Annotated in this window: 84 protein-coding genes; 41 read left to right on the top strand and 43 right to left on the bottom strand. The window is 67.2% G+C overall.

Annotated elements, in window-relative coordinates; translation table 11 throughout:
* A partial coding sequence (locus OK17_RS05500; RefSeq protein ID WP_461416889.1) for a MinD/ParA family ATP-binding protein occupies positions 1 to 1,124 on the top strand: 1,124 nt, incomplete at its 5' end.
* A 5-nt stretch (positions 1,125 to 1,129) separates the two neighbouring features.
* Here OK17_RS05500 and OK17_RS05495 read toward each other — a convergent pair.
* A complete protein-coding gene (locus OK17_RS05495) occupies positions 1,130 to 1,801 on the bottom strand; it encodes a DedA family protein (RefSeq protein ID WP_461416888.1) in 672 nt (223 codons plus the stop codon).
* Between the two features lie 190 nt (positions 1,802 to 1,991).
* Here OK17_RS05495 and OK17_RS05490 point away from each other — a divergent pair, with 190 nt between their 5' ends.
* The 3 genes from OK17_RS05490 to OK17_RS05480 all read left to right on the top strand — a co-directional run bounded on the left by OK17_RS05490 (position 1,992) and on the right by OK17_RS05480 (position 4,302).
* On the top strand, positions 1,992 to 3,062 hold the full coding sequence (locus OK17_RS05490; protein ID WP_232718811.1) for an alpha/beta fold hydrolase: 1,071 nt from the start codon (positions 1,992 to 1,994) through the stop codon (positions 3,060 to 3,062).
* Positions 3,063 to 3,110: 48 nt separating this feature from the next.
* The gene (locus OK17_RS05485) at positions 3,111 to 3,611 is read left to right on the top strand and encodes a hypothetical protein (protein WP_232718812.1); all 501 of its coding nucleotides are present in this window, start codon (positions 3,111 to 3,113) and stop codon (positions 3,609 to 3,611) included.
* 67 nt (positions 3,612 to 3,678) lie between these two features.
* Complete coding sequence (locus OK17_RS05480) at positions 3,679 to 4,302, top strand: TM2 domain-containing protein (RefSeq protein ID WP_232718813.1); 624 nt, start codon at positions 3,679 to 3,681, stop codon at positions 4,300 to 4,302.
* Here OK17_RS05480 and truA read toward each other — a convergent pair.
* From truA to OK17_RS05415, 13 genes are all read right to left on the bottom strand, one after another.
* The gene (gene truA / locus OK17_RS05475; protein ID WP_232718943.1) at positions 4,299 to 5,174 is read right to left on the bottom strand and encodes a tRNA pseudouridine(38-40) synthase TruA; all 876 of its coding nucleotides are present in this window, start codon (positions 5,172 to 5,174) and stop codon (positions 4,299 to 4,301) included. The two genes, OK17_RS05480 and truA, sit on opposite strands and share 4 nt — an antisense overlap.
* Positions 5,175 to 5,193: 19 nt before the next feature.
* Entirely contained in the window at positions 5,194 to 5,760 is a 567-nt protein-coding gene (gene rplQ / locus OK17_RS05470) for a 50S ribosomal protein L17 (RefSeq protein WP_232718814.1), read from the bottom strand.
* 83 nt (positions 5,761 to 5,843) lie between these two features.
* Positions 5,844 to 6,896: a DNA-directed RNA polymerase subunit alpha gene (locus OK17_RS05465; protein ID WP_005197582.1), complete on the bottom strand. Its 1,053-nt coding sequence runs from the start codon at positions 6,894 to 6,896 to the stop codon at positions 5,844 to 5,846.
* 89 nt (positions 6,897 to 6,985) lie between these two features.
* The gene (rpsD, locus tag OK17_RS05460; protein WP_232718815.1) at positions 6,986 to 7,591 is read right to left on the bottom strand and encodes a 30S ribosomal protein S4; all 606 of its coding nucleotides are present in this window, start codon (positions 7,589 to 7,591) and stop codon (positions 6,986 to 6,988) included.
* Between the two features lie 24 nt (positions 7,592 to 7,615).
* Entirely contained in the window at positions 7,616 to 8,023 is a 408-nt protein-coding gene (gene rpsK, locus OK17_RS05455; protein WP_004023536.1) for a 30S ribosomal protein S11, read from the bottom strand.
* Complete coding sequence (gene rpsM / locus OK17_RS05450; protein WP_161928744.1) at positions 8,023 to 8,391, bottom strand: 30S ribosomal protein S13; 369 nt, start codon at positions 8,389 to 8,391, stop codon at positions 8,023 to 8,025. Before rpsM ends, rpsK begins: the two co-directional genes overlap by 1 nt.
* A gap of 212 nt (positions 8,392 to 8,603) precedes the next feature.
* Positions 8,604 to 8,717, bottom strand: a complete 114-nt coding sequence (gene rpmJ / locus OK17_RS05445) for a 50S ribosomal protein L36 (protein WP_005207978.1) — start codon at positions 8,715 to 8,717, stop codon at positions 8,604 to 8,606.
* A 119-nt stretch (positions 8,718 to 8,836) separates the two neighbouring features.
* Positions 8,837 to 9,058, bottom strand: coding sequence for a translation initiation factor IF-1 (gene infA / locus OK17_RS05440; protein ID WP_004023539.1), 222 nt, complete (start codon positions 9,056 to 9,058; stop codon positions 8,837 to 8,839).
* Positions 9,059 to 10,629: 1,571 nt separating this feature from the next.
* Positions 10,630 to 11,235, bottom strand: coding sequence for a TetR/AcrR family transcriptional regulator (locus OK17_RS05435; RefSeq protein ID WP_232718816.1), 606 nt, complete (start codon positions 11,233 to 11,235; stop codon positions 10,630 to 10,632).
* Positions 11,236 to 11,304: 69 nt separating this feature from the next.
* Positions 11,305 to 13,383: an acetate--CoA ligase family protein gene (locus OK17_RS05430; protein WP_232718817.1), complete on the bottom strand. Its 2,079-nt coding sequence runs from the start codon at positions 13,381 to 13,383 to the stop codon at positions 11,305 to 11,307.
* On the bottom strand, positions 13,370 to 14,119 hold the full coding sequence (locus OK17_RS05425; protein WP_232718818.1) for an enoyl-CoA hydratase/isomerase family protein: 750 nt from the start codon (positions 14,117 to 14,119) through the stop codon (positions 13,370 to 13,372). Before OK17_RS05425 ends, OK17_RS05430 begins: the two co-directional genes overlap by 14 nt.
* A 40-nt stretch (positions 14,120 to 14,159) precedes the next feature.
* The gene (locus OK17_RS05420) at positions 14,160 to 15,074 is read right to left on the bottom strand and encodes an acyl-CoA dehydrogenase family protein (RefSeq protein WP_461416887.1); all 915 of its coding nucleotides are present in this window, start codon (positions 15,072 to 15,074) and stop codon (positions 14,160 to 14,162) included.
* A gap of 8 nt (positions 15,075 to 15,082) precedes the next feature.
* Positions 15,083 to 16,237 (bottom strand): acyl-CoA dehydrogenase family protein, encoded by a 1,155-nt coding sequence (locus OK17_RS05415; protein WP_232718820.1) that lies wholly within the window; start codon positions 16,235 to 16,237, stop codon positions 15,083 to 15,085.
* 190 nt (positions 16,238 to 16,427) lie between these two features.
* Here OK17_RS05415 and OK17_RS05410 point away from each other — a divergent pair, with 190 nt between their 5' ends.
* The 13 genes from OK17_RS05410 (at position 16,428) to fdhD (ending at position 29,102) form a co-directional block, all read left to right on the top strand.
* Positions 16,428 to 17,393: an NAD(P)H-dependent flavin oxidoreductase gene (locus OK17_RS05410; protein WP_232718821.1), complete on the top strand. Its 966-nt coding sequence runs from the start codon at positions 16,428 to 16,430 to the stop codon at positions 17,391 to 17,393.
* A complete protein-coding gene (locus OK17_RS05405; protein ID WP_461416890.1) occupies positions 17,390 to 19,036 on the top strand; it encodes a flavin-containing monooxygenase in 1,647 nt (548 codons plus the stop codon). Before OK17_RS05410 ends, OK17_RS05405 begins: the two co-directional genes overlap by 4 nt.
* A gap of 29 nt (positions 19,037 to 19,065) precedes the next feature.
* Positions 19,066 to 20,175, top strand: coding sequence for an alpha/beta hydrolase fold domain-containing protein (locus OK17_RS05400; RefSeq protein ID WP_232718822.1), 1,110 nt, complete (start codon positions 19,066 to 19,068; stop codon positions 20,173 to 20,175).
* A 217-nt stretch (positions 20,176 to 20,392) separates the two neighbouring features.
* A complete protein-coding gene (locus OK17_RS05395; protein WP_461416886.1) occupies positions 20,393 to 20,785 on the top strand; it encodes a phage holin family protein in 393 nt (130 codons plus the stop codon).
* A gap of 11 nt (positions 20,786 to 20,796) precedes the next feature.
* Entirely contained in the window at positions 20,797 to 21,513 is a 717-nt protein-coding gene (locus OK17_RS05390) for an SIMPL domain-containing protein (protein WP_232718947.1), read from the top strand.
* Between the two features lie 179 nt (positions 21,514 to 21,692).
* Positions 21,693 to 22,235, top strand: a complete 543-nt coding sequence (locus tag OK17_RS05385; protein WP_461416885.1) for a hypothetical protein — start codon at positions 21,693 to 21,695, stop codon at positions 22,233 to 22,235.
* 112 nt (positions 22,236 to 22,347) lie between these two features.
* On the top strand, positions 22,348 to 23,496 hold the full coding sequence (locus OK17_RS05380) for an ABC transporter substrate-binding protein (protein WP_232718825.1): 1,149 nt from the start codon (positions 22,348 to 22,350) through the stop codon (positions 23,494 to 23,496).
* On the top strand, positions 23,493 to 24,374 hold the full coding sequence (locus tag OK17_RS05375; RefSeq protein WP_232718826.1) for an ABC transporter permease: 882 nt from the start codon (positions 23,493 to 23,495) through the stop codon (positions 24,372 to 24,374). The genes OK17_RS05380 and OK17_RS05375 overlap by 4 nt, the downstream gene beginning before the upstream one ends.
* On the top strand, positions 24,350 to 25,126 hold the full coding sequence (locus OK17_RS05370; RefSeq protein WP_232718827.1) for an ABC transporter ATP-binding protein: 777 nt from the start codon (positions 24,350 to 24,352) through the stop codon (positions 25,124 to 25,126). The genes OK17_RS05375 and OK17_RS05370 overlap by 25 nt, the downstream gene beginning before the upstream one ends.
* 53 nt (positions 25,127 to 25,179) lie before the next feature.
* The gene (locus tag OK17_RS05365; RefSeq protein WP_461416884.1) at positions 25,180 to 26,538 is read left to right on the top strand and encodes an LLM class flavin-dependent oxidoreductase; all 1,359 of its coding nucleotides are present in this window, start codon (positions 25,180 to 25,182) and stop codon (positions 26,536 to 26,538) included.
* On the top strand, positions 26,535 to 27,800 hold the full coding sequence (locus OK17_RS05360; protein WP_232718829.1) for an MFS transporter: 1,266 nt from the start codon (positions 26,535 to 26,537) through the stop codon (positions 27,798 to 27,800). Before OK17_RS05365 ends, OK17_RS05360 begins: the two co-directional genes overlap by 4 nt.
* Positions 27,761 to 28,210: a D-aminoacyl-tRNA deacylase gene (gene dtd / locus OK17_RS05355; RefSeq protein ID WP_232718830.1), complete on the top strand. Its 450-nt coding sequence runs from the start codon at positions 27,761 to 27,763 to the stop codon at positions 28,208 to 28,210. The genes OK17_RS05360 and dtd overlap by 40 nt, the downstream gene beginning before the upstream one ends.
* Positions 28,211 to 28,241: 31 nt before the next feature.
* Positions 28,242 to 29,102 carry a formate dehydrogenase accessory sulfurtransferase FdhD gene (gene fdhD, locus OK17_RS05350; RefSeq protein ID WP_232718831.1) on the top strand — a complete coding sequence of 287 codons (861 nt, stop codon included), beginning with the start codon at positions 28,242 to 28,244 and terminating at the stop codon, positions 29,100 to 29,102.
* Here the strand turns inward: fdhD and OK17_RS05345 are convergent.
* Positions 29,092 to 29,673, bottom strand: a complete 582-nt coding sequence (locus OK17_RS05345) for a TetR/AcrR family transcriptional regulator (protein ID WP_232718832.1) — start codon at positions 29,671 to 29,673, stop codon at positions 29,092 to 29,094. The two genes, fdhD and OK17_RS05345, sit on opposite strands and share 11 nt — an antisense overlap.
* Positions 29,674 to 29,757: 84 nt before the next feature.
* Here OK17_RS05345 and kstD point away from each other — a divergent pair, with 84 nt between their 5' ends.
* Positions 29,758 to 31,455: a 3-oxosteroid 1-dehydrogenase gene (kstD, locus tag OK17_RS05340; protein WP_232718833.1), complete on the top strand. Its 1,698-nt coding sequence runs from the start codon at positions 29,758 to 29,760 to the stop codon at positions 31,453 to 31,455.
* Here the strand turns inward: kstD and OK17_RS05335 are convergent.
* The 11 genes from OK17_RS05335 to rpsH all read right to left on the bottom strand — a co-directional run bounded on the left by OK17_RS05335 (position 31,424) and on the right by rpsH (position 40,345).
* Positions 31,424 to 33,505, bottom strand: a complete 2,082-nt coding sequence (locus OK17_RS05335) for a bifunctional lysylphosphatidylglycerol flippase/synthetase MprF (protein ID WP_461416882.1) — start codon at positions 33,503 to 33,505, stop codon at positions 31,424 to 31,426. The two genes, kstD and OK17_RS05335, sit on opposite strands and share 32 nt — an antisense overlap.
* A 100-nt stretch (positions 33,506 to 33,605) precedes the next feature.
* Positions 33,606 to 34,595, bottom strand: coding sequence for an aldo/keto reductase (locus OK17_RS05330; RefSeq protein ID WP_461416881.1), 990 nt, complete (start codon positions 34,593 to 34,595; stop codon positions 33,606 to 33,608).
* A 180-nt stretch (positions 34,596 to 34,775) separates the two neighbouring features.
* Positions 34,776 to 35,570 carry a type I methionyl aminopeptidase gene (gene map / locus OK17_RS05325; RefSeq protein ID WP_461416880.1) on the bottom strand — a complete coding sequence of 265 codons (795 nt, stop codon included), beginning with the start codon at positions 35,568 to 35,570 and terminating at the stop codon, positions 34,776 to 34,778.
* Between the two features lie 19 nt (positions 35,571 to 35,589).
* Positions 35,590 to 36,144 (bottom strand): adenylate kinase, encoded by a 555-nt coding sequence (locus tag OK17_RS05320; RefSeq protein WP_232718847.1) that lies wholly within the window; start codon positions 36,142 to 36,144, stop codon positions 35,590 to 35,592.
* The gene (gene secY, locus OK17_RS05315; RefSeq protein WP_232718848.1) at positions 36,141 to 37,469 is read right to left on the bottom strand and encodes a preprotein translocase subunit SecY; all 1,329 of its coding nucleotides are present in this window, start codon (positions 37,467 to 37,469) and stop codon (positions 36,141 to 36,143) included. The genes OK17_RS05320 and secY overlap by 4 nt, the downstream gene beginning before the upstream one ends.
* A gap of 199 nt (positions 37,470 to 37,668) precedes the next feature.
* A complete protein-coding gene (gene rplO, locus OK17_RS05310; RefSeq protein WP_006867008.1) occupies positions 37,669 to 38,109 on the bottom strand; it encodes a 50S ribosomal protein L15 in 441 nt (146 codons plus the stop codon).
* Between the two features lie 3 nt (positions 38,110 to 38,112).
* Positions 38,113 to 38,292, bottom strand: coding sequence for a 50S ribosomal protein L30 (rpmD, locus tag OK17_RS05305; RefSeq protein WP_005197622.1), 180 nt, complete (start codon positions 38,290 to 38,292; stop codon positions 38,113 to 38,115).
* A 2-nt stretch (positions 38,293 to 38,294) separates the two neighbouring features.
* The gene (gene rpsE, locus OK17_RS05300; RefSeq protein WP_005197623.1) at positions 38,295 to 38,942 is read right to left on the bottom strand and encodes a 30S ribosomal protein S5; all 648 of its coding nucleotides are present in this window, start codon (positions 38,940 to 38,942) and stop codon (positions 38,295 to 38,297) included.
* Between the two features lie 46 nt (positions 38,943 to 38,988).
* A complete protein-coding gene (rplR, locus tag OK17_RS05295; RefSeq protein ID WP_005197625.1) occupies positions 38,989 to 39,393 on the bottom strand; it encodes a 50S ribosomal protein L18 in 405 nt (134 codons plus the stop codon).
* Positions 39,394 to 39,396: 3 nt separating this feature from the next.
* Positions 39,397 to 39,933 carry a 50S ribosomal protein L6 gene (gene rplF, locus OK17_RS05290; RefSeq protein WP_232718849.1) on the bottom strand — a complete coding sequence of 179 codons (537 nt, stop codon included), beginning with the start codon at positions 39,931 to 39,933 and terminating at the stop codon, positions 39,397 to 39,399.
* Between the two features lie 13 nt (positions 39,934 to 39,946).
* A complete protein-coding gene (gene rpsH, locus OK17_RS05285; RefSeq protein WP_006360199.1) occupies positions 39,947 to 40,345 on the bottom strand; it encodes a 30S ribosomal protein S8 in 399 nt (132 codons plus the stop codon).
* 266 nt (positions 40,346 to 40,611) lie between these two features.
* Here rpsH and OK17_RS05280 point away from each other — a divergent pair, with 266 nt between their 5' ends.
* The 9 genes from OK17_RS05280 to OK17_RS05240 all read left to right on the top strand — a co-directional run bounded on the left by OK17_RS05280 (position 40,612) and on the right by OK17_RS05240 (position 51,992).
* Positions 40,612 to 41,700, top strand: coding sequence for a PQQ-dependent sugar dehydrogenase (locus tag OK17_RS05280; RefSeq protein ID WP_232718851.1), 1,089 nt, complete (start codon positions 40,612 to 40,614; stop codon positions 41,698 to 41,700).
* A 144-nt stretch (positions 41,701 to 41,844) separates the two neighbouring features.
* Positions 41,845 to 42,471: a hypothetical protein gene (locus OK17_RS05275; protein WP_232718852.1), complete on the top strand. Its 627-nt coding sequence runs from the start codon at positions 41,845 to 41,847 to the stop codon at positions 42,469 to 42,471.
* A gap of 258 nt (positions 42,472 to 42,729) precedes the next feature.
* On the top strand, positions 42,730 to 43,059 hold the full coding sequence (locus OK17_RS05270) for a cupin domain-containing protein (protein WP_006360202.1): 330 nt from the start codon (positions 42,730 to 42,732) through the stop codon (positions 43,057 to 43,059).
* 181 nt (positions 43,060 to 43,240) lie between these two features.
* On the top strand, positions 43,241 to 46,972 hold the full coding sequence (locus OK17_RS05265) for a nitrate reductase subunit alpha (protein ID WP_127962571.1): 3,732 nt from the start codon (positions 43,241 to 43,243) through the stop codon (positions 46,970 to 46,972).
* Positions 46,972 to 48,651 (top strand): nitrate reductase subunit beta, encoded by a 1,680-nt coding sequence (gene narH / locus OK17_RS05260; protein ID WP_232718856.1) that lies wholly within the window; start codon positions 46,972 to 46,974, stop codon positions 48,649 to 48,651. The genes OK17_RS05265 and narH overlap by 1 nt, the downstream gene beginning before the upstream one ends.
* Positions 48,648 to 49,337 (top strand): nitrate reductase molybdenum cofactor assembly chaperone, encoded by a 690-nt coding sequence (gene narJ, locus OK17_RS05255; protein ID WP_232718859.1) that lies wholly within the window; start codon positions 48,648 to 48,650, stop codon positions 49,335 to 49,337. Before narH ends, narJ begins: the two co-directional genes overlap by 4 nt.
* Positions 49,338 to 49,345: 8 nt before the next feature.
* Positions 49,346 to 50,095, top strand: a complete 750-nt coding sequence (gene narI, locus OK17_RS05250) for a respiratory nitrate reductase subunit gamma (RefSeq protein WP_232718860.1) — start codon at positions 49,346 to 49,348, stop codon at positions 50,093 to 50,095.
* Positions 50,092 to 51,300, top strand: a complete 1,209-nt coding sequence (locus tag OK17_RS05245; protein WP_248657851.1) for an MFS transporter — start codon at positions 50,092 to 50,094, stop codon at positions 51,298 to 51,300. Before narI ends, OK17_RS05245 begins: the two co-directional genes overlap by 4 nt.
* Positions 51,301 to 51,392: 92 nt before the next feature.
* Positions 51,393 to 51,992: a DUF4262 domain-containing protein gene (locus tag OK17_RS05240; protein WP_461416876.1), complete on the top strand. Its 600-nt coding sequence runs from the start codon at positions 51,393 to 51,395 to the stop codon at positions 51,990 to 51,992.
* A gap of 49 nt (positions 51,993 to 52,041) precedes the next feature.
* Here OK17_RS05240 and OK17_RS05235 read toward each other — a convergent pair whose 3' ends face one another.
* Positions 52,042 to 52,182: a hypothetical protein gene (locus OK17_RS05235; RefSeq protein ID WP_232718871.1), complete on the bottom strand. Its 141-nt coding sequence runs from the start codon at positions 52,180 to 52,182 to the stop codon at positions 52,042 to 52,044.
* A 312-nt stretch (positions 52,183 to 52,494) separates the two neighbouring features.
* Between OK17_RS05235 and OK17_RS05230 the strand changes: the two genes are divergently transcribed.
* Positions 52,495 to 53,895: an AIM24 family protein gene (locus OK17_RS05230; protein WP_461416875.1), complete on the top strand. Its 1,401-nt coding sequence runs from the start codon at positions 52,495 to 52,497 to the stop codon at positions 53,893 to 53,895.
* Positions 53,896 to 53,915: 20 nt separating this feature from the next.
* On the opposite strand, the gene OK17_RS05225 is transcribed toward OK17_RS05230, so the two are convergent.
* Positions 53,916 to 54,404, bottom strand: coding sequence for a hypothetical protein (locus tag OK17_RS05225; protein ID WP_232718876.1), 489 nt, complete (start codon positions 54,402 to 54,404; stop codon positions 53,916 to 53,918).
* Positions 54,401 to 55,258 (bottom strand): ParA family protein, encoded by an 858-nt coding sequence (locus OK17_RS05220; RefSeq protein WP_232718877.1) that lies wholly within the window; start codon positions 55,256 to 55,258, stop codon positions 54,401 to 54,403. The genes OK17_RS05225 and OK17_RS05220 overlap by 4 nt, the downstream gene beginning before the upstream one ends.
* Positions 55,259 to 55,463: 205 nt before the next feature.
* Between OK17_RS05220 and OK17_RS05215 the strand changes: the two genes are divergently transcribed.
* Positions 55,464 to 55,919: an SRPBCC family protein gene (locus OK17_RS05215; protein ID WP_127962567.1), complete on the top strand. Its 456-nt coding sequence runs from the start codon at positions 55,464 to 55,466 to the stop codon at positions 55,917 to 55,919.
* A gap of 367 nt (positions 55,920 to 56,286) precedes the next feature.
* A complete protein-coding gene (locus tag OK17_RS05210; protein WP_461416874.1) occupies positions 56,287 to 59,715 on the top strand; it encodes a hypothetical protein in 3,429 nt (1,142 codons plus the stop codon).
* A 122-nt stretch (positions 59,716 to 59,837) separates the two neighbouring features.
* Here the strand turns inward: OK17_RS05210 and OK17_RS05205 are convergent, their stop codons facing one another.
* The 4 genes from OK17_RS05205 to rplN are packed head-to-tail and all read right to left on the bottom strand — an operon-like array spanning position 59,838 to position 61,296.
* Positions 59,838 to 60,023 carry a type Z 30S ribosomal protein S14 gene (locus OK17_RS05205; RefSeq protein ID WP_232718887.1) on the bottom strand — a complete coding sequence of 62 codons (186 nt, stop codon included), beginning with the start codon at positions 60,021 to 60,023 and terminating at the stop codon, positions 59,838 to 59,840.
* A gap of 1 nt (position 60,024) precedes the next feature.
* Positions 60,025 to 60,606, bottom strand: a complete 582-nt coding sequence (gene rplE / locus OK17_RS05200) for a 50S ribosomal protein L5 (protein ID WP_006867018.1) — start codon at positions 60,604 to 60,606, stop codon at positions 60,025 to 60,027.
* A gap of 1 nt (position 60,607) precedes the next feature.
* Positions 60,608 to 60,925 (bottom strand): 50S ribosomal protein L24, encoded by a 318-nt coding sequence (rplX, locus tag OK17_RS05195; RefSeq protein ID WP_005197643.1) that lies wholly within the window; start codon positions 60,923 to 60,925, stop codon positions 60,608 to 60,610.
* Between the two features lie 2 nt (positions 60,926 to 60,927).
* Positions 60,928 to 61,296 (bottom strand): 50S ribosomal protein L14, encoded by a 369-nt coding sequence (rplN, locus tag OK17_RS05190; protein WP_006434640.1) that lies wholly within the window; start codon positions 61,294 to 61,296, stop codon positions 60,928 to 60,930.
* A 567-nt stretch (positions 61,297 to 61,863) separates the two neighbouring features.
* Here rplN and OK17_RS05185 point away from each other — a divergent pair.
* The 7 genes from OK17_RS05185 to OK17_RS05155 all read left to right on the top strand — a co-directional run bounded on the left by OK17_RS05185 (position 61,864) and on the right by OK17_RS05155 (position 80,496).
* Complete coding sequence (locus OK17_RS05185; protein WP_461416872.1) at positions 61,864 to 75,672, top strand: non-ribosomal peptide synthetase; 13,809 nt, start codon at positions 61,864 to 61,866, stop codon at positions 75,670 to 75,672.
* Entirely contained in the window at positions 75,672 to 75,929 is a 258-nt protein-coding gene (locus tag OK17_RS05180) for an MbtH family protein (RefSeq protein ID WP_269785210.1), read from the top strand. The genes OK17_RS05185 and OK17_RS05180 overlap by 1 nt, the downstream gene beginning before the upstream one ends.
* Positions 75,907 to 77,127: an ATP-binding cassette domain-containing protein gene (locus tag OK17_RS05175; RefSeq protein ID WP_232718900.1), complete on the top strand. Its 1,221-nt coding sequence runs from the start codon at positions 75,907 to 75,909 to the stop codon at positions 77,125 to 77,127. The genes OK17_RS05180 and OK17_RS05175 overlap by 23 nt, the downstream gene beginning before the upstream one ends.
* Positions 77,117 to 77,899 carry an ABC transporter permease gene (locus tag OK17_RS05170; RefSeq protein ID WP_232718908.1) on the top strand — a complete coding sequence of 261 codons (783 nt, stop codon included), beginning with the start codon at positions 77,117 to 77,119 and terminating at the stop codon, positions 77,897 to 77,899. Before OK17_RS05175 ends, OK17_RS05170 begins: the two co-directional genes overlap by 11 nt.
* 47 nt (positions 77,900 to 77,946) lie before the next feature.
* On the top strand, positions 77,947 to 78,555 hold the full coding sequence (gene sigK, locus OK17_RS05165) for an ECF RNA polymerase sigma factor SigK (protein WP_232718909.1): 609 nt from the start codon (positions 77,947 to 77,949) through the stop codon (positions 78,553 to 78,555).
* Positions 78,548 to 79,369: an anti-sigma factor gene (locus OK17_RS05160; RefSeq protein ID WP_232718910.1), complete on the top strand. Its 822-nt coding sequence runs from the start codon at positions 78,548 to 78,550 to the stop codon at positions 79,367 to 79,369. The genes sigK and OK17_RS05160 overlap by 8 nt, the downstream gene beginning before the upstream one ends.
* A 158-nt stretch (positions 79,370 to 79,527) precedes the next feature.
* Complete coding sequence (locus OK17_RS05155) at positions 79,528 to 80,496, top strand: alpha/beta hydrolase (RefSeq protein ID WP_269785222.1); 969 nt, start codon at positions 79,528 to 79,530, stop codon at positions 80,494 to 80,496.
* 40 nt (positions 80,497 to 80,536) lie between these two features.
* Here OK17_RS05155 and OK17_RS05150 read toward each other — a convergent pair whose 3' ends face one another.
* On the bottom strand, positions 80,537 to 80,914 hold the full coding sequence (locus tag OK17_RS05150; RefSeq protein ID WP_232718914.1) for a LuxR C-terminal-related transcriptional regulator: 378 nt from the start codon (positions 80,912 to 80,914) through the stop codon (positions 80,537 to 80,539).
* A gap of 227 nt (positions 80,915 to 81,141) precedes the next feature.
* A complete protein-coding gene (locus OK17_RS05145) occupies positions 81,142 to 81,792 on the bottom strand; it encodes a helix-turn-helix transcriptional regulator (protein WP_232718949.1) in 651 nt (216 codons plus the stop codon).
* A 420-nt stretch (positions 81,793 to 82,212) separates the two neighbouring features.
* Here OK17_RS05145 and OK17_RS05140 point away from each other — a divergent pair, with 420 nt between their 5' ends.
* Both OK17_RS05140 and OK17_RS05135 read left to right on the top strand, forming a co-directional pair.
* The gene (locus OK17_RS05140; protein WP_461416870.1) at positions 82,213 to 82,968 is read left to right on the top strand and encodes an acetoacetate decarboxylase family protein; all 756 of its coding nucleotides are present in this window, start codon (positions 82,213 to 82,215) and stop codon (positions 82,966 to 82,968) included.
* Between the two features lie 48 nt (positions 82,969 to 83,016).
* Positions 83,017 to 84,024, top strand: coding sequence for a pirin family protein (locus OK17_RS05135; protein ID WP_232718918.1), 1,008 nt, complete (start codon positions 83,017 to 83,019; stop codon positions 84,022 to 84,024).
* 134 nt (positions 84,025 to 84,158) lie between these two features.
* On the opposite strand, the gene OK17_RS05130 is transcribed toward OK17_RS05135, so the two are convergent.
* Positions 84,159 to 84,854, bottom strand: a complete 696-nt coding sequence (locus tag OK17_RS05130; protein WP_461416868.1) for an FMN reductase — start codon at positions 84,852 to 84,854, stop codon at positions 84,159 to 84,161.
* Entirely contained in the window at positions 84,851 to 85,948 is a 1,098-nt protein-coding gene (locus OK17_RS05125; RefSeq protein ID WP_461416867.1) for an LLM class flavin-dependent oxidoreductase, read from the bottom strand. The genes OK17_RS05130 and OK17_RS05125 overlap by 4 nt, the downstream gene beginning before the upstream one ends.
* Before the next feature lie 154 nt (positions 85,949 to 86,102).
* Here OK17_RS05125 and OK17_RS05120 point away from each other — a divergent pair, with 154 nt between their 5' ends.
* Positions 86,103 to 86,621 (top strand): DUF4878 domain-containing protein, encoded by a 519-nt coding sequence (locus tag OK17_RS05120; protein WP_232718924.1) that lies wholly within the window; start codon positions 86,103 to 86,105, stop codon positions 86,619 to 86,621.
* Between the two features lie 79 nt (positions 86,622 to 86,700).
* Entirely contained in the window at positions 86,701 to 87,354 is a 654-nt protein-coding gene (locus OK17_RS05115; protein ID WP_461416866.1) for a DUF4190 domain-containing protein, read from the top strand.
* A gap of 104 nt (positions 87,355 to 87,458) precedes the next feature.
* On the opposite strand, the gene OK17_RS05110 is transcribed toward OK17_RS05115, so the two are convergent.
* The 6 genes from OK17_RS05110 to OK17_RS05085 all read right to left on the bottom strand — a co-directional run.
* Positions 87,459 to 87,773 carry a hypothetical protein gene (locus OK17_RS05110; RefSeq protein ID WP_006867033.1) on the bottom strand — a complete coding sequence of 105 codons (315 nt, stop codon included), beginning with the start codon at positions 87,771 to 87,773 and terminating at the stop codon, positions 87,459 to 87,461.
* Between the two features lie 321 nt (positions 87,774 to 88,094).
* Positions 88,095 to 88,958, bottom strand: coding sequence for a glycosyltransferase family 2 protein (locus tag OK17_RS05105; protein WP_232718929.1), 864 nt, complete (start codon positions 88,956 to 88,958; stop codon positions 88,095 to 88,097).
* Positions 88,959 to 89,048: 90 nt separating this feature from the next.
* A complete protein-coding gene (locus OK17_RS05100; RefSeq protein WP_232718930.1) occupies positions 89,049 to 89,282 on the bottom strand; it encodes an MbtH family protein in 234 nt (77 codons plus the stop codon).
* 177 nt (positions 89,283 to 89,459) lie between these two features.
* Entirely contained in the window at positions 89,460 to 89,597 is a 138-nt protein-coding gene (locus OK17_RS05095; RefSeq protein ID WP_232718931.1) for a hypothetical protein, read from the bottom strand.
* A 31-nt stretch (positions 89,598 to 89,628) separates the two neighbouring features.
* Complete coding sequence (locus OK17_RS05090) at positions 89,629 to 89,859, bottom strand: MbtH family protein (RefSeq protein ID WP_232718932.1); 231 nt, start codon at positions 89,857 to 89,859, stop codon at positions 89,629 to 89,631.
* A gap of 54 nt (positions 89,860 to 89,913) precedes the next feature.
* A partial coding sequence (locus OK17_RS05085; RefSeq protein ID WP_461416865.1) for a non-ribosomal peptide synthetase occupies positions 89,914 to 93,855 on the bottom strand: 3,942 nt, incomplete at its 5' end.

Here is a 93,855-nt window from a genome sequence, read left to right as displayed (position 1 = left end):
CCCCGCCGGCGGCTCACCAACCGCCACCGTTCCCGCAGCCCGGGGCTCCCGGTCCCGCACATCCCGCCGGCCCGCCGGTCGGGAGCGGACCGATGCCGCCGGCACAGTTCGGCCCGGGCACCGGCCCCGCACCCGCGTATACGCCTCAGCAGGCGCCCGGCGGCTACGGCCCGCCACTGGGCGGCCCGTCGCTGGACGAAGTCGCACTGATCCGGAAGGCCCGTCGCGCACCGAGCCGCGGCTGGCGACGCGCCGTCCACACCTTGTCGGCCGGTGCCATCAATCCCGGTGAGTCCCAGGGCGACATCGCCTATCAGCAGCTGCTCGAGCGCGTGAACCGACCGGTGCGCGGCGACTACCGCATCGCGGTCCTGTCGCTGAAGGGCGGTGTCGGCAAGACCACGACGACCGTCGGCCTCGGCTCGACCTTCGCATCCCTGCGCGGCGACCGGGTCATCGCCGTCGACGCCAACCCCGACCTCGGTACCCTCGCCCAGCGCATCCCGCAGCAGACGCGTTCGACGGTCCGCGACCTGCTCGCCGACCAGAACGTCTACCGCTACTCCGACGTCCGGGCCCACACGTCACAGGCCCCGAGCCGCCTCGAAGTCCTCGCGTCCGAACGTGATCCGGCGATGGCGGAGGCGTTCAACGAGGACGAGTACCGCGGGGTCGTCACCATCCTCCAGCGGTTCTACAACATCATCATCACCGACTGCGGCACCGGCCTGAGCCACTCGGCGATGAACGGTGTCCTCGACCTCGCGAACACGATCATCCTGGTCAGCTCGCCCGCTCTCGACGGCGCGCGCAGCGCCGGCGCCACCCTGGACTGGCTCGAGGCCCACGGCTTCGGTCACCTCGTGTCGCGGGCCGTCGTCGTGCTGAGTTCGTCGCGTCCGGGGTCGTCGACCATCGACACCGATCAGCTCGGTCAGCACTTCCTCACCAGGTGCCGTGCGGTCCACAAGATCCCGTTCGACGACCATCTCGCCGAGGGCGCCGACGTCGACCTCGAACTGATGTCGAAGGCCGCCAAGCGGTCGTTCGTCGAACTCGCGGCGACCATCGCCGACGACTTCTCGGGCACCACGCTGCCGCGCGAAGAGCCGTACCTCGGGTAGGCCGATCAGCGCGCCTCCGGTGGTGCCTGGTCCGCCGGCGCGGTCGCGTCCACCGCTGCGGCCTCACCCTGCCGGCGTCTCGTCGCCCGCCATCGTCGCGCGGCGTGGACGGTCATCGGCACCACCACCGTGAGCACCGAGGCGACGATCAGGATCTCGATGTTGTCGCGGACGATCGGCACGTTGCCGAGCAGGTAGCCGGCCACGATGATCCCGCCCGCCCACGCGAAGCTGCCCAGCACGCTGAAGAACGTGAACGCGCGATAGGGCATCCCACTGAAACCCGCGGTGAGGGGCACCAGTGTTCGGACGATGCCGATGAACCTGCCGAAGAAGACCGTCAGCGGCCCGAAACGGTCGAAGAAGGCGTTGGTCCTCGTCACGTACTGGGGCCCGATGCGCTGCATCATCCGCCCCTCGACGACGCTGCGTCCGAGCCGCCGGCCGATGAGGTAGCCGCACTGGTCCCCGGCGATCGCTGCGAGCGCCACCAATGGGACCACCAGCCAGACCGATGCGAACGGGTCCGGCTGTGCGGCGAACACACCCGCGGTGAACAGCAGCGAGTCCCCGGGGAAGATCACGCCGAACAGCAACCCGGTCTCGACGAACACGAGCACGCACAGACCGATCAGGCCACCGGTGGCCACGAAGGACTCCACGTCGAACGGATTCATCAGGCCCCACACTAACGGTTCGCGCAGGTGAGAGCGGTGATCCGGGCGAACGAACCCACCGGCCGCTGGGGCAGACCGACAACCGCCCGAAATGGTCATCCGTCCCAACCGACCGCCGACGCGCGAAGTCCCTTCAGGTGGGGTTTACTCGACCGTGAGCAGCACACCTCGAGCAGAAGGGGGAACCACAATGCCGTCGAAGACCCCCGGTCCGTCGAAGCCACCGCCGCCGGCCCTGCGGCCCGTCTCGGACACCGACGTCCGAATCGAATACCACACAATTCACGGTTACCGCCGCGCCTACCGGATCGCCGGCAGCGGTCCGGCGCTCCTGCTCATCCACGGGATCGGCGACAACTCGTCGACGTGGGACGAGGTCATCCCCATCCTGGCGCAGCACTACACGGTCATCGCGCCGGATCTCCTCGGTCACGGCCGCTCCGACAAGCCGCGCGCCGACTACTCGGTTCCCGCATTCGCCAACGGCATGCGCGACCTGCTGGTCGTCCTGGGACACACCAAGGTCACCGTCGTCGGCCACTCTCTCGGCGGTGGCGTGGCCATGCAGTTCTGCTACCAGTTCCCGCGTTTCGTCGAACGCCTCGTGCTCGTCGCGGCCGGCGGTGTGACACGGGAGGTCAATCCGGCCCTGCGCCTGATCTCGCTTCCCGTCGTGCACCAGGCCCTGTCCGCGCTGCGGATCCCGGGTGTCGTGCCCGGACTGCGCGTCGCGGCCAAGGCGGTCGCCGCCGCCCCGGTGCTCCCGTTCGCACCGGTGACCGCTACTCCGAAACGCCTTCTCGCCGACCATGAAGACCTCATGCGCGTCCTCGGCGACCTCGCCGACCCGACCGCCTATGCGGCGTTCCTGCGGACGCTGCGGGCCGTCGTCGACTGGCGCGGACAGTCGGTCACCATGCTCGATCGCTGCTATCTCACCGAACGACTCCCGGTCCTTCTGATCTGGGGCGACGAGGACATCGTCATCCCCTATCACCACGCCGAGCTCGCGCACTCCGCGATTCCGCACTCAGAGCTCGAAACCTTCTCCGGCGCGGGGCATTTCCCGTTCCGCGACGACCCGGAGCGATTCTGCCGGGTGATCATCGACTTCCTGTCGCGGCACGACCCCATCGTGTTCGACCCGCTGAACTGGCGGCATCTGCTGTCCGAGGGCCCGCACCCGCAGGACTTCATCGACGACGAGGACACCCTCGAGATCGTCATGGGGGCCTTCGAGGACGAGCGCAACGCGACCTGAGTGCGCGCACCGCCGTCCTGCGTCACAGGTCTGTGCCACGATGAGTCCATGACCCACCCAGGCGAGGGCGACGGCACGACGCCGTTCGGCCAACCTTCCGAATACGACTCGAGCCCGGGTTTTGCCGTTCCCGGGTACGGTGCGCCACAACCGAATCCGGCACCGTATCAGTACGGGGCCGTACCGGCCCCCGAGCAACCCCTCGTCGTCATCGGTGACATCACGTGCACCCAGAATCACGTCATCACACCCTCGGGGACCTGCCCCATCGCCGGCACCCAGTGGATCGTCACCGACATGTCCGTGTCGACCGAACGGATGTCACAGACGGGTCTGGTACTGGCCATCGTCGGGTTCTTCATGGTGTGCTTTCTCAGCCTGCTGTTCCTACTGATGAAGGAACGCAGAACCACCGGATACATCCAGGTGACCGTGCGCGGCGGGGGCGGCTTCCTACACGTCACCAACATCCCGGCGTTCTCGCCGGTCACCATGGGTGACGTCTCGGGGCGCGTCAACTATGCCCGCACCCTCGCCGCGATGGCCTGACCGCTACCCCGACACGACCGCACTGCCCCGACGACACCACGCAGGACCCACCGAGGAGGACCGACCGATGACAAGCCCGGACAACCCCGGCGACAAGCCGTACGACTTCGTCAAGAGACCCCCGCCCGGAGACACCTCGCAGGCGGACACCCCGGCCCACGGCACCGACCCGAACGCGGGCTACGCACCGCCGTCCTACGGGACAGCCGACGGCGCGTCGCAGGAATATGGCAACCAGCAGTACGGCACCCCGCCGCAGTACGGGGCCGGACAGCAGTACGGGGCCGGCCAGTACGGCTCACCCCAATACGGCGCGCCCCCGTACGGAGCACCTCAGTACGGAGCACCTCAGTACGGGGCACCGGCCGGCTACGGGTATCCGGGAGCGCCGGACCCGACTGCGCCGTACGGTCGCGACCCTGCGACCGGTGAACCGCTGTCGGACAAGTCGAAGATCGTGGCGGGTCTGTTGCAGATCTTCCTGGGTACGCTCGGCGTCGGCCGTTTCTACATCGGCGACAACACCATCGGCGGCATCCAGCTCGGCCTGACGATCATCGGCTACATCACCGCGATCTTCCTGATCGGCTTCGTGCTGATCTTCGGTGTCGCGATCTGGGCGCTCGTCGACGGCATCATGATGCTCACCGGAAGTGTCCGTGACAAGAACGGCCTCAAACTCGGGAACTAGCCGCCGCAGCAACCGGTGGACCCGCGCACGTCGCGGGTCACCGTGTTGCGCGCGGCCAGCTCGTCGTCGGCGGGATAGTCGACGCCGACCAGGCACAGTCCCCTGGCCTCGGCCACCGGAACCTGTGGACTGCGCGCCTTCTCCGCGAGCAGCGCACGGCACCAGTCGACGCTCCGCCGGCCGTCACCGACGCTGGCTACCGCACCCACCAGCGACCGCACCATCGACCAGCAGAACGCGTCCGCGCTGACCTCGCCGACGAGCACACCGTCCGCGTCACGGGTCCACGAGAAACGCTGCAGGTCGCGGATCGTCGTCGCGCCCTCTCGCCGGCGACAGAACGCGGCGAAGTCGTTCAATCCCAACAGTTCCGACGATGCGGCGTTCATCGCGTCGACGTCGAGCGGGCGACGCCACGTCGCGGTCGTGCGGGCCATCACCGGTTCCGGTCCCCACCGCGAGTCGTCGAGCCGGTAACGGTAGTGGCGGCGTAGCGCGGAGAATCGCGCATCGAATGCGTCCGGGACCACCCGGACCTCTTTCACCCGGATGTCGTCCGGGCACATCTTTGCCAGCCGACCGACCAGCGTCGACGGGTTCCCGGAGATCGATCGGGTCTCCAGCGCAGACCTCGGTACGACGGCGTGTGCGACCTGCCCCGTCGCGTGGACCCCGGCGTCGGTCCGGCCTGCCACCGTCAGCCGGACCGGCACCCGCAGGATCGTCGACAACCGGGTCTCGAGTTCCTCGCACACACTGCGCTGCCCGATCTGCCGTGCCCACCCGGCGAAATCGGTGCCGTCGTAACCGAGGTCGAAGCGCAGACGACAGAACCCGCCGGCACCGGAATCCGGGCCGACGGGTTCGGTCAGCAATTCTCGACTCAGTCGACTACTTCTTGTCGTCGTCTGCGTCGGTCGCTTCTTCCGCCTCGACGGCGGTGGCAGCGGTCGACTCGTCGTCGACGGACTCGGCGACAGCGTCGGCGTTGGCGACCTCGGCCTCGGTGGCGTCGGCCTCGACGGCCTCCACCACGTTCTCCTCAGCGGCCTTCTTCGATGCGGCGACACGGGTCGCGCGAGAAGCCTCGCTCGACGCGGTGGTCTCGCGCACCAGCTCGATCACGGCCATGGGGGCGTTGTCGCCCTTGCGCGGCAGCGTCTTGATGATGCGGGTGTAGCCACCGTTGCGATCGGCGAAGAACGGGCCGATCTCGTCGAACAGCGTGTGCACGACGTCCTTGTTGCGGATGTCCTTCAGCACCTCACGGCGGTTGGCCAGCTTGCCGGCCTTGGCGTGGGTGATGATCTTCTCCGCGTACGGGCGCAGGCGCTTGGCCTTCGCTTCGGTGGTGGTGATGCGGCCATGCTCGAAGAGCGAGGTGGCGAGGTTCGCCAGCATCGCTTTCTGGTGGCTGGCCGACCCGCCGAGGCGGGCACCCTTGGTGGGCTTGGGCATTGTCTTCTCCTAGGAGGACTCCCGATCACTCGAGCGGGAAGTCAGGGTTTGGGCGAGCGTGACAGCTTGCCGCGGCGACGCGACTAGAGCTGTTCGGTTTCGGCGAAATCCTCACCGGAATCGGCGTCGAACGACGCGTCTTCCGACCACGTACCGGTGGCGGGGTCGTATCCGGCGACCTGCGACGGATCGAAGCTGGCCGGGCTGTCCTTCAGGGACAGGCCGAGCGCATGCAGCTTGACCTTGACCTCGTCGATCGACTTCTGGCCGAAGTTGCGGATGTCGAGCAGATCCGACTCGGTCCGGGCAACCAGCTCGCCGACGGTGTGAACACCCTCGCGCTTGAGGCAGTTGTACGAACGGACGGTCAGCTCCAGATCCTCGATCGGCAGGCTGAACGACGCGATGTGGTCGGCCTCCGCCGGAGACGGTCCGATCTCGATGCCCTCGGCCTCGACGTTGAGCTCCCGGGCGAGCCCGAAGAGCTCCACCAGGGTCTTGCCCGCCGACGCCAGCGCGTCACGCGCGCTGATCGAGTTCTTGGTCTCCACGTCGAGCACGAGCCGATCGAAGTCGGTGCGCTGCTCGACACGGGTGGCCTCGACCTTGTAGGTCACCTTGAGCACCGGCGAGTAGATCGAGTCGACCGGGATACGGCCGATCTCGGCACCCGACGCCTTGTTCTGCACGGCCGGCACGTAGCCGCGGCCCCGCTCGACGACGAGCTCGATCTCGAGCTTGCCCTTGTCGTTCAGGGTGGCGATGTGCAGATCGGGGTTGTGCACGGTGACACCGGCCGGGGGCACGATGTCGGCGCCGGTGACGGTGCCCGGACCCTGCTTGCGCACGTACATGGTGACCGGCTCGTCCTCGTCCGAGGAGACCACGAGGCCCTTGAGGTTCAGGATGATGTCGGTGACGTCTTCCTTGACCCCGGGGACGGTGGTGAACTCGTGGAGGACACCGTCGATGCGGATGCTGGTGATGGCAGCACCCGGGATCGAGCTGAGCAGGGTACGACGCAGCGAGTTACCGAGGGTGTAACCGAAGCCCGGCTCGAGCGGTTCGATGACGAACTTCGACCGGTTCTCGGCGATGACTTCCTCGGTGAGGGTGGGTCGCTGTGAGATGAGCATTTCGTTTTCTCCTTTGGCCGCCCGCTATATGACGACCTAGAAAGTGAACCGAACAGCAGGTAGCTGTCGGGCTGGTCTTGCTCGAAGGACTACTTGGAGTAGAACTCGACGATGAGCTGTTCGGACAGCGGGACCTCGATCTGAGCGCGCTCGGGCACGGAGTGCACGAGGATGCGCAGGGTCGAGGGCACGACCTGGAGCCAACCCGGGACCGGACGATCGCCGACGAGCTCCTTGGCGATCTGGAACGGGACGGTCTGCAGCGACTTCGGACGGACGTCGATGATGTCGTACTGGCTGACGCGGTAGCTGGGGACGTCGACCTTCACACCGTTGACGGTGAAGTGGCCGTGGCTGACCAGCTGGCGAGCCTGACGACGGGTCCGCGCGATGCCGGAGCGGTACACGACGTTGTCGAGACGGGTCTCGAGGAGCTTCAGCAGTTCGTCACCGGTCTTGCCGGTGCGACGGTTGGCTTCCTCGAAGTAGCGACGGAACTGCTTCTCCATCACTCCGTAGGTGAAGCGCGCCTTCTGCTTCTCCTGCAGCTGGAGCAGGTATTCGCTCTCCTTGATCCGCGAGCGGCCGTGCTGGCCGGGCGGGTAGGGGCGACGCTCGAATGCAGCGTCACCACCGATCAGGTCGACGCGAAGGCGACGAGACTTCTTTGTTGCGGGGCCGGTATAACGAGCCATTTTCTCTGTTCCTCCCTTTCCCGACTAGACCCGACGCCGCTTGGGCGGACGGCAACCGTTGTGCGGCTGCGGGGTGACATCGGAAATGGTGCCGACCTCGAGGCCGGCTGCCTGCAGGGAGCGGATCGCGGTCTCGCGACCCGAACCCGGTCCCTTGACGAAAACGTCGACCTTCTTGACGCCGTGCTCCTGGGCCTTGCGCGCAGCGTTCTCGGCCGCGAGCTGAGCCGCGAACGGGGTGCTCTTGCGCGAGCCCTTGAAACCGACGTGGCCCGACGACGCCCAGCTGATGATGTTTCCGCTGGGGTCGCTGATCGACACGATGGTGTTGTTGAACGTCGACTTGATGTGTGCGTGGCCGTGCGGGACGTTCTTCTTATCGCGACGGCGGGTGCCCTTCTTGGGGCCTGCGCTACGTGACTTCGGAGGCATTACTTCTTCTTCCCGGCGATGGTCTTCTTCGGGCCCTTACGAGTGCGGGCATTGGTCTTGGTGCGCTGTCCACGGACGGGCAGTCCACGGCGGTGGCGCAGACCCTGGTAGCAGCCGATCTCGATCTTGCGACGGATATCGGCCTGCACCTCGCGTCGCAGGTCACCCTCGACCTTCACCGAGGCCTCGATGTACTCACGCAGCTTTGCGACGTCTGCGTCGGTGAGATCCTTGGCGCGGAGGTCTGCGGACAGACCGGTGGCAGCCAGGATCTCCTTGGAGGTGGTACGCCCAACTCCGTAGATGTAGGTCAGTGCGATCTCCAGCCGCTTTTCGCGGGGGAGATCCACACCAGCAACACGTGCCATGTGGCGGATTTCCTTTTCGGTTTCCAGAGGTCTTCTCCCAGTCCGTCCCGTGAGCTGTGTGTGAACCGTGTGTCCACACCTCGCGGGCTCCGGCCTCTGATCCGGAGGTAGGCGGTGACTCGTCTGTCGCCGCTGGTGCTGAGAGGTCTTCTGTTCTTCAGTTGTCGGTTTTCAGTTGTTCTGACTCAAGCGACCCGGAGGGGTGCGCGTGATCAGCCCTGACGCTGCTTGTGACGCAGGTTCTCGCAGATCACCATGACCCGGCCGTTGCGGCGGATCACTTTGCACTTCTCGCAGATCGGCTTGACGCTCGGCTGAACCTTCACGTCAATCTCTCCTGCTCGGCTCGCCCGCGCGCACGCCGAAACGCGGCCGTACACGTGGGTGTCGGTCTCCTCCCAGACGGATGTCCGGGAAGTCTTCTCCCGGGAGTGCCGGGAAAGTCTTATTTGTAGCGGTACACGATCCGCCCACGAGCAAGGTCGTAGGGCGAGAGTTCCACGACGACCCGATCCTCGGGCAGGATGCGGATGTAGTGCTGCCGCATCTTGCCGCTGATGTGGGCGAGAACCTTGTGTCCGTTCTCCAGCTCAATGCGAAACATCGCATTGGGCAGGGGTTCGATCACTCGACCCTCGACCTCGATGGCCCCGTCTTTCTTCGCCATGTCCTCCGCGATCCTGGCCTTCTCGCGACACCCGGATGGTGCGGCGTCGTCGGCCCGGTTGAATCAGTGTTTGTCCGTTAGGGTGTGGGCACCGGTCCGCGAGGACCTGCGCCCGGTGCGACGCGGCCGGACCTGCGTGGGGACACGCGGATGCCGGCACGCGAGACGTACCGACGTTCCATGTTACGCGAACTGCGAGAACAGTCCAAATGCGTCCCCAACGGCGAGAAGGAGCGCATGGCGTGGGCACTTTTAACGACAGTCTGGACTAACTCGATCAGGCCGACCGTGCGACGATCGAGCTTGTCTGCGACCTGGCTCGCGACACCGTTCCCGGCACCGGACGGGGCACGGTTACGGCATGCCGGCACTCAACGTATCGCGGCCGATCACGCCTGTCGTGCGAACGAAGAAGCACGTCGGTATCTGTACGTTCAGCCCGGTAGCCGTGGACTCGGCTCGACCGTAGCTTGGTCGACGTCGTCGACGGCTCGGTCGAGACCGCGGCAGCAGCCCGGGGCTATCGAACAAGGTGCTGACCGCAGGTGTCGTCGACGGCGCAATGTCTGGCGCACCGATCTGGACCGAGTGCTCGCGGCGTTGGCCACCGTCCTCGGGTCCGCGGTTGATCACCGTGCAGGCTTGCGGCTCCATCTCCACATGGCTCCACATTGGCGTAATGGCCCTAGGCCGTGGAGATGATGCACCAGTCAGGTGTGACCTTCAGATGGGCGCATTCCCACCGTGCTCGGCGGCGAAGCGTCCAGAACCGGTGTCGCCACCTGACAACTGACCTATTTGGCGTGGTGTTCGGCGGATTCGAGAAACCTCCACATGCAGGGTGGCAGAGAGCGCCTTCGATCAGATCGTGGACGGGGTATTGCCGGGCCGGTTGCCTGCCGGCGACCGGCTACCGGGTGAGCGCGCCCCTGCCGAACAACTGGCGCGTCTCGACCGATGGTTCGGGAAGCGTCACCGACAGCCGTCAAACGCGGCAAACTCGGGCGACCGGCCCGCGTCCATCGCGTTCGCTCGAACACTCGGCGATGTCGACACATCGCGGATCGTGCTGTGGGGCTGGACATTTGGCGGAGCGCTGCGTCACCACGGTGCACCAATCCTGTTGCGGTGAAGTGCGAACAGATTGACGTCGGGTCAACAACGCTGTCTCAAGGACGCTGATCTTCACCGGTGTCGTGTTGTCAGTCATCACCCGCCAGCCCAATAGTCGTCGCGAATGCACATCGACGGGAAACGCGGTGTATCCGAATCCCGGCAGGGTTCAGCAGTAGGTGAACACGGCCATCCACCACTGATCGACCGACATCGCCGGCTTCTCAACTCCATGGTCTCCCACGCCCGCTGATGCGATTCACCGCATGTGATCAGCGCTGCGGACGCCCGTCAGCGTGAAGCGTCATGCCGGCCATCGTCGCGTTCGGCCACCAGATCCACACTGCCGTCCTCGAACAAGTTGGCTCGCCAATCCGGCGGCATGGAGAGATGTCCGAAGTCCTTCGTACCGCATCGACAAACGCGGACCCCGAGGCAACGCGATTCCGCGCGGTCCCTCAGCCTTCGACCTCATGTCCGAGGCCGCGGCAGATGAACGCCCAGTAAACGTCCGCCAGTTCGTTGAGCGACAGCTCGCCATCGGCCCGATACCAGTCCCGCACGAGTCCGATGAAGCGAAGAATGCCGAAGATCACGACCTTGAGATGTTCTTGTCGCCGGAATGTTCCGGCCTCGACCCCATCCTCGACGATCCCGGTGAACAGCGCCTGATACTCGCGTCGGACCGCCTCCAACTCCGCGGCATGCTCGGGAGGTAGATGGTGGTTGTCGCGGCTCATGGCGAAAAGCGGTCCTGCCGTTGGATCGACGCGGCGCACGCTGTCTCGGATCGCTTCCCGGAGACGGATCTCCGCGGGTTCGCTGGTGTTGGCGATGTCCCGCAAACGGTTCGTGAACTCACGCATACCGGCCATCTGCACACGGAAGAACACGGCCTCCTTGGTGCCGATGTGGTAGAAGATACTTCCTTTCGGAACACCGAGTTCTTTCGCCACCGCATCGACGCTGGTGCCGCGGTAGCCGTTGACGAGAAAGCTGCGCGCGAAGGCTGCTTCGATATCCGTGACAGTTACTTTGGTACGCTGCGTCTTCGGTGGCGTCACGCTGTCACCACGCACATTTGAACGCTCCGTCTTGTCCCCATCTCGGCCGATTCCACATTGTAATAGACCTCAACGCACCGCAGAGTCGGCCACCCGGATCAGTCCGTCCACGGCGACGAGTCCGGCACTGCTGAGGATCAAGGGATTCACGTCGATCTCGACCACCTCGGGGCACTGCGCCATCAAGGAACTGATCGATGTCACCACCGCGGCGACGTCCAGGACGGCAGCCTCGTCCAGCCCACGTGTGCCGGCAGCCAAGCGGCCGGCGCAGAGCACACGTACCATCCGCTGCGCATCCGCCGCGTTCACCGGCACCAGGGACATCTCGATCTCGTCCACGACCTCGACGAGTACTCCGCCCAACCCGACCAGGACCGCCGGACCCAACGCACCGTCGCGGACGGCTCCCACGGTCAGTTCCAGACCGCGCCCGACCATCTGCTGGACCACCACCGGCACATCACCTGCACAGCCGGCCGCGTTCTGCATGGCTGCCACCGCCGATCGGACCTCGTCGGCGGTCCGCACATCCAACCGAATGCCACCGATCTCGGTCTTGTGTTCCGCGACTGCAGGATCGAGCTTCACCGCCACCGGGTAACCGACAGCCTCTGCGGCGCGCACCGCAGCTTCCTCACCTTCCGCCCCGACCTCGCGCACCACCGGAATCCCGAAGCGACTCAACAACTTTCGCGTCTCGTCAGCGCCCAGAGTGCGGTTCGCAGATCCCGGCGACGCACCCGCGCTCAGCAGAGGCGCCTCACTCTCCGGGCGCGACCGATGATCGGCATACAGCTTCAGGGCGACAAGCGCATTCGCGGCCTGGACCGAATCCGGGATGCACGGTACACCATGCCTGTTGACACGGACCGAGTTGGCGCCCGACACCGACACGATGACGGGTTTGGACACCGAATCGCGAGCCCGCTTGATGGCGGCGACATTGTCATCGAAGTTCCCCATCGCCAGTCCACTGATGATGACCATGTCGAAGTCGTCGTCGCTGACGACCGCATCGAGAATCTCGCCGAATCCCGCCGGATCGTTGACGGCATTGGCGGTGTAGTCGATCGGGTTGTGCGCAGATCCATATTCCGGGATCAGCTTCTCGATCTGTCGCGCCGTCGCGTCGCCGGTCGGCGGCAGCGTCAAACCACCTTGCTCGAGCGCATCGGCGATCATGATGCCCACTCCGCCGGACAGTGTCATCACCGCAACCCGGTCACCGGCAGGGAATCGCCCTCCCGCCAGCGCAGCCGTCACGTTCACGAGCTCGGTGGGCGAGTGCGCTCGGATGAGCCCCGCCCGATCCAGGAGGGCCTGCGCAAAGCGGTCCGGCGCAGCCAGTGACCCGCTGTGACTTGCTGCTGCCCGGGCTCCGGACGCAGACACGCCGACCTTGAGGACGACGATCGGCTTGCCCAGTGCCAGAGCGCGGCGACCTGCCGCGTAGAGAACCTCAGGATCACTGAGAGCCTCCAGATAGACCATGACGGCATGCACGTCCGGGCGTTCGATCAGGGTCGAAATAACCTCGGCAGCACTGACATCGGCCTCGTTGCCGGTGGTACACAGGTACGACACGGGCAATCCGATCGCATCAGCGGCGTGGAAGAACACCGAGCCGAGAGCTCCGCTCTGACTGACGATCCCCACCCCGGATCCCGCCGATGGCAACACCGTGGCCTGGAGATCGGCGAAGGTCGCCAGCACACCGGACGGGACACTGATGGCTCCGACACAGTTGGGTCCGATGATACGCATCCCCGAGCGTTCGGCGATCTCTCCGAGCCGATCCTGCAGCTGCTTGCCTTCCGCGCCCGACTCGGCGAATCCAGACGAGAAGACAATCGCGACACGACATCCCCGCTTGCCGAGTTCCTCGGCGGCATCGGGGACGAGATGCGCGGGCAGCGCGATCACCACGAGGTCGGGAACATCGGGCATGTCCGCTATCGACCGATGACACGGATGGCCCTGCACCACATCACGGTTCGCGTTCACCGCATGGACCGGGCCGGAGAAGTGTTCCAGAAAACGCGCGAGCACCCGACCACCGATACGCGCCGAATCGTCGGATGCGCCGATCACACCAACGCTCGCGGGCGCGAAGAGTGCGTCGAGACTTCCGTCAGTGATCGTCACCGTCATCTCCTTCGAAAGTGAACTGGCGCTTGTCCCTTGCTGCGGCGGCGGCCTTCCGGAAGTCGTCGCGGCCGAGGCTGATCACCGCGCGGCGTGAGCCGTCGTCATAGGCCTCGCGCCATGGACGCGTCGCATCGAGCAGTACCTGCTCACGGATGTTCCGGATCGAGAACGGCGCGTTGCGCGCTATCCGGTCGGCGATCCGCTGGGCGGTGGGCAGAACCTCATCAGCATCCACAAGGTGCTGGACGATGCCCATCCGGTATGCGTCCTCGCTACTGAACGGCTCGGCTGTCAACAGGAGTTCGAGAGCCGCACCGCGAGATACATGCCGTTGCAGCAGCCACGACAGGCCGGCTTCGGCGACAAGTCCGAGGGAGGCAAAGGGCACTGCCCATTTCGCGCCGCGGGCGGCGACGCGGATATCGGCCTGCAGAGCGAACGACAGGCCCACACCGGCAACGGCACCGTTCACCGCGGCGACGATCGGCGTCGTCATCGTCATCGGAAAGTCGTAGGAAGGCCCCGCTTTCAGCCGGGCGACGGCAGCGGAATCGACGCGTGCCAGTTCCGCATAGTCTTCGCCCGGCCAGAACCCCCGCCCGGTGCCGGCGACCACGACGGCACGTACTCCGGAATCCTCTTCGGCCTCCTGAAGGAGAGCGAAGAAGCGTCGGCGCATCGCCGGTGTGGTGGCGTTCATCCGTTCCGGACGATTGAGCGTCAGGGTGCGCACATGTCCGTCCTGATGGCACAGGACGAGATCCTCGGCCGCGTCAGGCAACATGGCCGGAAGCCGCAGAGGGCGTCCGGGCCGCCTGCCGGGCCGCGGTGACCCTCCGCGCGTGCGCGTTGGCCCCTCCGAGTTCGCGCTGCAGGCCGACCAGGCGGCGAGTATGCCGGACGAGTCCGTGTTCGGTGGTGATACCGATACCGCCGGTCACCTGATGTGTGTTCTCGTACACCTGAATCGCCGCCATGCAGGCGTAGGTCGCGGCGGCTGCGGCCAGGTAGTCGTCGCCGTCAGCCCAGGCCGCATGCCGGGTGAGCCAGCTCGTGCCCTGCGCGAAGACCTCCGCCCGGGCCAGCCGATGCTGCACCGCCTGGAACGATCCGAGCGCGCGGCCGAATGCCGTGCGCTGCGAGACATACGGGACGGTCAGCGCGATCGCACCGGCCATCGCACCTGCCGCCTCTGCCGCCATCGCGATTCGCCACCGGCGGGCCACCGCGGCTGACTGCTCGGCCGGCAGTGGCGTCGAATCGTTGATCCGCACGCGGGCCACCGGTGTTCCCACGCCCTCGGACAGTGGGGTGACCGTGGCCTGTTCGCGTTGTGCCACAAACGCATTGTCGCCGTCGACGCCGATGAACACATCCGCGTCGGCGCCGTACCGAACCAACGATGATCGTCCCTCGATCAATCCGACGACCAGGACGTCGTCGCCCAGCCCGCACGCATCGCCGACCAGGAGTCGGGCACCAACCGGGGCCAGCACGCCCTCCCGGGAGATGGCCTCGGCGACCAGCATCGCCTCGAGTGCACCAGCCGTCGAGGCCAGGTCGAGGAATCCACCATCACGAAGTGCGGTCAGGGCTGCACGGCCCTGATCGTCCTCGGGCAGATCAACGATCGCCCGCCGGACCGCGTTGACCGCGGCCTCGACGATGTCGGACTGTTCTTGACTCATGGAGAGTTTCACGCCGGGCGTCCTTCCTTGGGCAGTTGCAGAGTCTGTTTGGCGATCAGGTTGAACTGGATCTCGATGGCGCCCGCGGCGATCGGGCTGGCGGTCATGCTGACCATCGAGCGGCCGGCGATCGAGTCCACGTCGAGCGCCTCCATGCCGGATATCTCGTGAATGGCCCAACCGACGGCGGGTTCGAGCAGTCCGAGCGCAGCCTGACCGACCGGCGCGATGGTGCGGCGCTTGCCGGGTTCGGTGTTCTCTCGTTCATCGATGGCGAGGAAGTTGAGCATCTTGGTCGCCTCGGCCATCGCGTAGGCGCGGCCCGCGGTCGCCGCGGTGTCCGGATCGGCGGCATCGATGTCGGGCTGATCGAGCAGGGTGTCCAGGCGGCGGAAGGTGTTCTCGTGAGTGACCCAGCCCGCGCGCTCATTCGCCAGCACGGTCATGATGGTCGTCCAACCCTCGTTCTCCGGCCCCAGGCGGCAGCTCACCGGAACCCGCACATCGGTGAAGAACACCTCGTGCACCAGGTGGGCCGCATACGGCGAGGGGATCTCCCGGACCTCGATACCGGGAGTGTTCATGGGCACCAACAGGATCGAGATACCCGCGTGCCGCTCGGCCTTCGGATCGGTCCGGCACAGCAGGAAGATGTACTCGGCCTCGTGGGCGTACGACGTCCAGCACTTCTGGCCGTTCACCACGTACTCGTCGCCGTCGCGGACCGCTGCGGTACGCAACGAGGCGAGATCCGATCCGGCATCCGGCTCGGAGAAACCCTGACACCACAAGACGTTTCCCTGTCCGATGCGGGACAGGTGATAATCCTTCTGCTCCTGGGTGCCCGCGTAGATGATCGCGGGCCCGATCCAGTTGACGTTCATGTACTGCGGGCCGCGGGGCTCACCGCTGCCCCAGGCCTCCTCGCCCAGGATCGCCTGCTCCCAACCGGAGGCCGAACGTCCGCCGTACTCCTCCGGCCAATGCGGGGTCAGCAACTGCTCCTTCGCCAGGGCCTGGCAGAAGGCAATCGAGTCATCACGATCCTTGGCGGTCGGCATGTCCCGGTCGTGATGGGTCCATCCCGGACGGGCGTGTGTCGCAAAGGCATGCTGAATCCGAGCGCGGAACTCTTCTTCGGCATCAGTCCAACCGAACTCCATGGGTTCTCCTTCGATGCAGGATGCCGCGCGCGCCGATGAGCGAAAGATGTTCACGCGCAACGTGATAAATCCAGACTGTCTGTCGTAAAAACACTAGCCAAGAAGACTCTCGCCGTAGTAGTGTCCAAAAGTAGCCGACCGGTTGACTAGTCGTCAAGGAAAGGTCGGAACGTCGAAGCGAAGGACGCTCATGGCTCTTGACACTCCCGTCCGCGATCGGCTCACCCTTCCGGTGATCTGTTCGCCGATGTTTCTGGTCAGCGGACCCGACCTGGTGCGTGAAGCCTGCCTGAACGGGGTCGTCGGCGCCCTGCCCCGCCAGAACGCCCGAACCCTCGAGGAGTTCGACTCGTGGCTGCGCAGCATTCGGGAAGCGATCGACGAACGGTTGTCCGAGGACCCGACCGCGCGGGTCGGGCCCATCGCGGTGAACCTTGCCGCACGGATGGATGACGACGAACTGGCCACGAACCTCGACGTCTGCCAGAGGCACGGTGTCGAGATCATCATCAGCGCGATCGGGAATCCGGCCAGAATCGCCGAGCGCGTCCATGATCGGGGTGGCGTCGTCTACCATGACGTCACGTCGTTCTACTACGCGGAGAAGGCGATCAAGGCCGGGGTGGACGGCCTGATCGCGATCGGCGCGGGCGGCGGAGGACATTCCGGCACGCTCAGCCACCTGGTCCTCATCCCCCGGCTGCGTCAGATCTTCGACGGCACCATCGTCCTGGCAGGCGCGGTCGGACATGGTTCCGCTATCCGCGCCGCGGAGATCCTGGGCGCGGACTTGGCCTACGTCGGTACCCGTTTCATCGCCGCCCAGGAATCGCTCGCCGCCGACCGATACAAACAACTGCTCATATCCGATTCGTCGAGCGATCTCCGCTACACCAACGGTATTTCCGGTGTACCCGCGAACTGGATGGCCACCTCACTCATCGAAGCCGGACTCGACCCCGACGCTTTGCCGGAACCGCGAGGCACACTCAACAGCGATCATCTTCCGGAGGGCATCACCCCGTGGCGCAACATCTGGAGCGCCGGCCAGAGTATCGAATTCATCGACGGCACCCCATCAACGCACGACATCGTGCAGCAACTACGGGCGGAATACGCCGAGGCTTGTCAGCGGCCGCAGATATCCCAGAAATGAAGGACGTCAACATGACTCGATCAGAAGCAACGGACAGTCACACGGTCACGTCTCCGGAAACGCTCGTCGACGCCTTCATCATAGGCTGCGGCGTATCAGGCATCGAGGCGCTGCACCGCCTGCGTGCCGCCGGTTTCGATGCCATCGCGGTAGATGCCGCAACCGGCGTCGGCGGTACCTGGCACTGGAACAGGTACCCCGGCGCCCGGCTCGACTCGGAGAGTTACAGCTACGGGTACTTCTTCTCCCGCGAACTCCGCGAAGGATGGGACTGGTCCGAACACTTCTGTGGCCAGCCCGAGAACGAGCGCTACTTCAACTACGTCGTCGACACGCTCGGACTGCGGCCGTACATGCGGATGCAGACCACCGTGGAATCCGCGCACTTCGACTGTACAGACGACACCTGGCTCGTCACCACCACCGCCGGCGATCGGTACCGGACACGGTTCCTGATGACCGGCATCGGCATCCTCTCCGACCCCAAGTATCCGAATATCCCAGGACGCGAGCGATTTCGAGGCATCTCCGTGCATACCGCACGCTGGCCTGCGGACGGGCCCGAACTCGACGGCAAGCGGGTTGCCGTGGTCGGCACGGGATCGAGCGGTGTGCAAACGATCAGCGCCGTCGGGCCGACCGTCGGCTCGCTCACGGTGTTCCAGCGCAGCCCGAATTGGTGCCCACCCCTGAACAACGAACCGATCACCCCGCTGGAAATGGCAGAGATCAAGGGCGAGTACGACGCGATCTGGGCCAAGACGCGTTCTACGCGTGGCGGATTCGTCCACGGATCGATCATGGCCTCGGCGAACGACTACACCGCCGAAGAACGTCACGAGTGGTACGAGATGCTGTTTCGCCGTCGAGGTTTCGCACGGTTGTACACCAACTTCATCGAAGTGATCCGGACAAAGGAGCTGAACGCCGAGTTCTCGGGCTTCCTCGCGAACAAGATCCGCGAACGCGTCAAGGATCCGGCAGTGGCGGAGAAGCTGATCCCGGCCGATCACGGATTCGGCCAGCGCCGGCCGCCCTATGAAACCGGCTACTACGATGTCTACAACCAGGACAACGTGGAACTCGTCGACACGACTGCCACGCCGATGGTCGAGATCACCGAGCGTGGAATACGCACCACCGAGCAGGATTTCGAGTTCGACGTCATCATCTTCGCGACCGGTTTCAACTCGGTCACCGGCGCCTTCGACAAGATAGACATCCGGGGACGAGACGGGCTCAGGCTTACCGAGGCCTGGCACAACGGGCCGAACACCCTCGCCGGTTTGGGCACCCACGGCTTTCCCAACCTGTTGATGCTCGGCGGACCACAAGCCATGGGCGGCAACATACCCCGGTGTATTGAGCATCAGGCCCTCTTCCTCGACACTCTGCTGCGACATATGCGGGCGAACGGTTACACCACCATCGAGGCCACCCAAGACGCGTGCGACGCGTGGTCCGATCATGTGGCGCAGGTCGTCGGTATGACTCTGTACACGGAGACCAAGGCATCCTGGTTCTGGACCCCGACCGAGGGGAAGGGACATAGCTTCGGTATCTATCCCGCCGGGGTGGTCGAATACGGCAAACGTCTGCGCGATATCGAGGCGAACGGGTACCAAGGTTTCGTGCTGTCGTGAGGGTGCACCCGACTCCGGAAGGTGAAGAGATGACTGCCGCGCCGATGGCCCGTCCGACGGGCAGACTGGCTGACCCGGACACCGATCTGTCTTCCGATCCGCGGACAGATCCAGTGCTCCTGGCGACATTATCGGCCTACGGGTTCGCCGGGAACAGCGGACCGGCACCGGTGGACCGCAACAGCTCCCCCGCCGACCGCCTGGCTGCGGTGGCAGCCACCGAGGAAGGCTTCGAAGCGTTCTACGCCGCCCTCCACGAAGCGCCACCCGATGACGACTCGGGCATCGACCACACGATCCGCACGATCACCGGCGTCGACGGCAACGACATCTCCTTGCACATCTACCGCCCTGCCGATGTCACCGAGACGCTGCCCGGGGTCGCGTACCTCCACGGCGGCGGTATGACCATGCTGTCGGTCGACAACGTGGTACACCGACGCTGGTGCACCGCACTGGCCCGCGCCGGCGTGGTCGCGATCGCCGTGGACTTCCGCAATGCCGGTGGACGCGGCGGCCCGAATCCGTTTCCGGCCGGATTGAACGACTGTGTCAGTGCACTCTCCTGGCTGCATGACGAGCGTGGGCGACTCGACATCTCGGCGATCGTGTTACAGGGCGAGTCCGGGGGCGGCAACCTCGCCCTCGCCACCGCACTGAAAGCCAAGCGGGACGGCATCATCGACAGGGTCGACGGCGTCTACGCGATGGTTCCCTTCATCAGTGGCGGCTACTCCTGGGATGACGAGCGAAAACTCCGCGAACTCCCGTCGATGATCGAGAACGACGGATATTTTGCCTCGTGCACACGACTCGACGTCCTGGCCGCCACCTACGATCCCGGTTCTGATAACGCCGAGAATCCCTTGTGCTGGCCATATTTCGCCTCCACCGACGACCTTCGCGGATTGCCCCCGCATGTCATCTCGGTGAACGAACTGGATCCCCTGCGCGACGAGGGCACAGCGTACTACCGAAAGCTCCTGACGGCCGGGGTACCCGCCTACGGCCGGGTCAACCTCGGCATCACCCATGCGGCCGAGACCATCTTCCCGAAGTCGGCTCGCAACGCACACGAAGTTGCCATCGGCGACATCAAACGGTTCGCGGACAGCCTGGCGGTGGGCCGCGCCCGATAGATGGTCTGGCCCACTGCTACCTCTCCCTCCGACGTCGAGTGGTACGCGGGTACCGGTCGACTCGGGGTCGACCATACGATGTGCTCTGTGTCCACCTGTATCGGAACGGCTGTTGTATCGGTCGACGCAGGCGGCGGTCTCACGTTCGACTGACGATCCATGCCGGAGTACGTGCCGGAAACCGCCTTCGGCGACTGCGGCTGGCACACTGTTGCGCATGCTGGCATTTCTGGTCCGCACCGTGTTCACCGCGGTGGCGTTGTGGGTGGCGACGCTGATCGTCCCGGGAATCGAGTTCGTGGGAGGGTCGACGACCGCCGAGAAGGTCGGGGTCGCGCTGGTCGTGGCCGTCATCTTCGGCCTCCTGAACGCCTTCGTGAAGCCGATCGTGCAGATCATCTCGATCCCCTTCTACATCTTGACGCTGGGGCTCATCCACATCGTCATCAATGCGCTGATACTCGAGATCACCGCGTGGATCACCCGGAACACCACTCACTGGGGCCTCGAGGTCGACGACTTCTTCTGGTCGGCGATCTTCGGCGCCATCGTCGTGTCGGTAGTCGGCTGGCTGCTCGCGCTGCTGATGCGGGACCCGATCGAGAAATGAGGACGATGAGCATGGACATCCGTCGAGTCGGATTCGTGGGGGCCCTCGCGGCCGTGCTGGCACTGACCGCGTGCGGCAGCGACGGCGCCGTCGACCAGCAACGCTCGGTCACCGTCGTCGGGTCCGGTCAGGTCAGCGGCGCCCCGGACACCCTGCGAGCCGACATCGGCGTCGAGTCGACGGCCGGCGACGTGACCACCGCACTGAACGAGACGAGCGAGAAGATCCGCGCGGTCACCGACGCGGTGGTCGACGCCGGCGTGGACCGCAAGGACGTCGCCACCCAGCAGGTGTCGGTGAGTCCGCAGTACTCCAGTCCGGTCCCCGGCGGTTCCAGCCAGATCAGCGGCTACGTGGCGACCAACTCGATCCGCGTCACCATCCGCGACCTCTCCAAGGCCTCCGCGGTCCTGAGCGCCGCGGCGACCGCAGGCGGGGACAACACCCGGATCAGCAACGTCGCATTCGCGATCGACGACGATTCGGAACTCCTCGAGCAGGCGCGCGCGGCGGCGTTCGACGACGCCCGCGGCCGCGCCGAGCAGTACGCCTCCCTCGCCGACGACTCACTCGGCAAGGTGCTGACCATCAAGGAGACGACGAGCGGTCAGGAACAGCCCGCCTCCCCCGGCACCTTCGAGCGCGACGTCGCCGCCGCACCCGTCCCCATCGAGCCCGGACAACAGGAGCTGACCTTCACGGTCACGGTGACGTTCGCGCTCAACTGAGCGACACTCACCTCGCTCGCACCGGGGCCACCAGACGCCCGAATTGCCCGGTGCGCGGAGAATTTTCGGCACAGAACGGCAACGACTGGGTGACAACTCCCCATCGTCGCCGAAACACGCTCTTACGGTGAGGCGGGTTGGGGTGATCAGTACGGGGTCGAGAAGAAGGAGAGCTTGTCATGACCGCATTCCGAACACGCACTCTCGCCGCCTCGGGGCTGGCGGCCGCCGCAGTATTCGCGTCCATCGGCGTCGCCGCGCCGGCCGACGCAGCCGAAACCAAGTCGCTGAAGATCTCCGGCGAACTCGAGATCGCCCCGGACCTCGAGGTCCTCGAGATCACGGCCGACGGCGTCACCGACGACAAGGGCAAGACCACCGGCACCTATGTCGCAACACTCCTGGCCGGCGACGACGACAATCCCCTGCCCTTCAAGGTCAAGGGGCCGATCACGTGCATCCACACCGACGGGAACACGGCGTCGCTGGTCTACCCGATCGCGGCCACCGATCCCAACCTCATCCCCGCGGGACTCAGCGAGGCCCTCGCCGTGCAGATCACCGTCCGGAAGGGCTCAGGCGAGGACGACAACAAGGTCGGGGTGAACGGCCCGGCGCCGACCGATTCGTTCAAGGGATGCAAGCCCGCGGCCACCCCGTACGCCTTCGACGGGGAGATCGAGATCAAGCAGTTTCGCCTTTCTGATCGTGTAGAGCGATAGTCGTTCTGCGCCAACGGAACTAATCTCCACCGCGCGCATAACCATTGGGTTGACCGGTCGTCGATGACAGCGTGAGGACATCGCGCACATCATCGACGAATCGAGCCCACTCGTGTCCTCATCGCTGCCCTCTCACGACATCCCGCCTCCAGCCGGTACGCACGGAACGCGGCGCCGACGACGACGCTTTCTGTACACCAAGGTCTTCGCCACGGCCGCGACTCTCGCCGCCGTCGTCCTCGCGTCGGCGTGCAGTCCGTCGGACTCCGAGGTCGACCTGAGCAAGACGCTCCCCACCGACATCCCGGCGGGCACCACCCTGGTGGTGGCCGACCAGCAGAACCTGGTCCAGAACCTCCTCGCCGCGAGCGGCAACGGCGAAAACCTGCCGTACAAGGTCGAATTCGCCAACTTCACCGGCGGACCCGCGGTGCTGGAGGCCTTCCGCGCGGGCACCGCCGACGTCGCACCGGTCGGTGACGTCCCGCCGATCCACGCACATCTCACCGGGCAACAGGTTCCGATCATCCTGGCGCGAAAGGTCCAGCCGGACTCGTACCGTTTCGCGACCAGCCCCAAGGCTGCCCCGACCCTGCGCACCGGAGCCGACCTGCGGGGTAAGCGAATCGCCTATGCCGAGGGCACCGCTCAGCAGGTGGCTGTTCTCCGGGCTCTGCAGAACGCCGGGCTGACCACCGATGACGTGACCCTGGTGCGGCTGCAGCTCGTCGAGTTCTCCGAGGCACTCGGGGCCGACGAGGTCGACGTCGCACCGCTCAACGAGCCACGTCTCACCCGCTACCTCCGCGACTACTCGCGCGACGGGGCGTCGTTCCTCGACCCCGCGGCCGTCGGACGGACGTCGGAGGGACTCTCCTACTTCTATGCCCGGGGAGAGTCGCTCACCGACCCGGCCAAGGCCGCCGCGCTACGCCACTTCGTCGGTGTCCTCGTCAACTCCTTCCACTGGATCAACACGCACCCCGCGGAATGGGTGAAGGCCTACTACGTCGGCGACCAGAAGGTGACCGACGACGACGGCTGGCGAATCCTCGAATCCACCGGCACCACCGGCATCCCGGCACTCGACGACACGCTGATCTCGACGCAGCAGAACACCATCGACGTCATCGAGAAGGCCGGCGAGCTGCCGAAACCCGTGTCCGCCGCCGATCTCTTCGACCTTCGCTTCGCCCCGGTGATCGAAGAGGCCGCGGCCGCAGCAGGCGTCGACCGCGCCTCCGAGCAGGTGAAGCAATGACGACGATCGCACCGGAGACGGACGCCGGCACCGCGGTCGGACCGACCACGACGATCGACCCGGCCCCGCAGACCGCCCATCTCGAACACCGCACCGGAAAGACGCGTCGCCTCGGGCCCGGACGACCGATCCCGTTCGGCTGGCTCATCGGTCCCGCAATCCTCGTGGCGGTCTGGGTGATCGGGTCGGCGACCGGATTCATCGACCCGCGAACACTTCCCGCGCCGTCGACCATCTGGTCGACCACGGTCGAACTCTGGTCGGACGGCCGCCTGCCGACCAACATCCTCGCTTCCCTGCGGCTCGCCGCCATCTCGCTGGTCATCGGCGTCGGGGTGGGCGTCGTCCTGGCCCTGATCTCGGGGCTGAGCCGCATCGGCGAATCGATCGTCGACGGCCCGATCCAGATCAAACGAGCGATCCCGACACTCGCGATCATCCCGCTCGCCATCATGTGGTTCGGCATCGGCGACGCCATGAAGATCATCATCATCTCGACCAGCGTGATGATCCCCGTCTACATCAACACCCACGCCCAGCTGCGCGGCGTGGACATCCGCCACGTCGAACTCGCGCAGACCGTCGGCTTGTCCCGGACCGCGTTCATCCGACGCGTCGCCCTCCCGGGTGCGGTACCCGGGTTCTTCACCGGATTGCGACTGGCCGTGACGATCTCGTGGCTCGCGCTCGTCGTCGTCGAACAGGTCAACGCGACCGAGGGCATCGGCTACCTGATGAACCAGGCCCGTCTCTACGGACAGCTGGAGATCGTCGTGGTGGGGCTCGTGGTCTACGCCGTCTTCGGTCTCGTCGGCGACACCGTCGTCCGCACCGTCGAGAGGAGGGCACTGTCATGGCGAAAGTCACTGGGCAGCTGATCGATCGGGCGGAGACCTCCGCCGATGCACCTGAATCCGCACCCGAAGTCCTTGTCGTCCGGGGCGTCTCACGCAGCTTCGGCGAACGGACCGTACTCGACAACATCGACCTGACGATCCGGGCCGGCGAATTCGTCGCCCTCCTGGGCCGCAGCGGCAGCGGAAAGTCCACACTTCTGCGGGCCATCGCGGGTCTCGACAACGGCGTCACCGGCGCCGGCGACCTCTATGTCGCGCCCTCTACCTCGGTGGTCTTCCAGGACTCCCGGCTCCTCCCGTGGGCACGGGTACTCCCCAATGTCACCCTGGGGCTCGGCGGACGCGGGGCAACCGCCGCCGGTCGGCGGACACTCTCCGACGTCGGGCTCGCCGGCCGCGAGAACGCCTGGCCCACCGAGCTGTCCGGCGGCGAGCAACAACGCGTGGCGCTCGCCAGATCGCTGGTGCGCCAACCGCAGCTGCTCCTCGCGGACGAACCCTTCGGAGCTCTGGACGCGCTGACCCGCATCCGGATGCACGGCCTGCTGCGCGACCTGTGCGCGAAGTACCGGCCCGGCGTCCTGCTGGTCACACACGACGTGGACGAGGCCATCACGCTGGCCGATCGCGTCCTCGTCCTCGACGAGGGACGGTTCGTCGCCGATCGTGACCTGACCGCCCTCGGACCGCAGCGCTCGCTGCGCGACCCCGATTTCGTCAGCCACCGTGAGGCACTTCTGCGCGCACTCGGCGTCGACGCCGACGCGACCTGAGACCCTACGCACAACAACGCATCTCACGAACACCGACACGAAAAGGATCAGTTGTGACCACCGATCGTCAGCTCCACCTCAATGCCTTCATCTACCCCGTTGGGCATCACGAGGCCGCGTGGCGTCATCCCCGGACGCAGCCGGAGCGTCTGTTCGACGCGGATTACTACCAGCAGATCGCGCGGGAGGCGGAGGCCGCGAAGTTCGACGCGGTGTTCTTCGCCGACGGTCCCGCCCTGCGCACCGAGGCCGCGTACAGCGCTGCCGGGCGCCTCGAACCCATCACCCTGCTGACCGCGATCGCCGCGGCCACCGAACGCATCGGCCTCATCGCGACGGCGTCGACGACCTATTACGAGCCCTACAACCTCGCGCGATTGTTCTCGAGTCTGGACTTCCTGTCGAAGGGTCGCGCGGGGTGGAACATCGTCACCACCTCCTCCGAGGTCGCCGCCGAGAACTTCGGCCTCGCCGCCCATCCCGATCCGGCTGATCGTTACCGCCGCGCCGCGGAGTTCGTCGAGGCCGCCACCCGGCTGTGGGATTCGTGGGAGGACGACGCCGTCGTCGTGGATCGTGAGGCGGGCATCTACGCCGACACCGACAAGATCCATCGGGCTGAGTTCGTCGGGGAACACCTCAGTGTCCGAGGCGCTTTCAGCGCTCCACGGTCTCCTCAGGGACATCCCGTGCTGGTGCAGGCCGGCGCATCCGACGACGGCCGGGCCTTCGCCGCCCGTCACGCCGAGGCGATCTTCACCGCCCACCAGCTCGTCGAGCACGGGCGCGCGTTCTACTCCGACATCAAGGCGGGTGCGGCGAAGCTCGGCCGCAACCCCGACCACGTGGTGATCCTGCCGGGCCTCAGCCCGTTCATCGGCGGCACCGAGGCGCAGGCGCGCGCACTCGAGCAGGAGTTCAACGAACTCACCGTCCCCGCCTACGGGATCAAGCAGTTGCGCGGCATCATCGGCGTCGACCTGTCCGGTCATGACCTCGACGCCCCCGTCCCCCAAGAACTCTTCGGCGACGCCGGGGACGTCACCAGCAACAAGCGCAGCCGCAAGCAGGTGGTCGCGGGCATCGTCGAACGGGAGAAGCCGACGCTGCGCACTCTGCTCCACCGGCTCGCCGGCGCGCGCGGTCACCGGGTGTTCGCCGGCACCCCCGAGCAGGTCGCCGACACCATCGAGCACTGGTTCACCACCGGCGCCGCAGACGGATTCAACATCATGCCGCCCTACTACCCGGGCGGACTGACCGACTTCGTGGAGACCGTCGTACCGATCCTGCAGCGCCGCGGCCTGTTCCGCACCGAGTACTCGGGCACCACATTGCGTGACCACTTCGGTCTGCCGCGACCGGCCAGCCGGTTCACCGCCGAGGCCGACGCCGCACAATACGCGAGTTGAGCGCCACCACAAGCCAACTCGTCCTCCACGTCTACATCCCGACGTCGCTGCTGGGCCTGGCGACGGGGGCGACCGCACCGGTCGTCCCCCTCGCCGCGCTCGCGCACGGTGCGTCGCTCACGCTCGCCGCGCTCGTGGTCGCAGCCGGCGGGCTCGGTGTACTGATGGCAGACCTGCCTGCCGGCCGTCTCGTGTCGCAGGTGGGTGAACAGCGGTCGATGCTGATCGGCGCGGTCGTCGGACTCGTCGGCGCCGCACTGTGCGTCGTCGACGCATCCCTGCTGACCCTCACCGCCGGGGTGACGTCACTCGGTCTCGCACAGGCTGTCTGGGGTCTGGCGAGACAGTCGTATCTCACCGCGGCGGTCGATCCGGCACGACGGGCCCGGGCGATATCGGCAATGGCGGGCATGCATCGGCTGGGCTTCTTCGTCGGGCCGTTCGCGGGCGCCGCCATGCTCACCACTGCGTCCGGCATGGTCGGGGTGTTCGTCATCCAGTTGATCGCGGTCGGTGCCGCCGGGGTGCTGATGTCGACGATGGCCGACGCCGAGAGCCGCACCCCGGGAACGCCGTCGGCACCGATCTGGGCGACCGCCCGCCGTCATCGTGATCCGCTGATGCGGTTGGGGCCGGGCGCTTTCGCCCTCGGATCACTGCGGGCCACGCGGATGGTGTTGTTGCCGCTGTGGGCCGAACGGGTCGGGATGGATGCGTCGACGACCGCCCTGCTGTTCGGTGTGGCCGGGGCCGTCGACGTGGTGTTGTCGTACCCGTCGGGTGTCGCCCTCGACCGCTGGGGTCGACGTGGGATGGCGATACTCTCCACCGCATTGTTCGGGACGTCCCTGCTGGCGCTGCCGCTGGTCCACACACCCGCCGCCCTGTGGTTCGTCGCGCTCGGCATGGGTGTCGGCAACGGACTCACCAACGGACTGGTGATGACCGTGGGCGCCGACATCTCCCCCGCCGACGCCCGTCCACAGTTCCTGTCGTTGTGGCGCCTGCTGCACGACGCCGGGGTGGCCGGCGCGCCGGGCGCGGTGGGCGGGATCGCGGGCGTCGCCGGTCTCCCCGTGGCCGCGATCGCGATGGGTGTGGTGGGGCTCGTCGGCGCCGGATTCTTCGGTCGTAACCTCGCTCCCGGCAGATACTCTCCGCCCGGCCGAGAACCGTCCCACCTCACCGCGGATGGACCACGCCCGCCTGGCATCCTGGATCGGTGCGAGCCGTCATCCAGCGAGTCAGTCAAGCCCGCGTGAGCGTCGACGGCGAGGTCGTCGGCGAGCTCGACATCCCGGACGGCGGATCCGGTCTCGTCGCTCTCGTCGGCGCCACCCACGACGACACTCCCGATCACGCCGCGAAGCTCGCAGACAAGATCTGGCGCCTGCGGATCTTCAACGGCGAGGAAGGCCCCGAGAAGGCAGCCGCCGACATCGATGCGCCGATCCTGGTCATCAGCCAGTTCACCCTGTACGCCAACACCGCCAAGGGACGCCGGCCGTCGTGGAACGCCGCCGCCCCGGGCCCGGTGGCAGAGCCGCTCGTCGATGCGGTCGTCGACGCTCTGCGCGCTGCTGGTGCCACGGTCGCCACCGGACGGTTCGGAGCGAACATGCAGGTGAGCCTGGTCAACGACGGACCTGTGACGCTGATCCTCGATGTCTGATGACTAGCGTCGAAGGACTAGGGTCGAATCCGTGGGACGAATAACCGCACGACGCCGTGTCACCCGCATCCGACGCGATGCGGCCCCGACGCAACGCGCCGACACCCTGGCCGTCGAGGAGCCCCTCGAGATCCGCGTCGGCGGTCAGCAGCTGAGCGTCACCATGCGCACCCCGGGCAACGATTTCGAACTCGTCGCCGGATACCTCGTCTCCGAGGGCGTCATCACCGTAGGCAGCGACTACTCCACTGCACGCTACTGCGCGGGCACCGACTCCACCGGCGCCAACACCTACAACGTCGTCGACGTCTCGCTGGCCGGCCACGTTCCGCCGCCCTCGGCCGGCGTCGTCCGCCGCAACACCATGACGAGTGCGTGTGGTGTGTGCGGCAAGGACAGCATCGAGGCCGTCCACACCCGCTCGGCCCACGATCCGGCCGCCGACACCCTGACCGTCGACGTCGACACCCTGCTGGATCTCCCCGACCGTCTCCGCGCCGAACAGGACGTCTTCGACAAGACCGGCGGACTCCACGCGGCGGCCCTGTTCGACGCCGACGGCGAACTGCTCGTCGTCCGCGAGGACGTGGGCCGGCACAACGCCGTCGACAAGGTCATCGGCTGGGCGGTCCTCGCCGACCGACTTCCGTTGTGCGGCAACGTCCTTCAGGTCTCGGGTCGAGCCAGCTTCGAGCTGGTACAGAAAGCGGCGATGGCGGGCGTCCCGATGCTGAGCGCGGTGTCCGCACCCTCTTCCCTGGCCGCCGACCTCGCTGACGACCTCGGCATCACCCTGATCGGGTTCTCCCGCGGCGAGTCGATGGTCGTCTACACGCGGCCGGATCGGGTCGTCGGCGCGACGGCTGATCGCTCCCAGGCCGTCAGCGGCTGAACGCCGATGCCGCGATCGCGGCGTCGATGACACCGAGCAGCGAGGCGTCGGGATCCTCTGCCGACATCCAGCGACGGTAGGCGTACTCGACCACCGCGAGCACCGTGCACACTGTGACACCCGGCCGGAAGTCCGCTTCGGGGTCGAGATCCATACGCGCCGCGGCCATCTCGATGAGCCGCGCCTTGTCGGCGTCGTCGATGAGCGTCATCTTCGCCGCGACGCCGGGTACGGCGAGAACCACCGACTGCCACTGCCGCATCTCCTCATCGTCGACATCGGCGGTCTGCGTACGGACCGCCGCGATCAGTGCGTCGACGATCGTGAGCCCGTCGGGTTGGGCGGCGAAGCCCGCGACGATGGCCGCACTGCTGGCACGCAGGGGACGCAGCAGCAGGTCCTCCTTGGTCGGGACATAGCGGTAGTAGGTGCTCGGCGAGACGCCGGCGGCCGCCGCGATCTCGTCGGTCGTCACCCGGTCGTAGCCACGTTCGACGAAGAGCCGCAGCGCCGCGGCATCGATGTCACGGCGCACCTGCGTGCGCTGCTTCTCGCGAAGAGACGGTCCCATACCGAGCCATCGTGCCACCTTGTGGGACCAGCCCCAAAAGTGATAGTAACTGTCACATAGACAGTTACTATCAGAGGAGCGGCGATGAACGAAGTGGATGTGATCGTGGTCGGGTCCGGCGCGGGCGGGATGGCCTCTGCGATCACCGCGGCCGCCCGGGGGTTCGACGTGGTGCTGCTGGAGAAGTCCTCACACTGGGGCGGGTCCACGGCGAGATCCGGAGGCGGGGTGTGGATTCCAGGTAACGATGTCCTGCGCGCCCACCTGGCCGCCGACGACGCCGAGTCGGCACGCACCTACCTCCATGCCATCGTCGGTTCCGACGACCCGCGCATCGACGTCTACATCGACCGGGGAGATGAGGCACTGCGGTTCCTGACCGAACACTCCGCACTCGATCTGCAGTGGGTTCGCGGCTACAGCGACTACCTACCGGAACAGCCCGGGGGCCTGGCCCGAGGCCGGTCCTGCGAGCCGCGGCCGTTCGACCTCCGGCGCCTCGGTCACGATCACGCCACCATGCAGCCGTTCTACACCCGAACACCGATGAACGTCGTTGTGCAGCAGTCCGATTACCGTTGGCTGAGCACCGGACTCCGGCACTGGCAAGGACCGATGCGGGCGCTCAGGGTCGCCGGCCGCACCGCCCTGGCCAGGGCCCGGGGAGCTCAGATCGTCGGACTCGGCGGCGCGCTGGCCGCCTCGCTGATGGTCGGCGTACGGGAAGCGGGGATTTCCGTTCATCTCGACATGGAGGTCATCGAGGTGACCCGCGCCGGAGACCGCGTCACCGGCGTCCGGTGCGCCGACGGAACGTCGTTCATAGCGCGCCGTGGGGTCGTCGTGGCCAGTGGCGGTTTCGACCACAACGAATCGATGCGGAGCGAACACCACCGGGCGCCGGCAGGCGCGTCGCTCTCCCTGGGGGTTCCCTCCAACACCGGTGACGGCATCCGCGCAGCGGTGGCTGTAGGCGCGGCGACGGCCCTGATGGACGATGCGTGGTGGGCTCCGTCGATTCCGTTGCCGAAGGGACCCTGGTTCGCACTCGCCGAACGTTCTCTGCCGCGCAGCATCATCGTCAACGCACACGGACGCCGCTTCATGAACGAGTCCCTGCCGTACGTCGAGGCCACCCATCGCATGTTCGGCGGCCTCCACGGACGCGGCGACGGCCCGGCCGAGAACCTCCCCTGCTGGCTGATATTCGACCAGACCTACCGCAACCGGTACATGTTCGCGGGGAAGCCCGCCCGTGCCCCACTGCCGTCCTCGTGGTTCGACTCGGGTGCGTTGACCACTGCCCGGTCGGTCGGCGAGCTGGCGGACACGATCGGTGTGCCTGCCGCCGCACTGAGCGAGACCATCTCGACCTTCAACCACGCCGCCCGCACCGGTCACGACGCGGAGTTCCATCGTGGCGAGTCGGCCTACGACCGCTACTACGCCGACCCCACCAACCGCCCCAATCCGAGCCTGGGTGAGATAACCCGCCCGCCGTTCTACGCGGCGCGCATCGTCCCGGCCGACCTGGGCACCAAAGGTGGGATCGTGACCGACGAGCATTCCCGCGCACTCACCCCGGACGGTGCCCCCATCCCCGGCCTATACGCCGTCGGCAACGCCTCCGCCGCGCTGATGGGCCACACCTATGCGGGCCCGGGCGCCACCATCGGACCGGCGCTCGTCTTCGGTTACCTCGCGGCGCTGCACGCCACGGATCAGCAGGACCGCTCCCAAGCAGGCGACGTCACGCCTCCTTGCCCGACGCCGCGAGTTTGAGCAACTGACCCGCGGTGGCATCCGGGAGATATGCGCGCGAGACCGCCAAACCGATTCGGGGAAGATCGGATTCATCGCGGAAGGCGAGATACACCGGTTCGTAGCGCGGATTGAACTTCTTCTTGAACGTGTGCAGCGACCGGAACCCGTAGTACGGCTCGAGAGCCGCACCGAGAGCGTCTAGCAGTTTGTCGAGCGGCTCGGGATCGAAGTCCTCGGTGCGGGCCAGCGGCGCACCCGACAGCGAGATGAACTGCGCTCCTTCGTCTTTGAACGACACGGCCGACGACGCGATCAGGTACTCGACGACGGGACCGAAACCGTCGGTCCGGCGGCGCATGATGTCGAGTGTCCAACCGGCGACCTCACCGCCGGGCGCATACACCGGGAGCCAGGACAGGACGCCGTGGACGTTCCCGTCGGGATCGACGGCCAGCGCGACGCGCACCGCCGGGTCCATCGCCTCCTCCACACTGCCGAGCGTGAAGCCCATCTCGGGTAAGCCCTTGTCCCCCACCCACTCCTCGGAGATGGCCCGCACCTGGGTTCGCACGGCGAAGGATTCGTCGGCGAGGGTGACCATGCGCATCGAGATGTCCTGCTTGCCCGCCTTGTTGAGGGCGGAGCGCACATGCTGCCACGGCTTGCCCTTGAACTCGAGACCAGGCAGGTCGACGATCGTGTCCTCGGCGATCTGTACGCTCAGCCAACCGCGTTCGGTGACGATCTCCGACGTCGACGACCCGATCGAGAACCAGCACGGCGTCGCGCCCGAACGCTCCGCGAGCTCGATGAAGGCGTTCACCGCATCACGACGACGTTCGGGGGCGCACACCGGATCCGCCAGCGCCAGCAGGGTTCCGACGTGGTTCTGGTAGGTCACCACCGACTCGCCCTCGTCGGAGAACTGATACGAGTTGCCGGGCCAGGTCGTCATCCACGACATCGTGCCGCCACCGTGCTCACGGAGGAGGGCCCGCACCCGATCCACCGGATCGGCGTCGGGGTCATCACCCGGCGCACCCTCATGCCGCACCCGCCACGGGACGGCGAAGGCGAACCGGCCGGGGATGAGGATGGCGAGCAACAACGCCCACAGCAGCGTGGTACCCAATGTCACCGCACCCTCGGTCGAGACGTCGGTGAAGATGACGAGAACCACCGTCAGGAATGTCGCGACGACGTTCAGCGCTCCGATCACGACCGCGACCCACCAGGCCCACCGCTTGCCCCGACGTAGCTGGTCGGCGATCAGCACGTTGATGACCAGACCGATGAGCATGGTGAACACCGAGTCGTCGCCGGCGTCGGTCGGTCCGAGCGGGCCGTCCCCCGGGAACAGGAACACCATCAGGTTCGCCGCGGCGATCACCAACAGCGCGGCGCATCCCAGCATGCGGACCTCGCGCCGGGTGCGAGGCATGTAGCCACGCTCCTTGGTGGCGAAGAACTTCTCCCCCACCACGAGCATGATCACGGCCGCCAGAACGTATTCGACGGAGGCGAGAGTTCCCTGGAAGAGGAACGCGGTGGCGACGACCGCGCCCATCAGCACACGCACGCGCGGGCGCCACGGAGAACGAACCGTCGCCGAGGCCACCGCGACCGCGGACACGACGAGTGCGCCGACACCCGCGCCCCGCGACTCGGCCAGGTCCTCCGCCCACCGCCACGACGTGACCTCGGTCGACAGCAGCCACAGAACACCGACGGTCAGGAAGCAGGACGCCAGATGTCCGCCGACGCCCACCAGGACCGCCTTGACCGTGCCGAGTTGCCATTCGGCCCAACCCATTCCGACGACGACGACCACGAACGCGATCAGATACAACCACGGCCCGGGTTCAACGAAGGCAGAGCTGATCGGTGTCCACCACTTGCCCTCACGCAGCGCGGGCAGGCCGAAGGCGACGTCGCGATACCAGGACTTGTCGTTGGCCCGGCCCCAGAGCGAACCGGTTGCCACACCGACGACGGCCAGCGCAATGGTGAGGGCGGCGGTGAACGGCAACCGGCGGACAGCAGCGGACCACGACACGTCGAAGTGCATGGTCAACGGTACGACGAGATATCAGCCGCCACACGCCCAACGACAGGAACCGGCACGAATACGGCGGCCGATACACACCCCGCAGTGGCGCGGTCGCGGGTCACTCGCGTGCCGAGGACACCAACTGTGGTTGAGCGGACCGATGACCGCGAACCTTGGCCGCCAACGTATCCAGTCGCTCGACCTGCTGCGTGGTCAGTGCGACGTCGACGCCGGCCAGGTTCTCCGAGACGCGCTCGGCGAACCGTGAACCCGGGATCGAGACGACAGGGAGATCGAACTCGCGACCCTTGGTGTAGAACCAGGCCAGCGCCAGCTGTGCACCGGTGGCACCGACCTCGTCGGCGATCTGCAAGAACTCGTCGAGGACCGGCTTGTTGTACGCGAGGTTGGTGGGCGTGTAGCGCGAGATGTTCAGGCGCACATCGCCTTCGACCAGGTCGTTGTAGTCGAGGAGCCCGGCCAGCCACTTGCGGCCCAGGGTTGAGTAGGAGACGAAGCCGACTCCGTGCTCGCGGGCAGCGGGTACCACGAAGCGCTCGACGTCTCGGGAGACGACGCTCCACTCGGACTGGATGGCGGCGATCGGGTGCACGCTGACCGCGCGGCGGATCTCGTCACCGGTCGCCTCGGACAGACCGATGTGCAGGACCTTGCCCTCCTCGACCAGTTCCTTGACCGCGCCGATGGTCTCTTCGATCGGGACCACCGGGTCGACGCGGTGCTGGTAGTACAGGTCGATGCGATCGGTGCCGAGTCGTGCCAGGCTGAGTTCGACCTGCTCGCGAACGTACTCTCGGTCGCCGCGGACCCCGCGCTGTCCGACGCCGCCCTGACGGACGATGCCGAACTTGGTGGCGAGCTGGACGTCGTCGCGGCGAGTCCTGAGTAGCTTCCCGATCGTGGTCTCGCTGCGCCCGTCACCGTAGACGTTGGCGGTGTCGATGAACGTCACGCCGCTGTCGACCGCATGCGTGAGGGTACGCAGGGCGTCGTCATCCGACACCGCGCCGTAGACGTCGGTCAGCGACATGCCACCGAATCCGAGGGCTGAAACCTTCAGTCCGTCGCCGAGTTCCACAATCGTCATCTCGTCCCACTCTTCTCTGCTCGTCACTCGTCATCCACCGTGCCAGGTCACGACTACACGATCACGACCATTCAACGGGTGAGCGGATCGGCGATCAATCGTTGTTCGCTATGCGCACCATAAAGCGGAGCTTCACAACCCGGCAGACTCCGGGCTGTCGCAGAATCGAGTCGGCGACGACTAGCGGGGTCGCGGGGTGAGAATCCGGGGACCGTCGGCGGTGACCGCGACGGTGTGTTCCCAGTGCGCGGCTCGTGAGCCGTCGTCGGTGACGACCGTCCAGTCGTCCTCGAGGACGGTGGTGTCCACGGTGCCGAGGGTCAGCATCGGCTCGATGGCGAGGGTCGACCCGATCACCAGCAGCGGGCCCTTGCCCGGCTCGCCCTCGTTCGCGAGGAACGGGTCCATGTGCATCTCGCGGCCGATGCCGTGACCGCCGTAGCCGTCGACGATGCCGAAGGGCCGGTCGAACTTCTTCTCCGCGGCGCGGGTACCGAGTTCGATCGCGTGGGAGATGTCGGTGAGGCGTGCGCCGTCGACCATGGCCGCGATACCGGCCTCCATCGAGAGACGGGTGGCCTCGGACAGTTCGGCGTCGGCCTGCGACAGCTCCCCGACCCCGAAGGTCCAGGCCGAGTCGCCGTGCCAGCCGTCGAGGATCGCGCCGCAGTCGATCGACACGAGATCACCCTCGGCCAGAACGACATCCGCCGACGGGATTCCGTGGACGACGACGTCGTTGACCGAGCTGCAGATCGATCCGGGGAAACCGTTGTAACCCTTGAAGGAGGGAACGGCCCCGGCCTCGCGGATCACGGTCTCCGCGACCTCGTCGAGCTCGAGGGTGCTGACCCCCACCTTCGCGGCGTCACGGACGGCCACGAGGGCCGATCCGACGACTGCGCCCGCTGCTGCCATCGCATCCAGTTCACCGGCGGAGCGGAACGGAACGCGCTTGCGTTTACGAAAACCCATCAGCGGACGCAGTCGGGTGTCAGTTGACGCCGGCGCCGAGGGCGCTCAGCACGCGCTGGTGGACATCCTGGATGTCGCCCACCGCGTCGATGGTCTTGACCTCGTCGCCGTAGTAGGCGAGGAGCGGGGACGTCTCCTTGGTGTAGACGTCCATCCGGTTGCGGATGACCTCTTCGGTGTCGTCGGCACGACCACGGGCCATCATGCGTTCCACGACGACGTCGGTGTCGACGACGAAGGACAGCACGGCGTCAAGCGAGGCGTCGAGATTGGCCAGGATGTCCTTGAGGGCATCGGCCTGCTCGGTCGAACGCGGGAAGCCGTCGAGGATGAAGCCCTTGGCCGCATCCGGCTCGCCCACACGGGCACGAACCATGTCGACGGTGATCTCGGAGGGGACCAGGTTGCCGGCGTCGAGGTACTTCTTGGCCTCGATACCGACCGGGGTGCCCTGGGAGATGTTGGCGCGGAACAGGTCACCGGTCGAGATGTGCGGGATGCCGAGGGCTTCGCTCAGCAGTTCCGCCTGGGTGCCTTTGCCTGCTCCGGGCGGGCCGAGAATAACGAGTCTCACTTGAGGAATCCTTCGTACTTTCGTTGCATCAACTGACTGTTGATCTGTTTCATCGTGTCCAGGCCCACACCGACCATGATCAGTACGGCCGTGCCGCCGAACGGCAGGTTCTGGACGTTGCCGCTGTTACCGATCTCGAGGAACAGGTTCGGCAGGACCGCGATGATACCGAGGTAGATCGAACCGGGCAGAGTGATGCGGCTGAGAACGTAGCCCAGGTACTCCGCGGTCGGGGCGCCCGGCCGGATGCCCGGGATGAAGCCACCGTACTTCTTCATCTCATCGGCACGTTCTTCCGGATTGAACGTCACCGCCACGTAGAAGTACGTGAAGAAGATGATCATCAGGAAGTAGACCGCGATGTAGACCCCGTTGCTGGGATCGGTCAGGTACTTGGTGACGTACTCCTGCCACGTCGACTGCGTGCCGTCGGTGCTGCGCGTCAGTTCGACGATCAGCTGCGGCAGGTACAGCAGCGACGAGGCGAAGATGACCGGGATGACGCCGGCCTGGTTGACCTTCAGCGGCAGGTAGGTCGACGAGCCGCCGTACATCTTGCGGCCGACCATGCGCTTGGCGTACTGCACCGGGATGCGGCGCTGGCCCTGCTCGATGAAGACGACGCCCGCGACGATGATCAGCGCGGCGACACACACCAGGGCGAAGACGAGTCCGCCGCGGGTGTTGAGGATGGTGCGACCCTCGGCCGGAATGCGAGCTGCGATACCGGCGAAGATCAGCAGCGACATGCCGTTGCCGATGCCGCGCTCGGTGATGAGCTCGCCGAACCACATGACCACACAGGCGCCGGCGGTCATGACGAGCACGATGATCATCAGGCCGAAGATGCTGGAGTCGTTGAGCACCTCACCACTGCTCGCACAGGACTGTGGGAGGAGCTGACCGCGGTCGGCGAGGGCGACGATGCCGGTCGACTGGAGGAGCGCCAGGGCCACGGCGAGATAACGCGTGTACTGCGTCATCTTGGCCTGGCCTGCCTGGCCTTCCTTACGCAGCTGCTCGAACCGTGGGATGACCACCGTGAGCAGCTGGACGATGATCGACGCCGTGATGTACGGCATGATGCCGATCGCGAACACCGACAGCTGCAGCAGCGCGCCGCCGGAGAACAGGTTGATCAGGGAGTAGACCGAGCTCGACTCACCGGCCGAGACCTCGTCCAGACATGCCTGCACGGCCTGGTAGTCCACACCGGGCGACGGCACGGTCGCGCCGAGGCGATACAGGATGATGATGCCGAGAACGAAGAGGATCTTCTTCCTCAGGTCCGGCGTCCGTATGGCCGCGAAGAGGGGGGAAAGCACTAACTCCTCCTAGGAACGACCACGCGAGGGTGCAGTTCCGGGTCGGTCACGACCCGATCCCCGTGTGCTCGGCAATCGACAATGTTCGGGATGCGGCGATCTTGCGGATGCGGCAGACAACGTCTGAAACTCTAACAGTGACGCCGAAACCGCCGGTCGGACGGCAGCGTTGCTGCCGCCCGACCGGCGGTCGGTTCCGTCAGAGTTCGGTGACGCTGCCTCCGGCAGCGGCGATCTTCTCCTTGGCGGAGGCGGTGAACTTGTCGGCGGTGATGTCGACCTTGACGGAGAGCTCTCCGTCGCCGAGCACCTTCACCAGCTTGTTCTTGCGCACCGCGCCGGCTGCGACGAGCTCGTCGACGCCGATGGTGCCGCCCTGCGGGAAGAGACGCGCGATGTCGCCGACGTTGACGACCTGGTACTCGATCCGGTTGCGGTTGGTGAAGCCCTTGAGCTTCGGCAGCCGCATGTGGATCGGCATCTGGCCACCCTCGAAGCCGGCGGGCACGTTCTTACGTGCCTTGGTGCCCTTGGTGCCGCGGCCCGCGGTCTTACCCTTGGACCCCTCACCGCGACCCACGCGGGTCTTGTCGGTCTTCGACCCCGGTGCGGGGCGAAGGTGATGGAGTTTGATGGTCATTGCTTAAACCTCTTCGACTGTCACGAGGTGACGAACCGCGTTGATGAGGCCGCGGTTGATCGGCGTGTCCTCGCGGGTGACGGTCTGGCGGATGCCCTTCAGTCCGAGGGTCCGCAGGCTGTCACGCTGGTTCTTCTTGGTACCGATGGTGCCCTTGACCTGAGTGATCTTCAGCTCTGCCATGATCAGACTCCCTGTCCTGCGCGAGCGCGCAGCATACCGGCCGGAGCGACGTCCTCGATCGGCAGACCACGGCGGGCCGCGACCTCTTCGGGACGCTGCAGCATCTTGAGTGCCGCCACGGTGGCGTGGACGACGTTGATCGCGTTGTCCGAGCCGAGGCTCTTGGCCAGGACGTCGTGGACGCCTGCGCACTCGAGCACGGCACGCACCGCGCCACCGGCGATGACACCGGTACCGGGGCTGGCCGGGCGCAGCATGACGACACCGGCAGCGGCCTCACCCTGAACCGGGTGGGTCACGGTGCCGCCGATCAGCGGGACGCGGAAGAAGTTCTTGCGAGCCTCTTCGACACCCTTCTGGATCGCGGCCGGAACTTCCTTGGCCTTGCCGTAGCCGACGCCGACCATGCCCTGGCCGTCGCCGACGACCACGAGAGCGGTGAACGAGAAACGACGTCCACCCTTGACCACCTTCGAGACGCGGTTGATGGTCACCACGCGCTCGAGCTGGTTGCGGTCCTGGTCGCGGCCGCCGCGATCGCGACGGTCTCCGCGGCCACCGCCGCGACGGTCGTTGCCGCCACCTGCGTTGTTCTGGTTGTTGTCGTTACCGGCGGGTCCGTTTCCGCCGTCACGCTGACGTCCGGGCATCAGAGGTTCCCTCCGGTCATGTGGGTGTAGCTGGTGAAGATGGTCATCAGAAGCTCAGGCCTCCCTCACGGGCGGCATCGGCGAGCGCGGCGATACGGCCGTGGTAGTCCTTGCCACCACGGTCGAACACGACGGCGTCGACACCGGCAGCCTTGGCGCGGGCGGCGATGAGCTCGCCGACCTTGCGGGCCTGGGCCGACTTGTCGCCGCCTGCTGCACGCACGTCGGCCTCGATCGACGACGCGGCGGCCAGCGTCTTGCCGGCCAGGTCGTCGATGAGCTGCACGTGGATGTGGCGCGAGCTGCGCTTGACCGCGAGACGCGGGCGAGCCGGGGTTCCGCTGACCTTCTTGCGGAGACGGAAGTGCCGGTTGACGGTCGCCTTGCGACGACGCGTCGACACGTCCTTGCCGAGGGGCTTACGGCTGGTCTTGGTAGCTGTGTCACTCATGGCTTACTTACCCGTCTTTCCGACCTTGCGACGGATCTGCTCACCCTCGTAACGAATGCCCTTGCCCTTGTAGGGGTCCGGACGACGCAGGCGGCGGATGTTCGCCGAGATCTGGCCGACTTGCTGCTTGTCGATACCCGTGACCGAGAACTTGGTCGGGGACTCCACGGCGAAGGTGATGCCTTCGGGGGCCTCGATCGGCACGGGATGGCTGTAACCGAGGGCGAACTCGAGGTCCTTACCCTTCGCCTGTACGCGGTAGCCGACACCGAAGATCTCCATCTTCGTGGTGTAGCCCTGCGTGACGCCGATGACCAGGTTGTTGATCAGCGAACGGCTCAGGCCGTGAAGCGCGCGGCTGCGACGCTCGTCGTTGGGGCGGGTGACAACGATGGTGTTGTCTTCCTTGGCGACCTCGATGGGCTCCGAAACGGTGAGCGCGAGCTCGCCCTTGGGGCCCTTGACGGTCACACGCTGTCCGTCGACGGTGACGTCGACGCCCGCGGGGATCTCGATGGGGTTCTTTCCGATACGCGACATGTCGTTCCCTCCCCTACCAGACGTAGGCGAGGACTTCGCCGCCCACGCCCTGGTTGGCTGCCTGGCGGTCGGTGAGCAGACCCGACGACGTGGAGATGATGGCCACGCCGAGGCCGCCCAGCACCTTGGGCAGGTTGGTGGACTTTGCATAGATCCGGAGGCCCGGCTTCGACACGCGGCGCAGTCCAGCGATGGAGCGCTCACGGCTCGGGCCGTACTTCAGGGAGACGATGAGGCTCTTGCCGACCTCCGCATCCTCGATGCGGTAGTCGGTGATGTAGCCCTCACGCTTGAGGATCTCGGCGATGTTCACCTTGATCTTCGACGACGGGAGTTTCACCTCGTCGTGGTACGCCGAATTGGCGTTGCGCAGACGCGTCAAGAAGTCTGCGATCGGGTCAGTCATGGTCATGGTTGACCGTCAACCTTTCTCGTGGCGGTTCCCATACAGCGCCGATGAGAGGAAATCCCTCTGACCTGCGGTGGGCCTTCCACGAAGTGGATAGTTTCTTCAAGGTTCTCGTCGCCGGTGCCCTTGGCTTTTCGCCGGCACCGGAGACTATTCAGTTGTGTCCCGGGCACCTGAGGTGCACAGGCAACCGGTCTAGTGTAGGGAATCTGCTGGCCAGACCCAAATCGGGCCCGGGAGCGCCACCGAGATCGGGCACCATCGAGGGTATGGATCGCCGCCAGCTTCTCACCGCCGGGCTGCTCGGGTTCACCGGCGCCGTACTCACCTCCGGCTGCTCGGGCGCCGACGTCGTCCGCCCCTCACCGTCGCGCGACGGGCAGAGAGACACCGAGGACACGGGGAGGACAGCCGTCGAGGTGATCGCCTCGGGACTGAACGTGCCGTGGGCAATGGGATTCCTCCGCGGCGGCGATGCGTTGGTCACCCAACGCGACGACGCCACGATCGTGCGGGTGTCCGGGTCGGGCGAGGTCCGGACCGTCGGCGAGATCGGCGACGCCGCGCCTCGCGGCGAGGGTGGGCTGCAGGGCATCGCGATCGCCCCGGGCGCCGAGGACGCGGTGTTCGTCTACTACACCACCGACTCCGACAACCGGCTCGTCCGGCTGGACTTCGACGGCCGGCGACTCACCGGTCCGCGCACGCTCCTGCGCGGCCTCGACGCCGCCTACAACCACCACGGCGGTGCGCTCGTCTTCGATGCCGACGGCAGCCTCTTCGTCGCGGTCGGCGATGCAGCCGAACCCGCTGTCGCACAAGACATACGGTCCCTCAACGGCAAGATCCTACGTGTGGACACCGAGGGTCGCCCATGGCCCGGCAACCCGTTCGGCAACGAGGTCTACTCCTACGGCCATCGCAACGTGGAAGGGTTGGCATTCGACGGCGCGGGCCGCCTGTGGGCAACCGAGTTCGGCCAGAACCGGCGCGACGAACTCAACCTCATCCGGCGCGGCGGCAACTATGGCTGGCCCGAGTTCGAAGGCGAATCCGACGATCCTCGGTTCATCGCCCCGAAGGTCACCTGGACCCCGCAGGAGGCCTCGCCGGCCGGCCTCGCGATCGTCGGTGATCGCGCGTACGTCGCCGCGTTGCGCGGCCGGAGGCTGTGGGAGGTGCCCCTCGACGGGGAGTCGGCCGGTCAACCGGCGAGTCACCTCACCGACGACTACGGACGGATCCGCGCGGTGGCCGCGGCACCCGACGGTTCGCTCTGGGTGAGCACGAGCAACACCGACGGCCGCGGACAGCCCACCGATGACGACGATCGCATACTGCGCGTGATTGCCGGCTGACACGACGCCGTCGACAGCAGTCTCGCCGAAATGTCCATTCGCCCACCGCGCGTTGGTGCGATGTGTTTACGGTGGGTCTCGGATGAGGGGCCGTCGGACGGGATCTCGCCAACCGCGCGGGACGTCGGACCCAGAGAGGTCGCGATGAACCGAAGGATCACCACCACTCTCATAGCCGGTGCAGCAAGCCTGACAGTCGCCGTATCAACACTCGCCGGCGCGGGCAACGCCGCCGCACAAGGCAAGGGAGTCGAGATCACCGCCGTCGACAACAAGAACTGCACCGCCACCTTCACACTCACCAACTACACGAATTCAACTTTCTACCAACCAGATTGGTGGTTCAAGCAGGAAGCGAACCAGGACTGGATCAATGCCACCGGGAACGTCGGAGACCTGACGGCTCCGTGGCGGTACGTCAACGGGATCCCGTGGCCCATGGCCCGCTGGGTCCAACGAGAAGACGGCACCAAACTGTTTTCCCAACTCGCGCCCGGCGTGCCCCCGGCTGGTGGCGGTGTGCCGTACAACAGCAGTGCCCAACCGGACGGTTTCGTCAGCACGGCGACGGTCAATCTCAAGACCGTCACCAATCCCGCGCCACCGGCACCCTCGCCGGAGGGCACCCAAACCATCTACTACCGCATCAAGTCGGGCCCCCAGACCGCTGACCGGCGGCCGACCCCGCAGGAACTGGTTGTCACCGGCTGCCAGTCGGGATCCGGCTCTCTCGACTGGGGCTCTCTCGATTGGGGCTCTCTGCGTTTCTGACCCGCCACGCCGACGCGGCCCACGATCGTCGTCCGACCACTCCGTGGCCGGCGCGGGCATCCCCGGCGGTCACCGGTTTCCGCAGGCACCATGACGACATCGCGTATTCAGCGCGAGTTCCGCCCAGGGCAGCGCACTATTCACCAGGCCGCACATGTGTATGCCGGCGAAAGCTCCGGCAGTGTTCCGGTCGGCAACAGATCGGCGTCGATCGGCAGAACCACAACCATCGTGCGCGCCGTATGCCATCGTCGAGCCATGCACTCGACCCGGCTGCCCGAACTCGTCGACGAGCTCCTGACCACCGCACATGGGGCCAGGAGCCGTCGCGCTGCGCACACGCTGTACGGCGACTCCTCACGGCACCTGCGACAGACGGTTATCGCGCTGGTCGCCGGAGCCACGTTGTCCGATCACGAAAGCCCCACCGAGGCAACCCTTCACGTCCTCCGGGGCCACGTCTCCCTCAAGACGGGCGAGCACAACTGGGATGGCCGGCAGGGCGACCTCGTCACGATCCCTCCCGAGCGTCACGGACTCACCGCCCGCGAGGATTCCGCGGTGCTGCTGACAGTCGCCACGCACTGACCCACGACGCCGAAGCACGTCGGACCTACGCAATCGATGAGCGCAACCTGCCCTGGGGTCCGCAATTGTTCGAGTGCGGATTTGATTTCCCGACACACCATTCTTGAGATTGTTTGTCGCATTCGCGTCGAATCGAGGAAATAGCAGATATCGCCTGACACAGATGTGTATCGTGGCGCGCATGGCCCGGTCCGGCGACACTCAGGGCACTGCAGCCACTGCCCTTCTGAACATCGGCAAGTTCTTCACGCGTTGGGACGAGACCGACGACCGTCGCGCAGTATTCCGTGACGGTGGGCGCGCCGGCGACGTCTTCTATCGAGACCGGTGGAGCCACGACAAGATCGTCCGTTCCACGCACGGGGTGAACTGCACCGGTTCGTGCTCGTGGAAGGTCTACGTCAAGGACGGGATCATCACCTGGGAGACCCAGGAAACCGACTACCCGTCGGTGGGACCCGACCGACCCGAGTACGAGCCACGCGGATGTCCGCGCGGCGCCGCATTCTCCTGGTATACCTACTCCCCCACGCGTGTTCGGCACCCGTACGCGCGAGGTGTTCTCGTCGAGATGTACCGCGAGGCGAGAGCCCGGCTCGGTGACCCCGTCCTCGCCTGGGCCGATGTTGTGTCCGATCCGCTCCGGCGCCGCTCCTACCAGCAGGCCCGGGGCAAAGGCGGCCTGGTGCGGGTGAGCTGGGACGAAGCCACCGAGATGGCGGCCGCGGCACATGTCCACACCATCAAGACCTACGGGCCCGACCGGTGTGCGGGATTCTCGCCGATCCCCGCGATGTCGATCGTGAGCCACTGCGTCGGCACGCGCTTCATCCAGCTCATCGGCGGCGTCATGACGTCGTTCTACGACTGGTACGCCGACCTGCCCGTGGCGAGTCCGCAGGTGTTCGGCGACCAGACCGACGTCCCGGAATCCGGGGACTGGTGGGACGCGACCTACCTGATGATGTGGGGATCGAACGTGCCCGTCACCCGTACCCCGGACGCACACTGGATGGCCGAGGTTCGCTATCGCGGCACCAAGGTGGTCGCCGTCAGTCCCGATTACGCCGACAACACCAAGTTCGCCGACGAGTGGCTACCAGCGCAGGCCGGCACCGACGCCGCTCTCGCGATGGCCATGGGCCACGTCATCCTGACCGAGTTCTTCCGCGACCGCACGACCGACTTCTTCGACTCCTACGTCCGCACCTACACCGACCTCCCGTTCCTCATCCGCCTCGACGAGCACGACGACCAGGACACGCTGGTGGCGGGCAAGTTCGTCACCGCCGACGAAGTCGGCTCCAGCCCCACCGCCGACGAAGTCGGCTCCGGTTACACCGCCGAGGACGTCTGGAAGACCGTGTTCTGGGACGAGGACCGCGACGGTCCCGCGGTGCCGAACGGTTCGGTGGGGTTCCGGTACGCCGAGTCCGGCGTGGGACGGTGGAATCTCGACCTCGAGGGCGTGCGGCCCGCCCTGACTCTCCTGGGTCCCGACGCGGAGCTCGTCTCGGTGTCCTTCCCGGTCTTCGACGCACCGGACGGCAGCGGCTCGGTGGTCCGCCGCGGTGTCCCGGCCCGGCGGATCAACGGCCGCCTCGTCACGACCGTCTTCGACCTGATGCTCGCGCAGTACGGCGTCGCCCGGGACGGGCTTCCCGGCGAGTGGCCCACCGGCTACGACGACGCGACCACGCCCTACACCCCGGCGTGGCAGGCCGAGATCACCGGCGTCCCGGCCGAGGCCGCGATCCGCGTCGCCCGCGAATTCGCTGCCAATGCCGAAGAGTCGCAGGGCCGCTCGATGATCATCATGGGCGCCGGAATCTGCCAATGGTTCCACGGCGACGCGACCTACCGCGCGATCCTCTCGCTGCTCATCCTCACCGGCTGTATGGGCCGGAACGGGGGCGGCTGGGCACACTACGTCGGGCAGGAGAAGTGTCGTCCGATCACCGGTTGGGTGTCGCTGGCGAACGCGCTCGACTGGTCGCGTCCGCCTCGGACGATGACCGGGACGTCGTACTGGTACATGCACACCGGGCAGTGGCGCAACGACGGATATTCCACCGCGTCACTCGCCTCCCCGCTGGCGCGCGGCTCGATGGACCACGAGCACACCGCCGACGCGATCGCACAGTCCGCGCGGCTCGGGTGGATGCCCTTCTACCCGCAGTTCTCGGCGAATCCCCTCGACGTCGCCGACGAGGCCACCGCAGCGGTCGACCGTGGAGACGCCGACGACGTGGCCGGTTACGTCGCCGACCGTCTGCACACCGGCGACCTGACACCCGCCATCTCCGATGTCGACGCGCCGGAGAACTGGCCGCGAACTCTCGTCCTGTGGCGGTCGAACCTGCTCGGTTCGTCGGCCAAGGGCAACGAGTACTTCCTGCGGACTCTGCTCGGCACACATCACAACGTGCTGGGGACCGAAGATCCCGAGGCACCGCGTCCGAGCGAGATCCGGTGGCATGACCGGCCTCCCGAGGGGAAACTCGACCTGCTGCTGTCCGCCGACTTCCGCATGACCTCCACGACGCTGTTGTCCGACATCGTGCTGCCTGCGGCGACCTGGTACGAGAAGTACGATCTCTCGTCCACCGACATGCACCCCTTCGTCCATGCGTTCACCCCGGCCATCGCTCCCCCCTGGGAGGCGAAGTCGGACTTCGAGCTGTTCCACCGGCTCGCCCGCAAGTTGTCGGAGCTCGCGCGGACGCACCTCGGGACACGTCACGACCTCGTGAGTGCGCCGATGCAGCACGACACCCCCGGGGAAACCGCCCAACCGCACGGGCGGGTCGTCGACTGGCGCGACACCGGCGTGCGTGGCACACCTGGTCGGAACATGCCGAACTTCAGTGTCGTCGAACGTGATTACACGGCGATCGCCGACAAGCTCGCGACGATCGGACCGCTGGCCGACACTCTGGGCTTCACCGTCAAGAGCGTGACCTACCCTCTCGAGGAACACACGCGGACGCTCGCCGAGGCCAACGGCGTCATGCCGAGCGGTGCCGGCGAAGGCCGCCCGGCGATCGACACCGACGAGAAGCTCGCCGAGGCGATCCTCACGCTGTCCGGCACCACCAACGGCGCACTCGCGGTGGCCGGTTTCGAACAGCTCCAGACCCGCGTGGGTGTGCAACTCGACGACCTCGCACGGGGTTCGGAGGAGAAGCGGATCAGGTTCGCCGACACCCAGAAGGCACCCGTTCCGGTGATCACCTCGCCGGAATGGTCCGGCTCCGAGACCGGCGGTCGGCGGTACGCCCCGTTCACCGTGAACATCGAGCGGCTCAAGCCTTTTCACACACTCACCGGACGCATGCACTTCTACCTCGATCACGACTGGATGATCGACATGGGCGAGTCGCTGCCGATCTACCGACCCCCACTGGACATGCACCGACTGTTCGGCGAACCGCGACTCGGTCCCGACGGCGCGCGCGAGATCACGGTGCGTTACCTGACGCCGCACAGCAAGTGGTCGATCCACTCCGAGTACCAGGACAACCTGTTCATGCTGTCGCTGTCGCGTGGTGGTCCGGTCGCCTGGCTGAGTCCGCAGGACGCCGCGTCGATCGAGGTGTCCGACAACGACTGGATCGAATGCGTCAACGCCAACGGGGTGTTCGTCTGCCGCGCGATCGTGAGTCACCGGATGCCCGAGGGCGTCTGCTACGTACATCACGCGCAGGAGCGCACCATCGACGTACCCAAGTCGGAGGCGACCGGGCGCCGCGGCGGAATCCACAACTCCCCCACCCGACTTCTCGTCAAACCCACTCACCTCATCGGTGGATACGCCCAGTTGTCCTACGCCTTCAACTATCTCGGCCCCACCGGCAATCAACGCGACATGGTGTCGACGATCCGCAAGCGCAGCCAGGAGGTGACGTACTGATGCGAGTCATGGCCCAGGTCGGGATGGTGATGAATCTCGACAAGTGCATCGGATGCCACACCTGCTCGGTGACCTGCAAGCAGGCCTGGACCAACCGGTCGGGCACCGAGTACGTGTGGTTCAACAACGTCGAAACCCGTCCCGGGCAGGGTTATCCACGGCGTTATGAGGATCAGGACACCTGGCGCGGTGGATGGCGACTCAACCGCAACGGGAAGTTGCGGTTGCGCACCGGGGGACGGCTCCAGAAGCTGTTGACCCTGTTCGCCAGTCCCGTGCAGCCCACGATCAACGACTACTACGAGCCGTGGACCTACGACTACCAGACGCTGATCGATGCCCCGCTCGGTGACGACTTCCCCGTCGCGCGTCCCAAATCCCTGCTCACCGGCGAGGACACCAAGGTGACCTGGTCGGCGAACTGGGACGACAACCTCGGTGGCGCAACAGAACACGTGCCGCACGACCCCATCGTCGAGAAGCTCCGGCGCGACAGCGAGGACGCGGTCAAACTCGGGTTCGAGCAGACCTTCATGTTCTATCTGCCGCGGATCTGCGAGCACTGCCTCAATCCTTCGTGCATGGCGTCGTGCCCGTCCGGGGCGATCTACAAGCGCAGCGAGGACGGGATCGTGCTCGTGGACCAGGACCGGTGCCGCGGCTGGCGTCAGTGCATCACCGGATGTCCGTACAAGAAGATCTATTTCAACCACAAGTCCGGTAAGGCCGAGAAGTGCACCCTGTGCTATCCGCGCATCGAGGTGGGTCAACCCACCGTGTGTTCGGAGACCTGCGTCGGACGCCTGCGCTACCTCGGGATCTTCCTGTACGACGCCGACGCCGTCACCGCGGCCGCGTCCACCCCGGATGAGCAGGATCTTTACGGGGCCCAACTCGATCTGATGCTGGACCCCGACGACCCCGAGGTCCTCGCGGCGGCTCGGGCCGACGGGATCCCCGACGACTGGCTGGCGGCGGCGCGCCGCTCACCGGTGTACGCGCTGGCCAAGAAGTATCGGGTCGCACTTCCGCTGCATCCGGAATACCGCACCATGCCGATGGTCTGGTACGTCCCGCCGCTGTCCCCGATCGTCGACCTGCTGGCCGAGCAAGGACACGACGCGGAGAGCCCGGGAACCCTCTTCGGCGCCATCGAGGCGCTGCGTATCCCGGTCGAGTACCTCGCCGAACTGTTCACCGCCGGTGACACCACCGTCATCGACTCGGTGTTGCGCCGCCTCGCGGCGATGCGGTCGTACATGCGTGATGTCACTCTCGGACGCGATCCCGACGGCGACATCCCCGCCGCCGTGGGGATGACCGAGGAACAGATCTACGAGATGTACCGGCTGATGGCGATCGCGAAATACGATGAGCGGTACGTGATCCCGACTGCCCATCTCGAGCAGGCCGAGAAACTCGACGAAATGGCCTGCGCGCTCGACTACGACGAGGGACCGGGGATGTTCGACTCGTCCGCGTTCGGCGAGGCCAGCGGTCGTCCGGCGCCGGTCTCGGTGGAGACCTTCCACGCGCTACGGCAACGTCAGACCACCGACACCGCGGCCGGGTCCCACACGATGGCCGGTCGTACCAACCTGTTGAACTGGGACGGCAACGGCGTTCCCGACGGGATGTTCCCGGACCGCGCCGAGAACGAACGGGGTGAGCGCGGATGAGAACGCTCTCCCTCTTCGACCGAGCCGCACGAACATCGACGGGTGTCCGGGTGATCCACCAGATCAGCTCCTGGTGCCTGGGCTATCCCGACGACGACCTGCTCTCCCGGATCGACCTCATGCGCGCCGCTCTCGACGAACAGGGCGACGAGGCCGCGGTGCGGTCGCTGCGGCGCACGGTCGACCATCTCGCCGACGGGGACGCGATGACCCTGCGTCGCGACTACATCACCCTGTTCGACCTGTCGAAGCGATCCACCCTGTACCTGTCCTACTGGTCGGACGGCGACACCCGTCGGCGCGGAACCTCACTCGGCGAATTCAAGCAGGTCTACCGGGACAGCGGGTTCCTCGTCGACCTCCACGGTGAGCTTCCCGACCACCTCCCGATCGTCCTCGAGTTCAGCGCGCGGGCCGATCCGCGACGCGGCATCGAACTACTCGAAAAGCACCGAGCGGCACTCGAACTCATCAAGTTCTCGTTGCTGGAGTCGGACTCACCCTATGCCGGTGCGGTGGCTGCGGTGTGCATGACGCTGCCGAGTCCGTCGCCGCCCGACCGCGAGACGGCACTGGCCCGATGCCGGCCGGTCCCCGTCGAAACCGTGGGCCTGGAACCGTTCGATCCGCGGTTGCTCCCCATCGATCCGACCTCATCACGACCCCCGATCCCGAACCGACCGTGAGGTGACGCGTGGACATCTTCCTCTGGGGCGTACTGCCGTACGTGACGCTCGGGCTGCTGATCGGCGGCACCGTCTGGCGGTACCGATATGACAAGTTCGGCTGGACCACGAGGTCGTCGGAACTCTACGAGTCCCGTTTGTTACGAGTCGCCTCGCCGCTGTTCCACTACGGGATCCTCGTCGTCATCGTCGGCCACGCGATGGGCCTGCTGATCCCGGAGTCGTGGACCGAGGCGATCGGTGTCAGCGAGACGACCTATCACTGGGGCGCGGCGATCTTCGGGTTGCTGGCGGCGGTCGCGACGCTCGTCGGTGTGGGCATGCTCATCTACCGGCGCCGTACCACCGGTCCGGTGTTCATGGCCACCACCAGGAACGACAAAGCGATGTATCTCGTGCTCACCACCGCACTGATCGCCGGGACCTACATCACGATCATCGGTACTGCGGACCCGCACGCACACGGCGTGAACTACCGGGAGACCGTGTCCCCATGGTTCCGGTCGATCTTCGTTCTCCAACCGGATGTCTCGGCGATGGTGCAGGCGCCGTTGCGTTTTCACGTGCACGTCCTGATCGGGATGCTCCTGTTCGCGATGGTGCCCTTCACCCGGCTCGTACACATCTTCACCGCTCCCGTGCACTACCTGTTCCGGCCGTACATCGTCTACCGGAGCCGAGACCGCCGCCCGGCGCCGGGCAACCAGCCGGCGCGTCCCGGCTGGGCCCCGGTCGGGGTGAAGGACCGTGACCGATGACGGCCGACATCGCGGCCACCCGGACCACGACCGGGTCGCAGGCGATCAATCTCGCGCTCGCGACGTGGGCCTTCACGATCAGCTTCTGGGCCTGGAATCTCATCGGTCCTCTCGGAGTGGTCTACACCGATCAGCTCGACCTGTCGGCGAGCCAGAAGTCGATCCTCGTCGCGATCCCCGTTCTGGTGGGATCGCTGGGCCGCATCCTCACCGGCGCCCTGACCGACCGCTTCGGCGGGCGTCTCATGTTCACGGTGCTCCTGGTCGTCACGATCCCGTTCGTGTTGCTGGTGGCCTTGGCCGGTCGCCTCGCGAGTTACCCCTTGCTTCTCGTCGCCGGGTTCCTCCTCGGCGTCGCCGGTACGACGTTCGCGGTGGGTATCCCCTTCGTGAACGCCTGGTACGACAAGTCGCGTCGCGGCTTCGCCACCGGGGTGTTCGGAGCCGGCATGGGCGGCACCGCGCTGTCGGCGTTCTTCACCCCCCGATTCGTGTCGTGGTTCGGCTACGTCGCCACCCACGTCATCATCGCGGTGGCGCTGGCGGCGACCGCGGTGGTCTGCTGGATGTTCCTGCGCGACTCACCGCGCTGGGTCCCGTCGCACGACTCCGTGGTGCCGAAGCTCATCGGCGCTGCGAAGCTGCCCGTCACCTGGCAACTCGGCTTCCTCTATGCCGCCACGTTCGGCGGCTTCGTCGCGTTCAGCACCTACCTGCCGACCTATCTCAAGGACGTCTACGACTTCGATCTGCAGGCGGCCGGCACCCGGACCGCGGGTTTCGCCATCGCCGCCGTGCTCGCCAGACCGCTCGGCGGAATCCTGTCCGACCGGTTCGGGCCGCGGATCATCACGGTGATCTCGTGCGCCGGGGCGGTGGTCCTCGCCGTCTGGATGATGACCACACCCCCGTTGGAGATCCCGGCGGGCATCGACTTCGTGCTGATGGCGATCTGCATGGGCCTCGGATCGGGGTCGGTGTTCAGCTGGGTCGCCCAGGCCGCACCGGCCGAGAGGGTGGGTTCGGTGACCGGCATCGTCGGGGCCGCCGGCGGGGTGGGCGGCTTCTTCCCGCCGCTGGTCATGGGTGCCACCTACGACGCCGCCGCCCACAGCTACACCACCGGCCTCGCGCTGCTCGCGGTGTTCGCCGCAGGTGCGATGGTGTTCACGATCTTCGGCATCCGCGGAAGGCCGGCCGACTGAGCCCGCGCCCGACCGGCACTCGGGCTTCGACGATCAAAGTTGTCGGACCCCCGTGGTGTCATGGTCGCACCCTTCGAACAAAGGAGCGATCCATGTCAGACCACGCTGCCGCAATCCGAGGTCTGCCCCGGTGGCATCCCAATCCCGTCATCCGCTCGACCCTCGAGACCATCCGCCGCTGCGGCTGGCAGGTGACCTCCGTCGGCGAAGGGTTCCCCGAGGCCGGCAGCCGCGAGGCCGACTGCGGGTTCTCCTACACCGCCGGGCTCTCGTTGCATTCGATCCCCGAGCTCGCCGTCTACGGCGTCGACCCGCTCACCGCACATCACGTCCTGAACGAACTCGGCGACCTGCTGCACCGCGAGGACTGGCGCGACCTGGTCGCGACACAGACCGACATCCGTCTGCAGACGGTCGCGGTCTCGGTGCGGCTGATCGAACAGGTCGACAAGGACGAACTCATCCTCGCCAACCTGCTGTTCCCCGATTCCCCGACGCTGCAGGTGGTCTGGCCGGACGAATACAGCCGGTTCCCTTGGGAGGATGGATACGTCCTGCTGCCGATGCATCAGCCGGTGAAGGGCATCCCGGATCTCTCGGCGCACGCGCGGCGGGCCGCCCATGTGATCACCATCGAGACCGGACCCGACCGCACCCGACCCCGCCGGGGCCGCCGCATCTCGGGGCACTGACGCCCGGATATCCGTTGCCCGTCTTGAAGACTGACGGAGGCTCCTGACATCAGAGGGTCGGCCGTCGGGTGTCGTATCCCTCCCGATACCTCACCCGGCGGCGCCCGTCTCCCACGACGACGAGAACCGTGAGGACGATGATCGCGAACAGGACGAGACCGCACCCGATCGCCAGGAGTGCTGCGGCCATGACGCCCCCTCACCTCGCTCCACAGACGCGAACCACGTTGCGGCACCGTTCAATCGCCCCGGATGCCCCGGTGACGAACTGTTGCCGAACATGGTTACGCGGAACCGTTGGTGGGCGCCACTGATTTTTCGGCGGCAGATGAGGCCGCTGCGCTGAGAACCGCCCCCGCGCAGCCCCCAGCGGGCACCGGCGAGACATCGTCCGCCGCATCGCTCTGGAGAGCACTTCCCCCGGGGGGCGCCTCCCATCGGGGGCGCGCCGGTCGGTCAGTGGAGCGATTTACTCGCTCAGCCGAGTTGGCACAATGGACGCGTGCTCACGCTGTCCGCCGGAGAGAACCGCCCGTTGCCGTCGTCGGCCGTGACGGTGTCGGTACGTTCCGCGTCGCCGGTCAACACCTCGGCGATCCTGCTCACCGATGCCGGTCGCGTCCGCTCCGACGCCGACCTGATCTTCTACAACCAGCCCACCGGCCCGGGTGTCGGTTATCGCTCGTCGGGAGCGGTCGACATCGTCACCGTCGACACCGCCGCGCTCCCCCGCGACATCACGACGGTCGTCGTCGCCGCGAGCCTGGACGGCACCGGCCCGTCCACCTTCGCGACCGCCGGCGCCCTGACCGCGACCCTGAGCGGCGGCGGTGAGGAACTCGGCTTCACGCCGTCGGGTCTGACCAGCGAGGCCGCCGTGGTCTGCCTCGAGATCTACCGCCGCAACGACACCTGGAAGGTCCGCGCCGTCGGCCAGGGTTACGACTCCGGCCTCGCCGGTCTGGTGTCCGCATTCGGTATCGACGTCGAGGACGACCCGGTACCGCCATCACCTCCGGGCCAGCCACCGCGCGTGACCGATCCACAGCCGTGGCCGCCCACGAATACGCCTGTCCCACAACCGCAGTCACCACCACCGGCCGCACCGTCGCCGGCCACTCCGCCCCAGCCTCCGACCACGACCCAATCAACGGGAGTCCCCATGCACAGCGATCTGTTCGCCCCGTCCCACGCCGAGGTCAACGGCCAGGGCATCCAGAAGCAGGGCAGCAAGATGTGTCGCGTCGGCCTCTCTGGCGAGGTCATGGCCCGCACCGGTTCGATGGTCGCCTACCAGGGCGACCTCCACTTCGAGGCCCTCGGCTCCGGCGGCCTCGGCCGGATGATGCGTCAGGCGATGACCGGTGAGGGTGTCCCACTGATGAAGGTCACCGGCCGGGGCGACCTCTTCCTCGCCAACGCCGCGTCGGACGTGCATCTCATCGACCTCGACGGCACCGACGGCCTCACGATCAACGGCGCGAACGTCCTCGCCTTCGATTCGACGCTCCGCTACGACATCCAGCGCGTCCAGGGCGCCGGCGCCATGAGCAACGCGGGCCTTTTCAACTGCGTGTTCACCGGCCGCGGGCGCATCGCGATCACCACCGACGGCACACCGGTGGTCCTCGACGTCGACGCCGCGACGTACGCCGACCCGCAGGCCGCGGTCGCCTGGTCGTCCAGTCTGCGGACCTCGGTGAAGTCCAACGACTCGTTCAACCTCGGCACCCTGATGGGCCGCAGCACCGGCGAACGGTTCACCCTCGCTTTCTCCGGCCAGGGCTTCGTCGTCGTGCAGCCGTCGGAGCTGCCGCCGGGCGGGTTCATCGGCGGCACGGGCGGCGGTGGGGCCGCGGGCTCCGGCGCCGGCGGGATGCTGGGCGGCATCCTCGGCCGCTGAGCCCGACGACCGGGTGACACCTACCGGAAGACGCTCCCCTTGTTCTCGGACGCCTCGACGCGTTCGACGATCCAGGCGACGAGCACCTCGGGCTTGCGCTTCCGGCTCGTCTCCTTGCGGGTGTCGAGTTCCTGCTCGGCGATGATGTCGCGGAGCTGGTCGACGGTCAGTTCGCCGAGTCGCGCCGACAGCTCCTGGCCACCGCCCTCGCGGTAGACGACGAACGGATCGAACGCACCCGGTTGACGTGTCACCCGCTTCTTCGGCGCCGCCGTTCGCTTCCGCGCCGCCACGGGAGCGCCGTCGATCGCGCCGTCGACCGGCCGCAGCGCGTCGACCACCCCGGTGAGGGCCGACGCGAACCGGGAGGACTTCTCCGCCTCGGCGATGATCACGGTGGCCAGTCCCGCGATCAGCTGAGCGGCCTGCGGGTTCTTCGCGTCCAGTTGCGCGAGCGCACCGCCGACGGCCTGATATTCCATGCGGCGGCGGGTGTCGTCGGAACTCATCGGATCTTCTCCTGCGCCTCGGTCATCACGTCCATGGTCAGGCCACGGAACTGGTCGAACTGTCCGGAGTTGCCGTACTTCACCCGAAGCGTCCCGTACGACGCGAACTCCGCCGCTGCGGCAACGGAATTCGCCTCGTTGATGTAGCTGGGCAACACGTGCTGGATGGTCGGGTCACGGCGTAGGCGCATCGCCGTCGACCGGTGCACGGCCGAGTTCGCCTTGTACTTCGTGATCACCACCCCGAGCTCGACGATCGTCCGGCCGATCTCATGGCCGATCTTGCGCACCCGGGTCTGGATCTGCGGGATTCCGTACGTGGACAACACATCCGGGATGGTGGGGATGATGTAGGCGTCCGCGGCGGCCAGCCCGTTCAGGGTGATGGGCCCGATGTTGGGCGGGCAGTCGATCAGCACATAGTCGTAGAAGTCGAGCACCGACTCGATCGCCTCCCGGAGGAAACCGGTGCCACCGTCGGGCACCCGCCCCTCGACACGCAGCGCACTCAGATCCTCCTGGACCTCGATGAGATCGAGCGACGATGCGAGCAGATCCACGGAGTTCACCTTCTTCACCGGTGAGACACCCCGCTCGATGGCCTCGTCGAGTCGGAAGTACCGGGTGCCCTTGACCGCATCGGAGAACAACGTGGCCAGCGTCCGACCATTCGTGTTCAGCTCGAGCCAGCGTTCCTCGCTGATCATCATGGTGGTCAGGTTGATCTGTGAGTCGAGGTCGATGAGCAGCACCCGCTGACCGAACTCGGCCGACATGTACTCGGCCAGCCCGGCGGTCACCGTGGTCTTGCCGACCCCGCCCTTCAAACTGATCGTCGCGATCACTTTGGCCATCGAAGAATCTCCGCCTTCCCTGCGGTCGTGCGTCGGCTTAAGGCAGGGAACCGGGTCGTCCCATCGCACTGATCAGCCGCCCCGGCGTGAGAGCTTAACACCACGGTGCGTAGCGAAAATGCGCACCATATCCGCACTTTCGCTGCGGATTCCCTCCGCGTGGGTAACGTCGGGGGCCACCCGCCACCACCGCAGGAGTTCGACGATGCCCGAAGCCTCCATCTCAGTCGTGATCAAGCAGCCGCCCGATGTGGTCTGGGAGTACTGCCTGGTCCCGGAGCACGTCGCGGCGCTCACGCCGGGTGTCGTCGGCATCGTGCCGGTGTCGGAGGGCCCCACTCGCGTCGGCACCACGTGGAAGGGCCAGATGAAGGCTCTGGGACGCACCGTCGACTGGGTCGGCGAGTTCACCCGCGTCGACCCCGTGAAGGCGACCGAGTTCACCTCCACCGAGTCGCCGTTCGGGTTCACCATCTCCGCGACCTTCGACGATGCCCGCGACGGGGTACGACTCACCTACCGCGTCCACAACGACGGCGTCGGGGGCGGGGCGATCGGCAAGGTCGCCGACGCCCTGGCCATCCGCACCTTCCAGCGGTCGCTGGCGGCCGGCGCCCGAAAACTGCCGCGCCTCGTCGACGAATGGGCGGCACGACGCTGAGCACCCCCGCCCGGCGGCACGACACGACTGTCGTCCGGTCGGACGGTTTTCACCACGCTCCGTAGAGCGAGGTGAAGCCGGACAACGGATCATCGCGCCGCCGACGATCCGAACCTCGGTCCGGATCGGCACCGAAAGTGCTGCACAACAGCACAACCTGGACGTCACCCGTTCAGGGGCCCCGGAGGGTCGGTGCGGACGTCGATCATCCGCTGGAATCCGACCGGATGAACCCTTCCACGAAGTGTTAGTGATCGCGACGACCAGCGGCTACCGTCAGAAGCATCGACTGTGTCCGCGGTGGTGAGGTCCTCACCCGTCGTCGTTCACGGCGAATGTGCTGCTTCGTATCGAAGGTCTTCCGAAGATGACCATGTCCACTGCGCGACCCCGCCGAGTCCGGGCGCTCGCGGTCGCAGCTGCCGTGGGGTTGGCCCTCTACTCGGGAGGCCAAGCCCCCGCGACAGCTGTGCCGAACCCGTTCGGCGACGCGTCACACAGCGTCGACGCCCCGAGCTCCGGCGGTGACTCCGGCGGTGGCGACTCCAGTAGCGGCGACTCCGGCGGCAGTGGCTCCGGCAACTCCGGCGGCAGCGATTCCAGCGGAAGCGATACGGGCGGCGGCAGCGGCAGCGGTTCCGGTAGCGGGTCCGGTGGCAGCGGTTCCGGCGGTAGCGGGTCCGGGGGCGGTGACTCCGGGTCGGGCAGCACCAGGTCGGGCGATGGCGACTCCGATGGGGGTGGCTCCGGAGACGGGGGCGCTGCCGAGAGCGGGCCCGAATCCGGTAGCGACCCCGGGACGACCCCCGATTCCGGCGACACCACGGGCGAACCCTCGGGCCCGGTCGCAGAGAACGACATCTTCCCGCAGTTCCCCGATCCACCCGCCGAGAGCGACGGATCATCCGCGGGCGAGCCGGCCGTGCCGCCGGCCGCCGAGGATGCCGAGCCCGACCCGGAATCCTCGTCCGACTCCACCCCCCGACACACTTCCCTCGATGTCGACGTCAAGAAGGAGCCGGGCCCGACCGAGCCCGACACGCCCAACCACACAGGTGACGGGACCACGCCACCGCCTGCAGCCGACGCCCTGCGGCCGGGGGACACAGCCCTCGCCGCTCGAGCCGCCGACGTCACCCGATCGAAGGTCGCCGGTGAGGTGTCACCGTCCCGCAATCCGCCGCCCTGGGCGCCCCTTCTCAAGACCTCCACGCCGCCGGTCGCCGTGCCCCTGCAGCCACACGAAACCGGCGCCCTTGGCCTCCTGACGTTCCTGGGGATCAACATCCTCGGGGGTGGGAGCACCGGTGCGGCCAGCCCGGCGCCGTGGACGCTCCTGTGGTGGATACGGCGTTTCGGCACCCAGAGCCCGGTCGCCTCCGTCGAAACCCCCGCCGCCCGTGACACGTTCGGCCTGTCGACCGACCCGGACCAGTTCCTCACCGCGGCCGACGGCCCGGACACGACCGGCGCCGTCCCTCAATTCGCTCTCGTCGGCGGTCTCGTCCTCGGATCCGCGCTCCTCGGCCGCAAGCGCATGTCGGCGGCGGTGACGGTCACCGCGAACGGCCCGACACCGACCATCCCGATACCGGACAGCGAACCCGCCGAACCGACCCCCGCTCCTGCCCCGGGCCCGGCTCCGGCCGGCATCCTGCACGGCTCGTTGCGATTCACCGATCCGGACGGGAACCCGATCCCGACGACGCTGCACGGGGTCACACCCACCGGCGACCGGACCTTCCGCATGGCGAGCGGCAGTGTGCTCACCTATGACGCACCTGCGGGCACGTACACCTATACGCCCGCACTGCAGGCGCGTATCGCCGCGACCGCACCGGGAGCACCGGAATCGGCACGGTTCGACTCGGTCATGATCACCGCCGACGACGGCCGCGGCGGCACGACGCCGATCACGGTTGCACTGCCCATCACGAGCCCGTACTCGCTCGGGCAGGTGATCGTGCCGGGCTGTCAGATCGACGAGGTCGTCATCGGACTCGAGGACGTCGCCTTTGTGACCACCCAGCGCGGGGACGGGTGCACCCAGGTCTCCGTGGTCAGGCCGAAGTCCATGACGGTGGCGTCAATCCCCATCGCGGGTTCTCCCACCGAGCCCGACCGCGGCGTCGTCCTCGGCCCCGACGGTCGGGCACATCAGCTCACCGAACTCACCGAGATCGCCGGGGACACCATCCGGACATCGGTGCGGATCACCCGGATCGACCCATCCGGGGCGGCGTCGACCACAGGACCGATCCTCGGACTACCAGCGGATCACCTTCGATTCGACGACGCGGGCGTCGGATATCTGCTGACCACCTGGCCCGACGACGACGGCCGGACCTACACCTATCTCACCGCTCTGGGCCTCGACGGCATCGCATCGACCCTCCCGCGCATCCCGGGCGCCGACAGCCGACTGATCCTGCCACCGTCCGGGAAGGTGTTGGTCTCGACGTCGGACGCCGATGGAACCCGTCTTCACGAAGCCGGTGCCGGCGAGCTGTCACTCGTCGGGCAGGTGTTCGACGGTGCGGGCGGCGACATCTGGGCCCGGCACGGCGACTCGCTGTACTTTGTACGTCATCGTGTCGACCTCGACGCAATGGTCGCCACGCTCGTGATCCGTCACCCCGACGGTTCACTGGACACCGTCGACGGGATACCCGGCCGGTTGGCCTCTGTGGTCCCCACCGAGACCGCCGTCTACGTGGTGTCGCGATCACCCGATTCGGTCGTTGTCACCGCGGTACACCCCGATGGACGCAGATCGTCCGTGACTCTGTCCGGCGTCGGCGACTGCGACGCCGTCGCCGGTCCCGACGACCATCTCTACCTCCCGCTGGCGAACCCCCTCACCGGGGAGAACACCGTCGTCGGGATCTCTCCGGACGCTGTGTCCCGCGTCATGGCCTCGGGCATCGGGCAGGCCTGGGCCCGGGCCGACGAGAGTGGCAGCGTCTTCCTCACGACGACGACCCTCACGCCGGAAGGCGAGGACATCACCACGGTGACCGTCATCTGCGGTGACGGCACGAAGCGCGAGGCGCGCGTGGACGGGACCCCGGTCTCGGTTCACTTCGACCGACACGGCGCCGCCCACCTCCCGATGCTCACCACCGACCCGGCGAATGGCGACCCACTCGTCTCCCTCGCCGTGGTACGCCCCAACTCCGCGACCGTGGTGTCCGCGACGGTCGGCGGAGAACCGGCCGGTCCCCCGGCGATCGCGAACGACGGTCGCACATACCTGCCGCTGACCCGTTTCTGCCCCGAAACCCGTTGGCCGAAGACAACTCTCGTGGTCTTCCACGCCGACGGCTCGGCCATCGAAGCCGGTGATTTCTACGGCCACGCGACACACGGGCCCGTCCTCACGCTCGACGACGACGTCATCCTCCTCACCGACGACGCCGGCACCACGACGATCCGCCCGATCCGGATGGCGGCCGGCGGCGGGCGCCACGCCGCCGATCCCACCGCGGCCATGGTCTTCGACGTCACCCCCGCCATCACCGACATCGACACCGAAACCGGCACCGTGTCAGGATCGGTGGCCGACGCAGCCTGCTCATCCCGCGCACTGAGCTTTCTGACCACCGACACCCAGGTGGCACTCGATTCCGACAGTGGCACATTCGTTTTCACCCCGACCGCGGATCAGCGACGAGCGACGGGCGGGACGGTCGCCCACGATTTCGCCGTTCTCGTCTCCGACGAATCCGGCGCGTCCACGGTGATCTCGGTGAGCGTCCCGATCGTGCCGGCGAGTCCACTCGAGACGCGCGAATAAGACTGCGCCGCACCAACCCCACCGACGCCCAACCTCACCGACACGAACCCCACCGACGCGAAACGGCCCCACCTCCGGAAGGAGGTGGGGCCGTTCGTCAGAGCGTCAGCCTTGGCTGGAAGTCACCAGCTGGACTTCTGCACGCCCGGGAGCTCGCCCGCGTGCGCCATCTCGCGCAGGCAGATTCGGCACAGGCCGAACTTGCGGAACACCGAGTGCGGGCGACCGCACTTGTTGCACCGGGTGTAGGCCCGCACGGCGAACTTGGGCTTCTTGTTGGCCTTGTTGACCAGAGCCTTCTTTGCCATGTCAGTTGTCCTTAACGTTGTTGTCCTTGAACGGGAAGCCCAGGGCACGCAGCAGCGCGCGGCCTTCCTCGTCCGTGCGGGCAGACGTCACGACGGTGATGTCCATACCCCGCGGGCGGTCGATGTTGTCGATGTTGATCTCGTGGAACATCGACTGCTCGTTCAGACCGAACGTGTAGTTGCCATTCCCGTCGAACTGCTGGTCCGACAGACCGCGGAAGTCGCGGATACGCGGGAGGGCGATGGACACGAGGCGGTCCAGGAACTCCCACATGCGGTCGCCGCGCAGGGTCGCGCGGGCGCCGATCGGCATGCCCTCACGCAGCTTGAACTGCGCGATGGACTTACGGGCGCGACGGATCTCCGGACGCTGACCGGTGATCTTGGCCAGGTCCTCGACAGCGCCGTTGATCAGCTTCGCGTCACGGGCGGCGTCGCCGACGCCCATGTTCACGACGACCTTCACGACGCCGGGGATCAGCATCACGTTGGAGTATTCGAACTGCTCGTTCAGCTGGCCCTTGATCTCCTCGCGGTAGCGAGTCTTCAGGCGCGGCTGGATCTTGGTCTCGGTAGAGGTCATGTCAGATGTCCTTCCCGCTCTTGCGCGAGATCCGGACCTTCTTGCCGGTCTCTTCGTCGACGCGGTAGCCGACGCGAGTCGGGTTGCCATCGGAATCGACGACCATCACGTTGGAGACGTGGATCGAGGCTTCCTGGGTCACGATGCCGCCGGAGGAGGCACCGCGCTCGTTGGCCGACGCGGCGGTGTGCTTCTTGATTCGGTTGACGCCCTCGACGAGGACACGCTGGGTCTTCGGGAAGGCCTGGATGACCTTGCCCTTCGCGCCCTTGTCCTTGCCCGAGATGACGATCACGGTGTCACCCTTGTGAACCTTCATGCTCAGATCACCTCCGGTGCCAGCGACACGATCTTCATGAACTTCTTCTCACGCAGCTCGCGGCCGACCGGGCCGAAGATGCGGGTACCGCGGGGGTCGCTCTCACCCTTGAGGATGACGGCGGCGTTCTCGTCGAAGCGGATGTAGCTGCCATCCGCACGACGGCGCTCCTTGGTGGTGCGCACGATGACGGCCTTGACGACCTCACCCTTCTTGATGTTGCCGCCGGGGATGGCGTCCTTGACAGTGGCGACGATCACGTCACCAATGCCGGCATAGCGCCGCGAGGAACCGCCGAGCACGCGGATGCACAAGATTTCCTTGGCACCGGTGTTGTCGGCGACCCGCAGGCGAGATTCCTGCTGAATCACTCGTTAGTCTCCTTGACCTGGCTTCTTATGTACGCCGGATTTCCGACCCGACGCACACGGTCCGTTGCCACCGAACACACGCCTGCCTGGGGTTTTCCTCCAGGCTGTGACACCTGGACGCTTCGCCCAGTGGGTTCGTGAGCCGATTCGCGACACAGCAGTGCCGCAGGCAACCCCACAAGTGTAGGGGAACGTGCAGGTGGGAGCCAAATCCCTACCGCAGACGACGGTGAAGCGTTTGGCAATCACCCGAATCGGGCAAAACTTTTTTCGAACCGGACCCATCTGGCCCGGTACCCCGCACGAAGCACCCATGGGACGAGACCAGCCGGCACTGGCGATTCAAACCGCGAGCGATCAGTACGGCTTTCCGTCCGGAACGCAGTAAGCAAACCTGCGGCCGACGGGGCACCCGACGAGCGTGTCGAGTGCCGGGGGATCTGCTTCGACCCGAACGTGACCACACGTTTCACGTCATCGGGGTCCGACGTCCAGCACGACACGCGCGACCTGACCTCAGGACTTCGGTCCTCGACTGCCGGGCGCGCGTACACAGGGGAGGAATGCGTGACCACCGAACACACGATCCGGCCGACCAGCCCTATCGAGAACACATCCGACCCCGACCCCGCGATCCCGATGACCGCCGCCCAGCGCGGCATCTTCTATGCCCAGCAGCTCGAACCCGATGTGCCGCTGACGATCGACGCCTACATCGAGTTCAGCAGCAACACAACGGGTTCCGACGACGCTCCGGTGGACATCGATCCCGAGATCCTGCAGCGCGCGGCAACGCTGACCGCGCTGGAGACGGAAGCCTCCATGTTGCGGCTGACCCCGACGGATGACGCCGAACCGACCCTGACCATCGACCGGTCGCGCAGATTGGTCGTCGGCACACAGGATTTCAGCGACGCCGCGGACCCGCGCGCTGCAGCGCTGGCCTGGATCGACGATCACCGGTCGAAGAGTCCGGACATGTTCTCCGATCCCCTCCTCGACACACACCTGCTCAAAATCGGTCCGGGACATTCGATCTGGTACTGCCGCGGTCATCACATCGGGTACGACGGCTATGCCGCCATGTACCTGATGCTCCGTGTCTCGTCGCACTACACGGCGATCGTCAACGACACCCCGCCTCCCCTGGCCGACACCGCGACGATGGCCGAGATCGCCGCAATGGACGTCGAGTACCGGACGTCGGAGAAGTTCCTCGCCGATCGGGAGTACTGGTCGCATCATCTGGACGACCTGCCCGAATCGGCCACTCTGACCAGGCGTTCCGGTCCGGCCGCGCCGTTGTCGAAGGTCAACTCGGCGACCCTCGACGATGACCTGGTCACCCGCATCCGCTCCCTGGCACGGGCCCACCGGGTGCGGCCGGCGTCGGTCATCACCGCCGCTGTCGCCGCCTACGTCGCCCGGTTCACCGATCGTGACGAGGCGGTCCTCAGCCTTCCGGTCGCGGCGCGCGACCGCGACATCCTGCGAACGTCCGCGGGCCTCATCTCCAACGTCGTCCCGCTGCGCGTCGCACTCGACGACGACGCCACCGTGGCCGACCTGCTCGCGGCGGTCAACACGGAGATCAAGAGCGCCGTGCGCCACCAGAAGTACCGCCACGAGGACATCGTCGCCGACATCCTGGGATCCGCCGGGGCCCGTCGCGGGTTCTTCGGACCGCTGGTCAACGTGATGCTGTTCTTCCAGCACATCGATTTCGGACCTGTGCACGGTGAGCTCAACGTGCTGTCCACCGGACCGATCGAGGACGTCTCGGTCAACGTCTACGACAGCCTCGACGGCGGCATGAGCGTCGACCTGGAGGCGAATCCGAACATCTACGCCGACGACGAGATCGCCACCCACCACCGGCGGCTCGTCGAGTTCCTCGAAGCTCTGGTCACCGCCGCCCCCGACGCCCCGGTGTCCCACGTCAGCGTGCTGCGCGAGTGCGAGTACGCCGAGTTGTCTCACCACTCCACCGGCGCACAGGTCGAACTCGGCGAGCGCACCCTGGTCGACCTGTTGGACGAGGCTGCCGCAGCCCATCCCGACGCGCCCGCCCTCATCGCTGCACACCCGAGAGACTCAGACGAATCCCGGCCTCTCTCCCATGCCGAGTTCGCCCGGCAGACACGATCCATGGCAGCAACCCTTCAGGGTCGCGGCATCGGAGCGGAGAGCATCGTCGCCGTCCGGCTCCGCCGCAGCGTCGATCAGGTGTTGGCTCTGCACGCCGTCGTCCGGTCGGGCGCGGCCTTCGTCCCGGTCGACCCGGACGAGCCGGCTGACCGTCTCGAGCACATCCTGGCGGTCGCGGCCCCGGATCTCGTCATCACCGAGGAGAATCTGGCCGAGCTGCGCGCAAACCCCGACCGACGGGATCCCGCGCCGGTTGCCGGTCCGGACAACACCGCGTACCTGCTGTTCACCTCCGGTTCGACCGGCAAGCCCAAGGGCGTGGCGATCACCCACCGCGCGATCGTCAACCGGCTCGGATGGATGCAGGAGTGGTACTCCCTCACCGAGTCCGATCGCGTCCTGCAGAAGACCCCGGCCACCTTCGACGTGTCGGTCTGGGAGTTCCTCTGGCCGTTCGTCACCGGTGCCGCGCTCGTGGTCCCCTCTGCCGACGGACACCGCGACCCCTGGTACCTGCGCGACGTGATCGACGAACACCGAATCACCACGGTGCATTTCGTCCCGTCGATGCTCACCGCGTTCTCGGCGGCTCTCTCCGCCGACGCCGACACCCCCGGCGGTGCACACCGCCGGGCCACGACGACCCTGGGGTCGCTGCGCCAGATCTTCACCAGCGGCGAGGCACTGACGCCGGGCACGGTCGGTGCGACCGCGGCACTCACCTCCGCACCGATCCACAATCTCTACGGCCCCACCGAGGCGGCCATCGACGTCACCCACCACGACGCCTGCCGTGCGGACGTCCCGGTCGTGCCCATCGGCCGACCGGTGTGGAACACCAGCGTGCACGTCCTCGACCACCGCTTGCGTCCGCAGCCGCCCGGCGCGGTCGGCGAGCTGTACCTCGGCGGCGTCCAGCTCGCCCGCGGCTACCGGGCACGGCCCGACCTCACCGCAGCGCGATTCATCGCCTCCCCCGACGGAAGCGGCGAACGTCTCTACCGCACCGGCGATCTGGTCCGCATGAACGACGACGGTGAACTGGAGTACCACGGACGCACCGACTCCCAGGTCAAGATCCGCGGTCAGCGAGTGGAGCTCGGCGAGATCGAGTCCACCCTGGGCTCTCTGCGTGGGGTCGCCTCCGCGGGTGTCGTCGTCCGCGACGACCTCGTGGTCGACGGACCCGTCCTCGTCGGCTACGTCAGCGGCATCGCCGACCTGCATACCCGCGAGCTGCGGAGCGAACTGGAGTCGGCGCTGCCCGCGCACATGATCCCGACGGTCGTCATGGTGCTCGACGAGCTCCCGACCACCTCGAACGGCAAGCTCGACCGCCGTGCGCTCCCCCGGCCGGAACTACGCACCGACCGCGAGTTCGTCGCACCCGAAACGGCGCTCGACCGGTTCGTCGTGCGCACCGTCGCCGACGTCCTGGGACTGGACCCCGAGTCGACGGAGAGCGCACCGATCTCGTTGCGCGACGACTTCTTCGCCATCGGCGGCACGTCGCTGTCGGCGACTCGAGTGGCCTCCCGTCTGTCGAAGGCGACCGGTCGGCGCATCTCGATCCGCACGATCTTCGATGCCGCGGACATCGGCGGGATAGTCGACGCGCTCACCGAACTGGGTGTCGGAGTCGACGATTCCCCGGAGAGCACCAGGCCCCGCGCCGCCACGCGCGTCCTCGACGGCTCCCCGGTACCCCTGTCTCCGGCACAGCACCGGCTCTGGCTCGCCACCCGCCTCGATCCGGCCGGCGCGGCCACCTACAACATGCCCTTCACCGTCCGGCTCGTCGGCACGCTCGACTCCGACGCCCTGCGGCAGGCCCTCGCCGACGTCATCGTCCGCCACGAACCGCTGCGCAGCGTCGTCGTCGAGCGCAACGGCACCGCCTTCATGTCGCCGCGATCGCCGGATACGGTGACCGTCGACCTCCCGGTCCTGCGGGCGCAGGACGTGCGCGATCTCCCGGACCGTGAGTTCGCCTCCCAGACCTTCGATCTCGCCGACGACCTGCCGATCCGGGCGCGTCTCGTCCGCACCTCCGACGATGACCACCGCCTCACGATGGTGGTCAACCACATCGCCGCGGACGGATGGTCATTGGCACCCCTCGCCGGTGACCTGGCGACGGCGTATCGCGCTCGCCGCGAAGGCAACGAACCCGACTGGGCCGCACTGCCCGTCACCTACTCGCAGGTCAGCGCGGACCGTCATGCCTGGCTGTCCGAGAGCGCCGGTGCCACCGCCGAACTCGAGTTCTGGCGGGCCACCCTCGCGGACGCCCCCGGCGAGACCGATCTGCCGCTGGACCGCCCGCGTACCGGCCGCGGTGACGCATCGGGCGCGTCGCTGACCCACACCCTCTCACCCGACACCCACCGCGCCATCCGGGATCTGTCCGCCGCCACCGGTTCCACCGTGTTCATGGTGTTGCACGCCGCCGTGGCCACCCTGCTGCGGTCGCTGTCCCAGTCGTCGGACGTCGTCGTCGGAACGCCTGTCGCCGGACGCGGGGATGCCGACCTCGACGGTCTCGTCGGCATGTTCGTCAACACGCTGGCACTGCGCACGGCGGTCGACAAGGACACCGCCTTCGTGGATCTGCTGGCTCACGTACGCGACGTCGACCTCAACGCCTTCGACAACGCGGACCTGCCCTTCGACCGTCTGGTCACCGAACTCAACCCGGACCGGTCGTCGCACGTCCATCCGTTCTTCCAGGTGTCCCTCGCGCTGGAGGACCGTTCGGCCATCAGTCTCGACTTCGCCGGCCTCTCGGCCACCGCGTCACGCGTCGACACCGGGTACACCACCTTCGACCTCCAGCTGACTTTCACCGAGGCGCAGGACACCGACGGCGAGCCTGCCGGATTGTCTCTCGAGATCGGTTACGCCACCGCCCTGTTCGATCGGTCCACGGTGGCCGCACTCTCCTCGCGCCTCGACCGCCTGCTGCAGGCGGCCACCGCCCAGCCGAGCTCCGCGGTCGGCGACCTCCCGGTCCTCGACCTCCACGAGCGACTCGACCTCGTTCCCGCAGTCGGCGAGGGCCGCCGACCCGTCGAGCATCTGACGACGCTGCTGTCCACGGCCGCCGCGTCCTCGCCCTATCGGATCGCCATCACCGACGGCACGCGGTCGCTGACGTATCGAGACCTCGACGCCGCGTCGAACCGGCTCGCGCGGTTACTGATCGAACGGGGCGCCGGTCCCGAACGTCATGTCGCGGTGGCGCTTCCGCGTGGCGTGGACTGGATGATCGCCATGTGGGCCGTGGCCCGGTCCGGGGCCGCGTGGGTGCCTGTCGACCCGGCCTACCCGCCGGCGCGTATCGCGCACATGCTCGGCGACTCCGGTTCCCGCCTCCTCGTGACCGACCGGTCCTCCGACCCGCGGACCGCACTGGCCGACGGATCCGCGGACGGCCTCCGGCATGTCTTGCAGACTGTCGTCCTCGATGACGACGAGGTCGTCGAATCGGTACTCCGGATGTCCGCCGCACCGGTGTCGTCCACCGAACGCCCGGGCCCGCTCGATGTGGACCAGCCCGCGTACCTGATCTACACATCCGGCACCACCGGCACCCCCAAGGGCGTGGTGGTCAGTCATCGCGGTCTCGCGGACTTCGCGGCGCAGCAGGTCACGCAGTACGGGATCACCCCCGACAGCCAGACCATGCACATGGCCTCACCCAGTTTCGACGCGTCGGTGCTCGAGATCCTGATGGCCATCGCCGCCGGTTCGACGATGCACATCATCCCGCCGGGCATCGTCGGCGGCGCCGAACTGGCCGAGCTGATGCGGGAAGGCCATGTCACCCATGCCTTCCTGACCCCGTCCGTGCTCACCACCATGTCGCCCGCCGACGTCCCCGAACTCGAGGCCCTCGTCATCGGTGGCGAGCATCCCAACCCGGAGGTGGTGCGTACGTGGTCGAGCGGGCCGCGGCTGTTCAACGCCTACGGCCCGACAGAGACCACGGTCGTCGCCGCCGTGTCGTCGCCGATCCAACCCGACTACCGCACACTGACCATCGGACGGCCCATTCGTGGCGTCTCCGTGCTCGTGCTCGACGAACGTCTGCAGCCGGTCGCCCCCGGCGCGGTCGGCGAGCTGTACGTCGCCGGTGAGCATCTCGCCCGCGGGTATCACGGGGTGCGCCCACTGACCTCGAAGAGGTTCATCGCCAACCCGTTCGGCGATCCGGGCGAGCGGATGTACCGCACCGGCGACCTGGTGCGTTGGACGACCGATCACGAACTCGAGTTCCGGGGCCGCGCCGACCATCAGACCAAGGTTCGCGGTCACCGCATCGAACTCGGGGAGATCGACGCCGTGCTCGTCGCCGACCCCGCGGTGCGCGCGGCGGTCACGACCACCCACGGCGAGGGCGACCGCGCTCATCTCGTCTCCTACGTGACGATGGCGGACGGTACCGCGGACACCGCGTCGGACGTTCGTGAGCGTTTGTCGGATCGTCTTCCGCGACACATGATCCCGTCGACGATCGTCGAACTCGACGAGATCCCGACGACACCGATCGGCAAGGTCGACCTGCGCGCGCTGCCCGCACCGGAGGCCCTGCCGGCCGAGACCGGCGTCGCCTACGTCGCGCCGCTCACGCCCACCGAGCAGACGGTGGCCGACCTCATCGCCGAACGACTCGGCCTCGAACCCGGCACCGTCGGCCGTCACCACGACTTCTTCGACCTCGGCGGGAACTCGCTGCTGGCGACCCAGATCGTCGGCGCGCTCGAGCACCTGACCGGCCACCGGATACCGGTGCGCGAGGTCTTCGACAATTCGACCGTCGCCGCGATCGCACGCCTCGTGCCCGCGCGGGATCTCGAGCGAGCGGACATGAACGAGACGCGCATCCCCCGTCTCGTGCACGATGCCGACGCACCCGTCGAGCCCGGTCCCGCCCAGCAGCAGCTCTGGTTCCTCAACCAGCTCGCCGTCGGCGAGACCGCTGATGGGGACGGTTCCGCGACAGCCGGTTACGCGATCGCGTTCGCGCTCGACCTCCGCGGTCGTCTCGACGTCGATGCACTCGCCGCCGCGATCAGGCACACCGTCGACCGCCACGTGATGCTGCGAACCGTCTATCCCGATCACGACGGCAAGCCTGTCCTCGACGTACACCCCGCCGACGCCGTCACTCTCGACCTCGCGGTCACCGACACCACGGAAGCGCACTGGCCGGATCTGGCCCGGGTTCTCGCCGCCCGCCCGTTCGATCTGACCACCGACCTCCCGCTGCGGACCGCACTGCACCGGATCGACGGCGACGCCATGCACCACCGGCTGTCGATCGTCATCCACCACATCGCCGCCGACGGGTGGTCGATGATCCCGCTCCATCGGGACATCACCCGCACCTACGCCGAACTCCGTGACGGTGCCACGACCGGCGCGAAGCCCATCACCGGCACCGCGATCGACTACCTCGACTACCTGCGGTGGCAGGCCGAGAACCTCGCCGATCACGGTGAGCTCACGGACTGGTGGCGACGCGAACTCGACGGGATCGACGCCGGTCCCATCCTGATCCCCGACGCCCCGGCCGGACGGCCTCGTCGTGCCGAGGTCGTCGAGGTGGAGTTCGGCGCCGAGATCCGCCGTCGGCTGATGGCCGTCTCCCCCGACCACGCCACCGAGTTCATGAGTGTGCACGCACTGTTCGCGGCCCTGCTCCACCGTCTGCACGCCGATCCCGCCACCCATGTGGGCGGCGCGCCCTCCGACATCGTCATCGGCACCCCGGTCGCCGGGCGCAACGACCCCCGTCTCGCCGACGTCGTCGGGATGTTCGTGAACTCGGTGGTGTTGAGGACCCCGGTGGACGGTCGTGAGAGCTTCACGACTCTGCTCGACTCCGTTCGTCACCGCGACCTCGAGGCGCTCTCGCAATCCGACATGCCGTTCGAGCGGATCGTCTCGATGGTCAATCCGCCTCGTGACGGCCGGCATCCGATCTTCCAGATCGCACTCGCCTTCGACGCGCAGACGACCGACGCCTCCGCTGATAGAGCGGCATCGGGTCCGCTCGACGCCGGCTCCGGGATCTCCGACCTGCGCATCGATGCCCACGAGATCGACTCCGGCACGGCGCGTTTCGATCTCGAGCTCCGCATCCGGGACGGTCGCGCACGGTTCACCTATGCCACCGATGTCCACACCCGTTCTCGTGTCGAGAACCTGGCCCGGATGTTCGCCGATCTCGCCGACGTCGCGACGGCACACCCCGACGTTCCCCTCGACGATCTCCGCCTGACGACGACCGAAGACCTCGAACCGGTCGGCGAACCCACGATCACACCGCGCCACCTCGCCGACATCATCACCGCCACGGCACGCCGGTATCCCGACCGGGTGGCCGTCGAGGACTCCGATCGCAGTCTGACCTACGCCGAGATCGACGAGATCTCGACGATCTGGGCGCACAACCTGCAGGCCTTCGAAGTGGGCACCGACGACGTCGTCGCCGTGGCACTCGAGCGCAGCATCGACTCGGTGATCGCCACCTGGGCGGTGGCCAAGAGCGGTGCCGCGATCCTTCCCGTCGACACCCGCTACCCCGCCGACCGGGTCGCCCACATGATCAGCGATTCCCGTGCCCGCCTGGGCATCACATCCGCAGATCACATCGCGGATGTGCCACAGGAGATCTGGTGGGCCTCCCCCGGCATTCTGGGTGTCCCGTGGGAGAGCCCGACCCCGGATGCCGACTCGCTCGCGGGTCCGCGTCACACCGACTCGCTCGCGTACGTCGTCTACACCTCCGGGTCCACCGGAAAGCCCAAGGGCGTCAGCGTGACCCATCGTGGACTCGCTGCGTTCGGTGCAGCGCAGCGCGATCGCTACCGGGTGGCTCCCGGGGACCGCACCCTGCATTTCGCCTCGCCGGCCTTCGACGCCGCGATGCTCGAGTTCCTCCTGGCCTTCGAGGTCGGCGCGACGATGGTGATCGTCCCGTCGACGATCTACGGCGGTGACGAACTCGTGGACTTCGTCGACGAGCAGGCAATCACCCATGCGTTCATCACCCCGGCTGCGTTGGCCACCGCCACCCCGCATCCACTGCCTCTGTTGCGCACGCTGGGAGTCGGCGGCGAGGCCTCGACGCCGGAGTTGGTGGCACGGTGGGGAACCGACCGCAGCTACGTCAACTCCTACGGCCCGACCGAGACCACCATCGTCGCCGTCATGTCGCAGCCGCTCCGTCCGGGCGCGCCGATCACCATCGGCACCCCGGTCACCGACTGCACCGCGCTGGTCCTCGACCATCGCCTGCTCCCGGTGGCCGATCACGTCCCCGGCGAGCTGTACATCAGCGGCCCGGGCGTGGCCCGTGGCTATCTCCACCGGAGTGGACCGACCGCCGCCCGGTTCGTCGCCCGCCCCGGCGGTTCCGGTGACGTCATGTACCGCACCGGCGACATCGTCCGGCGCGACGCCGACGGATCGCTGATCTACCACGGCCGCAGCGACAACCAGGTCAAGTTGCGCGGTTTCCGCATCGAACTCGACGAGGTCACCGCCGCGTTGAGCGCTGCCGAAGGCGTCGACTTCGCGACGACCGTCGTCCGCGGGCAGGGTGCGGACGCAGTGCTGGTCGGGTACGTCACCTCCACCGATCCGACCGACGCACCGGACACCGCAGGCGTTCTGGACACCGTCCGGCAGCGCCTCCCGCGCCATATGGTCCCGTCCGCGGTCGTCGTCCTCGACGCGATTCCTCTGACAGGCAACGGGAAGCTCGATCATCGAGCGCTCCCCGATCCCGCCACGTCAGCGGTGTCGACGTCGGGTCGCGCTCCGCGCACGCTCGCCGAGACCGCGCTGACGCACATCCTCGCCGGCGTTCTCGATCTCCGTCCCGACGAGGTGGGGGCCACCGACGACTTCTTCCTCCTCGGCGGCACCTCACTGCAGGCGACCACGCTGGTCAGCCGGATCAACCGCGTCCACATCGGTGAACGGCTCCGGGTACGGGACGTCTTCGATCACGCGACACCCGAAGCGCTCGCGCCACTGCTCATGCTCCCTGAGGGTTGGGACGTGAGTGCACCGGCCGCGGCCGACGTCATCTCGGGGTCAATCGAACAGTCTGCGCCCGAACGGCTTTCGGATCGGCCCGAGCGGTTCCCGCTGGCTCCCGCACAGCGTCGACTCCACTCGATGGCCACCGCGAACCCCGAGTCGACCGAGTACCTGATGCCCTTCGTGCTGCACCTGCACGGAGAACTCGACGTGCCGGCGCTGCGCGGCGCACTCGTCGACATCGTAGCCCGGCACACCAGCCTGCGCACCGTCTTCGAACCCGGCGAACACGGCCCCATGGGGCGAGTGCTCGACGACCCGGAGGCCGTGATCGGGGACCTCACCGTGCAGTGGACGACCGATGTCGCCGCCGAGATCACCCGGTCGGCAACCCGGCCCATGGATCTCGCCAGGCGCGCGCCGATCACCGCGACGCTCGTCGCCGACAGCTCGACCGCCGGCAGCTCGACCGCCGGCACGGAGGCCGAACACGTACTCGTGCTCGTCCTGCATCACATCGCCGCCGACGGTGCGTCGCTGCCGATCCTCGTGGCCGACCTCACCCGCGCCTACCGCGAACGTCGACGCGGCCGTACCGAGAACTGGACGCCGGCCGACGTCGACTACCGCGATCACGCGCTCGAGAGTGCGGACGACGAAAGCCTCGCCGACGACCTCCGCTTCTGGGAGGAGACTCTCGCCGACGCCCCGGCGGAGACCACCGTGGCGCCGCCGGCGGAGGATGCGCGGCCGTCCGAATCCGGAGCGGGCTCCGTGAGTCTGGGCCTTCCGGCACACACCCGAGCGGGCCTGATCGCCTTCGCCCGTGAGCAGTCGACCACTCCGTTCTCGGTCCTGCACACGGCACTGGCGATCCTGCTGAACCGGCTCGGCCTCGGCGACGATCTCGTCGTCGGCAGCCCGGTCGCCAATCGCATCGGCCACGACGCAGACCACGACTACAGCGGTGTGGTGGGTATGTTCGTCAACGTCGTGCCGCTGCGGACACGTCTGGAGGCGGCCGACACGGTCGCCGGACTCGTCCGCCGGGTACGCGACGCCGACGTCGACGCGCTCGACCACCGCGGCCTCCCGTTCGACGACCTCGTCGCGTCGCTGAACCCGCCGCGCACCCCCGGACGGCATCCGCTGTTCCAGGTGGCGCTGTCGGTCCATGACTACACGGCCGGGAACACCGGCGGACCCGCCGACGGACTGCCGGCGACGACCATCGAGATGGATGCGGGACTCCGCGCGTCGATCGCCGAATTCGATTCCCCGGAAGCGAAATTCGACCTGCAGTTCACGCTGACCGGCATGCGCGACGGAGATGCCGCCCTCCAGGTCACCTACGACACCGCTCGATACCGCCGGCAGGATGCCGAACTCCTGGCGACGCGCCTGATGCGGGTAGTACGCGGCATGCTGGGCGACCCGGGGCGGCCAATCGGCGACATCCGGATCACCGACCCGCTCGAGATCGCCGAGCGCACACCGTCACTCGGCCGTCCGGCGCAGATGCCGACCACGCTCGACCGGTTGTTCGCGCAAGCTGTGCAGCGTAATCCCGACGGCCTGGCCGCCATCACGGGCTCGCCGGATTCTCCCGAGACCATCACGTACGCAGAGCTCGACGCGCGTTCGAACCGGTTGGCCCGCGTACTGCTGGGTCGGGGCGTCGGCGCCTCGGACGCCGAACACGTGGTCGCGATGGCCATACAGCGGTCGATCGAGTCACTCGTGGCGATCTGGGCCATCGTGAAGACCGGCGCGGCCTATGTGCCGATCGACCCCACCTATCCCGCCGACCGGATCGCCCACATGCTCGGCGACAGCGGCGCACGGCTCGTCGTGACGACCGCGTCGGCGAGCGAATCCATCGCCGCCGGGATGGCCGGGGATCCGACGCCGCTGCTGGTGCTCGACGACGCGTCGACGAAGACGCGACTGCAGCACTCGTCGCCGTCACCGATCACCGATGCCGAACGCGGTTCGACGATCCGGCCCGATCAGCTCGCCTACATCATCTACACCTCCGGTTCGACCGGACGGCCCAAGGGTGTACTCGTGCCGCATTCCGGGCTGCGTCCGGTGCACGACGAACTCGCCCACCGGATGGCCCCGGGTCCGATGTCGAGGGTGCTGCACTTCGCGTCGCCCAGCTTCGACGCGTCGGTTCTGGAAATGCTGCTCGCCCTTGCCGGTTCGGCTCCGCTGGTCATCGTCGGACCCCAGGTCTACGGCGGTGAGGCACTCAGCGACGTCATCGACTCCGCGCAGGTCACGCATGCGTTCATCACGCCGGCGGCCGTCGCGAGCATGTCACCGGCCGCGGTGCCCTCGCTGCGGGCGCTCGCCGTCGGCGGTGAGGACTACGGCGCCGACCTGGTCCGGCGCTGGGCTCCCGGACGGACCCTGATCAACGTGTACGGACCGACCGAGACCACGATCATCATCACCGGCAGCGAATCACTCACGCCCGACCGGCAATTGACGATCGGCACGCCGAACAACGGAGTGGGCGCGCTCGTCCTCGACGAGCGTCTGCATCCGGTCCCGGCCGGGGTGGTGGGCGAGCTCTATCTCATGGGCCCGCAGATCACCCGCGGCTACCATCGCCGGCCGGGTCTCACCTCGACCCGTTTCGTGCCGGCACCGATGGTCACCGGACCGCGCTTCGCCGGTCGCCGGATGTACCGCACCGGCGACCTGGTCCGATGGACCGAGGACGGCCGGCTGGTCTACGTGGGACGCGGCGACACCCAGGTGCAGGTCCGCGGCTTCCGGATCGAGCTCGGCGAGATCGACGACGCCCTGACGACCGAGCCGGATGTCGACTTCGCGGTGACCCTCGTCGAGGGCAGCGGAGCTGCGGCGAAGCTCCGCAGTTACGTCACCGCGACCGGCGGAGCAGCACCTGACCCCGCCGATCTACGACGCCGCGTGAGTCGCCGGCTCCCCCGGCACATGGTGCCGACCTCGGTCACCCTGCTCGATTCCATCCCGCTGACCCCCACCGGCAAGCTCGACCGCAAGGCGTTGCCCGCACCCGCCGATGACGCCACCCGTCGCGCACCGGCCCCGGGTGGCGAGACGACGATCGCGCAGGTCTTCGCCGAGGTCCTGGAGGTCGAGATGGACACGATCGGGGCCGACGACGGCTTCTTCGACCTCGGGGGCAATTCCCTGCTGGCCACCGCCGTCACCTCGCGCCTGACCGAACGGACCGGCCGCCAAGTGTCCGCGCAGTCACTCTTCGGCGCGCCGAGCCCGGCGGAACTCGCCGCGGCACTGGGCATCGACGGGGCGGCGCCGACCGACCCGTCGGAACAGTCCGGCACAACTGGGCTAAACGTGCTCCTGCCCCTGCGTCGGCAACGCGGCGACACCGCGGAGAATCCCGGCGGGCCACCTCTGTTCGTCGTCCATCCGGCGATCGGACTGTCGTGGAGCTTCACCTCGCTCCTGCCCCACCTGCCCGCCGGCCGGGCGCTGTACGGACTGCAGCATCCGGCGCTGTCCGGGAAGCCCTGTCCCCGCACGATCGGCGACCTCGCCGCCGAGTACGTGGCGCAGATCCGGGCCGTCGCCCCGGAGGGCCCGTATCACCTCGTGGGGTGGTCGCTCGGCGGACTCATCGCGCACGAGATGGCGGTTCAGCTGCGGGAGGCCGGCGACGACGTCGCCCGGCTCGTCGTACTCGACAGCTACGTCGTCTCCGAGCGACCGGACCTCGATGCCGAGGCGTCGATCACCGACCTGATGCGCGAGTTCGGCCTCGAACTCGGCAGCGAAGAGCTCTCCGGGACAGAAGAACTCACCGTCGCCGACGCGCACCGCATCATCTCCTCGGTGGGCGGAGCGCTCGGTGGCCTGACCCGGGAGGCCCTGGGCAAGGTCCACGAGGTGTTCCGCCACGCCTCCCCGCTGGCGGAGAGGTGGCGGCCGCGTGTCTACGACGGCGACCTGACCTTCGTCACCGCCACCGTCGATCCCCAGCCCGGCGCACCCGCCGTCGACGCCTGGCACTCGAAGGTGACCGGACGGGTCGTCGAGATCGAGGCGCACAGCACCCATGCACGAATGATGTTGCCCGAGCACGTGTCCGACTGGGTACATGCCATCGGTGTATCGCCGGGGTCACCGGCGGCCGCCACACGACAGGAGAAGTGATGACCAATCCCTTCGACGACACCGACGGAGTCTTCCGCGTGCTCGTCAATCACGAGAACCAACACTCGCTGTGGCCGGAGTTCGCACCCGTCCCCGACGGCTGGCGGACCGTCTTCGGCCCGTCCGGCCACGACGAATGCCTCGAGTACGTCGAACAGAACTGGCGAGACATGCGGCCCGCCAGCCTGATCCGGACGATGGAGAGTGCACAGGACGAAGGAAGCGAGGCCACCCGTGGGGCGACACAGTATCGCTGACGAATCACCGGGCCGTGGGGCGTCACCGTACGCGCTGGAGCTCCGCGGGCTGCAGAAGACCTTCCGCACCGGATTGTTCGGCCGCGGTCCGCGGGTCCATGCCCTGAACGGACTGGATCTCTCGGTCCCCACCGGAACGGTGCATGCCCTGCTCGGCCCCAACGGCGCGGGCAAGACGACCACCGTCCGCGCGGTGGCGACCCTGATGACCCCGGACGAGGGCTCGGTCATCGTCGACGGCGTCGATGCCATCGCCGATCCCGGCGCGGTCCGGAAGATCGTCGGGGTGTCCGGCCAGTACGCCGCCGTGGACGGGAACCTGACCGGTTTCGAGAACCTGCGCATGGTCGGCCAGTTGTACGGGCAACCACGTTCGGTGGCATCCGAGCGTGCCCGCGAACTGATCGCGGAGCTGAACCTCGAGGACGCCGCCGACCGACCGATGCGGACCTACTCGGGCGGCATGCGTCGTCGTCTGGACCTCGCCGGCGCCCTCATCAACCGCCCCTCACTGGTGATCCTCGACGAGCCGACGACCGGACTCGACCCGCGTGGACGACGCCAGATGTGGGAGGTCATCGCCGAGCAGGTCAGCTCCGGCGCGACAGTTCTGCTCACGACGCAGTACCTCGAGGAGGCCGACGCCCTCGCCGACGAGATCACCGTCATCGACCACGGCACGATCCGGGCCCAGGGCAGCGCGGCGGAGCTGAAGTCAGCCACCGGTGGATCGATACTCACCGTCGAAGTCGTTGTCCCCCATACGGACGGCGCCGAGGCACAGGTGTCGGCATCCCTCGCCGACATCGGAGTCGGACCGGCAGAACGCCTCGGACCGGACGGTGATGCCGCCACCGACTCGGCGCGCTGGTCGGTCCCCGTCGACGCGGGCACCCGCAGTGCCGTCGCGGCGGTCCGGGCGCTGTCGAGCGCCGGCATCGAGGTCGTCGACGCATCCGTGTCGACACCCACCCTCGACGACGTCTTCCTGACACTGACCGACCGTTCCGGCTCGGAAGCTCCTCCGGTCGACGAGATCGCCGACACGCCAAGCGAGTCGGATGTCACGGCGCCCGAACCGGACATCGACGGCAAGACGGTCAACGGTTTCGCCGAGTTTGTCGCCGGAACAGACGACAGCTTCACCGACGTAACCGACATTCCGCCCAGCCGATCGGAGCGAGCCCGTGTTCACTGACACCGCAGTACTGGTCGAGCGAAACCTGCTGACCGTCAAACGCATACCGACGCTCCTCATCAGCGCGACGATCCAGCCGCTGATGTTCGTCTTCCTCTTCGCCTATGTCTTCGGCGCGACCTTCGGCGGCGGTTCTTACCGCGAGTTCCTGATGGCGGGGATCTTCACGCAGACCGTCGTGTTCAATGCCGCCTTCACCACCGTCGGCCTGGCGAACGACACCTCGGACGGGATCATCGACCGCCTCCGCTCGCTACCGATGTCCCGACTGGGCGTCATCAGCGGCCGGGTCACCTCGGACATGCTCCTGGGCGCCGTCGGACTGGCGGTCATGGTCGCCTGCGGACTGGCCATCGGTTGGCGGGTCTACGGCAGCGCCGCCGACGCCGCCATCGCCTTCGGCATCATCGGGCTCTTCGCCATCGCGATGGCCTGGGTCGGTGCCGTGACCGGTCTGGCGGCACCGAATGTCGAAGCGGCACAGAGTATCGGCTTTCTCTGGATGTTCCCGGTGACGTTCCTGTCGAGCGCGTTCATCTCTGCCCAGAGCCTCCCCGGCCCCCTGCGCACCATCGCGGAGTGGAACCCGGTGACCGCCGTCGCGACCGCCTGCCGGCAGTTGTTCGGGAACGAGGCACCACCGATGTTCCCGGCCGCGACGGGGTGGGTGGCCGACCATGCCGTGGGGTATGCAGTGGGCTCGTCGTTGGTCATCCTGGCCGTGTGCGTCCCTGTGTCCCTTGTCCTTTACCGACGGTCAGCGAACCGGTGATCGCCGATCACCGGAGAAGTTCCGACCATTCCGGTTACCGTGATGAAGTGACATCGGATGACGGCAGCGCGACCCCCGATGCGGACCACGGACGTGGACACGAATCTCGTTTGTTGCGCGATCTTCTCGCATCGGCTTCCACCGGGGACCGTGCGGCGTTCACGCGGCTGTACGACCTGACGAGTTCGCGCATCTACGGACTCGCGTTCCGCGTGGTCCGCGACCGCGAATACGCCGAGGAGATCGTGCAGGAGGCCTACCTGCAGTACTGGCAGAAGGCGGATCAGTACCACGCCGCCCGCGGGTCGGTCCTCACCTGGATGATGACCATCGCCCATCGTCGCGCCGTCGATCGCGTACGCAGCGAACAGCTGCAGCAGGACCGGATGTCGGACTATGGTGCGGCCTCGGTGGAGACCCCACGCAACATTCCGCTCGAGGTGGCTGTCCACGCCGACGAGGCGCGTACGCTACGCACATGCCTCGGCGAGCTGACCGAACTGCAACGGAGCTCAATCGAGATGTCCTACTTCGGCGGCCTGACCTACCCGGAGGTCGCGCAGCAGACCGAAACCCCCTTGCCCACCGTCAAGTCCCGCATCAGAGACGGCCTTCGCCGCCTGAAACAGTGCCTGAGGACGCAGGAGGATGCCTGACCTGACCATGACAACCACCGACACCGAGCCCGACGACCGAATGTCCGCCTGGCTCGACGACCACATCGAGCTGTACGCCGTTTCCGCTCTGACCCCGGAGGAGACCCTCCGCGCGGAGCGGGAACTCGCCGCGCTCTCGCCGGACGCGCGGTCGGCCTATGAGTCCCGGATCGTCGAGATCCACACCGCCATGGCCGGATTCGCGAGCACGTACGCCCTGGAGGCGCCCTCTGATCTTCGGCACCGGGTGCTGACCCATGTCTTCGACGAGGCAGCCGCCGACGGCGCCTCGGAGGCGCCGACCACCCAGCCCGTGCCCATCGGCGGACGCCGACAGAGCCCACGCCGGACGACGGCTGTGCTCGCCGCCGCCGCGGCGACCGTCGTCGTCGCCCTCGGCGCCGGCGTCCTGATCGGCCGCACCACGGCACCGGAACCCTCGCCTGCCACGACAGCGGTCGGCGAGACGCAACGGGACGTCCTCACGGTCCTCGCCGCCGGTGATGCGACCTTGACCGCCGAACCTCTCGCGGACGACCGCGGCACGATCACCGTCATCACCTCCGCGACCGCCGGCCGCGCGGTGACCCTGATCCGGGATCTGAGCCGTCCGCTCTCACCGGACAGCACCTTCCAGCTCTGGCTGGTGGGCGGAGCGGAGAATCCGGTTCCGGCCGGCCTGATCCCCGGCGGCGACACCGAACCCGTCGTCGTCGACGATCTCGGCGACGCCCAGGTGCTGGCGGTGACCATCGAGCCCACGGGCGGTTCCCCGCAGCCGACCACGCCGATCCTGGCTCAGGTCCCGCTCTGAGCCGAACCGGTATCGCCGAGCCCGCCGGTGAACGGTGCCTACACTGACGACGGGGCCACCTCGCCATCCGACGCGTTCTGCGTGGGCAGAGGTGGGAAAACACAGAAGACAGGTGGGGCGCGGTGGGCGTGAACGGCGGACGGTTCTGGACGGTCCTGATGACGGTGGCGGCACTGCTCGCCGCCCTCGGTTTCGTATCCGCGCCACCTGCCGGCGCAGCACCCGGATCGCGGGTCATCGACCGCTATGCCGACGACCCTCAGCAGACAACGCTGCTGGTGCACTCCGCGGCGATGGACCGGTCGGTCGCGGTGACCGTCCTGACGCCCCGCGACCGGTCGCGACCGGCACCGGTCCTGTACCTGTTGAACGGCGCAGGCGGCGGCGAGGACTCGGCGACGTGGGACGCGCGGACCACGTACAAGAAGTACTTCGCCGACAAGAACGCCTACGTGGTGACGCCGATCGGCGGCGCCTTCTCGTATTACACGGACTGGCAGCGTGACGACCCGGTCCTCGGCCGCAACAAATGGCAGACGTTCCTGACCGAGGAACTCCCGCCGATCATCGACGCCGAGTTCCCGACCACCGGCGCCAACGCCCTCGCGGGTATCTCGATGGCGGGGACCTCGGTACTCAACCTGGCCATCGCCGCCCCGGGACTGTACCGGTCCGTCGCCGCGTTCAGCGGATGCGCCCGGACCAGTGATCCGGTCGGACAGCAGTACATCCGGATGGTCGTCGAGGATCGTGGTGGCGCGAACATGGTCAACATGTGGGGTCCGCTGAACGGACCCGGGTGGCGTGCGAACGACCCTTACCTCAACGCCGAGAAGCTGCGGGGAACCAAGGTCTACATGACCAGCGGAACCGGGCTGCCCGGTTCCCATGAGCAGCTCGGGGACCCGAGTATCGACGGCAGCGCCTTCGATCTGGTCAATCAGGCCGTGGTCGGTGGCGGCATCGAGGTCGCCATCGACATCTGTACCCGTCAGATGGTGCAGCGGATGCGCTCGCTCGGGCTTCCCGTGCAGGTGAACCTCCGGCCGACCGGCACCCACTCGTGGGGCTACTGGCAGGACGACCTGTACGCGACCTGGCCCAAGCTGGCGCGCGACCTGCGCTGAACCCCGTTCCCGGGATCACCGCAGGTCGCGCGTCAGTGGTTCACCAGCGATCGAGGCTGGTGTATCCGTCTTGGAGGGCTCGCGCGAAGAGGTGCGTCTTCGTCGGGGCCGGGCGGCCCACCGCGGTGTACTTCGCACGGATTCGTGCGAGGTGGGTGCTCACGGTCGACGCCGAGATGAAGAGTCGGGCGGCCGCCTCTTCCTTTGACTCGGCGGCGAGCCAGGCGAGCAGAACCTCGACCTCACGGTCGGACAGGCTCGGCCGCGGCAGCGCCGCCGGTGCACGGTCAGCGGCCGGGCGGTAGTCGGAAAGCCGGGTGATGCCGTTGTGGAGCATCGTTTCCGGCGAGCCGACACGACGCTGGTCCACGGCCCCCCGGGACTGTGCGGTTCGGTAGAACTCTGAAGTGGCCGTCACTGGTCCATCCCCTATTTATCTGGCGCATCGCCCACGTCCCCCGACGCCGCACGCTCCACGCGTCATTCCCAATGATCTGAAGGTAGTGCCGCTGTCGGTCGCCCGGTAGACCCAGAAATGGGGACTTCTACCGTTCCGGCGCCGATCGACCACTGATTCCCCACCGTTCCCCTTTTTTGCCTACTGATTCCGAACCGGGCAGTCCCCGGGGCCCGATCCGGATCGGCCTATTGCCGACGATCCGACGCACCACGACTCCGGTGCCGCTGGGGCACCGGGAGCCAGCCGTCCTCCACCGCACGCTTGAACAGGTCGACCTTTGTCCGGGTCGGCCGGCCGGCGTCTGCATACTTCTGACGAATGCGTTTGAGGTACTCGTTCACCGTCTCGGCGGACACACCGAGAGCCGCACCCACGCGAGCCGAGGTCTCCCCCGACGCGTACAGGGCCAGCACCTTCTGCAACTGCGGCGAGAGATCGACCGCAGCCAGTTCCGGGTCGCCGTCGATGGCAGCGGCCCACTCGGTGGTGAGGACCGCCCGCCCCTCGGCAGCCGCCCGGATGGCGTCGATGATGACGGACTCCTCCGCCGACTTCAGTACCACCCCGAGGGCGCCCGCGCGGGCCGCCGAACGCAGGAGTGCCGGATGCTCGCCGGATGTGTACACGACCGTGGCGACACCGGCCGCGGAGAGCGTGTTGACGTTCTCCCTGGGTGTGGTGCCGTCGTCGAGGCGCAGATCGAGCAGCACGACATCGAGTGGCATCCCCGCGAGCACGCCGGCGACCGTGGACGCCGAGCAGGCCAGCGAGATGTCGTCGACCGGGTCGAGCACCCGCTCGATCCCCCAGATCGGCGAGCGGTGATCGTCGACCATCCCCACCCGGATGGCGCGGTCCACCGCCGCCACGTCGTTCGTCGTCACCGTGCGCACCTCGTCGTCGGCACCTGGCTCGGTGCGGCACCCTTTCGGTGCGGCGATGCGACGTTACCCTCGGGCATCGACGACGCCCCCTTTCGTCGGCTCACCGGGCGGCCTGCACACGTCTCTCAGCAATTACACAGCGTGGCGCGGCCGCACACGAGGCGAACCGTATACGACAAGTCGGACACCGGGCGCTTTCCAGGGCGGACCTGCGACGATCCGTCTCGTTTTGTCGCTTCCCGTGTCCACAGGATGGAGGACATCCGCCTTCTCCGACGTCTCCACGGCCTGATCATGCAAGACTAGAACACGTTCTAGTCTTGCGTCGAACCGTGTCGCAAGACACCACGCAGATCAGTAGAAGGAGTACCGGTGACCGCACCCTCGTCCCACGACATCCTCGGCACCACGGTGACGATGCCCGTCGAGATCCGGCACGCGCAGTGTTTCGTCGCGGGTTTCACCGCCGACGCGGCCGCGGTCCAGCGTGCGATCGACAGCGAGTCCGCACGCCCCGGCACCCTGCGCCCGCTGCGCATCCGACCGGGCCGCGCGATGTGCATGCTGGTCTTCGTCGGCTATGTGGACGGCGACCTCGGGCCCTACAACGAGTTCGGCGTCTGTTTCCTCGTCGACGACCCGTCGCAACCCCCGACCTCGCCGCTCCGCGCGCTCCGCTCCCTCGGGAAGGGCGACGCGCGTGCCCTCGTGCACCGCCTCCCGGTCGACGGCGACTTCACCCTCGCGGCCGGGCGCGGGATCTGGGGCTTCCCGAAGACGCTGGCCGAGTTCGACGTCGACCACACCTCGTCGGTTCGACGCGGCCGGCTCGAGGCCGACGGTTCGCTCGTCGCGGATCTGCGGATCAAACCGGGAATCAAGGTCCCGGACACGACCGCCGACACCGTCCTGCACGCCTATTCCCAGCTCGACGGCGTCACCCGGCTCACCCCCTGGCGGCTGACATCGGTGAGCGGGACCCGGACCCGCCTCGGCGGAGCGAGCCTCACACTCGGCGACCACCCCATCGCCGCCGAACTCCGCTCCCTGCGACTCGGCCGGCATGCGTTGATGACCAGCTCGGTGGAGAAGATCACCATGCGATTCGAGAACCCGACCGTCGTCTGAGTCTCGGTTCCGGACACCGGGGTCCCGACGCCGGGGAGAATGATCGCCATGAGCAATCTCGAGGCCCAGCCGGCCGAGGTCGAATGCCGCACCGACGCCGAGAGTGCGACCGGGTCCGGGCACCTTCGTCTGGAAGTCCTCACCGCACGCGACGTACCCCTCGGCGGCCCGCGCGCGATGACCGTTCACCGGACGCTCCCCCAACGCTCACGGTCGCTCATCGGCGCGTGGTGCTTCGTCGACCACTACGGACCCGACGACGTGGCGAGTTCCGGCGGGATGGACGTGCCGCCGCATCCGCACACCGGCCTGCAGACGGTCAGCTGGTTGTTCACCGGCGAGGTCGAACATCGCGACACGATGGGCAACCACGCGATGGTCCGCCCCGGCGAGATCAACCTGATGACCGCGGGACACGGCATCGCCCACACCGAGGTGTCGACGCCGGAGACCACGGTCCTGCACGGCGTGCAACTGTGGACCGCGCTTCCTGCCGATGCCGTCGACACCCCGCGGGACTTCGCCCACCACCGCCCGGACGACGTCGTGCTCGACGGGGTCACGGCCAAGGTGTTCCTCGGCGAGCTGCTCGGCACCCGGTCGCCGGTGCACACGTTCACGCCGCTGCTCGGCGCCCAGCTCGACTTCGCGCCCGGCGCGACCGCCGACCTCGACGTCGATCCCACCTTCGAACACGGCATCCTCGTCGACGCCGGGACGATCGAGGTGGCCGACACCGGCGCCGCCCCCCTCCAGCGCACCGAACTCGGTTACGTCGGGGTGGGAGCGTCGCGACTGACGCTGACCAACGTCTCCGACGACTCCGCCCGTGTGATCCTGCTCGGCGGCACCCCGTTCGGCGAGGACATCGTGATGTGGTGGAACTTCATCGGCCGCACGCACGAGGAGATCGTCGGATTCCGCGAGGAGTGGATGGCCCAGAGCGAACGGTTCGGACAGGTACAGGGATACGACGGAGACATCCAGCACCTGCCCGCACCCGCTTTGCCGCACTCTCGGCTACGTCCCCGGAAGAACACTCCGGGCCGCGCCTGACGTTGAGCCCCCGCCCCTTAGGAGGCCCGGAGCTTGCGGAGGGCCGTCAGCCCCTGCCCCCTGAGGAGGCCCGGAGCTTGCGGAGGGCTGTCAGCCACCGCCCCCTGAGGAGGCCCGGAGCTTGCGGAGGGCCGTCACGAAGGGCCGAGCAACCGGGCGAAGTTGGCGATCCCCGCTGCCTCGATCGTCTGCTGCCGCACGTCGGGTCCCGTACCGCGCGCGTCGTGCTGCGCGTCGTCGACCCGGGTCCGGATGTTCGACGCGGGGCGACTCGTGGCTCGTGGCTCGACGAATCCCGCGAGTTCTTCTGCCGCACGGTCGATTCGACGGCTCAGACCGCCGGCCGACTCGGCCCCTGCCCAGTCCTCTGACGCGGCGTAGACCCCGGTCGGCACGACCACGGTTCGCAGGTAGGAGAACAGCGGGCGCAGCGCGTGATCGAGGACCATGGAGTGCCGCGGGCTACCGCCGGTGGCGGCGACGAGCACGGGTTTGCCGGACATCGCGTCCACGTCGACCAGGTCGAAGAACATCTTGAAGAGTCCGCTGTAGGAGGCGTTGAACACCGGGGACGCCACGATCAGCGCGTCCGCGGACTCCACGGCGTCGAGAGCGGCGCGGGCCTGCCCGGAGGCGAACCCGACGGTCATCGCACGGCCGAGGTCGACGGCCAGATCGCGCAGGTCGATCACCGCGACCTCGACGGCGGCCCCGCGCTCGCCGAGGGCGTCGGTCACCGCCGCCGTCATCCGGTCGATCAACAGCCGCGTCGAAGACGGTTCGGAGAGCCCGCCGTTCACCGCGACGAGGCGCACCGCACCCCCGTTCATGACCGCACCTCGATCTTGTCGCCCTCGCGGCGCGCGGCCACCAGCGAGGCGTGGGTCGGCGCGTCCGGGACGTCGGCGGGCCTGCCCTGAGCGAACCCCTCGCGTAGCTCGGGCAGGACCTCACCGAGCAGGTCGAGCTGCTCGAGGACGACCTTCAACGGCAGTCCCGCATGGTCGACGAGGAACAGCTGGCGCTGGTAGTCCCCGAAGCTCTCGCGGAACGACAGTGTCTTGTCGACGAATTCGGCCGGGCTGCCCACTGTCAGCGGCGTCTGGGAGGTGAAGTCCTCCAGCGACGGGCCGTGACCGTAGACGGGCGCGTTGTCGAAGTACGGCCGGAACTCCCGCACCGCATCCTGGGATCTCGGCCGGATGAAGAACTGGCCGCCCAGGCCGACGATGGCCTGGTGGGCCTGGCCGTGGCCGTGGTGCTCGTAGCGCTCCCGGTAGAAGGCGATGAGCCGCTGGAAGTGTTCCTTGGGCCAGAAGATGTTGTTGGCGAAGAAACCGTCGCCGTAGTACGCGGCCTGCTCGGCGATCTCCGGGCTGCGGATCGACCCGTGCCACACGAACGGGGCCACCCCGTCGAGCGGGCGCGGGGTCGAGGTGAACGACGTGAGGGGCGTCCGGAACTTTCCCTCCCAGTCGACCACGTCCTCGGTCCACAGCCGGTGAAGGAGGTGGTAGTTCTCGATCGCGAGCGGGATGCCCTGCCGGATGTCCTGGCCGAACCACGGATAGACCGGTCCGGTGTTCCCGCGCCCGAGCATCAGGTCGACGCGCCCGTCGGCGAGGTGCTGCAGCATGGCGAAGTCCTCGGCGATCTTCACCGGGTCGTTGGTGGTGATGAGCGTGGTTGCGGTACTGAGCTGCAGTCGTTCCGTCTGCGCCGCGATGTAGGCGAGGGTCGTCGTCGGCGAGGACGAGAAGAACGGTTCGTTGTGGTGCTCACCGAGGGCGAACACGTCGAGGCCGATGTCCTCGGCCTTCTTGGCGATCTCGACGATCGCCTTGATCCGTTCGTTCTCGGTGGGCGTCCGGCCCGTGGTGGGGTCCGTCGTGATGTCGCTGACGCTGAAGATTCCGAACTGCATGTCGCGCCTTCCGTTGCGTGCCGATCGCGCTGCCCTGGCAGCCTCGAACACCATAACCGGACCGCGGTCCGATTAATTCCGCCCAATCGCTGGGTTAGTGTTGGCTTACTACTCCGCGGTACCGACCGCGGAGGCGTCGCATGAAGGGGAATCAATGAAGATCCGGAAGTCCGTCGCCGCCATCGCCCTGGCCGGGTCCGCACTGTTCGTCGCCACCGCCTGCTCCTCCGAGGACGTGGACGAGGCCACGAGCAAGGTGTCGACCGCAGTCGAGACCGCCGCATCCGAGGTCTCCACCGCCGCCGGCGACGCGATCGACGAGGTCACCGGCCTCAGCGACTCGAAGGCCCAGGACATCCTGCGCAAGGCCGTCGACCCGGCAACCCCTGCCGATGAGATCGACACGGTCGTCGACACCTCGGACCCTGCCACCAAGGCCGCGGTCATCGCCTTCGCAAAGGGTTCGTCGGCCGCCGGTTACACCCCCGAGGTCTACACCGTGAAGGACGTCTCGAAGGACGGCGACAAGAAGGCCGTCGCCACGGTGGCCGTCGCCAGCCCGCATGCCCCGGCGCCGGTCGACATCAAGCTCACCTACGTCGACGCCGACGGTGGCTGGAAGCTCAGCGCCGACGCCGTGACCCAGCTCGCCGGGATGGCGACCGACCACTGACACCGGCCGGCACCTCCTCGTCGCCGGTAGACTCGCCCGGGTACGGCCCGTCCCTCGAGCCGGCGAGCGAGGAGGTGCCGTGCGCGTCGACATTCCCACCCAGCCGTTCTCACCGGCGATCACCGAACGTCACGAGCGATGGCCCGCGGTCAACGATCTCGACGACAATTCACTCCCGGTCGTACCGGAGGCCGCAGTAGAGGCCGCGCCTCCTGCCCTACACTCGACATCCGGTCCCGCCCCACGGCCCGCCACACGTGTCGAGACCCGTCTCCGCCCGGCGCCGGAAGATCACGCCGCCCTCCCACCGGTGGGCGACTTCTGGGGCCTGCAGAACTCCGTCGAGCAGAGTCCCGTTCTCGGCTCCACTTCTTCCGCACCCGCTCGGCTCTCGGGCGGACGGCCGGTGCCGTTCGTCGGTTCACGGCCGACCCCGGCCGTCCGGCCGTTGCCGTATTCGCCGCCCGCGGCGCGGCGTACGGTCGCACCCGCCGCGTCGCTGGCGCTGACCACCGGCCTGATCGCGATTCCCATGACCCTCGCCCTCGGACTCGGCGCGATTCTCGGCATGGTCGCCATCGTCTCGGGAATCATCGGTATCAAGCAGATCAACCGGGCGCCGATGAACCGCAAGGGAACCGGCCGCGCCGTCACCGGGATCGTGTGCGGTGTCGGCAGCGTAGTCGTCGGCGGGCCGATTCTGCTGCTCCTGGCGTTGGTCTTCGGTCTCTGACGCTCTGACAACCGGCCCGTGTCGTCGAACCCTCGGGCCATAGAGACATCGAGACCTGCCCGGCTGTACCGGGCAGGTCTCGATTCAAGTTGTGGGTGCGGAGACTAACTCACCGCACGTAGATGGGTGCGCGCCGGCGCAACCGCTCCCCGGCCGCGCCCCAGCCAGGCTTCGACCTCGCCGAGGACCTGCATTCGGGCCTCCAGCGGCTGGACTTCGCCCAGCGTCGGCAGGCAGTTCATCAGGGCGGCGTAGAACGCAGCAGCCTGAGACATGCCATGCGCGGAACACACATGATCGTATTCGTCGATTCGATGTGCGAGCTCACCGTAGGTGAGTGCCTTGTCGCCCAACCGAACTGCGGTCAGCTTCGGCGTTATCGCGCCACGATCCTGGATGTCGTGCACTAGATCGTTCATGAGTGACTACCTTCCCCCCCGCCCATAATGGCGTGACCACGGCGTCCCTGCCTCCCCAGACATTGGTACGTTGCGGCCCTTCAACACAGTGTGCCCTACCCCACGAAATATGGGGACTCTTGCTTCAGCATCTGTGGCACATTCCACAAGCGGTTCTGCGTGGAGAATGTGACTCCATGTTACTGCTGAGACGTCAGTTACGGCAGTTCATCACTCTTGTTTCGTTGAGTTGTTATTCGCGCGGAATCGTCCCGATATTCCGGTAGGTCGATTCCGGACAAACCGGATCAGGATCCGGCGGCCTTGTCGGCCTCCATGGGTTCACTCGAGAACGGGTGATACCCGGACGGCCTCTCGTCGCTCGTCCCACAAACGTCTCGCACTCCATCGTTCCGTCTCAGGATCCCATCCCCGCAATCTCACCCACAGGACACAGAGGTAGACAGAGGCGAACGGCAGCACGAGGAAGGTCTGTTGCGCGAACACCTTCCAGTCACGTCGCGCCCACGCGGCCCGAGACCCTCCCAGGGCGTATCCGACATTCCGCCACGGCGGCACCCGGAAGCGCCGCGACGAGCCCTCGACGATGAGACCGTAACTCAGCCACAGCCGCCTACCCGACTGACGGACGGCTGCGGACATGTCGTGATCCTCGTGGATGTCGTGACGCTCTGACAGGAGGAATCCCCGAATGGCTTCCCAGCAGGAGCGACGCATGGCAAAGCATTGCCCGATGACGCCGTTCGTCTCCCGGCCACCCTTGTCGGCGGCCAGCTTCTCGAGCTTTTCCTCCTGCTTGCGCCAGCCGGGAGCGTCGGCCATAAGGGGAAATCCGCCGATGACATCCCACTCGGCATTCGACTCATCGGTGAAGAAGCGCATCACGACGCTCGACCAGTCTCGGCGCGCCCGCGCGTCCGCGTCGACTCGACCGATGATGTCCCCGGTCGCGTTGTCGAACCCCTTGTCACGCGCCCAGGCGACCCCGCGCCGTTCCTCGGTCAGCGCCCGGACCCCGGGGTGCTGTCGCGCATAATCACGCGCGATTTCCCCGGTCCGATCGGTCGAGCAGTTGTCCACGACGATAACCTCGTCGATCGGGAGCGTCTGAGCCAGGAGATGGTCCAGGCACGCACCGAGTTCGTGCTCCTCGTTGTAGGCCGGCACGACGACGCTGAGTTTCATGGGCGAAGCTCCTCGGAAGGTCGGTGGAACAGACCGTCAGGTCGGGTCACGCTCGCTCGGGCTCAGCGAACCACCCGGTGTTCACGTCAGTCAGTCGGCGGTTTCGCCCGCTTCGTCTGCCGCCATCGCCTCGATGAGGCTCTTCGGCCGGAGGTCGGTCCAATTCTGTTCGACGTACTCCAGGCACGCGGCGCGGCTGTCCTCGCCGAACACCTTGGTCCAGCCCGCCGGGATGTCGGCGAAGGTCGGCCACAGCGAGTGCTGGTTCTCGTCGTTGACGAGTACGTAGAAACGGCCGTCCTCGTCGTCGAATGGATTCGTCATCGTGGTACCTATCGTTGGGAACCAACCGAGGTCGGTTCAGAACATGGACAAACTCAATGGTAGGCATTGCGGCGCCGCGTCCACCACGAACACCGAAGGTGCACACGGACGAGCGACATTCCGGGTACGAAGCCCGCCGCGGGAGTAGGTGATGTTCGGTCCGATCGGTCCGGCGAATCACCGGGCCGATCGGGTGCTGGTCAGCGCGACGGAATTCCGCACGTTGGCCTCCGCCTTCACCACCGCGCCATAGAGACCGGCGTCCTCGTAGGTCCCCAGCTGGTCGAGCAGATACTCCTCGGCCTTGTGTCGCATCTCCCGGCGGAACGGCCTCAGGTCACGGGGGTCACGAGTCGGAACCGGCCGAATCGGCGTTCATGGCGTCGATCAGACTTTTCGGACGCAGGTCCGTCCAGTTCTCCTCGACGTACTTGAGGCAGGCCTCACGGCTGTCCTCTCCGAACACCTTGGTCCAGCCCGCCGGGATGTCGGCGAAGGTCGGCCACAGCGAGTGCTGGTTCTCTTCGTTGACCAGCACGAAGAAGCGGCCGTTCTCGTCGTCGAAGGGGTTGGTCATGCGTGTCTCCTCTTTCCTGTTGTCCTCGGTCCGATCGTCCTGTCCGGCAATAGGTCACAAAGGTTTGTCGGGCGAATCGCCACTCTGTTCACCTGTGGCGGACAGCGCCTGCTCCACCCTCGGCCCGATGATGGCGAGCGAGGCGGCATCGGTCATGCCCAGGTGATGAGTCGGGACGTCGGTGTTGTCGATGGTTCCGGACACATGTTCTCGCCACCCCTCGGGGATCGCGGCCGGGTTCTCCTTGTCATTCGTCGCGGTGAAGACCTGGACCGAGCCGACGTACTGCTGCGGGCGGTAGGCCAACAGCATGTCCGCGGACACGGCGAAGCTGTCCATCACGCGGTCGACGACGTCCTCGGCGAGCAAACCCATCCCGGCGATCTGCGTCCGCACGATGTCGGCGACCTCTTCCGCACTCTCCGCCTTCACCGCGTCGTCGAGATCGAACAGATCGCGCCAGCCGCCCAGGATGTCGGCGGCGTGGTCCGGGTTCGTCGCGGACTCCTCCTCGACGACCGCTGCGGGGACCTCCCCGTCGACCGCCGGTGTGGTATCCATGATGCCGAGGTAGGCGACGCGTTCACCGACCGCCTGCAGGCGTGTGGCCATCGCATGAGCGATGATCCCGCCGATCGACCACCCGAGCAGGTGGTACGGGCCTTCGGGCTGCACCCGGCGGATCTCCTCGACATAACGCGCGGCGAGTTCGTGCGCGTCGGTCGCAGAGTCCTCACCGTTGACGACGTGAGGATCCTGCAGGCCGTAGATCGGCCGATCGGAGATGTACGGCGCGAAACCACCGTAGAACCAGGCGAGGCCGCCGGCCGGATGCACACAGAACAGCGGCGGCCGGGCGCCGTCGCCGCGCAGGGTAATCAGCACGTCGTTCCCGCGTGCACCGCCCTCGTCGATGCGTCGGGCCAACTCACGGACGGTGGGATCGCTGAACAGCCAACGGAGTTCGAGCGGAAGGCCATGGTCGTGCACCCGCGCCACGACCTGGGTCGCCGACAGCGAGTTTCCACCGAGGTCGAAGAACGACTCGGTTGCCGACACGCGTTCGATACCCAGGATTTCGGCGAAGACCTCCGCGATGACCCTTTCGTTCTTCGTTTCGGGTTCGACGTGGTCTGCGGTCACCACCACCGGCTCGGGCAGGGCGGCCTTGTCGAGCTTGCCGACGGGCGTCATGGGCAACGCATCGAGACGCGTCAGGGTTGCCGGGACCATGAAGGACGGGAGTCGCCGGCCGATGAACTCGCGGAGCTCTTCGTCGGCGACGTCCCCGGTGGTCACCACGTAGGCGGCCAGGGACGACGCGACCGCGCCGCCCACGCCGATGACGACCGCGGAGTCGACCGCGGGGTGCGCGGTGAGTGCGGATTCGATCTCACCGAGTTCGATCCGGAGACCGCGCAGTTTGACCTGGTCGTCGGTACGTCCCGAATAGGCGAGTGAGAGTGCACCGTCGGCGGACCGCTGCCAGCGCACCACGTCGCCGGTGCGGTACATCCGGGAACCGTTGTGCCCGAACGGATCGACGACGAACCGTTCAGCGGTCAGTCCGGGCCGGTTCAGATAACCGCGCGAGAGCGGCAGGCCGGTGACGTACAACTCGCCGGGAACCCCGACGGGGACCGGATGCAGGCGACTGTCGAGGACCTGCAGACCGAGGCCCGCCAGCGGTCCGCCGAGCAGGACCGGGTCACCCGGCTTCATCGGCTCACTGATGGTGATGCCGATGGTGGTCTCGGTGGGTCCGTACAGGTTCTGGATCCGTCGGACCGTCGACCACTCGTCCTTGAGCGCCTGCGGAACCGCCTCACCACCGACGTAGACGAGCTCGAGGGTTTCGAGTGCTGCGGGATCAAGCGTCGACAGGACCGTCGGCGTCAGGAATGTGTGGGTCACACCGTGCTCGATCATGAACTGCTGCAGCGCTTCTCCACCCACGGCGTCGCCGGGGCGGTAGGCGATGAGTCCTCCACTCGCGGTGGCGAGCAGATACTCGAGGACCGAGGCGTCGAAGCTCGGCGACGCGAAACCCAGCACCCGAGCCGGGCCGGACACCGACCCGCGCCGCATCTCCTCGCGCGCGAAGTTGGCGAGGCCGGAGTGGCTGACGGACACGCCCTTCGGCCGGCCGGTCGAACCCGAGGTGTAGATGACGTACGCCGTGTTGTCGATGCGAGCCGGGGCGAGACGTTCGGCGTCCGTCAACGGCGCCGCGGTGAAGGCCGCGAGGTCCAGGCCGGCGAGACGATGCCACTCGAATCCCTCGTCGGGCAGCGGCCCGGCGGCGTCGGTCGAGAGGCCGAGCACGGCGCCGGAGTCCTCGACCATGTTCGCGACCCGCTCGGCCGGATAGTCGGGGTCGATCGGCACGTAGCCGCCGCCGGTCTTGGCGACCGCCCAGATGGCGGTGAGCAGCTCCACCGATCGCGCGATCGCCAGGGCCACCAGGGATTCCGGACCGATGCCGCGGCCGACGAGCCAGCGCGCCAATCGATTCGACCGCGCGTCCAGTTCCTCGTAGGTGAGCGACTTGCCGGTCGCGTCGACGACGGCCACCGCCTGAGGCCAGGAACGAGCAGCACGCTCGAAGGTCTCGGCGAGCAGCTCGGGTTGCGCACCACGACCACCGGAGACGGACGTCAGTCGGCTGATCGCAGCGTCGTCGAGGAACAGGGCATCACCGACCGGCACGTCGGTTCGGGTCGTCAAGGCGTCGAGCAGTTCGACCAGCCAGTCACCGAACCGCTCTGCCGTCGACTCGTCGAACAAGTCGGTGGCATAGGTGAGCGTGGCGCGCCACGGCTCACCGGCTTCCGGCGCCGCCGCGACGCTCACCAGGAGGTCGACCTTGGCCGGCGTGGCCGGGAGCGGCAACGGAGCGATCACGAGATCACCCACCGATCCGGAGGGCAGATCGCCGGCACCGGGAACACCGCCGGCTGCCTGATCGAACGTGAGCCAGACCTGACTGAGGGGCGCGAACGCGCCTGACCGTGCCGGTTTGAGCGCGTCGACGACGGTCTCGAACGGCACGTCGGCGTGCGCGAATGCCTCGACGTCGACGGCCTTGACCTGCGACAGCACCTCGCCGAACGACTTCGCAGGCGAGACCTGCGTCCGCAGCACGAGCGTGTTGACGAACATGCCGACGACCCGCTCGAGTTCTTCCTGTCCGCGGCCGGCGATCGGCGTGCCGATCGCGATGTCGTCGGTCCCGGAGAGCCTCGCGACAAGCGTCGCCAACGCGGCGTGGACGACCATGAAGTCGGTCACCCTGTTGTCCTGCGCGACGACCGAGATCCGGTCGGCGACGCCGGCCGGGATCTGCACGTCGACGGTGGCGCCGACACCCGACGCGGTCGCCGGACGCGGCCGGTCGGCGGGCAGGTCGACAACATCCGGCAGTCCGGCCAGACGCTCACGCCAGTACGCCAGTTGTGACCCGAGGACCGTGGTCGGGTCATCGGGCGAACCGAGGACCTCGTGTTGCCAGAGCGCGTAATCGGCGTACTGCACCGGCATAGGCGCGAACTCGGGCACCGCATCGGCACTCCGCGCGACGTAGGCGCCCACCAGATCGGTCACCAGCGGGGTGACCGACTCGCCGTCGGCGGCGATGTGGTGCACAACCAGCGCGAACAGGTACTCATGGTCAGAGATGCGCAACCACCGCGCGCGTATCGGCCACTGCTTGGTGACCTCGAACCCGGTGGCCACGTCCCGCTCGAGAGCGGCCTGGTCAGGGGCCTCGGCCCAGTCCAGTCGGTCGGCAACGTCTGCGGCGGGATGAATGCGCTGCACCGGCCGCCCCTCGATCGAGGGGAAAGTGGTGCGCAGGGATTCGTGCCGCACGACGACGTCTTCCACGGCCTTACGCAGCGCACCGATGTCCAACGGTCCGGTCAGTCGCAAGACTGCCGGGATGTTGTATGCCGGTGACTTCCAGTCGAACTGGTTGATGAACCACATCCGCTGCTG

The sequence above is a fragment of the Gordonia sp. GN26 genome (assembly GCF_054823965.1).
This window is presented reverse-complemented; position numbering and strand designations above follow the sequence as displayed.

Coding starts and splice junctions, on each gene's coding strand:
- OK17_RS05495 (WP_461416888.1), bottom strand. CDS start 1,801: ATGAATCCGTTCGACGTGGAGTCCTTCGTGGCCACCGGTGGCCTGATC.
- OK17_RS05490 (WP_232718811.1), top strand. CDS start 1,992: ATGCCGTCGAAGACCCCCGGTCCGTCGAAGCCACCGCCGCCGGCCCTG.
- OK17_RS05485 (WP_232718812.1), top strand. CDS start 3,111: ATGACCCACCCAGGCGAGGGCGACGGCACGACGCCGTTCGGCCAACCT.
- OK17_RS05480 (WP_232718813.1), top strand. CDS start 3,679: ATGACAAGCCCGGACAACCCCGGCGACAAGCCGTACGACTTCGTCAAG.
- rplQ (WP_232718814.1), bottom strand. CDS start 5,760: ATGCCCAAGCCCACCAAGGGTGCCCGCCTCGGCGGGTCGGCCAGCCAC.
- OK17_RS05465 (WP_005197582.1), bottom strand. CDS start 6,896: ATGCTCATCTCACAGCGACCCACCCTCACCGAGGAAGTCATCGCCGAG.
- rpsD (WP_232718815.1), bottom strand. CDS start 7,591: ATGGCTCGTTATACCGGCCCCGCAACAAAGAAGTCTCGTCGCCTTCGC.
- rpsK (WP_004023536.1), bottom strand. CDS start 8,023: ATGCCTCCGAAGTCACGTAGCGCAGGCCCCAAGAAGGGCACCCGCCGT.
- rpsM (WP_161928744.1), bottom strand. CDS start 8,391: ATGGCACGTGTTGCTGGTGTGGATCTCCCCCGCGAAAAGCGGCTGGAG.
- infA (WP_004023539.1), bottom strand. CDS start 9,058: ATGGCGAAGAAAGACGGGGCCATCGAGGTCGAGGGTCGAGTGATCGAA.
- OK17_RS05420 (WP_461416887.1), bottom strand. CDS start 15,074: ATGAGTCAAGAACAGTCCGACATCGTCGAGGCCGCGGTCAACGCGGTC.
- OK17_RS05415 (WP_232718820.1), bottom strand. CDS start 16,237: ATGGAGTTCGGTTGGACTGATGCCGAAGAAGAGTTCCGCGCTCGGATT.
- OK17_RS05410 (WP_232718821.1), top strand. CDS start 16,428: ATGGCTCTTGACACTCCCGTCCGCGATCGGCTCACCCTTCCGGTGATC.
- OK17_RS05405 (WP_461416890.1), top strand. CDS start 17,390: ATGAAGGACGTCAACATGACTCGATCAGAAGCAACGGACAGTCACACG.
- OK17_RS05400 (WP_232718822.1), top strand. CDS start 19,066: ATGACTGCCGCGCCGATGGCCCGTCCGACGGGCAGACTGGCTGACCCG.
- OK17_RS05395 (WP_461416886.1), top strand. CDS start 20,393: ATGCTGGCATTTCTGGTCCGCACCGTGTTCACCGCGGTGGCGTTGTGG.
- OK17_RS05390 (WP_232718947.1), top strand. CDS start 20,797: ATGGACATCCGTCGAGTCGGATTCGTGGGGGCCCTCGCGGCCGTGCTG.
- OK17_RS05385 (WP_461416885.1), top strand. CDS start 21,693: ATGACCGCATTCCGAACACGCACTCTCGCCGCCTCGGGGCTGGCGGCC.
- OK17_RS05375 (WP_232718826.1), top strand. CDS start 23,493: ATGACGACGATCGCACCGGAGACGGACGCCGGCACCGCGGTCGGACCG.
- OK17_RS05370 (WP_232718827.1), top strand. CDS start 24,350: ATGGCGAAAGTCACTGGGCAGCTGATCGATCGGGCGGAGACCTCCGCC.
- OK17_RS05345 (WP_232718832.1), bottom strand. CDS start 29,673: ATGGGACCGTCTCTTCGCGAGAAGCAGCGCACGCAGGTGCGCCGTGAC.
- kstD (WP_232718833.1), top strand. CDS start 29,758: ATGAACGAAGTGGATGTGATCGTGGTCGGGTCCGGCGCGGGCGGGATG.
- OK17_RS05335 (WP_461416882.1), bottom strand. CDS start 33,505: ATGCACTTCGACGTGTCGTGGTCCGCTGCTGTCCGCCGGTTGCCGTTC.
- OK17_RS05330 (WP_461416881.1), bottom strand. CDS start 34,595: ATGACGATTGTGGAACTCGGCGACGGACTGAAGGTTTCAGCCCTCGGA.
- map (WP_461416880.1), bottom strand. CDS start 35,570: ATGGGTTTTCGTAAACGCAAGCGCGTTCCGTTCCGCTCCGCCGGTGAA.
- rplO (WP_006867008.1), bottom strand. CDS start 38,109: ATGACCATCAAACTCCATCACCTTCGCCCCGCACCGGGGTCGAAGACC.
- rpmD (WP_005197622.1), bottom strand. CDS start 38,292: ATGGCAGAGCTGAAGATCACTCAGGTCAAGGGCACCATCGGTACCAAG.
- rpsE (WP_005197623.1), bottom strand. CDS start 38,942: ATGCCCGGACGTCAGCGTGACGGCGGAAACGGACCCGCCGGTAACGAC.
- rplR (WP_005197625.1), bottom strand. CDS start 39,393: ATGAGTGACACAGCTACCAAGACCAGCCGTAAGCCCCTCGGCAAGGAC.
- rplF (WP_232718849.1), bottom strand. CDS start 39,933: ATGTCGCGTATCGGAAAGAACCCCATCGAGATCCCCGCGGGCGTCGAC.
- rpsH (WP_006360199.1), bottom strand. CDS start 40,345: ATGACCATGACTGACCCGATCGCAGACTTCTTGACGCGTCTGCGCAAC.
- OK17_RS05280 (WP_232718851.1), top strand. CDS start 40,612: ATGGATCGCCGCCAGCTTCTCACCGCCGGGCTGCTCGGGTTCACCGGC.
- OK17_RS05275 (WP_232718852.1), top strand. CDS start 41,845: ATGAACCGAAGGATCACCACCACTCTCATAGCCGGTGCAGCAAGCCTG.
- OK17_RS05270 (WP_006360202.1), top strand. CDS start 42,730: ATGCACTCGACCCGGCTGCCCGAACTCGTCGACGAGCTCCTGACCACC.
- OK17_RS05265 (WP_127962571.1), top strand. CDS start 43,241: ATGGCCCGGTCCGGCGACACTCAGGGCACTGCAGCCACTGCCCTTCTG.
- narH (WP_232718856.1), top strand. CDS start 46,972: ATGCGAGTCATGGCCCAGGTCGGGATGGTGATGAATCTCGACAAGTGC.
- narJ (WP_232718859.1), top strand. CDS start 48,648: ATGAGAACGCTCTCCCTCTTCGACCGAGCCGCACGAACATCGACGGGT.
- OK17_RS05245 (WP_248657851.1), top strand. CDS start 50,092: ATGACGGCCGACATCGCGGCCACCCGGACCACGACCGGGTCGCAGGCG.
- OK17_RS05240 (WP_461416876.1), top strand. CDS start 51,393: ATGTCAGACCACGCTGCCGCAATCCGAGGTCTGCCCCGGTGGCATCCC.
- OK17_RS05235 (WP_232718871.1), bottom strand. CDS start 52,182: ATGGCCGCAGCACTCCTGGCGATCGGGTGCGGTCTCGTCCTGTTCGCG.
- OK17_RS05225 (WP_232718876.1), bottom strand. CDS start 54,404: ATGAGTTCCGACGACACCCGCCGCCGCATGGAATATCAGGCCGTCGGC.
- OK17_RS05220 (WP_232718877.1), bottom strand. CDS start 55,258: ATGGCCAAAGTGATCGCGACGATCAGTTTGAAGGGCGGGGTCGGCAAG.
- OK17_RS05215 (WP_127962567.1), top strand. CDS start 55,464: ATGCCCGAAGCCTCCATCTCAGTCGTGATCAAGCAGCCGCCCGATGTG.
- OK17_RS05210 (WP_461416874.1), top strand. CDS start 56,287: ATGACCATGTCCACTGCGCGACCCCGCCGAGTCCGGGCGCTCGCGGTC.
- OK17_RS05205 (WP_232718887.1), bottom strand. CDS start 60,023: ATGGCAAAGAAGGCTCTGGTCAACAAGGCCAACAAGAAGCCCAAGTTC.
- rplE (WP_006867018.1), bottom strand. CDS start 60,606: ATGACCTCTACCGAGACCAAGATCCAGCCGCGCCTGAAGACTCGCTAC.
- rplX (WP_005197643.1), bottom strand. CDS start 60,925: ATGAAGGTTCACAAGGGTGACACCGTGATCGTCATCTCGGGCAAGGAC.
- OK17_RS05180 (WP_269785210.1), top strand. CDS start 75,672: ATGACCAATCCCTTCGACGACACCGACGGAGTCTTCCGCGTGCTCGTC.
- OK17_RS05160 (WP_232718910.1), top strand. CDS start 78,548: ATGCCTGACCTGACCATGACAACCACCGACACCGAGCCCGACGACCGA.
- OK17_RS05155 (WP_269785222.1), top strand. CDS start 79,528: ATGACGGTGGCGGCACTGCTCGCCGCCCTCGGTTTCGTATCCGCGCCA.
- OK17_RS05145 (WP_232718949.1), bottom strand. CDS start 81,792: ATGGTCGACGATCACCGCTCGCCGATCTGGGGGATCGAGCGGGTGCTC.
- OK17_RS05135 (WP_232718918.1), top strand. CDS start 83,017: ATGAGCAATCTCGAGGCCCAGCCGGCCGAGGTCGAATGCCGCACCGAC.
- OK17_RS05130 (WP_461416868.1), bottom strand. CDS start 84,854: ATGAACGGGGGTGCGGTGCGCCTCGTCGCGGTGAACGGCGGGCTCTCC.
- OK17_RS05125 (WP_461416867.1), bottom strand. CDS start 85,948: ATGCAGTTCGGAATCTTCAGCGTCAGCGACATCACGACGGACCCCACC.
- OK17_RS05120 (WP_232718924.1), top strand. CDS start 86,103: ATGAAGATCCGGAAGTCCGTCGCCGCCATCGCCCTGGCCGGGTCCGCA.
- OK17_RS05110 (WP_006867033.1), bottom strand. CDS start 87,773: ATGAACGATCTAGTGCACGACATCCAGGATCGTGGCGCGATAACGCCG.
- OK17_RS05105 (WP_232718929.1), bottom strand. CDS start 88,958: ATGAAACTCAGCGTCGTCGTGCCGGCCTACAACGAGGAGCACGAACTC.
- OK17_RS05100 (WP_232718930.1), bottom strand. CDS start 89,282: ATGACGAATCCATTCGACGACGAGGACGGCCGTTTCTACGTACTCGTC.
- OK17_RS05095 (WP_232718931.1), bottom strand. CDS start 89,597: ATGCGACACAAGGCCGAGGAGTATCTGCTCGACCAGCTGGGGACCTAC.
- OK17_RS05090 (WP_232718932.1), bottom strand. CDS start 89,859: ATGACCAACCCCTTCGACGACGAGAACGGCCGCTTCTTCGTGCTGGTC.